The 115343-nt window shown below is 63.3% G+C and carries 108 protein-coding genes, 1 tRNA gene and 1 pseudogene (1 of these 110 running past the window's edge); 35 read left to right on the top strand and 75 right to left on the bottom strand.

Going from position 1 to position 115343, the window contains the following annotated elements:
* The 3 genes from lon to UP10_RS08595 form a co-directional block, all read left to right on the top strand.
* Positions 1–242 carry the final stretch of an endopeptidase La gene (gene lon, locus UP10_RS08605; protein WP_044586925.1) on the top strand. It extends 2146 nt beyond the left edge of the window, so the window shows 242 of its 2388 coding nt (coding positions 2147–2388); its start codon lies off the left edge, out of view; the stop codon is at positions 240–242.
* A 319-nt stretch (positions 243–561) separates the two neighbouring features.
* Positions 562–1173, top strand: a complete 612-nt coding sequence (locus UP10_RS08600) for a hypothetical protein (RefSeq protein WP_044586924.1) — start codon at positions 562–564, stop codon at positions 1171–1173.
* Positions 1174–1263: 90 nt separating this feature from the next.
* Positions 1264–1884 carry a hypothetical protein gene (locus UP10_RS08595; RefSeq protein ID WP_156179711.1) on the top strand — a complete coding sequence of 207 codons (621 nt, stop codon included), beginning with the start codon at positions 1264–1266 and terminating at the stop codon, positions 1882–1884.
* A gap of 31 nt (positions 1885–1915) precedes the next feature.
* On the opposite strand, the gene UP10_RS08590 is transcribed toward UP10_RS08595, so the two are convergent.
* The 5 genes from UP10_RS08590 to UP10_RS08570 form a co-directional block, all read right to left on the bottom strand.
* Positions 1916–2170, bottom strand: a complete 255-nt coding sequence (locus UP10_RS08590; RefSeq protein ID WP_044586923.1) for a hypothetical protein — start codon at positions 2168–2170, stop codon at positions 1916–1918.
* Between the two features lie 193 nt (positions 2171–2363).
* Entirely contained in the window at positions 2364–4019 is a 1656-nt protein-coding gene (locus UP10_RS08585; RefSeq protein WP_044586922.1) for an OFA family MFS transporter, read from the bottom strand.
* Between the two features lie 406 nt (positions 4020–4425).
* On the bottom strand, positions 4426–4953 hold the full coding sequence (gene mobB / locus UP10_RS08580; RefSeq protein WP_044586921.1) for a molybdopterin-guanine dinucleotide biosynthesis protein B: 528 nt from the start codon (positions 4951–4953) through the stop codon (positions 4426–4428).
* A gap of 115 nt (positions 4954–5068) precedes the next feature.
* Complete coding sequence (locus UP10_RS08575) at positions 5069–7045, bottom strand: molybdopterin biosynthesis protein (protein WP_044586920.1); 1977 nt, start codon at positions 7043–7045, stop codon at positions 5069–5071.
* 9 nt (positions 7046–7054) lie between these two features.
* On the bottom strand, positions 7055–8167 hold the full coding sequence (locus UP10_RS08570; RefSeq protein ID WP_044586919.1) for a molybdopterin-binding protein: 1113 nt from the start codon (positions 8165–8167) through the stop codon (positions 7055–7057).
* Between the two features lie 187 nt (positions 8168–8354).
* Between UP10_RS08570 and UP10_RS08565 the strand changes: the two genes are divergently transcribed.
* The gene (locus UP10_RS08565; protein WP_044586918.1) at positions 8355–9566 is read left to right on the top strand and encodes an ABC transporter substrate-binding protein; all 1212 of its coding nucleotides are present in this window, start codon (positions 8355–8357) and stop codon (positions 9564–9566) included.
* Between the two features lie 125 nt (positions 9567–9691).
* Here the strand turns inward: UP10_RS08565 and UP10_RS08560 are convergent, their stop codons facing one another.
* A complete protein-coding gene (locus UP10_RS08560) occupies positions 9692–10660 on the bottom strand; it encodes a TAXI family TRAP transporter solute-binding subunit (protein ID WP_044586917.1) in 969 nt (322 codons plus the stop codon).
* Between the two features lie 128 nt (positions 10661–10788).
* Between UP10_RS08560 and UP10_RS08555 the strand changes: the two genes are divergently transcribed.
* The 3 genes from UP10_RS08555 (at position 10789) to UP10_RS08545 (ending at position 13450) form a co-directional block, all read left to right on the top strand.
* Positions 10789–11757 (top strand): Bug family tripartite tricarboxylate transporter substrate binding protein, encoded by a 969-nt coding sequence (locus UP10_RS08555; protein ID WP_044587198.1) that lies wholly within the window; start codon positions 10789–10791, stop codon positions 11755–11757.
* Between the two features lie 543 nt (positions 11758–12300).
* A tRNA-Ile gene (locus tag UP10_RS08550) sits at positions 12301–12376 on the top strand.
* A gap of 786 nt (positions 12377–13162) precedes the next feature.
* Complete coding sequence (locus UP10_RS08545; protein WP_044586916.1) at positions 13163–13450, top strand: hypothetical protein; 288 nt, start codon at positions 13163–13165, stop codon at positions 13448–13450.
* Between the two features lie 101 nt (positions 13451–13551).
* Here UP10_RS08545 and UP10_RS08540 read toward each other — a convergent pair whose 3' ends face one another.
* The 7 genes from UP10_RS08540 to UP10_RS08510 form a co-directional block, all read right to left on the bottom strand.
* On the bottom strand, positions 13552–14736 hold the full coding sequence (locus tag UP10_RS08540; RefSeq protein WP_156179709.1) for a GNAT family N-acetyltransferase: 1185 nt from the start codon (positions 14734–14736) through the stop codon (positions 13552–13554).
* A 524-nt stretch (positions 14737–15260) separates the two neighbouring features.
* Positions 15261–16460, bottom strand: a complete 1200-nt coding sequence (locus UP10_RS08535) for an AAA family ATPase (protein WP_050043597.1) — start codon at positions 16458–16460, stop codon at positions 15261–15263.
* Positions 16457–17137 (bottom strand): hypothetical protein, encoded by a 681-nt coding sequence (locus UP10_RS08530; protein WP_044586914.1) that lies wholly within the window; start codon positions 17135–17137, stop codon positions 16457–16459. The genes UP10_RS08535 and UP10_RS08530 overlap by 4 nt, the downstream gene beginning before the upstream one ends.
* 1225 nt (positions 17138–18362) lie before the next feature.
* Positions 18363–19862, bottom strand: coding sequence for a carboxylesterase/lipase family protein (locus tag UP10_RS08525; protein WP_063775367.1), 1500 nt, complete (start codon positions 19860–19862; stop codon positions 18363–18365).
* Positions 19863–20144: 282 nt separating this feature from the next.
* Positions 20145–21389 carry a phosphoglycerate dehydrogenase gene (serA, locus tag UP10_RS08520; RefSeq protein ID WP_044586912.1) on the bottom strand — a complete coding sequence of 415 codons (1245 nt, stop codon included), beginning with the start codon at positions 21387–21389 and terminating at the stop codon, positions 20145–20147.
* Positions 21390–21517: 128 nt separating this feature from the next.
* Positions 21518–21958, bottom strand: a complete 441-nt coding sequence (locus UP10_RS08515) for a VOC family protein (RefSeq protein WP_044586911.1) — start codon at positions 21956–21958, stop codon at positions 21518–21520.
* 15 nt (positions 21959–21973) lie between these two features.
* The gene (locus UP10_RS08510) at positions 21974–22549 is read right to left on the bottom strand and encodes a TetR/AcrR family transcriptional regulator (RefSeq protein ID WP_044586910.1); all 576 of its coding nucleotides are present in this window, start codon (positions 22547–22549) and stop codon (positions 21974–21976) included.
* Between the two features lie 92 nt (positions 22550–22641).
* On the opposite strand from UP10_RS08510, the gene UP10_RS08505 reads away from it, so the two are divergent.
* Positions 22642–23667: an MBL fold metallo-hydrolase gene (locus UP10_RS08505; RefSeq protein ID WP_050043596.1), complete on the top strand. Its 1026-nt coding sequence runs from the start codon at positions 22642–22644 to the stop codon at positions 23665–23667.
* A gap of 116 nt (positions 23668–23783) precedes the next feature.
* On the top strand, positions 23784–24977 hold the full coding sequence (locus UP10_RS08500) for a M20/M25/M40 family metallo-hydrolase (RefSeq protein ID WP_044586909.1): 1194 nt from the start codon (positions 23784–23786) through the stop codon (positions 24975–24977).
* Between the two features lie 159 nt (positions 24978–25136).
* On the opposite strand, the gene UP10_RS08495 is transcribed toward UP10_RS08500, so the two are convergent.
* Genes UP10_RS08495 through UP10_RS08485 form a run of 3 tightly spaced genes read right to left on the bottom strand, consistent with a single transcriptional unit; the run spans position 25137 to position 27545 of the window.
* Entirely contained in the window at positions 25137–25988 is an 852-nt protein-coding gene (locus UP10_RS08495; protein WP_197086766.1) for an alpha/beta fold hydrolase, read from the bottom strand.
* Positions 25978–26376, bottom strand: a complete 399-nt coding sequence (locus UP10_RS08490; RefSeq protein ID WP_082077040.1) for a carboxymuconolactone decarboxylase family protein — start codon at positions 26374–26376, stop codon at positions 25978–25980. Before UP10_RS08490 ends, UP10_RS08495 begins: the two co-directional genes overlap by 11 nt.
* 26 nt (positions 26377–26402) lie before the next feature.
* Complete coding sequence (locus tag UP10_RS08485; RefSeq protein ID WP_044586907.1) at positions 26403–27545, bottom strand: FAD-dependent monooxygenase; 1143 nt, start codon at positions 27543–27545, stop codon at positions 26403–26405.
* A 303-nt stretch (positions 27546–27848) separates the two neighbouring features.
* On the opposite strand from UP10_RS08485, the gene UP10_RS08480 reads away from it, so the two are divergent.
* Positions 27849–29165, top strand: a complete 1317-nt coding sequence (locus tag UP10_RS08480) for a dicarboxylate/amino acid:cation symporter (RefSeq protein ID WP_050043594.1) — start codon at positions 27849–27851, stop codon at positions 29163–29165.
* 20 nt (positions 29166–29185) lie between these two features.
* On the top strand, positions 29186–30115 hold the full coding sequence (locus UP10_RS08475; RefSeq protein ID WP_044586906.1) for a LysR substrate-binding domain-containing protein: 930 nt from the start codon (positions 29186–29188) through the stop codon (positions 30113–30115).
* A 12-nt stretch (positions 30116–30127) separates the two neighbouring features.
* On the opposite strand, the pseudogene UP10_RS08470 reads toward UP10_RS08475, so the two are convergent.
* The 5 genes and pseudogenes from UP10_RS08470 to UP10_RS08450 form a co-directional block, all read right to left on the bottom strand.
* A pseudogene (locus tag UP10_RS08470) lies at positions 30128–31360 on the bottom strand (allantoate amidohydrolase); the annotation flags it as partial.
* A 118-nt stretch (positions 31361–31478) separates the two neighbouring features.
* Entirely contained in the window at positions 31479–32651 is a 1173-nt protein-coding gene (locus UP10_RS08465) for an iron-containing alcohol dehydrogenase (RefSeq protein ID WP_044586904.1), read from the bottom strand.
* A 9-nt stretch (positions 32652–32660) separates the two neighbouring features.
* A complete protein-coding gene (locus UP10_RS08460; RefSeq protein ID WP_044586903.1) occupies positions 32661–34046 on the bottom strand; it encodes an aldehyde dehydrogenase family protein in 1386 nt (461 codons plus the stop codon).
* Between the two features lie 45 nt (positions 34047–34091).
* Positions 34092–35459: a glutamine synthetase family protein gene (locus UP10_RS08455; protein WP_044586902.1), complete on the bottom strand. Its 1368-nt coding sequence runs from the start codon at positions 35457–35459 to the stop codon at positions 34092–34094.
* Between the two features lie 31 nt (positions 35460–35490).
* Entirely contained in the window at positions 35491–36834 is a 1344-nt protein-coding gene (locus UP10_RS08450; protein ID WP_044587193.1) for an aspartate aminotransferase family protein, read from the bottom strand.
* Between the two features lie 370 nt (positions 36835–37204).
* Here UP10_RS08450 and UP10_RS08445 point away from each other — a divergent pair, with 370 nt between their 5' ends.
* The 3 genes from UP10_RS08445 (at position 37205) to hisN (ending at position 39925) form a co-directional block, all read left to right on the top strand.
* Entirely contained in the window at positions 37205–38041 is an 837-nt protein-coding gene (locus tag UP10_RS08445) for a DeoR/GlpR family DNA-binding transcription regulator (protein ID WP_082077022.1), read from the top strand.
* A gap of 13 nt (positions 38042–38054) precedes the next feature.
* Complete coding sequence (locus UP10_RS08440; protein ID WP_044586901.1) at positions 38055–39074, top strand: helix-turn-helix domain-containing protein; 1020 nt, start codon at positions 38055–38057, stop codon at positions 39072–39074.
* 77 nt (positions 39075–39151) lie between these two features.
* Positions 39152–39925 carry a histidinol-phosphatase gene (hisN, locus tag UP10_RS08435; RefSeq protein WP_044587191.1) on the top strand — a complete coding sequence of 258 codons (774 nt, stop codon included), beginning with the start codon at positions 39152–39154 and terminating at the stop codon, positions 39923–39925.
* A 24-nt stretch (positions 39926–39949) separates the two neighbouring features.
* On the opposite strand, the gene UP10_RS08430 is transcribed toward hisN, so the two are convergent.
* Positions 39950–40909, bottom strand: a complete 960-nt coding sequence (locus UP10_RS08430; protein ID WP_044586900.1) for a choline kinase family protein — start codon at positions 40907–40909, stop codon at positions 39950–39952.
* Positions 40906–41862: a phosphotransferase family protein gene (locus UP10_RS08425; RefSeq protein ID WP_044586899.1), complete on the bottom strand. Its 957-nt coding sequence runs from the start codon at positions 41860–41862 to the stop codon at positions 40906–40908. The genes UP10_RS08430 and UP10_RS08425 overlap by 4 nt, the downstream gene beginning before the upstream one ends.
* 199 nt (positions 41863–42061) lie before the next feature.
* Between UP10_RS08425 and UP10_RS08420 the strand changes: the two genes are divergently transcribed.
* Entirely contained in the window at positions 42062–43468 is a 1407-nt protein-coding gene (locus tag UP10_RS08420) for an amidase (RefSeq protein WP_044586898.1), read from the top strand.
* A gap of 18 nt (positions 43469–43486) precedes the next feature.
* On the opposite strand, the gene UP10_RS08415 is transcribed toward UP10_RS08420, so the two are convergent.
* The 4 genes from UP10_RS08415 to UP10_RS08400 form a co-directional block, all read right to left on the bottom strand.
* A complete protein-coding gene (locus UP10_RS08415) occupies positions 43487–45307 on the bottom strand; it encodes an ABC transporter ATP-binding protein (protein WP_044586897.1) in 1821 nt (606 codons plus the stop codon).
* A gap of 1 nt (position 45308) precedes the next feature.
* Complete coding sequence (locus UP10_RS08410) at positions 45309–46226, bottom strand: ABC transporter permease (RefSeq protein ID WP_044586896.1); 918 nt, start codon at positions 46224–46226, stop codon at positions 45309–45311.
* Between the two features lie 2 nt (positions 46227–46228).
* Entirely contained in the window at positions 46229–47209 is a 981-nt protein-coding gene (locus tag UP10_RS08405) for an ABC transporter permease (protein ID WP_044586895.1), read from the bottom strand.
* Positions 47210–47306: 97 nt separating this feature from the next.
* A complete protein-coding gene (locus tag UP10_RS08400) occupies positions 47307–48869 on the bottom strand; it encodes an ABC transporter substrate-binding protein (RefSeq protein ID WP_044540184.1) in 1563 nt (520 codons plus the stop codon).
* Between the two features lie 359 nt (positions 48870–49228).
* On the opposite strand from UP10_RS08400, the gene UP10_RS08395 reads away from it, so the two are divergent.
* Positions 49229–50044, top strand: a complete 816-nt coding sequence (locus UP10_RS08395; protein ID WP_044586894.1) for an HAD-IIA family hydrolase — start codon at positions 49229–49231, stop codon at positions 50042–50044.
* Entirely contained in the window at positions 50041–51024 is a 984-nt protein-coding gene (locus UP10_RS08390) for a phosphotransferase enzyme family protein (protein WP_044586893.1), read from the top strand. The genes UP10_RS08395 and UP10_RS08390 overlap by 4 nt, the downstream gene beginning before the upstream one ends.
* Here UP10_RS08390 and UP10_RS08385 read toward each other — a convergent pair whose 3' ends face one another.
* Positions 51025–52500, bottom strand: coding sequence for a mannitol dehydrogenase family protein (locus UP10_RS08385; RefSeq protein WP_044586892.1), 1476 nt, complete (start codon positions 52498–52500; stop codon positions 51025–51027).
* Positions 52497–53714, bottom strand: coding sequence for a mannonate dehydratase (uxuA, locus tag UP10_RS08380; protein ID WP_044586891.1), 1218 nt, complete (start codon positions 53712–53714; stop codon positions 52497–52499). The genes UP10_RS08385 and uxuA overlap by 4 nt, the downstream gene beginning before the upstream one ends.
* 114 nt (positions 53715–53828) lie before the next feature.
* Here uxuA and UP10_RS08375 point away from each other — a divergent pair, with 114 nt between their 5' ends.
* From UP10_RS08375 to UP10_RS08365, 3 genes are read left to right on the top strand one after another with little or no spacing between them, the layout of a single operon-like run.
* Positions 53829–54563, top strand: a complete 735-nt coding sequence (locus UP10_RS08375) for a GntR family transcriptional regulator (protein ID WP_245302096.1) — start codon at positions 53829–53831, stop codon at positions 54561–54563.
* 60 nt (positions 54564–54623) lie between these two features.
* The gene (locus UP10_RS08370) at positions 54624–55667 is read left to right on the top strand and encodes an L-idonate 5-dehydrogenase (protein ID WP_044586890.1); all 1044 of its coding nucleotides are present in this window, start codon (positions 54624–54626) and stop codon (positions 55665–55667) included.
* A gap of 44 nt (positions 55668–55711) precedes the next feature.
* Positions 55712–57118 carry an MFS transporter gene (locus UP10_RS08365; protein WP_044586889.1) on the top strand — a complete coding sequence of 469 codons (1407 nt, stop codon included), beginning with the start codon at positions 55712–55714 and terminating at the stop codon, positions 57116–57118.
* A gap of 92 nt (positions 57119–57210) precedes the next feature.
* Here UP10_RS08365 and dhaK read toward each other — a convergent pair whose 3' ends face one another.
* The 12 genes from dhaK to UP10_RS08305 form a co-directional block, all read right to left on the bottom strand.
* Positions 57211–58194, bottom strand: coding sequence for a dihydroxyacetone kinase subunit DhaK (gene dhaK, locus UP10_RS08360; RefSeq protein WP_044586888.1), 984 nt, complete (start codon positions 58192–58194; stop codon positions 57211–57213).
* A 45-nt stretch (positions 58195–58239) separates the two neighbouring features.
* Positions 58240–58662, bottom strand: a complete 423-nt coding sequence (locus UP10_RS08355) for a hypothetical protein (protein ID WP_044540193.1) — start codon at positions 58660–58662, stop codon at positions 58240–58242.
* Positions 58655–60274, bottom strand: coding sequence for a phosphoenolpyruvate--protein phosphotransferase (gene ptsP, locus UP10_RS08350; RefSeq protein WP_044586887.1), 1620 nt, complete (start codon positions 60272–60274; stop codon positions 58655–58657). Before ptsP ends, UP10_RS08355 begins: the two co-directional genes overlap by 8 nt.
* Position 60275: 1 nt before the next feature.
* Positions 60276–60578, bottom strand: a complete 303-nt coding sequence (locus tag UP10_RS08345) for an HPr family phosphocarrier protein (protein ID WP_245302098.1) — start codon at positions 60576–60578, stop codon at positions 60276–60278.
* A 31-nt stretch (positions 60579–60609) separates the two neighbouring features.
* Positions 60610–61002 (bottom strand): dihydroxyacetone kinase phosphoryl donor subunit DhaM, encoded by a 393-nt coding sequence (dhaM, locus tag UP10_RS08340; RefSeq protein WP_044540196.1) that lies wholly within the window; start codon positions 61000–61002, stop codon positions 60610–60612.
* Positions 60999–61622: a dihydroxyacetone kinase subunit DhaL gene (gene dhaL, locus UP10_RS08335; RefSeq protein WP_044540197.1), complete on the bottom strand. Its 624-nt coding sequence runs from the start codon at positions 61620–61622 to the stop codon at positions 60999–61001. The genes dhaM and dhaL overlap by 4 nt, the downstream gene beginning before the upstream one ends.
* A gap of 12 nt (positions 61623–61634) precedes the next feature.
* Entirely contained in the window at positions 61635–62660 is a 1026-nt protein-coding gene (locus UP10_RS08330; protein WP_044586886.1) for an ABC transporter ATP-binding protein, read from the bottom strand.
* The gene (locus UP10_RS08325; protein ID WP_044586885.1) at positions 62653–63750 is read right to left on the bottom strand and encodes an ABC transporter ATP-binding protein; all 1098 of its coding nucleotides are present in this window, start codon (positions 63748–63750) and stop codon (positions 62653–62655) included. Before UP10_RS08325 ends, UP10_RS08330 begins: the two co-directional genes overlap by 8 nt.
* Positions 63751–63760: 10 nt before the next feature.
* On the bottom strand, positions 63761–63961 hold the full coding sequence (locus tag UP10_RS08320) for a hypothetical protein (RefSeq protein WP_044586884.1): 201 nt from the start codon (positions 63959–63961) through the stop codon (positions 63761–63763).
* Complete coding sequence (locus UP10_RS08315; RefSeq protein ID WP_044586883.1) at positions 63958–64920, bottom strand: carbohydrate ABC transporter permease; 963 nt, start codon at positions 64918–64920, stop codon at positions 63958–63960. Before UP10_RS08315 ends, UP10_RS08320 begins: the two co-directional genes overlap by 4 nt.
* Entirely contained in the window at positions 64917–65852 is a 936-nt protein-coding gene (locus UP10_RS08310) for a carbohydrate ABC transporter permease (protein ID WP_044586882.1), read from the bottom strand. Before UP10_RS08310 ends, UP10_RS08315 begins: the two co-directional genes overlap by 4 nt.
* 112 nt (positions 65853–65964) lie before the next feature.
* Positions 65965–67323 carry an ABC transporter substrate-binding protein gene (locus UP10_RS08305; RefSeq protein ID WP_044586881.1) on the bottom strand — a complete coding sequence of 453 codons (1359 nt, stop codon included), beginning with the start codon at positions 67321–67323 and terminating at the stop codon, positions 65965–65967.
* A gap of 638 nt (positions 67324–67961) precedes the next feature.
* Between UP10_RS08305 and UP10_RS08300 the strand changes: the two genes are divergently transcribed.
* Together UP10_RS08300 and UP10_RS08295 are read left to right on the top strand one after the other, a co-directional pair.
* Positions 67962–68225 (top strand): hypothetical protein, encoded by a 264-nt coding sequence (locus UP10_RS08300; RefSeq protein ID WP_044586880.1) that lies wholly within the window; start codon positions 67962–67964, stop codon positions 68223–68225.
* Positions 68226–68303: 78 nt separating this feature from the next.
* Positions 68304–68489 (top strand): hypothetical protein, encoded by a 186-nt coding sequence (locus UP10_RS08295; RefSeq protein ID WP_044540204.1) that lies wholly within the window; start codon positions 68304–68306, stop codon positions 68487–68489.
* Positions 68490–68678: 189 nt separating this feature from the next.
* On the opposite strand, the gene UP10_RS08290 is transcribed toward UP10_RS08295, so the two are convergent.
* Complete coding sequence (locus UP10_RS08290; RefSeq protein ID WP_156179706.1) at positions 68679–69071, bottom strand: hypothetical protein; 393 nt, start codon at positions 69069–69071, stop codon at positions 68679–68681.
* 119 nt (positions 69072–69190) lie between these two features.
* Between UP10_RS08290 and UP10_RS08285 the strand changes: the two genes are divergently transcribed.
* From UP10_RS08285 to UP10_RS08275, 3 genes are read left to right on the top strand one after another with little or no spacing between them, the layout of a single operon-like run.
* Positions 69191–69460 carry a hypothetical protein gene (locus UP10_RS08285; protein ID WP_044586878.1) on the top strand — a complete coding sequence of 90 codons (270 nt, stop codon included), beginning with the start codon at positions 69191–69193 and terminating at the stop codon, positions 69458–69460.
* Entirely contained in the window at positions 69453–69749 is a 297-nt protein-coding gene (locus UP10_RS08280; protein WP_044540206.1) for a hypothetical protein, read from the top strand. Before UP10_RS08285 ends, UP10_RS08280 begins: the two co-directional genes overlap by 8 nt.
* A 40-nt stretch (positions 69750–69789) precedes the next feature.
* The gene (locus tag UP10_RS08275) at positions 69790–70074 is read left to right on the top strand and encodes a DUF1488 family protein (protein WP_044587190.1); all 285 of its coding nucleotides are present in this window, start codon (positions 69790–69792) and stop codon (positions 70072–70074) included.
* 423 nt (positions 70075–70497) lie between these two features.
* On the opposite strand, the gene UP10_RS08270 is transcribed toward UP10_RS08275, so the two are convergent.
* The 6 genes from UP10_RS08270 to UP10_RS08245 all read right to left on the bottom strand — a co-directional run bounded on the left by UP10_RS08270 (position 70498) and on the right by UP10_RS08245 (position 78299).
* The gene (locus tag UP10_RS08270) at positions 70498–72279 is read right to left on the bottom strand and encodes an ABC transporter ATP-binding protein (RefSeq protein WP_245321708.1); all 1782 of its coding nucleotides are present in this window, start codon (positions 72277–72279) and stop codon (positions 70498–70500) included.
* A 146-nt stretch (positions 72280–72425) separates the two neighbouring features.
* On the bottom strand, positions 72426–73352 hold the full coding sequence (locus UP10_RS08265; protein WP_044587189.1) for a 2-hydroxyacid dehydrogenase: 927 nt from the start codon (positions 73350–73352) through the stop codon (positions 72426–72428).
* 23 nt (positions 73353–73375) lie between these two features.
* Complete coding sequence (locus UP10_RS08260; protein ID WP_044586876.1) at positions 73376–74704, bottom strand: NAD(P)/FAD-dependent oxidoreductase; 1329 nt, start codon at positions 74702–74704, stop codon at positions 73376–73378.
* A gap of 43 nt (positions 74705–74747) precedes the next feature.
* Positions 74748–75623, bottom strand: coding sequence for an ABC transporter permease (locus UP10_RS08255; RefSeq protein WP_044586875.1), 876 nt, complete (start codon positions 75621–75623; stop codon positions 74748–74750).
* 3 nt (positions 75624–75626) lie between these two features.
* On the bottom strand, positions 75627–76577 hold the full coding sequence (locus UP10_RS08250; RefSeq protein WP_044586874.1) for an ABC transporter permease: 951 nt from the start codon (positions 76575–76577) through the stop codon (positions 75627–75629).
* 27 nt (positions 76578–76604) lie between these two features.
* Positions 76605–78299 (bottom strand): peptide ABC transporter substrate-binding protein, encoded by a 1695-nt coding sequence (locus UP10_RS08245; RefSeq protein ID WP_044586873.1) that lies wholly within the window; start codon positions 78297–78299, stop codon positions 76605–76607.
* A 230-nt stretch (positions 78300–78529) separates the two neighbouring features.
* Between UP10_RS08245 and UP10_RS08240 the strand changes: the two genes are divergently transcribed.
* Entirely contained in the window at positions 78530–79159 is a 630-nt protein-coding gene (locus UP10_RS08240) for a helix-turn-helix domain-containing protein (protein ID WP_044586872.1), read from the top strand.
* A gap of 30 nt (positions 79160–79189) precedes the next feature.
* Here UP10_RS08240 and UP10_RS08235 read toward each other — a convergent pair whose 3' ends face one another.
* From UP10_RS08235 to UP10_RS08195, 9 genes are read right to left on the bottom strand one after another with little or no spacing between them, the layout of a single operon-like run.
* Positions 79190–79537 carry a RidA family protein gene (locus UP10_RS08235; RefSeq protein WP_044586871.1) on the bottom strand — a complete coding sequence of 116 codons (348 nt, stop codon included), beginning with the start codon at positions 79535–79537 and terminating at the stop codon, positions 79190–79192.
* Between the two features lie 15 nt (positions 79538–79552).
* Positions 79553–80674, bottom strand: a complete 1122-nt coding sequence (locus UP10_RS08230; protein WP_044586870.1) for an NAD(P)/FAD-dependent oxidoreductase — start codon at positions 80672–80674, stop codon at positions 79553–79555.
* Positions 80671–82089 (bottom strand): FAD/NAD(P)-dependent oxidoreductase, encoded by a 1419-nt coding sequence (locus UP10_RS08225; protein ID WP_044586869.1) that lies wholly within the window; start codon positions 82087–82089, stop codon positions 80671–80673. The genes UP10_RS08230 and UP10_RS08225 overlap by 4 nt, the downstream gene beginning before the upstream one ends.
* Positions 82086–82382 carry a (2Fe-2S)-binding protein gene (locus tag UP10_RS08220; RefSeq protein ID WP_044586868.1) on the bottom strand — a complete coding sequence of 99 codons (297 nt, stop codon included), beginning with the start codon at positions 82380–82382 and terminating at the stop codon, positions 82086–82088. Before UP10_RS08220 ends, UP10_RS08225 begins: the two co-directional genes overlap by 4 nt.
* A gap of 10 nt (positions 82383–82392) precedes the next feature.
* Positions 82393–83529 (bottom strand): NAD(P)/FAD-dependent oxidoreductase, encoded by a 1137-nt coding sequence (locus UP10_RS08215; RefSeq protein ID WP_044586867.1) that lies wholly within the window; start codon positions 83527–83529, stop codon positions 82393–82395.
* Between the two features lie 8 nt (positions 83530–83537).
* On the bottom strand, positions 83538–84344 hold the full coding sequence (locus tag UP10_RS08210; protein ID WP_044586866.1) for an ABC transporter permease: 807 nt from the start codon (positions 84342–84344) through the stop codon (positions 83538–83540).
* The gene (locus tag UP10_RS08205; RefSeq protein ID WP_044586865.1) at positions 84341–85240 is read right to left on the bottom strand and encodes an ABC transporter permease; all 900 of its coding nucleotides are present in this window, start codon (positions 85238–85240) and stop codon (positions 84341–84343) included. Before UP10_RS08205 ends, UP10_RS08210 begins: the two co-directional genes overlap by 4 nt.
* On the bottom strand, positions 85237–86277 hold the full coding sequence (locus UP10_RS08200; protein WP_044586864.1) for an ABC transporter ATP-binding protein: 1041 nt from the start codon (positions 86275–86277) through the stop codon (positions 85237–85239). The genes UP10_RS08205 and UP10_RS08200 overlap by 4 nt, the downstream gene beginning before the upstream one ends.
* A gap of 27 nt (positions 86278–86304) precedes the next feature.
* On the bottom strand, positions 86305–87339 hold the full coding sequence (locus UP10_RS08195) for an ABC transporter substrate-binding protein (protein WP_044586863.1): 1035 nt from the start codon (positions 87337–87339) through the stop codon (positions 86305–86307).
* A 157-nt stretch (positions 87340–87496) separates the two neighbouring features.
* On the opposite strand from UP10_RS08195, the gene UP10_RS08190 reads away from it, so the two are divergent.
* Positions 87497–88441, top strand: coding sequence for a LysR substrate-binding domain-containing protein (locus UP10_RS08190; protein ID WP_044586862.1), 945 nt, complete (start codon positions 87497–87499; stop codon positions 88439–88441).
* Positions 88442–88453: 12 nt separating this feature from the next.
* Here UP10_RS08190 and UP10_RS08185 read toward each other — a convergent pair whose 3' ends face one another.
* The 9 genes from UP10_RS08185 to UP10_RS08145 all read right to left on the bottom strand — a co-directional run bounded on the left by UP10_RS08185 (position 88454) and on the right by UP10_RS08145 (position 97916).
* Positions 88454–89857, bottom strand: coding sequence for an amidase (locus tag UP10_RS08185; protein WP_044586861.1), 1404 nt, complete (start codon positions 89855–89857; stop codon positions 88454–88456).
* Positions 89858–89940: 83 nt separating this feature from the next.
* Positions 89941–90702: an SDR family NAD(P)-dependent oxidoreductase gene (locus UP10_RS08180; protein ID WP_044586860.1), complete on the bottom strand. Its 762-nt coding sequence runs from the start codon at positions 90700–90702 to the stop codon at positions 89941–89943.
* A gap of 59 nt (positions 90703–90761) precedes the next feature.
* The gene (locus UP10_RS08175) at positions 90762–91472 is read right to left on the bottom strand and encodes an ABC transporter ATP-binding protein (protein ID WP_082077021.1); all 711 of its coding nucleotides are present in this window, start codon (positions 91470–91472) and stop codon (positions 90762–90764) included.
* Positions 91462–92181, bottom strand: a complete 720-nt coding sequence (locus UP10_RS08170) for an ABC transporter ATP-binding protein (protein ID WP_044586859.1) — start codon at positions 92179–92181, stop codon at positions 91462–91464. The genes UP10_RS08175 and UP10_RS08170 overlap by 11 nt, the downstream gene beginning before the upstream one ends.
* 2 nt (positions 92182–92183) lie before the next feature.
* Positions 92184–93257, bottom strand: coding sequence for a branched-chain amino acid ABC transporter permease (locus tag UP10_RS08165; protein WP_044586858.1), 1074 nt, complete (start codon positions 93255–93257; stop codon positions 92184–92186).
* 13 nt (positions 93258–93270) lie between these two features.
* Positions 93271–94137 carry an ABC transporter permease subunit gene (locus tag UP10_RS08160; RefSeq protein WP_044586857.1) on the bottom strand — a complete coding sequence of 289 codons (867 nt, stop codon included), beginning with the start codon at positions 94135–94137 and terminating at the stop codon, positions 93271–93273.
* Positions 94138–94232: 95 nt separating this feature from the next.
* Positions 94233–95468, bottom strand: a complete 1236-nt coding sequence (locus tag UP10_RS08155; RefSeq protein WP_044586856.1) for an urea ABC transporter substrate-binding protein — start codon at positions 95466–95468, stop codon at positions 94233–94235.
* Positions 95469–95502: 34 nt separating this feature from the next.
* Entirely contained in the window at positions 95503–96498 is a 996-nt protein-coding gene (locus UP10_RS08150; protein WP_044586855.1) for an acetamidase/formamidase family protein, read from the bottom strand.
* Positions 96499–96515: 17 nt separating this feature from the next.
* The gene (locus UP10_RS08145; protein WP_044587187.1) at positions 96516–97916 is read right to left on the bottom strand and encodes an amidase; all 1401 of its coding nucleotides are present in this window, start codon (positions 97914–97916) and stop codon (positions 96516–96518) included.
* Positions 97917–98354: 438 nt separating this feature from the next.
* Here UP10_RS08145 and UP10_RS08140 point away from each other — a divergent pair, with 438 nt between their 5' ends.
* On the top strand, positions 98355–99527 hold the full coding sequence (locus UP10_RS08140) for a transporter substrate-binding domain-containing protein (protein WP_044586854.1): 1173 nt from the start codon (positions 98355–98357) through the stop codon (positions 99525–99527).
* Complete coding sequence (locus UP10_RS08135) at positions 99524–100111, top strand: ANTAR domain-containing response regulator (RefSeq protein WP_044586853.1); 588 nt, start codon at positions 99524–99526, stop codon at positions 100109–100111. The genes UP10_RS08140 and UP10_RS08135 overlap by 4 nt, the downstream gene beginning before the upstream one ends.
* 16 nt (positions 100112–100127) lie before the next feature.
* Here the strand turns inward: UP10_RS08135 and UP10_RS08130 are convergent, their stop codons facing one another.
* On the bottom strand, positions 100128–100970 hold the full coding sequence (locus UP10_RS08130) for a DUF2066 domain-containing protein (protein WP_044586852.1): 843 nt from the start codon (positions 100968–100970) through the stop codon (positions 100128–100130).
* A gap of 205 nt (positions 100971–101175) precedes the next feature.
* Between UP10_RS08130 and UP10_RS08125 the strand changes: the two genes are divergently transcribed.
* Positions 101176–102189 carry a zinc-dependent alcohol dehydrogenase family protein gene (locus tag UP10_RS08125; RefSeq protein WP_044586851.1) on the top strand — a complete coding sequence of 338 codons (1014 nt, stop codon included), beginning with the start codon at positions 101176–101178 and terminating at the stop codon, positions 102187–102189.
* 18 nt (positions 102190–102207) lie between these two features.
* Here UP10_RS08125 and UP10_RS08120 read toward each other — a convergent pair whose 3' ends face one another.
* Positions 102208–102981: an enoyl-CoA hydratase-related protein gene (locus tag UP10_RS08120; RefSeq protein WP_044586850.1), complete on the bottom strand. Its 774-nt coding sequence runs from the start codon at positions 102979–102981 to the stop codon at positions 102208–102210.
* Between the two features lie 101 nt (positions 102982–103082).
* Between UP10_RS08120 and UP10_RS08115 the strand changes: the two genes are divergently transcribed.
* The 3 genes from UP10_RS08115 to UP10_RS08105 all read left to right on the top strand — a co-directional run bounded on the left by UP10_RS08115 (position 103083) and on the right by UP10_RS08105 (position 107367).
* Positions 103083–104672, top strand: a complete 1590-nt coding sequence (locus UP10_RS08115) for a gamma-glutamyltransferase (protein WP_044586849.1) — start codon at positions 103083–103085, stop codon at positions 104670–104672.
* Positions 104673–105472: 800 nt separating this feature from the next.
* The gene (locus UP10_RS08110) at positions 105473–105931 is read left to right on the top strand and encodes a MarR family winged helix-turn-helix transcriptional regulator (RefSeq protein ID WP_050043593.1); all 459 of its coding nucleotides are present in this window, start codon (positions 105473–105475) and stop codon (positions 105929–105931) included.
* Between the two features lie 20 nt (positions 105932–105951).
* Complete coding sequence (locus tag UP10_RS08105) at positions 105952–107367, top strand: MATE family efflux transporter (protein ID WP_044587185.1); 1416 nt, start codon at positions 105952–105954, stop codon at positions 107365–107367.
* A 22-nt stretch (positions 107368–107389) separates the two neighbouring features.
* Here UP10_RS08105 and UP10_RS08100 read toward each other — a convergent pair whose 3' ends face one another.
* Genes UP10_RS08100 through UP10_RS08090 form a run of 3 tightly spaced genes read right to left on the bottom strand, consistent with a single transcriptional unit; the run spans position 107390 to position 110235 of the window.
* Complete coding sequence (locus UP10_RS08100) at positions 107390–108004, bottom strand: class I SAM-dependent DNA methyltransferase (RefSeq protein WP_044586848.1); 615 nt, start codon at positions 108002–108004, stop codon at positions 107390–107392.
* Positions 108005–108057: 53 nt separating this feature from the next.
* Complete coding sequence (locus tag UP10_RS08095) at positions 108058–108621, bottom strand: nitroreductase family protein (RefSeq protein ID WP_044586847.1); 564 nt, start codon at positions 108619–108621, stop codon at positions 108058–108060.
* Between the two features lie 27 nt (positions 108622–108648).
* Positions 108649–110235, bottom strand: a complete 1587-nt coding sequence (locus UP10_RS08090; RefSeq protein ID WP_044586846.1) for a tetratricopeptide repeat protein — start codon at positions 110233–110235, stop codon at positions 108649–108651.
* Between the two features lie 176 nt (positions 110236–110411).
* On the opposite strand from UP10_RS08090, the gene UP10_RS08085 reads away from it, so the two are divergent.
* Positions 110412–110813: a PaaI family thioesterase gene (locus UP10_RS08085; protein WP_245321689.1), complete on the top strand. Its 402-nt coding sequence runs from the start codon at positions 110412–110414 to the stop codon at positions 110811–110813.
* 36 nt (positions 110814–110849) lie between these two features.
* Here the strand turns inward: UP10_RS08085 and UP10_RS08080 are convergent, their stop codons facing one another.
* From UP10_RS08080 to UP10_RS08065, 4 genes are all read right to left on the bottom strand, one after another.
* Positions 110850–112142, bottom strand: coding sequence for an NAD(P)/FAD-dependent oxidoreductase (locus tag UP10_RS08080; protein WP_044586845.1), 1293 nt, complete (start codon positions 112140–112142; stop codon positions 110850–110852).
* Positions 112143–112160: 18 nt separating this feature from the next.
* Positions 112161–112892, bottom strand: coding sequence for an amino acid ABC transporter ATP-binding protein (locus UP10_RS08075; protein ID WP_044586844.1), 732 nt, complete (start codon positions 112890–112892; stop codon positions 112161–112163).
* Positions 112889–113542: an amino acid ABC transporter permease gene (locus UP10_RS08070; RefSeq protein ID WP_044586843.1), complete on the bottom strand. Its 654-nt coding sequence runs from the start codon at positions 113540–113542 to the stop codon at positions 112889–112891. The genes UP10_RS08075 and UP10_RS08070 overlap by 4 nt, the downstream gene beginning before the upstream one ends.
* 124 nt (positions 113543–113666) lie before the next feature.
* Complete coding sequence (locus UP10_RS08065; RefSeq protein ID WP_044586842.1) at positions 113667–114446, bottom strand: ABC transporter substrate-binding protein; 780 nt, start codon at positions 114444–114446, stop codon at positions 113667–113669.
* A gap of 163 nt (positions 114447–114609) precedes the next feature.
* Between UP10_RS08065 and UP10_RS08060 the strand changes: the two genes are divergently transcribed.
* The gene (locus UP10_RS08060) at positions 114610–115266 is read left to right on the top strand and encodes a cupin domain-containing protein (protein WP_044586841.1); all 657 of its coding nucleotides are present in this window, start codon (positions 114610–114612) and stop codon (positions 115264–115266) included.
* Positions 115267–115343 lie beyond the last annotated feature (77 nt).

The raw sequence follows: 115343 nt of genomic DNA, 5'->3' as shown, positions 1-115343 counted from the left end.
TGACCGGCGAGATCTCGTTGCGTGGCCTGGTGCTTCCGGTCGGTGGCATCAAGGAGAAGGTGGTCGCCGCTGCCGCCGCAGGCCTGACCCGCGTCATGCTGCCGGCACGCAACAAGCGCGACTTCGACGACATCCCACCGGGCGCCCGTGCCAAGCTGGAGTTCATCTGGCTCGAACGGGTCGACGAGGCGATCGCCGCCGCGCTGGAGGGCGCCAAGGCAACGCCTGCCGCGGCGGAGTGATCGCAGGCAGCCTCGCACCGTTGCCGGCAACGCAAGCGTCGCCGTCGAGATAGCATGAACAGAATGCCCATGCGCATCTGCCTTCGCCGTCGGTTCACACGCCGTCGGCGCATCAAAATAATCGCGGACCGGCCCAATCAGAGATTGTCTTCGTGGACCGATAACGTCTACGGTTGATCCTTGATGGAAACGCAGCGAGGGCTGGCACAAGCTGATTTTCCAATAGGGTGGTGACGACCCGCACGTGACGGATTGAAACATGCGGTTCTGGCCAGCGCCGACCGTCCGGCGCCGTGTGAGGCCGAGGGGAATTGCGATCATGACCAAGTCCATTGAAATCCAGATCGCACTGGACGATCTCGAATTTCTGAAGACCAACCGGTACTTGCTCTGCTTCGCCGCGATCAATTCCGGCATCGTCTGGCGGTGCTTCAGCGATTATCTCGCCAGCAACCCGTTCAGCCTGATTTCGCAATACGAGGTGTTCGGCACCTCGTCGCTCAACATCGGCAGCGTGATCACGATCGACACCAACACCGTGGCGATCACGCCGGGCCAGCAGTGCACGCTTGACGCGGACGCCATATTCCACCCTCCGACCGCCGGCGGGATGCCCGAAGGCATCACGATCAACAACCAGTATGGGCAGCCGATCGGCGTTGGCTTGAGCCGCGCGTTGATCGGACCGGACAATGTTCAGCAGACGACGCCGGTCTTCGCAACATTGGTCCAGGGGCCGGGCACCATTGACATCATGCCCAGTAACAATGTCCGCATCTGGCTGCAGCAGGACATCGTCACCAGCACCATTGTCGACCCCCGCTCCATCCAGAATTCGATCGAGGTCGATCTTGGCGCGAAGGATGCCGTACGGCTGCTCTATCAGGGCGGCAAGTGGAGCGAGACCTCCGGCGCCCGGTCGAACTCGTGAGGTCACTCATTGCCAGCCACGCTTGCCCGCCAGCGGGATGCGCGTGAATTCGAATATGGCGGCCCAAATCGTTCGGCCAAGGAGCCCGTGATGGCGAAACTCGTTCAGATCAAGATCGACCCGACCGACTACCATTCCCTGAAATCAGGCAAATACAATCTGTGCTTTGCGCAAAAGACCAACGGCATCTACTCCGTCGTCTGCCAATCCATTTCCAACTATTTGCCGTCGACCCGCTTCTCATGGCTTCCGAATTACAGGCTGTTCGGTACCAATTTCTTCACCGCGGGCGCTGAGGTTGCCATCGAGACCAATATCGTCGACGTCGGGCTCATCAAGCAAGCCATCGCCAGCATCGACGCCGCGGGCGTCGTGAAGCCGGCGGCAGACGCCAGCCCGTCCAGATTCATCGCGTTCTCGAACACCTACGGCCCCATTTACCCCGGCCTGGAGGGATCGTCGGCGGGCCCCGACGGCGTACAACGGTCGCTACCGATCTATGTGGAACGCGACGCCGTCGGAGCCGGCTTGGTGTTGCTCACCCCGGTCGACGTGGTCCGGGTCTGGTTTCAGCAGCAGATCGTTTCCGGCACGATGCTGAGCCAGGAGATGTTGGCCAAGGTCAACGCCTTCGAAGTCGACCTGACTGCAGCAGATACCGCGTCGCTGCGCTACCAGAACGGCGTCTGGTCAGTGACCGTCCCGGACTGATCGTGAACCAGGGCGAAGCGAATCCGGAGACTCACGTCTTGCTCATGCAATCCTCGATGTAGAACCAGCGGTCATCGCCGTGCAGTCCCTTGGCCTTCACCTCGGTGCGGCACGCCTTCAGCTTTGGCCTGTTGGCAATCCACTTGGCCTTCATGTCCTTCAGCTTCTCCATCGTCAGCTTCATACGCGATGGCTTGGCCTCGGGCGCCGCGCTGGTCTGGGCCGATGCGGCCGGCAGCCCGACTACGAGCGTGGCCGCTATCAGAAGAGTGCCGATACGAATCATGAAAATTCCCCTGTGTCTTGAATTGATGTCGTAATGGCGCGTGACGCGTCAGCGTCGGAACGCCGAGCTGCGGCGCGCCATGGCGATTCGAGCATTGATCGGCAAAGGTGTGAAGCGGTTTTCCGAGAAGGTTTGTTCTCAAACAGCGCACCAAAGCGCGATGCTGATCGCATCGCGCTTTGGTTGACGACGATCAGAAAATCTTGACTGCGCTCTCCAGCGTCTTGTAGACGCCCCAGGCCAGCGGAACCGCGACAAAGGCCCAGAACAGCAGCGCCTTGGTGTCGAAGCCGCCCTTGCCGATGCCGAACGATCCGCTGGGACCGGACGCCGCCGCACTCGCCGTCTCGGCTTGCAGCTTGGCGACTTCGGCCTCGCTCATGTGCCATTTGGACTCGACCGGGCGGATCCGCAAATTGCAGATTAGGCCGACGACCAGCAGGCCCGCCAGGATGTACATGGTACGGTCATAGACCAGCGCGCGCTCGATCCCCGCCTGAAGCTGCGCATCCCTGATATAGCCGACCAGCAACGGACCGACGACGCCGGCCGTCGACCACGCCGTCAGCAGACGGCCGTGGATGGCGCCGACGAACTGGGTACCGAAGATGTCGGCGAGGTAGGCCGGGATGGTGGCGAAGCCGCCGCCATACATGGTCAGGATGATGCAGAAGGCTCCGACGAACAGAGCCCGCGACCCCATATGAGCAAAGCTCGGCGCCAGCGCATAGAGCGCGATGCCGAGGATGAAGAACGTATAGTAGGTGGCCTTGCGGCCGATCTTGTCCGACAGCGACGCCCAGAAGAAACGGCCGCCAATGTTGAACAGTGACAGCAGGCCGACGAAGCCGGCTGCGATCGTCGCGATCGCCACCTTCTGCCCGGCGTCCAGCGCGGCGAAGCCGACCTCCGCCTTGCCGATCAGCGAGCCGCCGAAAATCTCCTGCAGCATCGGCGAGGCCATCGCCAGCACGCCGATGCCCGCCGACACGTTCATGCAGAGCACCATCCAGATCAGCCAGAACTGCGGTGTCTTGTGCGCGTTGTCGAGATGGACATTGGCCGAGCTGATCATGCGGTTGGTCGCCGCGGGCGGCGTCCAGCCGTCGGGACGCCACCCGGCGGGCGGCACGCGATAGCCGAACGCGCCGATCATCATGAACACGAAATAGATGATCGCCATCGCCAGAAAGGTCTGCCAGACGCCGATCGAGGTCGGTGTCTTGAAATAGTTGATGAGGAGGTTGGCGAGCGGCGAGCCGATCATCGCGCCGCCACCAAAACCCATGATCGCCATGCCGGTCGCCATGCCACGCCGGTCGGGGAACCACTTTACCAGCGTCGACACCGGCGAGATGTAGCCGAGGCCGAGGCCGACGCCGCCGATCAGGCCGAGGCCGATCCACAAAAGCCAGAGCTGGTGGATGTAGACGCCGAACGCGGAGATCGCGAAGGCGCCGGACCAGCACAGCGCCGCGACGAAGCCTGCCTTGCGCGGACCTGCGCGCTCGAGCCAGCCGCCGAACAGTGCGGCCGAGAGGCCGAGCATGACGATGCCGATCGTGAAGATGATCAGGAGATTGGTGACCTGCCAGTCGCAGGTGGTCGTGAAGAGGTCACCGATCACCGACGGGTTCTGACAAGCGGCCGGCTTGTCGAGGCCGATCGCGCGCGACAGCGGCAGCCAGAACACGCTCAGCCCGTAGGACATGCCGATGCACAGATGGATGCACAGCGCCGCGGGCGGCACCAGCCAACGGTTGAAGCCGGCGGTCGCGATCGTCCGTTCCTTGTCGAGGAAACCTGCGCCTACCCCGGATACCGTTCCGGCGCTGCTCATCGTGGCCATTGAAACCTCCCATGCAGCCGCCGTTGCGTCTGGCGCATCTGCCGTCTTCGATCCCGTCTCAGCCCCGTTGCGGCACAACCATGACGCGGTCGTTCCGCACAATCCCTTGCATGCGCCGGGACCAGCCATGCGCATTCCGGAATTTTAACCCCCGACGCGTCCGGATATGCCCCCGGCCGTGCGGCCCGATCTGGAAGGAGGCTTGCCTCAGCCACCCACGTGCCGTTGTCCAGGCACGACTCCATCTCCACAACCCAGTGGAGATTATCAATTCGTGCAGAATTGGAGAACAGGTGTCGATAGGCAAAAGGTAGATATCAGGCCGCAATTAACCCGTACGCGGCGATGCAGCATTTGACTTGTCTATCGCTCCATTCGCCTTCTCGATCGGGAAAAACCCGCCTCGTCAGCTATCGGCGGCACCCCTCCCCAGCACATCGTCGACCGGAATCGCAAACCGCAGCATCAATGCCGCCACGTCCTCGATGCCGTCGAGGTGAGCCACCGGCAGCGTGGTTTCGACCGGGACATCGCTGGCGATCCCGACCACGCTCGCGTCGTCGGGAAACAGCAGCGGCTTGCCATTGGCCGCGCGATGCACCTCGATCTTGTTGATCGGCTCGCGCTTGAAGCCCTCGACCACGACCAGATGGACCCGCGCCATCTTGCCGAGCAGCTCCGGCAGTTGCGGCTCGCTCGCCCCGCGCAGCTCGTGCATCAAGGCCCAGCGCCGCGTCGAGGACACCAGCACCTCGGTCGCGCCGGACTGCCGGTGCACCCAGGAATCCTTGCCGGGCACGTCGACGTCGAAATCGTGGTGGGCATGCTTGATGACGGAGACACGCAAGCCGCGGCCAAGCAGATAGGGGATCACCCGCGACAGCAAGGTGGTCTTGCCGGCACCGCTCCATCCCGCGAGGCCAATCACTTTCATTCTGTCCATTTCCGCTCAGGAACCCTTGGTTGCTCCGTCACTGCGACGCGAAGCGACGAAGCAGGCCGTTGTTTCACCCGGCCCCCAGCATGCTTATATCGGCTGGCAGCCCGTGTCATGCCGCGAGCGGCCCTCCGTCCGGCGCTGCCGGCCTGAAGCCCGCCTTCTCCAGCGCGGCACGGCTTTCGTCCGACGCCAGCGCGTCGAGAAAGGCCTGCACCGCCGGCCGCTGCTTGCGCGCCGTCACCAGCGCGAAATCGTAATACTCTTCGGCGAGTGGAATGAAACCGAGCCCGGACGCATCGGCGACTGGTGCGATGGTCATGCCCCAATCGGCCCGATGCTGCGCCACGGCGGCCGCCACCGCGTTGTGCGAGCGCGGCTGATTCCAGTAGCCGTCCGGCCGCGCGCCCGCGAGCAGCCGATCGATCAGGATACGCGTGCCGGCGCCCTGGTTGCGGTTGACCATGATGCAGGCGGGATCGGCGAGCGCGGCGCGCACCGCCGCTTGCGCGCTCAAGCCTGCAAAGCGCCTGTCGCCCTCGCGGAACACGATGCCCTGCATGCGCCGCCAGCCGGGCACGAGCTCGAGGCCGTCGGCAAGATACGGCGTGTTGTAGGTCTCGGTCTTGTTGTCGAACAGATGGATCGGCGCCAGATCGCATTCGCCGCGCTTGGCCGCCGCCAGCCCGCCAAGGCTGCCGACCGCGATCGAACGCACCGCAAGGCCGGCGCGGGCCAGCGGCGCGGTGACGAGGTCGAGCCCGGTGCAATGGCTGCCGACGATCACGAGATCGGGCACCCGCACATGTGGCGTGAACAGCGTCACCTCGGCATCGCTGCCCGCCGGCATCTGGTCGGCGAGCGCATCGATCTTCAGGAAACCGTCGGCCTGCGCAAACGACGTGATCGCGCCGGAGCCCTTGCCGGTGGGATAGGCGATCAGGCCCCCGACACCCTCGACCAGCGACACCATCACGAACTCGGTGCGGCCGAGCTCGGAGGCGATCCGCACCGCCACCTTTGCATTCACCTTGGCATCCGAGCGCGGCGGCAGGCCGGCCATCCGGCGCAGCACAGGCACGATCACGTCGTGGAAGGTGAACATCGCCGAGGTCGGAAATCCCGGCAGGATCACCACCGGCTTGCCGTCGCAGACCGCAAGGCACAGCGGCTTGCCCGGTTTCAGCGCCACGCCATGGGCGATGATGCCGGGCTCGCCGAGCCGGGCGATGATCCGGTGCGAGACGTCGCCGGCGCCTTTCGATGTACCGCCCGACAACACCAGCAAGTCGCTCTCGGCCAGCGCGTTGCGCATAGCGGCCTCGAGCTCAGCCTCATCGTCCGCGATCGCGCCGCGGAACGCCGCTTCGCCGCCATTTTCAGCAATCGCCGCCGTGACGATCGCGCCATTGGTGTCGTAGATCGCGGACGGCCGCAATGGCAGGCCCGGCTGCACCAGTTCGTCACCGGTCGAGAGGATCGCGACCCGCGGCCGCCGCGCCACCTGAACGCTGGCGATGCCGCAGGCCGCCAGCATGCCGATCTCACGCGAGCCGATCACGGTGCCTGCACGCAGCAGCGCCTCGCCGCGCGCGATGTCCGAACCGGCATAGGACACGAATTGTCCGGGCGAGGTGGCGCGCCGCACCTCGATCGCGCGATCACCTGCAGGCTGGGTGTGCTCGACCATCACGACGGCATCGGCGCCACGCGGCAGCGGGCCGCCAGTTGCGATCGGTGTTGCGGTTCCCGACAGCACCGGCCGGGTCGGCGAAGTGCCGCAAGCGATCGTCTCGTCGTTCAGCACCAGCCGCACCGGCGCCGCTTCGCCAGCGGCCGCGAGATCGGCGGAGCGCACGGCAAAGCCGTCGACATTGGAGCGATCGAACGGCGGCACATCGATCGGTGCGACCACGTCTTCCGCCAGCGCGCAGCCGAGCGTATCGGCGAGTGCCCGCAACTCGCGCGGCACCGCGCGGGGAAACAGGGCGGCCTCGAAGCGCGCCAGCGCCTCCTCGCGGGAGAGGATGGTCAGGAACTGGTCCTGATCGACGGATGGCCTCGGATTCGGCGCGGGCGTGTCGGTCATTTCAGGCACTCACTCCCGCAACATATAGGCATCGACGGACGTGCCCGCTGCAAAACCTTCGGCGGCGCCTGATACAACCAGCCAGGCTTCGGCACGTGCGATCGCATCGAGCGAGAGGTCGCCGATCGCCAGTGGCAGCCAGGCGTCCTGCTGACGCGCGAGCAGCACGATCTCGGCGACGCCGACGCTGGATGCGACCTTGCGCGCCAGCGGCAATCCGAGCGTCTCGCGCGGGCGCCGTCCGGACAGCCGATCGAGCACGGGAATCGCAATGGTGCACCATGCGGCGAAGGCCTGATCCGGTGCTCCCGGCAATGCGACGACTGGCGTGGTGCCGATCCGACCGACGGCCGCGGTGCGGCCGGGCTGCAACGCAATGCCATGCGCCAGCACCTCGCCGCGCCCGGCAAGCGCCGTCACCGCCGCATCGGTGCGGCCGACGCCGCTGCCGCCGATCGTGATCAGCAGATCGCAAGCGTGCGGATCGAGTGCGGCTGTGATCGCCGCTACATCGCGGCCCGCTGCCTCAGTGCACACGATTTCGGCGCCGGCCATACGCGCGGCCGCTGCGACGAACTGCGCCGACACCTGACCGCCGGGAATATTGACGACGCGAAGCCGCGACCGCCGCACGTTCAGCCTGTCCAACCCAGCCGCGCGCAACAGCAGGAGGTCGCGCGGCAGCACGGGCTGTCCTGCCTCCATCACCGCCCGCCCACCGGCAATATCGCTGCCGGCGCGTCGCACACCCTGCCCCGGGATCGCCTCGCCGAGCACTTGTACAATCGGACTGGAGCCGTCGACCACATCGGCATCGACCACGCAATCGGCGCCGTCGGGCATCGCCTCACCCGCCTCGACCCAGACCGGAGGCTCGCCCAGCGGCAATGGCGCGTAGGAGGACGCACCGACCAGATCGTTGGCGCACATCGCCCAACCGTCGCTAACCGCGACATCGCGCGGCGGTTGCGCGCGCAAGGCCGGCATCTCAGCCGCGATGCTGTGCAGGGCCTCAGCCAGCGGCAATTCGCGCGGCGCCACCGGCACGAGTCCGCGCAGCACGGCGTCCAGCGCCGCCTCGAGTGGAGTGAGCGAAACCGGCAGGCGTTGAGCTGTCGTCATGACCCGCTATGGACTGAATCGGATGCGAAATAAACTCCCCCGAAGCCTTCCCCGGGCGGCGCCATTAGACCGAAGACGCGTTGACGTGGACCCCAAAATGGTTGCAAAAGAAACCAATATGACCGGGTCCGGAGGGCCCGGCACAAGCAATAATGGGCCAATGCGCCAATCCAGGGAGGGAAACGGAATGATCGCCAGACGACTATCCATGTGTGGGACGCTCGCGGCCGCGCTGCTGGCCTCGTCGGCCGCGTTGGCGCAGGTGTCCGACGATGTGGTCAAGATCGGCGTGCTGACCGACATGAACGGCCCGGCTTCGACCCCGACCGGACAGGGGTCCGTCACCGCAGCACAGATGGCGGTCGACGATTTCGGCGGCACGGTGCTGGGCAAGCCAATCACCGTGATCGTCGGCGACCACCAGCTCAAGCCCGACATCGGCGCCGGCATCGCGCGGCGCTGGTATGACGTCGACCAGGTCGATCTGATCGTCGACGTGCCGGTGTCCGCGGTCGGGCTCGCGGTGCAGAACATCGCCAATGAGAAGAAGAAGCTGTTCATCACCCATTCGACCGGCGCGACCGATTTCCACGGCAAGTTCTGCTCGCCCTACGCGATGCAATGGGTGTTCGACACCCGCGCGCTCGCCGTCGGCACCGCGCAGGAGGTGGTGAAACGCGGCGGCGACAGCTGGTTCTTCATCACCGACGACTACGCGTTCGGCCACTCCTTGGAGAAGGACGCCTCCGCCGTGGTGACGAAGAACGGCGGCAAGGTGCTGGGGGCCGTGCGGCCGCCGTTTGCGACGCCGGATCTGTCGTCCTTCATCCTGCAGGCGCAGGCCTCGAAGGCCAAGATCATCGGTATTGCCGGCGGGCCGCCGAACAACACCAACGAGATCAAGACCGCCGGCGAGTTCGGCATCATGAGCGGCGGGCAACAGATGGCCGCGCTGCTGGCATTGATCACCGACGTCCACTCGATCGGGCTGTCGGCCGCGCAGGGGCTGTTGCTGACCACCTCGTTCTACTGGGACATGGACGACAAGACCCGCGAATGGTCGAAGCGCTATTTCGCCAAGATGAACCGGATGCCGACGATGTGGCAGGCCGGCGTCTATTCCTCGGTGATGGCCTATCTGACCGCCATCAAGGAGAGCGGCACCGACGAGCCGCTGAAGGTCGCGGCCAAAATGCGCGAGAAGCCGGTCGAGGATTTCTTCGCCCGCAACGGCAAACTGCGCGAGGACAATTTGATGGTCCACGACCTATGGCTGGTGCAGGTCAAGACGCCGGCCGAGTCGAAATATCCGTGGGACTATTACAAGATCCTCGCGAAGATTTCCGGCGACGACGCGTTCGGCCCGCCGGACCCGGCCTGCGCGATGGTGAAGAAGTGACGACCGAAGGTCGTCATTCCGGGGCGCGCAAAGCGCGAACCCGGAATCTCGAGATTCCGGGTCTGGTCCTTCGGACCATCCCGGAATGACCTTTGTATGGAGACGCGAGCGCCTCCATACAAAGGTCACTTCACCACACCGATCTCGCGGAAATATCTGAGTACGCCGGGGTGGATCAGGTTGACGTCAGGCGCGGCGGCGACGGTGTTCGCCGCTGTGGTTTCGCAGGCCTGCGCGAGCTTCTTGCAGAAATCGGCTTCAATTCCGTGCAGCGTTTTCGCCAACCGGTAGGCGACATCGTCGGGCAGGCTTGCGCGCACCAGGATGTAGCTCCAGGAGCCGACCGAGGCGATCGCCTCGGTCTGCTTCGGATAACTGTTCGCGGCGATCGTCAGCGGCTTCAGGAAGGTATGCTTGGCGCGGATCCGTGCGATCTCGTCAGTATCAGGCGCAATGAAGCGCGCACCGGTCGCACTCTCGGCCATCTTGGTGAAACCGGGCCAACCGATGCCGGCGCCCCACAACGCGGCGGCGCGGCCGTCCTCGACCATGACAGGGCCATCGCCGGCGCGATCGAGATAGATCGACTTGAAGTCCTCGTCCTGCTTCAGCCCGATACCGTCGAGGATGTAGCGCGAGAGAATTGGCAGGCCCGAGCCCTTGGCGCCGAAAGCAACCGGCTGACCGACCAGGTCGTGGATCGTCTTGTAGGGGCTGTCGGCGCGGACTACGAACATGCCCGGGCTTGAATACATCGCGGTGAGGATCTTCAGCTTGGTTGCAGGCGCGCGGCCGATGCCCATGAAGGCCTCGTAGGACGGCTCACCCGCAACGGTCGCGATATCGACGCTATCAGCCTCGAGCAGCGGAATGTTCTCGTTGGACCCTTTGGTGTTGCGCGGCTCGATCGACAGCGTCGGATCGGCCGCGTTCATGGCTTCGGCGAAGGCGTTGCCATAGAGCGGAAAGCCGCCGCCCGGCGTCGCCGTGGCGAAATGGATCGTGGTTTTGGAAATGGTCTTGCTCCCCTCTTGTGCCGCCGCGCCACCCGCAAACAGCAACGCACCTGCGCAAATCATAACAGCGAATTTCATCTCAAGTTGCACTCCCGCAGGGCAGACTATCGTCGCACGAGGGTGGTCGTAGGCAAAGCCGACGTTTTGTGAAACCATTACGGGCAACAGTCACAAGAAAATGACGCAAGAAAATGATGGGAGAGACGATGTTCCGGTTGGTCCGTGCTGCGCTGATTGGTTTGGTCTGCTGTTTCACGTCGGTTGCACCCTCGTCCGCGGCCGACTATCCGAACCGCCCGGTGCGCTGGCTGATCGGCTTTGCCCCCGGCGGCCCGGTCGACATCGTCGCGCGCATCATGAGCCAGTGGCTGTCAGATCGTCTCGGCCAGCAATTCGTGGTCGAGAACCGCGCCGGCTCCGGCGGCAATATCGCCGCCGCCGCCGCGATCAACTCGCCGGCGGACGGCTACACGCTGCTGTTCGTCGCGCCCAACAACGCGATCTCGGCCTCGCTCTACAAGAAGCTGCCCTACGACTTCATGCGCGACACCACGCCGGTCGCGAGCATCATGCAGCTCACCAACATGCTGGTCGTCGCCAACGCGATGCCGGTGACAACCGTCCAGGAGCTCATCGATTACTGCAAGGCCAATCCGGGCAAGATCGCCTACGCGTCGTCCGGCAACGGCACCTCGGTGCACATGTCGGCCGAATTGTTCAAGGCGATGACCAAGTGCGACATGCAGCACGTGCCCTATCGGGGATCTGCCATCGCCTTCCCCGACATCATCTCCAACAAGGTGCAGCTGATCTTCGACAATCTTCCCTCGGCGCTGGAGCAGTCGCGCGGCGGCAGCGTCCGCGCGCTCGGCGTCACCTCGCCGCAGCGCTGGCCCGGCGTGCCCGACGTGCCCGCGATCGCCGAGACGGTGCCGGGCTTCGAGTCGGTCGGCTTCTACGGCATCTCCGCGCCAAAAGGCACGCCGCCGGAGATCGTTGATGTCCTCAACAAGGCCGTCGGCGAGGCGTTGAAGGACCCCAAACTCCTGGCACGACTTTCGGAAGTCGGCGGCATTCCGAAACCGATGACGCCGGCCGAATTCGGCAAGCTCGTCGCCGATGAGACCGAGAAGTGGCGGAAGGTGGTGGAGTTCGCGGGGGTCTCGGTGGACTAGGGTCGCACATCGTTCGCCTGCGTCATGTGTCGCTGGACATGCCACACCCACCACCGTCGTAGCCTGACTCCGCAGGGGCGCACTGCCAAGATATTGAAAACAACCCCATGCAAAGTAGCCGACGGCTGCCGGCGTTCGACATGACCACTTGACACGTCGGGCAACTCAGCTCCATTATTCCATTATTCCGAAATCGCGCAAACGCCCGCGGGGTGGGACGTGGCCGTAGCCATATGCGATGGCCCTGCCCTCATTCGGGTGGGATGGACGGAATCGAACATCTGATTTGGCCTCCAGGAAAAGCAGAATAATTTAGCGAGAGGACTGGACCACCCAAATCATCTTGAGATCATTGGAAAATTCGATTTTCGGCGCAGGCAGAATTGGCTGTCCGAATGGCCTCCATGACCCTTTGGCAGGCCTCAAGCCGGCGGGCGTTGGCCAGTCGGGTCCGGGGCCGGCAGCGCCATTGCCGGATCACCCCTCACCCTGTAAACGGAGCCCGCACCGTTGCCGGCCGCCCCACGCGGCCCGCAGGCGGCGGGGCCTGTAGCTCAATGGTTAGAGCCGGCCGCTCATAACGGTCTGGTTGCAGGTTCGAGTCCTGCCGGGCCCACCAATATTTTCAGTGGGTTGCGATACCCCTGCCCGCTTCGCTTTTTCCTCAACCAACGAAACAACCAACGCTACCTTTTTCGGGACTGGCCGCGAGCCGATCGCCTCAGCGGCACCGCGCAGGTGGTCCGGATGATGATGGCCATAAGTATCCCGTAGGGTCTTCCCGCTCATACCCAGGAAGCCCGCTGCCTCCCACATAGGCGCTCCACGCTGCATCAGCCACGGGCTGCGGTGTGTCGCAGGGTGTGTGGAGTGGCCGCGCGTAAGAATTCCGCAAATTCGCTGTGTGGATTGTTCGGTGTGGACAAAAATTGGCGATGAATTGCGCGAGCCGGGTGGGTACATCGTGTGTTCTGGATTATCCTCTTCGGGATATTCGGCGTTATAGCGTTCTATCTTCGCTCGATTGCGCGACGCCTCAGCTAGGTCTGGCTCTACAGCGTCGCGCCATTTCTCTCGATATAGTTTTCCCGGTTTCGGCACCCAAGCATCAAGGTTGGCTAGCGCGCTGAACATAAAGTCAATAACGTTTTCATTACCAACCCAAAGCGACAACTGGTCCTGGAAGATCAAGTGCCCCTATGCCTGCAGTCACTGTGAGGCGCTGCGCGGCCTCGTCCAGTAAGCGTTCGTATGCTGTGAAGATGATGCGGCCTAGTTCGGCTCGTCAGCAAACAGTGGCTCAGCCGGTGAAAGAATGACGACGCCTGCCCGCCCTGTCTGGAACAAAGGGCCTCTTAGTTAACTTGTCGATGCACTCAGCTTCCGCGGGCCGGTTGTGCGGTCGATGGTGATCCAGATGGATAAGCGAGACGACGGGGATATAAGCTCAGCATCCCATGCTCTTAAGATACTTCACGGTGCGAGAAGCCTCCCGCCTGCCGAGGCGGTAGAAGCGCTGACGCCGTTTTTAGAGGCGAGGCGCAACGAGCCGTTGGGTGACAAACTTGCCGATGCCTCAACTGCTGCCGTCACGGAGCTTGTGCGAAGCCTTAAAGAAAACCACGAAGCTTCAGACGATCTTTGGGGACAGGCCATCGACGCCACGCTGAGCTTTGTTAATGAGGCGAGCTAGCTCCGCTTAGGCGGTGCAAGTACCGCCTGCTAGGGCCACATCTGCTGATCCGTTTTCGATCTACGCTCAGGGTGCCGCAGCGCCATGAGCCTATAGCTATCTCAAGGTTTCCACCTGATCCTAAGCCTCCCCCACCCCTCGTAGGCCCGAAACAATTGGAAGGCAGCCCAAGCCCTCCGTGTCGGTGAGACTTGTACGGCCTCGCGAAACAAAATCTCACAAGGTTTCCAGCGAACCTTCGATTGATCGTGACCGGTCGAGAGATTTACTTGTTCGATTCCGTGCGCGTAGGCCCATTTTATGATTTCGGCCATTAGCACGGTCATTACGCTGTGGGTCTTCCAGGCAGGATCGTACCCTGCAAAGTACATATAGAGGTCAGATTCAATCAGAAATGTGAGTCGGCTTGCTACGGCTACACCACCAATCTCCAGCTCGAAAATGCGCAGTTCACCTCGTTCTGCAGCCGCGTGTAGATAAGCGCCGAAGAATGCACGCACATTTGATGGCCCAAACTTGTTTGGATGCAAAATCATATCCGGTGCCTGAGCACGTGCGGTATGTAGCTCAACAAAGCGTGCAAAGGCAGCAGCGACGTCTTCATGCCGCTCCGTCACACGCAATGCGAAATTGATTCCGCCGCGCTCAAGAGAATCATACGCCTTGCGTAAGTTCTTCCGCATATTTGCGGAAACCCGCTGGCGCAAATCATCCCAACTTCCGTCTAACTTGATGAGATAATCCGGCAGCTCACCTCTCATCAAGAATTTGCAGTTCAAACCGGGCTGATCGTATTCATCAACCGTACGGTGTAAGCCCGCCCAGCGAAACACGTCCCAATCGCCGCACGCAGCGACGAAGTGTGCAGCTACCGCCTTAACTACCGGCACATGATCTTCCGGCCGGCAGATTACGCCTCGGACCTCGGTTAAGGCTGCATCCGTGCCAAAAAATTGAAGAATCCGCAACGCCCGAGGCCCAATGGCAGGCGCGAAGGTTCTCATCAGGGGAACCAGCGCTACAAGTTCGCCATTGCCGTCGCGCACTATGTGGAAAAATAACTCGTCGCGGACGAGAGCCGTGTTGCGGCGAAAGTGCTTCCACCACGGGACGATCCAGGCCGCAGACGTGAATGGCATGCTCGGCCAGGTCTGCCGATCGAGAAGCCCCCATTCACCAGCAATTCTCGACAGAGCTTCGGGATGCGATAGGCGCTCGACGGTTAGCTTTTGATTTTTGTAGAAATTGCTGCGCACGGCCGTAATATTAATCTGGAAAGTTGACACCAAGCGCTGCGTCAAATTGTCGCCAAAATGTCGATCGGCCCCAAGCTAAGTACGCTGGCTAAGACTTCGACAAGCTCGCTCAACAATACAGCGGTCTGCCGAAGGGCCCCCGTCATGCCCGCAATCTGTCGCGGTGCCCAAGCGCTCCTATCGGGAACTGCTGATATGATACGACAGATACCATCCTTCGTGGCGTTGGCACTGGTGCGGCGGAAGGCAGCGTAGTGCTGGAACACGCTTATAGGCGCGGCGGGAGGCGGTATCGCGAGCTAACTGAGATATCTGCTTTGTTGTCATTCGCGTCATTCCGACCGGGCGGTCACGAGTTCCGGTCCAACCCGGAAACCAGACATTGGTCCGTCTTGCCACCACCCTTCTGCGGAGTGCGACTAGTGTTAAGCCAGCGCTTCTAAAGCTCTAAACCACCGGGACACCGGGACACCCTAAAGGGGGTGTCCCGGTTGTCCCGCTAGGATGGTCCGGGGACAAATTAGAAATGTCCTCGGACAATCAATTTTGTCCCGCTACCAGAACCATTCCCCCACGGTTTCGATTTCCTTGGTTGACGTGAGGTCCAGAACAGCCCGATTGAAGCGGCGCTTCAGAGCATCTTCCCTAATGTCGGGCTCCTTAGCCTTGGTGGCGGCGGAGAACGGCACCCGCCATTGTTCGCGGGTGGCGGTTACAATGCCGTCAGGAAAGCCTGCCGAGCCCTCTGGCGGCGTTTCCCCGTGCTCTTGAATGGCCAGCTTCAACGAGTCTAGCGCCTTGCCGGTAGTGCCCTTGAGGTTGGTGCCGTCATGCTTAGCCCCATCGACCTGAACCACCACCGGAGCCGTGGTCACGTTGCCATCCGCGTCCATGCCGAGTTCAACCGAGTCGAGCCGGAACGACGTTATGTCGCCTTCGTCGCTATCGTTGGCCCCGGTGCATTTTAGGGTGAATACCTTGGCCAGTCCGGCGCCATTCACACTAACGCCGTAAGACACGTCAATGGCGCCATCTAGGTCGATTGCCCCTTTGCCTCGATCGCCTTCCCATCCCGAATGGTGGATGGCAGCGACGTGCGCGCCGGTAGCTCTCGTTAGTTGATCGACTGATCCGATGTAGCGCTGCATATCCTTCGAATTGTTTTGGTCACCAGCGCCGAACGTCCGCGTAACGGTGTCCAAGATCACAAGATGGCAGGGCAGGCCGCTTTTCTCCTCGCATTGCTTGATGGTCATAGCCAGCGTCTTGGCGTTGACAATACCGGTCATATCGAGCTTGCCGCCAACTACGGCAAATGGAATACCCGACAGACCGTGCTTCTTGCCCCACGCTGCAATGCGGCGTTCGGTAAGCGATTTTCGTTCGCCGGCAAAGAAGATCACCAAGCCAGGTTTGACCTCGCGACCGTGCCAATCTAGACCGGCAGCGATGTGACAGCCGATATCACACAGAAGTACGCTTTTGGCCGTTCCAGGTTTTGCAACCCATGCAGAGAATTCGCCTGCACCGATGAGGCCCTTGACTATTTCGTCCTTGGCCGGCGATTTGTCTACGTCGTCAAACCATGTGATCTGGAAGCGTTCTATCAGATCGGCCTTTACTTGTAACTGGAGAATCTTCGGCCTGTTGTCGTTCGCAGCCTTGATCTTTTCGGCCCCGACAACAATGCTAGCGACCGTTTTTTCAACGAAGTCCGTACCTTCCTGGAAAACGTCTTTCAGATTGTGCTTCATGACAAGGCCCGCGCGAGATATGCCGTGCGCCACCTAACTTCGTCTTCGAAGTATGAGCGAATCGAGAATGGCGAGCCATCGATAACAAACCGCGCTAGCTCGTCGTCATCGTCCGAAAAGCCCCATGACCACGCTTCAAGTACGGTGTGAATACAGTTGCATTCGATTGTCGCGGCCTGTGAGAGTTCCTTGAGCGCCTTGCGGCTGATCGGCTCGATATGACAAGCGCCGGTACAGCCAGCTTCAAGCCAATCCATCGGATGGGCGTGCAGCCGTACCACCGGGGCTGCGAGATTTTCACGGCCCAACCACGGAGCACGGCACGTGATGCGATCGAAGGACATTTCGTCGCTGATAACGAGCAAATCAAGAATCTCGCCGTTCTCAATGATCGGAATAGCGAGTTCGGCTGGATATTTCGGCCCGACGTGATCCGGCCCGTAAATCACAAACCGATATCTGCCGGTGTCGGGATTCCGGACCGTGCCGTACTGAATGAGGGCAATGTGTTCGGGGGCGGTGTCAATCCCGTGGTCGGCAAGCCACGCAACTGCAGTCAAACCATCACCGACCTTGTCAGAGAACTCTTGCGCGACTTCATCGGGCAGGGGCAGCGTGTCGTCGACATTACAAAGCGATTCCATAAAACGTCTTTCACTAATACTCTCCTCAAGCATTTAAGTTAGGTGGCCGGGTTCTGTTCGGACAAAATGCCGACTAGAGTTTCTGTAAATGCAGTAAAAGTATTGACGTTGTGGAATCCGACCTTCCGCGCCGCTGCGCTAACAGCTTCGCTCCAAGTTGGTGAAGACCAATTGTAGAACGGTCGTAGCTCCGACCAAGCATGGTCGGTCAGACTGTTCATTTCACCGGCCAACCGAACAAGGAGACCGGCGGCCCTTCCGTTTCTTGGATCGTTGCATCTTGCATCCAATCCTCGCCGCCAATTCGCGGTTCGTGTGAGACTACCGCTAAGACTTTCGGTGCAATTCTGTTTATTGTTGTCGATCATATTTCTACTTTTGAGTTGCCGGGTAATTCCGGCTCGTTTTGATCACGTCAAATAACCCGGGCCGTGATCGGTGCCGGTATTCTTGTTGACGAATTTCGGACGATTGAGCGCTACGTAGTGCTGAACTCCCAGCCCTGTGTGCCGCTGACGATGCGGACCGGAGGAGCAGGGTTGTAAATGCGTTATACCTGTACGCGGCGGCCGTCTCGGCCGATCGCTCCGCGAGAATTACTGCGTCAGATCGTAGTGAGTCCGAAGCTCAGCTTCGATCTGCTTGATACGTTCCTGCCAAATAGGAGCATGCAGGTGTCTGGTCTTACCTAAGATGATAGTCCACCCTCCCGGCTTGGAGGTTGGTACGATTGCCAGTGCAATTTGGCCTTGTTGCGGGAAGTCCTCGAACGATAGCAGTCGCTCATGAATCTTCCATATAAGGTCTGCGCTAGACGTTCTGGCTCGTCTTAAAGACGTTCGCAACGCGCGGCCTCGCTGAAAAGAAGACCACCGGCCAGAAATGGGTTTGCAACGCGCCGGTGGGCATATCGATCAGGTCGAAATGACGGCATCGATCTTAGCGGTAAGGGGCTCCACTTCAACACCGGGACATTGCGGGGCGCGCGCCCAACCAACTTTAAACCAACGCTATAACGCAACCAAACGCGAACAAACGCTACCAACCGTCTCCGAATTCATCTGTGTTTTCAGCATCGTCCGGGCTCCCCTTCCCGCTCATAACGGTCTGGTTGCAGGTTCGAGTCCTGCCGGGCCCACCAGCTTTCGCTCGCGCAGCGAGTGAAGGCTGCCACGCCGAAACCCAAAGGGCGAAGGCGGGTTGCACGGCACGCGGGCTACGGCTCGGCAACCTACGCCTAAGCAGCCCCACCTTCGCCTCAACGCCGCGAGCCAACTCGCTCGATCAGATCCAGCCGCTCCTTCATCGGATCGGGCCCGCACGTTACTCCGGAGTTGGAGATCAGCAGCAGTTCGTCCCGCTCGGACTGCGGGCGCCACGCCGGCAAGTCCGCGCCGTTTGGATCGCCATATCTTGCGAAGTTGGTCCAGTAGGTGCGCATCGTGTTCGAGACCTCACGATCCCTCTGGCTATACGGTCCGGAGCGAACGCCGAGTGTGCCGAAGACGAATCGCACTTCCTGTCCTTCCTCGCCTTCTTCGGGCGGTTCAGCCCGGTCCGGGACGTAGTCGAACAGATATCTGTAGGTGGCAGAGCCTCGCTCGGCGTGCTTGCGCGCCACAAATCGCACCGGTTCAGTGAACATCCAGTCCGTCCGGAGTCGTGCAGGCGTGTCCTTCTGCCCGGGGAAATCGGGAGTGAGCCCGCTCGTCATTGGCAACAGCTGCTGCAGCAGCGCGGCGGGCATGCTCTGCGTATCAGGCGCGTACGGAAACCCGTTGCTGCCGATCAACAAGGGAACGTGCTGCTCGTGGCCCGCAGTGATCGCATCCTGGAGCTGTTCGTCCACATAGGCGCCATCGATCGTATAAGCGGACCGCAGGGCGGGATCCTCCGCCAGCTTCCCCTGCACGGCGAGAATTTTTTGCAGTTCCGATTGCCGCATCTCGACCTGGCTGACGCCGAGCGCCTGCGCGAATGCCTGTACCGCGCTCTCTGCGGCGTTGCGATCGCGCGCAAGCTCCCGGAATGACGCGGACTGAATGATCGCCTTCTGGAACAGTCCCGTTGCGCGCCGCGAGGCCATCAGCCTTGCGACCGCGGTCGCGCCGGATGACGAGCCGAAGATCGTGACGTTGTCGGGATCTCCGCCGAAGGCGTTGATGTTGTCGTGAACCCAGCGCAAGGCCGCGATCTGGTCCTTCATGCCGTAATTGCCGATGCCGTCGTCCTCGTCGTCCTTCGACAAGCTTCCGCCGGCCAGCCAGCCCAATGCTCCCAGGCGATAGTCGAATGTGACGACGGTCAGCCCGTCTCGCGCCAGCGCGGATCCGTCGTAAAGCGGATCTGCTGCAGTCCCGGAGACGAGCCCGCCGCCGTGGATCCACACCATGACAGGAAGTCGCTCGTCCATGCGTGCGGGCGTGAAGACGTTGATGGTCAGGCAATCCTCGGAGTTGCCAGCTGGAGCTTCGAAAGCCTGCGGCGATCCTTGCGGGCAGGCCGGGCCGAACTTGTCTGCGGTGAGGATCTCCGTGCGCTCGGGGGCCTTGGCCGGTGCGCGCCAACGCGCCGCCCCGATCGGCGGGGCCGCGTACGGGATGCCCATGAACCTGGCGATGTCGGAATCGGCTATTCCAAGCACTTGCCCTTCCTGCGTGAGGGCGAAGACGAACCGCTCCCCCTGGGCATGCAGCCTGGCACCGAACATCAACGAGGCGCCGGTTACAAACACGAGGAAACAGCAGGGACGGCGCATGACGACTCCACCGTATCAGGTTCATGGCCCGGGCGCCGCTCAGCACATCGAACGTTCCACTGTCGGCGACGGCTTGAACCTCGATCCTTGAGGAAATTCTAAACAGTCTGTCCTTCGCGGTCCACGGATTGGTTCACCAGAGCGGGATGACTCTTCTTCGAATCGTCATCCCGCTCTATCTCTTTGTTTTGAGCATGATCTTTTCGGAAAACCGCTACACACTTTTCCGGATCATGCTCTAATCTAGTGCACTCAATCAATCCGCCTGCCCTCCCCGGCGCTTCAATACCTATTCTGCTCATACAGCACCCGCACGCGGATGGTGCCGGCAATGGCCCTCAGCTCGGCCAGCAGATCCTCGCCCTCGCCGCCGACGACGTCGGTCTCGAGCACGACGTAACCCACTTCCGGATCGGTTTGCAGGTATTGCGCCAGGATGTTGATGCCGTGCCTGGAGACCGCGTCGTTGACCTGACGCATCACGCCGGGAGCGTTGCGGTGGACATGGATGATGCGCGTGCCGGTCGGCCGCGCCGGCAGCTGCACCTGCGGAAAATTGACCGCGCCGAAGGTCGCGCCGACATCGGAATAGTCGATCAGCTTGCGGGCGACCTCGCCGCCGATGCGATCCTGCGCCTCTTCCGTCGAGCCGCCGACATGCGGCGTGAGGATCACATTGGGCAGGCCTTGCAGCGGCGAGACGAAACGGTCATTGTTCGATGCCGGTTCGACCGGAAACACGTCGACCGCGGCACCTGCCAGCCGGCCCTCACGCAGGGCGCTTGCCAGCGCATCGAGATCGACCACGGTGCCGCGCGAATTATTGATCAGATGGGCCTCGGGCTTCATCCGCCGAAGCTCCGCCGCGCCGATCATGTTGGCGGTGGCCGGCGTCTCCGGCACATGCAGTGACACGACGTCGCTGGCCGCGAGCAACTCATCCAGCGTCTCGACCGGCTCGGTGTTGCCGTGGCGCAATCGGTCGGTGTGATCGAAATAGATCACGCGCATGCCCATGGCTTCCGCGAGATTCGACAGCTGCGAACCGATGTTACCATAGCCGACGATGCCCAGCGTCTTGCCGCGGACCTCGCGGCTGCCCTCGGCGGACTTGTCCCAGCCGCCGGCATGGGCAGAGACCGATCGCGGAAATATCCGGCGCAGCAGCATCACGATCTCGGCGATGGTCAGCTCGGCCACGCTGCGGGTGTTGGAGTAAGGCGCGTTGAATACGGGGATGCCGAGGCGTCGCGCGGCATCGAGATCGACCTGGTTGGTGCCGACCGAAAAGCAGCCAACCGCCATCAGCCGGTCGGCAGCCTCCAGGACCTCCGCGGTCAACTGGGTCCGCGATCGGATGCCCAGCATATGGACGCCGGACAGTGCCTGCTTGAGCTCGCCAGCACCCAGCGCCTTAGGCAGACGTTGCAGCTCGGTATAGCCATTGGCTTCGAACATCCGGACCGCGGAATCGTTGACGCCCTCCAGCAGCAGGACGCGTATCTTGGTTTTGGGGAGAGACAACATCGTCGAGGTCAGCCTTCGTCGTAGCAGGGGTTCGCTTCGGCAAGAGCTACCATGCGCGATCTCGATCGGCCACGTGATAATATGGAGCAATTTCGTTCAGGGCTGTCGCCGCAATCGGCTGACCCGGCTCACCGCGCCTTGCGCGCGTCCTCGAGGCGCGGATCGAACGCAAACTCGATCCGTACTCCACTCGGCTCCCGCACGATGAAATGGATCTTGGGGCCGGCGCCCGAGGGTTCCGGACCGAACTCGACGACGACGCCGGGCCAGCTCGACACCCGTTTGTAGAGGGTGTCGAGACCGCTTTGATCAATGACGGCGAGGGCCAAATGATGCAATCCGACGTTGGCGCGCCGATCGAACGGAAGCGCTTTGCTGGGCGATTCGACCTGCCACAGCGTCACGACATCGTGTCCATCGGATACAAACACCGCCGGATAATCCGGCCGCTCGCCAACGACCCGCCATCCAAGGCAATCGCAAAAGAATTTTCGCGTGCTGACGAGATCCCGAACGCTGAGCCCAACGTGGTCGACACCGCACGTGTCGGTTTTGAATTCATCCGTCATAAGCCCTCCAATAGGCTACCGGGTTGGAAGCGATTTGAGCAGCGACTTGAGCAGCGCTTTGGCCGTCTCCGTGGCCCGGTTGATGGCGTTCCGATCGCGATAAACCCTCGAAACGACGAAGCCGCCCTGCACGACAGTGATGAGCATCAGCGCAAGCTCGTCGGCGTCGAGGCGTTTTGCAATTTCGCCATCGGCCTGAGCTTCGCGCAGGGCTCCTGCAAGGATCTTCTGGAGTTCGCGGAAATAGCGTTCGACGGGCTTCCGCAACGAGGCCTCGGCGATGGACGATTCGGCGGCAAACCTGCCCATCCTGCAACCTTTGAGGCCGTCGCGGGAAACGTCGAGATAGCGGAAGACACGATCCAGGGCAGAACCGTCCGTTCCCACGGTCTCGCGCGCGAGCTCGCACATTTCATCGGACACCTCACGGAGAGCCACGGACGCCAGGTCCATTTTTCCACTGAAGTGGTGATAGAGGCTGCCTTGCCCCGCGCCGCTTTCTTCCAGCAAGTCGCGCGGACTCGTGGCCTCGTAGCCACGTTCCCACATCAGTTTCTTGGCCGCCTTAACGAGCTCACCCTTCGCCTTCATGACACCCTCAAGATCGCATCGAATCAACCGAACGTGATTATATTTTGTACCAACTAGTATGTACAGACAAGCGCGATTAACGGATATCAGCCATGTTTTCGGACCGCAACCGCCGTCTTCGCAGAAGCAGTAAGGAGAAAGCGATGTCAAACCTAACCCGCCGCAACGCGCTGTTGACGGCTGCATGTGCAGGAGCAGCATTCGGCTTGCCCAGGCCGGTCTCGTTCGTCGAGGCTGCGCTCGCCCAGAAGGGGCCGGAGGCTGGCAAGGGCTTCCGCCCGTTCAAGTTCGGCAAGGTCCAGGGGTTCATCCTGAACGATGGCGTTTGGGAGAAGCCTCACGACCCCGGGTTTATCAAGGACGTATCTGTTGAGGACACCAAGGCCGCGCTGGCTGCCGCCGGGATCGCGAATGACGTCGTGCCTATTCCGTTCAATGTCACCCTGGTCAAGCTCGGCAATGAAACGGTTCTCTTCGACGCCGGCACCGGCGGTCAGTTTCAGCCGACAGCCGGAGCGATGATCGCCAATATGGCGGCAGCCGGTATCAAGCCGGAACGGATCACGAGGGTGATCGTTTCGCATTTCCATCCGGACCATGTTTTCGGGCTTATGAGCAAGGCTCCAGACAACACGCCGACATTCCCGAACGCCGTGGTTTACGTGCCGAGCAACGAGTTCAAGTTCTGGATGGATGAGAGCATCTTCACCAAGCTCCCTGAAAAGCAGCATGGCCTGCCCAAGAGACTTCAGGCGATGTTCCCACTCCTGAAAGACAAATTGAAACAGTACGAGTGGGACACCGAAATCATTCCAGGCATCCGCTCCATCGCCGCACCGGGCCACACGCCGGGCCACACTGCATTCCATGTCGCGTCAGGCAACGAGCAGCTGATGGTGCTGAGCGACACGACGAATATGCCTGCCCTGTTCGCAAAACACCCGAATTGGCACGGCGTGATCGACGCTGATCCAGTCCTTTCCGAGGCGACGCGGCGCAAACTATTCGACCGTGTCGTCGCCGACAAGGCGCTCGTTACCGGCTACCATTTCCCGTTCCCGGCCGTTGGCAAGATCGTGACGGACGGCGCAGGTTATACTTTCGTGCCGGTTGCATAGTTGGGATCGACGGACGCGGAAACGGCCATCGTTATCGGTGGCTGTTTTCAAAGAACCTTGCGAAGCATGGCGCCGCGAGGGATGCTTGCAAGCATCGTTCATCAAAAGGATTCGTCATGTCTGTCGACACAAAGGCCGCCACTGACCGCCTCATGCGCTTCCTCGCTATCGAGGGCGTGACCGGAAAGGAAGCCGCGATCGGGCGCGAGCTCACCGCGGCGCTGAAAGAGGGCGGCGTGCCGGCGGGCGCGATCCGGCTCGACGACGCGAACACGCGGATTCCGGTGCCGACCGAAACCGGCAACCTCATCGTCGATCTGCCCGGTCGCGGCGCGATGCACAATCAGCCGCGGATCATGTTCATGACCCACATGGACACCGTGCCGCTGTGCGCCGGAGCGAAACCGAAGCTTGCCGGCCGCAAGATCGTCAACGACGCGAAAACCGCGCTCGGCGGCGACAACCGCGCCGGCTGCGGCGTTCTCGTCACGCTGGCGGCCGAGCTTGCGAAGCGGAAGCTCGATCATCCGCCGATCACGCTGTTGTTCTGCGTGCGGGAGGAAAGCGGGCTATATGGCGCGCGCCACGTCAAGACCGCTGAGCTTGGCTCGCCGGTCATGGCCTTCAACTACGATGGCGGCTCAGCCTCCAACGTCACCATCGGCGCCGTCGGCGCGGATCGCTGGCAGGTCGAGATCTTTGGCCGGGCCTCCCATGCCGGCGTCGCGCCGGAGCGCGGGATCAGCTCGACCATGATCCTCGCGCTTGCGCTCGCCGACGTCAGGGCCGGCGGCTGGTTTGGCAAGGTCGTGAAGGGCAAGCGGCAGGGCACGAGCAATGTCGGCCCCGTCACCGGCGGCGACGGCCGGCCGGCCGGAGACGCCACCAATGTCGTCACCGACTATGTGCACGTGCGCGGCGAAAGCCGCAGCCACGACCGGACGTTCTTCAAGGAGATCACCAAGGCCTACAAAATGGCGTTCGAGAAGGCCGCAAAGCGCGTCACGAACAGCGCTGGCAAATCAGGCCGCGTCAAGTTCAAGGCCGAGACCGACTATTATCCATTCCACATGAAGGACAGCCTGCCCGTGGTCAAGCGCGCGGCTGCCGCGGTGTCCGGCATCGGAGGAACGCCGGTCATCCGCACCGCGAATGGCGGGCTCGACGCCAACTGGATGGTCCGCCACGGTGTTCCGACCGTCACCTTCGGCGCGGGGCAGAACGACGTGCACACGATCGACGAGTGGATCAATCTCGACGAGTACGACCGGGCCTGCGCGCTCGCCGTGCAGCTCGCGACGATGCGGTGAGCCTGGCGGACAAAGAGAGCGGGACAGATACCTAAAGCGCGATGAGATTAGGTTGAATCGTTATCGCGCTTCACCTCCTTGTTTGAGCATGATCTCCGCGCAAACGCGTTCCGCGTTTGTCGCGAGGGAAAACCGCTTCACACTTTTCCGGATCATGCTCTAGCGGCCTGCGAACTCCTGCAAATGCTGAAGGAGCACGGCATCCAGCTGATCCGGACGATCGATCTGCGGGAGATGACCGGCGTCCTCGATCGCCACGAACCGGCTCCCCGACAACACCAGCGCAAGCTCCTTCATCGGCTGCAGCAACAGCACATCGCGGGCGCCAACGACCAGCGTCGTCGTCGCCGCAATGGCGGGTACGAGTTCGAGATAGGCAAGACCCTGGATCGCTCGGGCGCTGCCGATGAAGCCTTCGGCGCTGGTTTCGCTGACGCAAGCGGCAAGTGCATCGGCGATCGCGGGGTTGTCGTCGAGGAAGCCGCGGCAGAACCAGCGCTCGGCGGTCGGCTGCACCAGCGGCGCAACGCCCTGCCCGCTGGCCAACGCAATCCGGTCGTCCCAAGCCGCTACGAACGGCGCCGGCGCGTCGGCCCGGGCGGCGATGATGCACAGGCTCAGCAGGCGATCGGCATGCCGCCCCGCAAGACCAAATCCGGTCATGCCGCCCTGAGATACTCCGATGAAGTGTGCCCGCGACACCGCCAGCGCATCGAGCACGGCGATGTTGTCGGCCACCAGATCGTCCATTGCATAGGGCGCGGGCGGCGCATCCGACTGCCCGTGGCCGCGGCTGTCGAGACACAGAACGCGGTACCCCAGCTCGGCGAGCCGGCCAGCCTGCCTGTACCAGATGGCACTGCTGGTCAGGATGGAATGATTAAACAGCACCACCGGTCCAGATTCGGGACCGCCGACACGAACGCTCAGCCGTCCGCCCGGCCCCGAGATCGTGACACGTCGGAACCCCGGCCAATCACCGGTGACGACCAGCCGTCCATCAATCGACAAGACCCATCTCCTTGAACACCTCCTTGGCGAGGCGGAAGCTGTCGAGTCCCGCCGGCATGCCGCAGTAAACTGCGATTTGCAGGAACACCTCACGCAATTCAGCCTTGGCGAGGCCGTTGTTGAGCGCGCCGCGGATATGGATCTTCAGCTCGTGCGGGCGGTTGAGCGCCGCGATCATTCCGAGGTTGAGCAGACTGCGGCTGCGCTTGTCGAGATCCGGCCGGTTCCAGATTTCGTCCCAGCAGTATTCGGTAGTGAGCTTCTGCGCCGGCCAATTGAAGTCGTCGGCCGCCTCCAGCGACCTTTCGACATAGGCATCGCCCAGCACCGCGCGACGCGTCTTCAGGCCGCGCTCGAACTTCTCGCCCCGTGGCTTCGTCTCGCTCATGGTCGTCGTCTCCATTTCCACACGCCTTACGCCGGTGCCATTTCGGTCAGCGGCTCGTTCCACGCGTCGTAGCCGTAGACCCAATCCGGGTCGGTAGGATTCTTCAGCCATGTGTTGGTGCGCGAGCTGAGCTGGACGCGGGAGGTGCGCGGCTTGCGCGTCGCCTCGAAACGGCGGAACGCGTCGGCCACGCCGTCGCGATCGACGCCCGTCAGGCAACGCGAGAGCACGGCCGCGTCCTCGATCGCCATCGCGGCACCCTGCGCCATGTACGGGGTCATGGGATGGCAGGCATCGCCGAGCAGTGTGACGTTGCCCTCGCTCCAGTATGATAGCGGATCGCGATCGACCAGGGCCCATTTGTGCACCGACGGGCACGCCTCCAGCACCCGTCGCACCTGCGGATGAAAATTGGCGAAGGCCGCGCGCAATTCGCGCACGTCACCCATCGCCGACCAGGATTCTACCGTGAAACCCGGCTCCGGCTGGCTGGTGACGAAATAGACCTCGCTGCGATCCGGCTTGACGTAGTAGATCACGATGTGACGGTCCGGTCCCCACCATTTGGTGCAGTCGTCGATCTCATAGCCGTTGAGAAGGGAGGCCGGAAACACCGTGCGGTAGGCGATACGGTCGGTGAAATTCGGCTCAACGCGGCCGAACAGCGTCTCCTTGACGAAGGAATGGACGCCGTCCGACGCCACCACCGCGTCCACCGAGGTCTTGCGGCCGTTCGCAAACGTCAGGTCGACGCCGCGATCGGCGCGCTGCGCGATGCCGACCAGTTTGTGATCGAGATGGAGCACGTCCGCGGGCACGGCACTGGCGAGCGCGGAATGCAGATCACCGCGGTGGCCGAGAAGATAGGGTGCGCCATAGCGGTCTTCGGCAGACTGGCCGAACACCATGTCGAAGCGCACCGCGCCGGTATCGAACTCCTTATTGTTCCACGAACGGGGATAGAACGCTTCGCGCCGCAGGACCGGCTCCAGCCCCCACGCGCGCATCACCTTCATGGCATTGAAGCCGATCTGGATGCCGGCGCCGAGCCGGGCAAATCGCGTGGCCTGTTCATAGACCTGCACATCCACGCCGGCGCGGGTCAGCGCCGCGGCAGTCGCAAGGCCACCCATGCCGGCGCCGATCACCGCCACTGAAAGTTTGCTCATTGTCTCACCTCGTCGCTCCAGTGCCGGTCTTGGCCTAGCCTCTGGCAGTTGTTGCCCATGGCAGGCGTTCGCCGCAAACGAGTAATGCTGACGGGATGTGAGATATTCTGACAGGTGACAGGAGCCGACAGCACGGGTTCTGGCCATCACCTCCTGTGAGCTCAGTTCACGCTCCCTGAGCTTTAGTCGTTTGCGCTTGCGGCTATCGCACTCCACTCTCCCCGGCAAATCCGTGCCGCCGCCTCCGCCTTCCGGCAGGTGCAAGATCGGACGGCCACTCGGCTGGGAGGAGACGGAAACATCATGACCGCCATCGCAAACGACAGCGCCGTCGGCATGCCAAGCGCGACCGTGCCATGGTTTGGCCGGCTCTACGTCCAGGTCCTGCTCGGCATCGCCCTCGGGTCGTTGATCGGATATCTCTGGCCGGACGTCGGCACGGCGCTCAAACCGCTGGGCGATGCGCTGATCAAGATGATCAAGATGGCGATCGCTCCCATCGTGTTCCTGACGGTGGTCCACGGCATCGCCAGCCTCGGCGACATGCGCAAGGCCGGCCGCATCGGCCTCAAAGCGTTGATCTATTTCGAGGTGACCACGACCATCGCGCTGATCCTCGGACTGATCGTGATCAACCTGACGCAGCCAGGCGTCGGAATGCACGTCGCTCTCGCCTCGCTCGATGCCAAGCTCGTCGCCAGCTACGTCGCCCAGTCCCACGACCAGTCGGTCGTCAGTTTCCTGATGAACATCATTCCCTCGACCGTCGGCGGCGCGTTCACCAACGGGGATACGCTGCAGGTGCTGTTCTTCGCCGTGTTGTTCGGCATCGCCCTACAACGTTTCGGCGACAGGGGAAAACCGGTGCTCGACCTGATCGAGCAACTCTCTAAGATCTTCTTCATCCTGATCGGGATGATCATGCAGGTGGCACCGATCGGCGCATTCGGCGCGATCGCCTTTACGATCGGCAAGTACGGCGCCGGCACGATCGTGTCGCTGTCCCATTTCATGCTCACCTTCTACGTGACCTGCCTGTTGTTCGTGTTCGTGGGGCTCGGCATCGTGGCCCGGCTGGCCGGTTTCAGTATCCTCAAGCTGATCCGCTACCTGCGCGAAGAGCTGCTGCTCGTGCTCGGCCTCTCCGGCTCGGAATCCGTGATGCCACGCTTCATGGTCAAGATGACCGTGGCAGGCTGCTCGGAATCCACCGTCGGCCTCGTGGTACCAACCGGCTATACCTTCAATCTGGACGGCACCTGCATCTATCTCACCATGGCGGCAGTGTTTCTCGCCCAGGCAACCGACACGCCGCTGACGATCGTGCACCAGATCGTGCTGGTCGCGGTCTGCCTGCTGACGTCGAAGGGGGCAGCCGCGATCCCGGGCAGCGGCTTCATCGTGCTGGCGGCGACACTCGGCACGATCGGTCATGTGCCGGTCGCCAGCATCGCGTTGCTGCTCGGCATCGACCGCTTCATGTCCGAAGCGCGGGCGCTCACCAACTTCATCGGCACGGCCGTCGCGACCGTGGTGATCTCCAAATGGGAGGGCGAACTGGACACCCAGCAGTTCGCCCACATCCTCGACAACCCCGATGCGGTGAAGCTATCCTTCTGAGCTGAGGAGATCGCCCACGGATGAGAAAGCTGCCGCCGCTCAACGCGGTGAGAACGTTCGAGGCGGCCGCGCGCCACGTCAGCTTCACGAAGGCGGCGGACGAACTTCATGTCACCCACGGCGCCGTCAGTCGGCAGGTCGCACTGCTGGAAGACTGGTTCGGCGTGAAGCTGTTCCGGCGCGCGCCGTCTCAGCTCACTCTCACCGCCGCCGGAAAAATCTACTACCGCGAGGTCACAGCCATTCTGGACCGGCTGGCGCTTGCCTCCATGGACATGAAGCAGTACGGCGCGCCGTCCGTGCTGCGGATCAGCGCGCCGCCGACCTTCACCATGCGCTGGCTGATCCCGCGAATCACGACGTTCCAGCGCATCCGCGCCGACGTCGAACTGCGGTTGACCACCTCGATCGGTCCGCTCAACGTCCACGATACGAGCTTCGATGTGGCGATCCGCGGCAATGTCGGCGAGCCCCAGGGCTGGACCTCGCAATACTTCATGACTGAACTGATCGCGCCGGTCTGCCACGTCGACCTGCTGTCGCGCGGCAAGCTGAAGGTACCCGACGATCTGCGCCAGCATACGCTGATCACTTACCTCACCGAACCTTATGACTGGAGCCAATGGCTCGACCAGACTGGCCACGAGATGGCCGCCGAACAAGAAACGCTGCGTTTCGAGCAGATGTTCTTCGCCTTGCAGGCAACGCAGGAGCGCATGGGTATCGGCTTGTTCCCACTGTTCCTGGTGATCGACGAGCTCATGGCGGGGCAGTTATGCCTGCCATTCGGGGATCTCGGCCTGCGCAAGCGCGAATACCGTTCATTCTACCAGGCGGAAAACGAAAGCCTGTCCGCCATCGCCGACTTCACCGCGTGGCTTGCCGACGCAGGGCGCGAGACCGAACAATTCATGCAGAATTGGGCCAGCTCGATGGGGTGGGGCTTCTGAGGTCTCGCCGTGTCAGCCTTCGGCCGTCACCATGCGCCACAGCGTCTCCACCAGGACCTCGTAACCCTTGTCGAGCGCCTCCGGCGCGGTGAACTCGCGCGGATTGTGGCTCAGGCCATCCTTGCTCGGAACAAAAATCAGCGATGACGGAATACGTTTCTGGATCGCCAATGCGTCATGTCCGGTGACGGTCTTCAGCGTCAACGTCTTCATTCCGAGATCGCTCGCGACGCCGCGCACGAGTTCAAGGCCGGCCGGATCGAGCGTCGGCGCGGCCCTTCGTTCATCTGCGGCGATCGAGATATCGACGCCGATCGCGGAAGCCTCCTGCTTTATTCGCGCCAGGAAACGATCGCCGAGAGTAAGCACCACCGCCTCATCCTCGTGCCGGACCTCGAACCAGACCCGAACCCGGCCGGCGACGACGTTGGGCGAGTTCGGAAACACGCTGATCTTCGCAGCCGATGCGTGGACGCCCACATTGGCGAGCTCGACCTCACTGTAGAGCGCTTCGATGGCGCGGGCCGCGGCACGGAGCGCATCGCGGCGCCGGCCCATCGGTGTCGGGCCGGTGTGCGAAACATCGCCCTCGAACATCACCGAGATCTTCCGCGTCATCCAGGCTCCGGAGACGGCCCCGATATCCGCCGCCTCGCGTTCCAGGTGATCGCCCTGCTCGACATGGAGTTCGACATAGCGCAGCGGCTCGAACGTGAGCGGAGACGCGCCGCGATAACCGATCGCGGCGAGTGCGTCACCCAGCGTGACGCCGTCACCGTCGTCGCAGGCGTAAGCCTGTTGCAGCAATAAGCTGCCGGCGAACACCGAGCTGCCGGTCAGGCTCGGCTGGAAACGCGCGCCCTCCTCATTGGTCCAGTTCGCGACCGCCAGATTGCGTCGCGCCTTGCCGGGACTAGCGAGAGCGCGATCCCGCACCGCCTGCACCGCGAGCAACCCCGCCAACACGCCGTAGACGCCGTCATAGCGGCCACCGGTCGGCTGAGAATCGAGATGAGAACCGGTGATCACAATTTCCTTAGATGCTGGCGCCAGCACCGCGACGCCGAACATGTTTCCGATCGCATCGATCCTCGGAAGCAGATCGCGACCGGCGATCTCGCGGAGGAAAAGATCACGCGCGTCCTTGTCCAACGGCGTCGCCGTGAGGCGGCAGACCCCGCCATCTGCGGTCGCCCCGATCGCCGCGAAGGCCGCAATCAGATCGTGCAACTCGGTCATCTCAGCTCCAGCCGCAGCACGGGCTAAAGCGCGATGAGATTAGGTTGAATCGTCATCGCGCTTCAGCTCTTTGTTTGAGCATGATCTTTTCGGAAAACCGCTTCACACTTTTCCGGATCATGCTCTAGCCTCCGAGGTCGCCGCGGATCGCCGCAAGCGCCAGCTGCTCGAACTCTGCCTCGGTCAATTGCCGCGGATTAGAGCCTGCGGTCGGATCCTTCACCGCGTCGGCCGCGATCGCCTTGGCATTTTCTTCCTTGACGCCAAGCTCCGCCAGCGTATGCGGCACGCCGAGTTTTTTCCGGAACGCAAGGATCCAGTTGAGGACCGCATCGAAATCGCGGCCGGGCAGATCGAGCGCGCGGGCAATGTGCGGAATCTTGTCGGCGATCGCCGTCCTGTTGCAGACGAGGATATACGGAAATACCACGCCGTTGGTGAGGCCGTGATGGGTGTCGTAGCGCGCCCCGACCGGATGGGAGATCGAGTGGATCGCCCCCAGCCCCTTCTGGAACGCCGTGGCCCCCATCGACGCCGCCGCAAACATGTAGGCGCGGGCTTCGAGGTCCCGGCCATTCTCGACCGCGCGCGGCAGATAGGTGTCGATAATCCTTAGTCCCTCGAGCGCAATACCGTCAGCGAGCGGATGAAACGCCGGCACGCAATACGCCTCGAAGCAGTGCGCGAGCGCATCCATTCCGGTCGCCATCGTCAGGAACGGCGGAAGCCCGACGGCGAGCTCAGGATCCTCGATGGCAATCCTGGGCATCAACAGGGGGTGGAAGATGATCTTCTTCTCATGGGTATCCTCGCGGGTGATCACACCGGCGCGGCCAACCTCGGAGCCGGTCCCAGCTGTCGTCGGCACTGCGATGATCGGGGCTACGCCATCGGTATTGGCGCGGGTCCACCAATCGCCGACGTCCTCGAAATCCCACACCGGGCGGGACTGCGCTGCCATGAAGGCCACGCACTTGCCGACGTCCAGCGCCGATCCGCCGCCCACGGCGACGACACCGTCATGACCGCCGGCCTTGAAGGCAGCAACGCCGGCGTTCAGGTTCGATTCGGTCGGATTGCCCTTCACGTCCGAGAACACGCTGATCGGAATTCCGGCATCGCGAACGCGTCGGACAATGCCGGCGATCAGATCGTTCTCCGCAAGGCCGCGGTCGGTCACCAGCAACGGTCTCGTGATGCCGTTGGCCCGGCACGCGTCGGGAAGGTCGGCGATGCGCCCGGGACCCGTGACGATTCGGGTCGGAAAATTCCAGGCCCCGGTGATTTGAGCTGCCATGTCGTGCTCTCAGTGTTCGATGCGGAGGTGAAACGATTTGGGGCGGGTCAGCGCCTCGAAGCCAAGCCGCGACATGCTGGCGCCGCGGCCGGTGTCCTTGACGCCGGTCCAGGCGAGCGACGGATCGACATAGTCGCAGCGGTTCATGAAGACCGTACCGGTGGCGATGCCGTCGCCGATCCGCTCGGCGGCATCGGCATCCGCGGTCCAGACCGAGGCGGTCAAGCCGTAGGGACTGTCGTTCATCAACTCGACCGCAGCTTCATCCGACGCGACCTTCATGATGCCGACGACCGGGCCAAAACTCTCCTCCATCATCACCCGCATGGTGTGATCGACATCGACCAGCACCTGCGGCATCAGATAGGCGGTGCCGGCCCTGTCGGCCGAAAAACTCTTCGGGTCGATCAGGGCGCGCGCGCCGTTCGCGAGCGCCTCGCTGGTGTGGGCACGCACCGTGTCGGCAAAACGAACCGCCGCCATCGGGCCCAGCGTCGTCTCCTGCTCCAGCGGGTTTCCGAGCTGATAGCGCGAGGTCAGGTCGGCGAACGCGTCCACGAAGCGATCGTAGATCTGCTCGTGTACATAGACGCGTTCGACGCCGCAGCAGCATTGGCCCGAATTGAAGAACGCGCCGTCGACGAGCTGCTCGACCGCGAAATTGAAATCGGCGTCCGGCCTGACATAGGCCGGGTCCTTGCCGCCGAGCTCAAGGCCAATCGTCGTGAAGGTACCGGCCGCGGCGCGTTCGATCGCGCGGCCGCCGGCGACCGAGCCGGTGAAGTTCACATGGTCAATGGAACGGGACGCGATCAGCTTCTCGGCGGCAGCATGATCGAGGTTCAGCGTGGTGAACAGGTGCTTCGGCAACCCGGCCTGGTCGATGGCGGATTGAAAGCGCTCGCCAACCAGCACGGTCTGGGCGGCATGCTTCAGGATCACGGCATTGCCGGCCAGCAGCGCGGGAACGACGGAGTTGACCGCCGTCAGATAAGGATAATTCCAGGGCGCGATCACCAGCACGACGCCAGCCGGCACGCGCTTGATCATGCGCCGGAAGCCGGGCCGTTCAGCGGGCAGCGTCGGCGCTAGCGCCGCGTCGCTCAGTTCAACGAGCGTCCGGACGCGCTCCTCCAGACTCCGGAACTCGCCGCCGTAACGCACCGGCCGGCCCATTTGCAACGCGAGCTCGGGCACGATCGCATCGTTCTGCGCCCGCAACGCCTCGAGGAACGCGAGCACCTTGGCCTTTCGTTCGGCCAGCGGCACCCGCGACCATTCCCGCTGAGCCTGCCTGGCGCCAGCCAGAGCTTCGGCGATATCACGGTCGGTCGCGACGCGCCGCCGGGCGAGCTCGCTGCCGTCGACCGGCGAGATGCAGACAATATCGTTCACGTTGAGTCCACTCGGTTTGAGGCCAAAGACCTGCCAAGGCCTGCTTCAGATGATTTCGAAATAGCGTGCGAGTTCCCAGTCGGTGATCGCCTTGCGGAATTCGCGCTCTTCCCAGTGCCGGGTCATCGCATAGTGATCGACGAAGACATCACCGAACAGATTGCGGGCGGCCGACGATCCGATCAGCCGGTCGGCGGCCTCCGTCAATGTGCGCGGCAAAGCACGCGCGGGGGGATGCGTCACGTCATAGGCATTCCCCGTGATGGGATCACTGGGTTCGATCTTGTTTTCGATTCCCCAGAGGCCGGAACCAAGCGCAGCGGCAATTGCGACATACGGATTGATGTCGGCGGCCGCGATCCGGTACTCGACGCGCTGGCTCGATGGCGAGCCGGGAATGACACGCAGCGCGCAGGTGCGGTTTTCGATTCCCCAGGTGGCATCGGTCGGTGCCCAGAACCCCGGGATCAGGCGCGAATAGCTGTTCACGGTGGAGGCCACCATCGCCAGTAATTCCGGCATCAGGGCCTGCTGGCCGCCGACGAACCAGCGCATCGTGTCCGACATGTTGCCCGGTCGGCCGTCCTGGTGAAACACCGGTCTGCCTTCGGCATCGCGCAGCGAAAAGTGCAGATGGCCGGACTGTCCAGGATAGGCATTCGACCATTTGGCCATGAAGGTCATCATCTTGCCCCGGCGCTGCGCCCAGACCTTGGCGAACGTCTTGAACAGCACGGCGCGGTCGGCTGCGGCGAGCGCATCCGTATAATGGATCGCCGCTTCCAGAACGCCCGGTCCGGTCTCGGTATGAAGCCCCTCGATCGGCATATCCATGTCGTCGCAGAGCTTGAGCAGCGACTGATAAAACTCCGACTCGACCGAGGCGCGCAGCATCGAATAGCCGAACCAGCCCGGCGTCAGGTTCTTCAGGTCGCGATAGCCTTTTTCCCTGACACTGTGCGGCGTCTCGTCGAACACGAAGAATTCGAACTCCGCCGCGACGGTGGCCGAAAGCCCCATCGCAGCGGCACGGTCGATGACGCGGCCAAGCAGCCGGCGCGGACACAGCTCGGCTGCGGTGCCCTCGAACTCGCCGAGGAAGAACAGCATGTTGTCTTCATCAGGCACATCGCGGCAAGTGGCCGGATCGATCCGCGCGGTCGCATCGGGAAACGCGGTGTGCCAACCGGTGAACGTGGACTTGTCGTAGAGCTGGTCGGCGGAGTCCCAGCCAAAGATGACGTCGCAGAAGTTGAAACCATGCTCCAGCGCGTTGAAGAATTTGTCGCGCGCCAGGTATTTGCCGCGAATGACGCCGTCGAGATCCACCACCCCAACCTTGACGTGGGACAGGCCGCGCGCCTCGACCAGCGAGCGGGCATCTGCGGCGGTTTTTACGCTTCTGGAATCCATGGGCTCGGGGTCTCTTTGGGCTGGACGATGATCAGGCCGGACAAACCTCACGCAGAACCTCGTCGCAGGCGGCGACGAACATGTCCGCATTGTCCTTGGTGAAGCAAAGCGGGGGACGGATCTTCAGCGTATTGCCGAACGGACCGGCCGCGCCAATCAGAATGCCGCGATAACGCAACCGGTTGATGACCTCGTTTGCGATGTCAGGTGCCGGCGCCTTGGTGTCGCGGTCGCGGACAAGTTCGAGCCCGATGAACAATCCGCTGCCGCGGACGTCGCCGATCTGGATGTGGCGATTGCCGATCTCGCGAAGCCCATTCATCAGGTGGCCGCCGATCTCTTGCGCATTGTTGATCAGCCCCTCATCGGCGATCACGTCGAGCACCGCGAGCCCAGCCGCCGCGGCCACCGGATTGCCGCCGAACGTGTTGAAATACTTGGTCTCTGCGGCGAACCGGTCGAGCAGCGTCGTGCGCGTCGCGACACCGCCCATCGGGAAGCCGTTACCCATCGGCTTTCCCATCGTGACGATGTCGGGCACGACGCCGTGCCTGGCAAATCCCCACAACGCAGCCCCGGTTCGCCCGAACCCGGGCTGGACCTCGTCGGCAATGAACAAGCCACGTTTTTCATGCACGAGTTGGACCGCAGGCGCAAGAAAGCCGGGCGGATCGGCATAGACGCCGTCGCTGGAAAAGATCGTATCGACCAGCAGCCCCGCAAAACCGACGCCGCTTTGCTCGAGTTCTGCGATGGCCCGCCCAACATTCGTGGCGAAGCTCTTGCCGAGATCGCCGCCAGCGGCGCGAAGCGCGTCCGGCGCCGGAACAGTACGGACGTGGGGCGGCAAGGGCTGCCCGGGGCGCGATGATGGCGACACGTCGGTCACCGCGGCGGTGTTGCCGTGATAGGCCGTCTCCGTAACGATGAAGCCGGTGCGGCCGGTCGCCAGCTTCGCGACCCGCAGCGCAAGATCGTTGGCTTCGCTGCCGGTACAGGTCAGGACCAGCTGATCGATATCCGGCGGGAAGGTCGCGAGCAGACGCTCGGCATAGGTATCGACGACGTCGCTGAGATAGCGGGTGTGGGTATTCAACAGACCGACCTGCCGCCTGATCGCTTCAACGACGCGCGGGTGCGAATGTCCGACCGAGGGGACATTGTTGTAGAGATCAAGGTAACGCCGGCCTTCGGTGTCGAACATCCAGACGCCGTCCGCACGCTCCATCCGGATCGGTTCCTGATAAAACAGCACCGACGCCGAGCCGAACGAGCGCAGGCGGCGCTGGACGGCGTCCCGCAAGCCGGCGTCCATCGTGGACACCCTGCTCGGGTCGAAGGCGTTGAGCGCCAAGATTCCCTTGTCCTCTCGCATCGCGCGCCCCTCCTTGACCGGCGCCGGCGGATACTGGCAGCCACCAGCAGCTATCATGCCGCAGCTGCCTCCAATCAACAGTTTGGAACAATGTGGCTTGTTCCACAATAACAAAGCGGCCGGTGGTCACGACACATCGGAACCTCAGTCATACGTTTCATGCGAACGAGATAATATCCCATTGAATCAGCATATTATGTAACAATCTGATTTCGCCTGCACAGTGCGCGGGCACCGCTCCGTCTATATTTTGGGGGATTTGCCACATTATTAGTGTGGACATCCAACATGCCTTGAGAAAGGATTGCCTGACAGACGGCCGCGCGATGCCCGATCCTGTGGCGACCGACGCGGCCGCAGGGACATCTCAATGACGAGCGAGCGGTTACAAGCGACCGACGTCTCCGCGACCGACAGGCGGCCGCGAAAAGGGGAAGGCGATCGCCTGTCGAAGCTTTCCCGTCACCAACACATCATCTCACAATTGGCGGCAGCCCCGACCTTGCGCGCCTCGGAACTCGCGGCGGCACTTGGCGTCTCCGGCGAAACCATCCGGCGCGACCTGATGGAGCTTCAGGAACAGAAGCTCATCAACCGCACCTATGGCGGAGCATCCCGCCCGTTCGCGCTGGAGCCCACGCTGACAGATCGCAAGGCGATCATGATCGCCGAACGCGAGGCCATCGCCTCCGCGATCGCCGATCTCATCCTGCCCAACGAGGTTCTGATGCTGGCCGCCGGCGCAACGACATTCCATGTCGCGCGACGGTTGGCAGCCAGCGCCCACGATATCACCGTAATCACGCATGACTTCGCGATCGCTGCCGCGCTGGCCGTGAATTCATCGATCCGCGTGCTGTGCTGTCCCGGCCGCTATCATGCCGCGGAAGGCTATGTGTTCGGCACCCAGACGATTGCCAGCATCAATAGTTACGAGGCCAACCGCGCCATCGTCGGCGCGACGGGGATCAGCGCCCGCGGCATCAACGATGCCGATGACGAGGCTGGAGCGATTTATGGCGCGATGGTGAAGCGGGCCGCGGAAGCCATCATCGTCGCCGACCACAGCAAGTTCGACCAGCGTGCGCTGACGGTGTTCGCGCACTGGACCGATATCGACCGCCTCGTGACCGATCGCCCACCGGAGGGATCGCTCGCAACCGCCCTCCGTGAAGCCGGGACAGAAACCATCGTTGCCCAACGCTGAGAAAGACCAAGCCATGGCACGCCTGACATCTCTTCCCTGCGATGAGCGCATCGGCCTCGACGACGAACCCGAGCACCTGGCGTCGCAGCAGACCCGGATCGGTCGCCTCGATCTCGAATTCATCCGGCCGGATCGGCCGTTTGCCCGCAACTGGGAGCGCGTCAGCAACGTGCACGATGCGTCCTATGTGCTGGTCCTGCCGCTGGCCGGAAGCGTGGCGTTCAGCCAGGACGGGCGCACCGGCTTCGCACGGCCCGGCGAGTACGTCCTGCTCAGCGAGCTCGCCTACTACAAACTCACGTCGGACAAGAACTCGCACCTGCTGACGATGCGGATTCCCGCGGCGGAACTGCGCGGACGGCTGGTCTCGATCGAGGACCATGTCAGCCGGCGCTTCAAACCGAACGAGCAGATGACGCGCCTGCTGGTCGGCATGATCCGGAGCGTCGCGGAGCTGTTCATCAATTGTCTGCCGCCCAATCCCCAGGCACTCGCGACTGAAATCATCAGCTTCGTCGCGCTGACGATCGGCTCGGAAGACCGGGGCGCTGCAACCGATGTTCGCAATGCGCGCTACCATCTGCGCCGCCGCATCGTCGACTTCATCGATAGCCATCTGAGCGACCAATCGCTCTCGCCGAGAAAAATCGCGGCCAGCAGCCGGATTTCGCTGAGCTATCTCTACAGCCTGTTCAACGACAACGAGACCACGGTCAGTCAGTTCGTCCAGACCAAGCGCCTGCAGCGCGCCTACGAGATCCTCGTTGCCGACCCGAAGGGTCACCGCACGGTGTCGGAGGTCGCCTACGAGGTCGGCTTCAAGAACGTCTCGCACTTCTCGCGTTGCTTCAGCCGCCATTTCAACGTTGCGCCGCGGGACGTCCGTCAGACCCACAACGCCTCCCCTGCTCCAAAGGCGGATCCGCGGCCCGCGCCGCCGAAAGGCCTGCTTGCACCGCGCCTGCCGTCGACCTCGCGCGGCAGGCTTGCCTCCCCCTATTGGGAGCGGCGGACGCTGCACGAAACCGTATAGACCCCATTCCCCTGCGCCGCGCCATCAGCGATTGCCGCGCTTCCTCCTCGGAGCTACCCTTGGACGATATTCAAGACATGGTGCCCGAAAGCGAGCTGTGCTCGTTTTTCCACGGCCTTGCCGATGCAGCCGACCGGATTGCGCTGGCGCATTTCAGATCCGACATCGACTTCGAACGCAAACAGGATCTGTCGCCGGTCACCATCGCGGACCGCGCCATCGAACAGGAATTGCGGCGATTGATTTCAGCACGATTTCCCGAGCATGGCATCCTCGGCGAGGAAACCGGATCGACGCCCGGCGATCGCTACACCTGGTACATCGACCCGATCGACGGGACCAAGAGCTTCATTTCCGGAATGCCGCTGTTCGGCACATTGATCGCGCTTGCGGACGAAAGGAATGGAGCCGTCATCGCCGGAATGATCGACATGCCAGCGCTGGCGGAACGATGGTATGGCACGCGTGACGGCACGACGTTCAATGACTTGCCGGCGCGCGTCAGCCGCGCGGTCAATCTGGAAGATGCCCAGATCTACACCTCATCGCCGGATTTCTTCTCGCCGGAGGACTGGGCGCGCTACGACGCGCTCAGCCGCAAGGCGATGTTCAGACGATTTGGCGGCGACTGCTATCAATACGGCCTTTTGGCCTCGGGGCATTGCGATCTCGTGGTCGAGTGCTCGCTGAAATCGTTCGATTTCATGGCGCTGGTGCCGGTCATCGAGGGTGCCGGGGGCATGATATGCGATTGGGAAGGCCAACCGCTCACCCGTCATTCCGACGGACGGGTGATCGCGGCTGCCAATGAGACGCTGCTGCTGCAGGCGCTTGCGATCCTCAAGCAATAGCAATCGAAGAAGTGAGCGGACGGCTCACACCATCCGCAACCAGCTCTCCCAGCGGGGATCGTACATCACGTCGCGCGCCCGCATGTATTTCCACACGCCGTATTTCTGGTAGTCGAAATCCCAGTCCTTGAGCTTGCGATTGACGACTGCCCAGCTTGCCCATTTGACGTCGGCAAGCGCCCGGTTGACGATGACCCGCGCGACCATGTCGGGACGCACCGCTCCCAGATATTGCTCGATCAGGCTTTCGGTCAGTTGTTCGTCGTAGAACATCTCGGCGAAGAGCACGCCGAGTTCATAGCTGCGTTCATTGTTGGAGGCGAACTCATAGTCGATCAGCCGCATCGGCTTGGGACCGGCGGCGGGCTCGGCGGCAATGAGAAAATTCCCGGGCATCGGGTCGTTGAAGCAGGGTACGAGATCGAGGCCGGATGCGGTGAATGCGGCCTTGGCCTGACCATAGCGATGCATGATCCAGGACATGTCGTGCGGAAAATGCGAACCCAGCTCCCGGCCCTGCTCGACATGCTCCTCGATCATGTCGAAGATCGTCTTGGTCAAGCCCAGCTTCGGCCCGGCGTGCAGGCGTCGGTAGAGGTCGAGAACGTCGGACTGGATCGCGGCGTCGCCGAAATCCCCGTTGGTGCAGGCGCGATAGCCTTCGAGGAATTCGCTGACTTCAAGGCCGTCCTGTGCATCGAAGAAGATCACCTCGGGTGCGATCCCCATGGCGTGGGCATTGCGCGCCGCTTCGTTCGCGGCAACCCGGTCGATGAACATTTCGGAACCCTCGCCGGGCACCTTGATGAAGTAGCGGCGCGGATCGCCGGAGACCTCGACCAGCCAGTTCTGGTTCATCAGCCCGCCGACCAGCGGCGTATAGCTCGCCTCGCAGCCGCGCCATTGCGGCACCCGTCCGATCGCGCTTTCGACATTGCGCTCGTGGACATTTGTCGCCGCTCCGAGCTTTCTACGAACCGTCATGCAATCCTCCGGAGCACCTCGCCAAAGCGCGGTTCGCGCACCGCCATGCGGCAGCGCAGGAAGCGCCAACTGGCAAATTTGTAGAACTCGAGCGTATTGCGCGCCGACCTGGCGGCCAGAAGCGCTCCGATCAACCCCCATCTCAGATCATCGGCGACGCCAAAGATGCGGGCACGATTGAACGCCGCCTCGTCGAATGTCCCGGCGTAGCGGATATAGGCGTCGCGCGCCTCGGGCTCCTGGGCGAAGGCTTCAACTAGGAAGCTGCCGAAATCCTCCAGCGGATCCGCCGTGGTGGCGCGATCCCAATCGATCAGGCGCACCTCGCCCGCATCGCTGATCAGGATGTTCGAGACATTGCCGTCGCCATGGATCGGTACGGGCGTGACGTGGAGGCGCTGAAGCGATGCTGCGGCAAAGCGCAACTCCTCGACCAGCCAGTCGACGTCGGTCGGAAGCTGGGCCTTGGCCGACGTCGCGGCTGCATAAAAATGCTCGATCTCGTCGAAGACGCCTTTCTGTTTGGGCAGAGGCTTGCCGGCCTGGAACAGCCGGCGTGCGGCGAGCACCGCATCGACAATCGCAGGCTCCAGCATCCGCTCGAGGGTTCCGACCCGCCAGCCCTGATTCAGGTCTTCCATGATGAGGATGCCGGCCTGATGATCAGCCGACATCACCTTGGGCCCGATACTGAGATCGGAGGCCCGCTGTGCCGCCTCGAAGGCACAGGGAATATCGACGTAGAGCGCCGCGTCGCGATCCATCACCTTGATGAAAACGCTCTCGCCAGTCGACTTCCGGGTGGCGCGCCAGGGGAAGCCGTCGACGCCCCGCCAGCTCGGTGACGCCAGAATGGGGATTGCGGGTTCGATCCCGATGTCGCCGTCACCCCAGCCGGGAAGGGACGCAACGCGGTCCCGGAGTACGGTCGCTTCCACTGCCGTTTCGGTCATAGCTGCGTCTGGTCTCTCATAAATCGGGGCCGGCCAGGCCGGGCCGGCGTCCACTGCAGTTTGATCGAGAAGGATGCAAAAGGGATGCCTCGCGCTCCACCAAATCATGCCGTTGGAAGCGACGGCCTACCCCTGCACGGGCGATATTCGCTATCCGACGTACAGGTCCGGAGCGTTGTCCGGATTTTTCGGAGGACGCATGCCTGCGCAAGAACTGATCGGAATGAGCCTCGCCGAATTGGCTGAGGCTTATGCGTCGCGAGAGCTCTCGCCGGTTGAGGTGACCAACCTCATCATCACGCACGCCGAGGCCGTCAACGGCGCGATCAACGCCCTCTTCAGCTTCCGTCCCGAACAGGCCATCGCAAGCGCGCGACAATCGGAAGCGCGATGGAAGGCCAAGGCGGCGCTTGGGCCGCTTGACGGGGTTCCGATGACGGTCAAGGACAGCGTCGCCATGGTCGGCTGGCCCTATCTCCACGGCATCGGGGCGAACCGCTCATTGCCGCCGTCGACCTACGACTCGCCGCCGGCTATTGCGCTTCGTGAAGCCGGTGCGGTGATCTTTGCCAAGACGACCATGCCGGATTGCGGCCTGATGGCATCAGGCATCAGTTCGCTGCACGGCATCACCCGCAATCCATGGGGGCTGGCCTGGAACACCGGTGGCTCATCGGCCGGCGCCGGAGCCTCGGTCGCTGCCGGTGCCGGCTTCGTGTCGGTCGGAACCGATATCGCGGGCTCGGTTCGGCTGCCGGCCTCGCACTGCGGCCTCGCCTCGCTGAAGCCCACCCACGGCCGCGTGCCGCACCTTCCGTCCGACACCATGCGGATGGCCGGCCCCATGGGGCGCAGCGTCGATGACATCGCTCGCCTGCTGACGGTGCTGACGCGGCAGGACGAGCGTGACACCTGGAGCCTTCCAGCGGACGGTGTGCGGTATCACAAAAAACTCAGTCGCGACGTCAGGGGATTGAAGATCGGCATCCTCACCGACATGGGTTTTGGCGCGAAGCCCGAACCGGTGGTGCGCAACGCGGTGGAAGCGGCCGGGCAACTGCTGGCTGGCGCCGGCGCTATTGTCACGCCGTTCATCTCGCCGCTCGACGATGACGCCATCGCACCGATCGACCTGTTCCTGCAGGTGCGCGGCTATCTCGAATACAGCGCACTGCCGGCGCATAGCGACGGCGCCGGCGATATCAACCCTTACGTCCGCGAATGGTGCCTCGGCGGCGCACGGCATTCCGGCGCCGACCTCTATCGGGCGCTCGGCCAGATCGGCAAGATGAAGGCCAAATTGCTCGCGGCGTTTGAAGGCTGGGACTATGTCGTCGCCCCGACGCTGCCGGTGGTGAACTTCCCGGCCGAAGAGCCGGGCGTGTCCCGAGAACGACCGCTCGAGCACACGCTGTTCACCGCGATGTTCAACCAGACCTGCCAGCCCGCCTCAACGGTCTGCATGGCCTTCGACAACAGGCATCTGCCGATCGGGGTTCAGGTCATCGGCCACCGGTTCGACGACCTCGGCGTGCTACAGGTGACGAAAGCGCTGGAGGATTTGCGGCCGGTGACGATGGACTGGCCGTTCCAGCCGCGCGCCTGACGATAATTACTCCGGGGACTACGCCGCCGCCTTTGCTTCGCCACTGTCGAGCAGATGGCAGGCGACGAGACGCCCGGGAGAATGCTCGATCAGCTTCGGGGTTTCGACCCGGCAGCGGCCAAACGCCTTCGGGCAGCGCGAGGCGAAGCTGCATCCCACCGGAATATCGATCGGACTGGGCGGCTCCCCTTCCAGCAGGAAATCGGATGGGTCGAACGGTTTGTCTTCGAGCGTCGGAGCCGCCGACAGCAACGCCTTGGTGTAGGGATGCTGGGGGTCGAAGAACAATTCGCGATTGTCGGCAACCTCGACCATCTCGCCGAGATACATCACCGCAATCCGCGTGCAGACTTTCCGCACCATCGCCAGGTCGTGCGAGATGAAGACGTAGGTCAGGTCGTTCTTTTCCTGCAGCTTGGCGAACAGGTCGATCAACCTGCCTTGCTCGCGCTGGTCCAGCGCCGACAATGTCTCGTCGAGGATCAGGAGCTTGGGATCCAGGATCAGCGCCCGCGCGATCGAAATCCGCTGCCGCTCACCGGTGGAGAGCGCGTTGGGCAACTGATCGTAGAGCTCCGCCGCAAGGCCGACCTCCGCCATTGCCGCGATCACGCGGCGGCGCAAATCCGCCCGCGGAAGCCTGCCACGAATGAGCAGGCTTTCCTCGATCATGCGACCAACCGTGGTCCGGGGCGGCAACGCGTTGTAGGGGTCCTGCAGCAGGAGCTGGAATTCGTTCCGCTTGCGGATCAGTTCACCCCCGGACAGGCCTCCCAACGACGTGCCGTTGAGCAAGATGCTGCCCTGATCCGGCACTTCCAGCCAGGCCAGCAGGCGGGTCAGTGTCGATTTGCCGCAACCGGATTCGCCGACAATGCCGAAATTCTCGCGCGGCATGATGTCCAGCGTGACGCCCCGCACCGCCTGGATATTGCTGTAGGAGTTGAAGGTGCCGCGTTTGCGCGCCCGATAGGTCCGGTGAACGTTCTGCACCTGCATCAGCGGCACCTCGCCCTGTGCCTGGCGCCTGGCAAGCGGCCCGTCGTCAGTCGACCACATTCGTGGAACGCTGGCGATCGCCTTGCGCGTATAGTCCGTGGCCGGAGCGGCCAGCAGTTCGGCGAATGCCTGCTGCTCGACGAACCGCCCCTGGTGCAGAATCGCTGTCCGGTCGCCGAACTGGCCAAGCGTCGGCAGCGAGGACGACAGGTAGATGGTCGCCATCCGGTGGCGCAGGCACAAATCGTGCAGCAATTCCACGATCTGCGCCGCGATGGTGACATCGAGCGGTTGCGTGACGTTGTCGGCGATCAGGACCGCCGGCTCGGCACAGATCGCATCGACGATCATCGCCCGCTGCATCATGCCGCCGGAAAATTTCGATGGGTAGTCCCAGTAGCGTTCCTTGGGCGACGGAATGCGGACTTCGCTCAGCAACTGCATCACCCGCTCACGGCATTCGCGTCTGTTCCATTCCGGTCGAACGCTGTGCAGCTTCTCGGCGATCTGGCTTCCGACCGGCACGGTCGGATCGAGCGAACTCTGCGGCTTCGAACCGATATAGGCGATGTCGCGGCCGGTGCGGACCTCGCGGATTCCGGGCTTGAGAATGTCATGGCCGGCAAAGGCGACCTGGCCTGCCCGATATGCGAGGCTTTCCGGCAACCAGTTCGCCAGCGCCCGGGAAAGGATGGTCTTGCCGGCACCGCTTTCACCGTAGATCCCGAAAATATCCGACGTGTTGAGGCGAAAGCTGACGCGATCGAGAATGGCAGCGGATCCCGGCGTCACCGGGCCGACGGTGAGATCGCTGACCTCGAGTATGAGCGAGAGATCCATCTCAAAGACCCCCGTAGATTCGGTTGCGCGCCTTCTCGAGCGCCGATCCCATCAGATTGATCGACGTCAGCGCGACCGCGAGAAATATCCCGGGCATGGTGGCGATCCACCACGCGTTGAGCAGATATTTGCGGGAATCGGCGATCATGCTGCCAAAGCTCGGCGTTGGCGGCTGGATTCCCAATCCCAGGAAGCCGAGGATAGCTTCGAAAATCATCATGCGCGCGACATCGAGCACGGCGACAAATGCGATCGGCGGCAGGATGTTCGGAGCTGCGAACAGCAGCAGAATGCGCCAGTCCCCTGCCCCTAGAACGCGCAAGCCGCGGACATATTCCTTGCCGCGCTCGGCCACCGCCGCACTGCGAGCGACCCGCGCATAGAGCGGCCAGCCCGACAGCGCCAGGACGATGATGATGGTTGCCACCGTCGGCCGGGACACACCGAGGATGGTGATGGCCAGAATGATCATCGGGATCGACAGCTGCGCGTCGGTGATCCGCATGATCACGGTGTCCCACCATTTGCCCTTGAAACCCGCGAACAGGCCGAGGCCGCAACCGAGGATGAAAATCAGGACCACGGTGACGATGCCCACCAGCAGCGAGTAACGCAGCCCGATCAGGCATCGCATCAGCATGTCGCGGCCGAGCTGGTCGGTGCCCAGCGGATGCTCCCAGACCCATTTGTCGCCAACATACAGCGGCGGCAGGAACTTATCCTTCACGATCATCTTGGTGGCGCTGACCGACGACAGCTCCGGGTAGATTGCGGAAGCCAGCAACAGCGCAAAGAAAATAAAGAAACCGATCCGAAAGCTCGGCGTCCGCCATGCGCCAAGCAGAATCCGCCGGTTGACCGACCGTATCAGCGCCAGTTTTGGCTCCGGTTCGGCTGCGATGATGGTGGTGACCGCCATGATCAGATCTCCACCCGGGGATCGATCATGTAGGCAACCAGATCGACGATGATGTTGATGAAGACGAACACGGCGCTGGTGGTGATCGCGATGCCCTGAATCACCGGGAAATCGCGCCCGACGACCGAGACGACCGTCAGGTTCCCGAGGCCCGGGTAATCGAAAATATACTCGATCACCAACACGCCGCCGATCAGCGTCGAAAGCTGGATACCGAGCAGATTGACCAGCGGCACCGCCGCGTTGCGTAACGCATGCGCATAGACGATGCGGCGCCGCGATAGTCCGCGGACCCGCGCCTCGTCGATGAAGGTCGCCTGCATCACCTCGCCAAGCGACGTCGTCAGCGTACGAATGATGAAGGGCGCGATCTCAACCGACAGCACCAGGGCCGGCAGCAGTACGTAGGAAAACCCCTGGTAGCCGAGCGCCGGCAGCAGCTTGAGCTTGACGGACAGGAACAAGATCAGAACGATCGCCAGCCAGAAATTGGGAATCGACACGAACAATGACTGCACGCCGAAGGCCAACGCGTTCAGCCAGCCGTGCTGATGCAGCCCGCCGGCGATTCCGATTGGGAATGAAATCAACAGCGCAAACAGCAACGCCATGCCGCCGAGCTGAAGCGTGAATGGCAGGCGTTCGAGAATGAGGTCGGTCACCGGCGACATATCAGACTTGGTCGGATCGATATATTGGCCGCCGGTTGCGATCATGCCGCTGCGCGGGCGCAGATAGGACTGCCCGAGATCGCCTTGCAGCATGCCCCGCATGTAGCGGCCGTACTGTACGATGATCGGATCGCGCAGCCCCATCTTGGTCGCGACCTTCTCGACCACATCGGGTGGCGCCATGCCGCCGACGATCAGGCGCACCGGATCGCCGGGAACCACGCGCAGCAGCGTGAAGATGATCAGCGAGGTGATGAAAACGATCAGGAGGCCCTGCGCGATCCGTTTAACCAGGAATTCCAGGATCAACATCGAGAACAGCTGCCTTGCGTTTCACCGTACGGGGTATTGGGCAGGCCGGAGCGATCCGGCCTGCAGGAGCATTCGTCACGCCATCCAGCGGTAGCGGTCAGGCCAGCGTGGCCTTTGTCATATCTTGCTGGCCATTCGGATAGATGTACAGCCCGTCCAGCTTCTTGCTGTAGGCGTGGATAAAGACCGACGTGAACAGCGCCAGCGCCGGAGCCTTCCTGGCGATGGTGGGAAGCGTCTCGGTTTGCAAGATCTTCTTGCGCTCCTCGATGCTCTTGGCGTCGCGCTCCTTGTCGAGCACCGCATCGATCTCCTTGTCGACGATGCCGGTGATACGCTTGGATGAGGAATGGAAGTGGGTGCGCAGCACCAGATCGGGCTCGGGCGATCCGGTGCACCAGCCGCAATCGATCATGTTACCCTCGCCGCCGCCGGGCTTGTCGTAAAGCAAATTGCCCCAGGCCGCGACTTCGAGCGTCTGCAGATTGACCTTGAATCCCTGTTCCTGGAGCATACCCGTGATCAACTCGGCATATTCCTTGGTCTTGGGATAGAAGCCGACTGAAGTGTAATAGGTCAGTTCGGGCAGACCCTGCCCCTTGGGGAAGCCGGCTTCCGCGAGCAGCTTCTGCGCCTTGTCCGGATCGAATTCCGGGTAATCGGCGACCTCGGCGTAGCCGAACTTCACCGGGGAAATATGTGCCTTCGAGTAGGTGCCGGACATCCCGAGCACTTCGAGGACCTGCTTGCGGTCGATCGAGTAACATGCCGCCAGGCGGATCCGCGGATCGTCGAACGGCTTCTTCGAGCAGCGGAAGAACAGATATTTGTTCTCGACCGACACTGCCTTGTGGATGCTGAAGCGCGGGTCTTTCGAGATGGTCTCGACCTGCTCCTGTTCCAGCCGCTCGATGATGTCGGCCTCGCCGTTCAGAAGCGAGAGCGTTCGTGTCGTGGTGTCGCCGACGAAGTGATATTCGACGCCTGGAATCTTCGGCGCGCCGAGGAAGTAGTCCGGATTTGCGGTCAGGACCGTCGTATCGCCCTTCTGCTCGACATATTTATACGGTCCGGTGCCGTTCATGCGCGCCGACAATTGCGCCTTGTTGGCAACATCCTTGGCCGCCATGATCGGGAGAAAGGACGACAGATAATAATACAGCGTTGCCGGGTAGCCTTGCGCCTTGGTGTTGATATGGCAAGTGTAGTCGTCGATCACGTCGATCGTGACGAGGCCCGGATACCATTGCGCGGGACGATCCGGCAGGCAGCCATATTCGTAGGAAGCCTTGACGTCCGCGGCAGTGAACGGCGTTCCGTCGTGGAACTTAATGCCTTTGCGCAGCTTGACTTCCATCGTGGTGGTGTCGATCGGCTTCATCGATTCAGCCAATTCGAATATCAGTTCGTCCGGCTTCTCCGGCTTCATCGGCGCCCGCGTCAGGTAACCGAAGACGAATCCTTCGGCGATCAGCTGACCGAGATTGGTGTGCGTGGTCGGGTCCCAGTTGCCGGTCAGCGCCTCCGCACCGAGGAAGCGGAGCGTCTTGCCTTCGGCCGCGAAGGCGGAGTTCATCAGAAAATCGGGATTGACCCGTCCCAGGCCAAGCGCGGCGGCGCCGGCAAGCCCACCCAACATCACGTCTCTGCGGTTGATCATGTCCTGTCCCTTGATGATTTCAGCAACGTTGAAATTGTTGTTATGGTCGCGACGTTTTCGGCCGCTTCTATCGACCCTCGGCAACTCACTCGACAACCTGCCTGGCGACCTGCAAAGCGTAGACCAAACGGCGCGAACGCCTGAATCCTGCTGCTCCACGATTCCGTTGCTGACGCTCCCGGGATCGGCCTTCCATGCTGTGAATCCCACACCGCCGCAGCGCACCGCTCAATTCCAGGGCAGCACGCCCTTCCGCTATGCAGCACAGGAATGATGGACGGCCAGAACAACAATCCGGCGCCAGCGACCTATGATGATACGAGATTCAAGACATCATCTGACATGGACGGACGACCAGGTTGCAACAGCGTCACTCTCGTGCGGACTTCCCAATTCGCGGCATCATCTCGGACCTCGATGGCGTGGCCTACCGCGACGACCACCCAATTCCGGCCTCGGTTCAGGCGTTTCAGGCCTGGCAAGAACAGGGCGTGCCTTACGCGTTCGTCACCAACAATTCGACCAAATCAGCGGCGCAGTTTGCAGCCAAGCTGAGCGGCATGGGCATTCCGGCCACGGCAGCGCAGGTCTTCAACACCATTTCGGCGGTGACCTACTTGCTTCAGCAGCGCTGGCCAAGGGGAACGCCGGTGTTTGCAATCGGCGAGCAGCCTCTGCTCGAGGCGCTGGAGCTTTCAGGGTTTCGTTTGACCGAGACCGACGCGGACGTCGTGATTCTCGGTTTTGACTCTCGCCTGACCTACGCCAAATTGCGCACGGCGATCCGCGCGGCGCTGGCGGGAGCAACCGTCGTCGCCACCAATCCCGATGTGCTGACGCCCGTGCTTGATGGCTACGACCCCTGCGTCGGCATCCTGACGGCGGCGGTGTCCGCGGCGGTACCGACCGCGGTCCCGATCGTGGTTGGCAAGCCTGATCCATTCATGATCAAACAAGCGCTCGGCCATCTCGGAACATCGAAACAGGAAACGGTGATGATCGGCGACCAGATCAAGACCGATATCGTGGCGGGCCAGGCCGCCGGCCTGCGCGCGGTCCTGCTCGCCAGCGACGTGCCATTCAATGCGGTGACGGGTGTGGTGCCAGATCTGGTCATCACGAGCCTGCTCGATCTCGTCGCCACACCCGCGGAGGAGACCGGAGCTTTCAGATGATGACACCAGCCATCATCGAGACCATGCGGTCTGAACTCGCCGCCGCGCTGCCGCGGTGGAACCTGTCCGAGCGCGCCACGCTCACGTTCCTTAGCCATTCCGAGAACACCACCTTCCTCGCGGAGGACCCTCTCTCGGGACAGCGGCTGGTGCTGCGCGTGCAGCGGATCGGTTACCACGCGCCGGCGGAGATTGCCTCAGAGCTGTCGTGGATCACAGCGTTGATCGCAGATGACGTCATCGCAACGCCGCGGCCGCTGGCCGACCGTGACGGCCTGCTGCTCTGTTCCGTGCGGCTAAACGGATCGATGCGGCAGGTCGTCGCGTTCGAGCATATGAGCGGACACGAGCCCGATCAGTCAGGCTCGCTCCCGAGCTGGTTTGTCAAACTTGGCATGCTGACCGCGCAGCTTCACCGGCACAGCCGATCATGGACAAGACCACCCGCCTTCCAGCGCAAGACCTGGGATTTCGATGCCATGCTGGGCACACGTCCGCTCTGGGGCGATTGGCGCGCCGCGTTGGGGCTTGGCGATTCCGAGCGACAATTGCTGCAGAGGGTTGCTGATTCGCTCGCCGACCGTATCAGCACCTATGGTCAGCAGAGCGAGCGCTTCGGCCTGGTTCATGCCGACCTGCGCCTCGCCAACCTGCTGGTCGACGGCGAACGGCTCGGCATCATCGACTTCGACGACTGCGGCTTTTCCTGGTTCTTCTACGATTTCGCCGCCGCTGTGAGCTTCATGGAGCATGAGTCAGTTGTGGCTGACCTGCAGCAGGCCTGGCTCCAGGGATATCGAACGGTCGCGCCGGTGTCGAAGGACGACGAGGCGATGCTGCCGGTCTTCGTCATGCTGAGACGAATGCTGCTGACGGCCTGGATCTCATCACACTCGGACACCGAGACGGCACGCCGGTTGGGAACGGATTATACCCACGGCACCGTTGCGATGGGCGAGCGGTTTCTCCGGGGGGCCTGATCAGGTCCGCATCTCCGCGGCAAGCGCAGCCTGCATGCCCTCGCGCATCATCGTGCGGAGACAGGAATTGACCGCGTCTCGCCAGACCGGATCGGTCCGCAGCCGGTCCGGGAAGAAGTGCGGAAGCGCATGCAAGGCGTCGACGACGTCAGATGGTGCAACGAGATCAGACAACAGGCGGCCGATCTCGTCCTCGCGTGGATCACGCAGCACGTAGCGCGTGCCATCGTCCAGTCGCCCGAGGCAGTAGCGCATCCACGCCGCGACCGCGAAAGCAAACGGCCTGACATCAAGGCCCTTCGCGCGCGCCTCGAGCGCCGACGCAAGAATCCGCTGCGGCAGCTTCTCGGTGCCGTCCATCGCAATCTGGTAGGTCTCGTGCGCGATCGCCGGATTGGCGAACCGCGACAGCAGCTGCCGCGCATAGGCATTGAGGTCGATCGCGGGCAATCGCTGCAATGTCGACGCCGCAGCCGCGAAGTGCCGTTCAATTAGCGGACGAAAGCCCTCTGGTGCGACTGTGTCGCGGACGTAGCGCCGGCCGCTCAGGAAGCCCGCATAGGCGAGCATCGAGTGGGCGCCGTTGAGCATCCGGAGCTTCATCGCCTCGTACGGCTCGACATTGTCGACGAACAATGCGCCGCCGGCTTCCCAGGCCGGACGGCCACTCGGGAAGCGATCATCGATGACCCATTGCGTGAACGGCTCGGTCTCGACCGGCGCCTGATCGATGCAGTTGGTCAAGCGCAGAGCGTCCTCGCGCGTCTGCTCGGTGGAGGCCGGCGTGATGCGGTCGACCATGCATGATGGAAAGGAAACCTTCTCGGCGATCCAATCGCCCAGTGCCGCATCGCGCCGGCGGGCGAAATCGATCATCCCGCAGCGGACGAACCCGCCATTGTCAGGCAAATTGTCGCAGCAAAGCACGGTGAAGGGATCGACGTGTTCAATGCGCCGGCGCCGCAACGCCTCGGTCAACAGGCCGAGCACGCCGGACGGATTATTCAGCGATCGCAGGTCGGCGGCAACGGCCGGGTGGCTGAGATCGACGGTCATCGTCGCACGGTCGACGCCGTAAGCCTTTTCCGTCACGGTCATCGTGACGATGCGCGTGCGCCGGTCGACCAAGCTTGTCATCAAATCGGCGGGGGCACGGCTGGCCGCGATGAGGTGCGCGATGCTGCCGATCACCCTGGCGTGCACCTTGGACGCACAGCGCTCAATCAAGGTGTAGAGACCGTTCTGCGGATTGAGCGCGTCGGCAAGCTCGACGCTGCGCAAGCTTGCGCCCACGATCCGCCAATCGCCGCCTCCGGCCGCGAGCGCGGCGTCGGTGTAGGCGGCCTGGTGCGCGCGATGAAACGCCCCGATTCCGAGATGGACGATGCCATGGCCGTGCCGGGCCGGATCGTAGGCCGGCCGACGTGCGGCGCCGGTGACGTCGGCAAGCGACGACAGGCGTTTTGGCGCGTTCATGCCGGCAAGCTCACCGACGGATGTGAAAGGGCGGTGAAGATGCCGCGCAGTTCGGCGAGCCCCTTCAGGCGGCCAATCGCGGGATAGCCCGGCTGCCCGCTGCGGTTGAGGTCATCGAGAATATCATGGCCATGATCGGGGCGGAACGGAATCGACCAATCGGTGCGGCCTTCCGTCTTGCGCCGCCGCTCCTCGCGCAGGATGGCGGCGATGACCGCAACCATATCGGTGTCGCCGCCGAGATGCTCGGCTTCGTAGAAAGAGCAGCGAATATCGTTCGACTCGCGCTTGACGTTGCGCAGATGAAGGAAGTGCACGCGCTTGCCGAGGCGCTGCATCATGCCCGGCAGGTCATTGTCGGGCCGCGCGCCGAGTGACCCCGTACACAAGGTGATGCCGCTTGCGGGAGAATCCACCGCTGCCATGACCGCGGCGTAGTCGGCCTCGGTCGACATGATCCGCGGCAGGCCGAGTAGCGCAAACGGCGGATCGTCCGGATGGCAACACAGCCGCAATCCCAACCGTTCGGCGATCGGGGCCACTTCACTGAGGAAGTCGATGAGATGCTTGCGCAGCCGCTCGGCGGAAACGTCGCGATAGTCGGCAAGATGCGCCTTCACATCAGCCAGCGTGAAATTATCAGCCGCGCCGGGCAGCCCGAACACGACATTGCGCGCCAGCATCTCCTTGTCCGGCGCGGTCATCGCGGCATGGCGTTGGCGCGCCTGTTCGACCACCTCATCGGGAAAGTCGGCCGCGGCTTCCGGCCGCGCCAGGATAAAGATGTCGAAGGCCGCGAAGTCCACGAAATCGTAGCGCATGCAGGTGGCGCCGTTGGGCAAGCGCCAATGGAGCTGCGTCCGGGTCCAGTCGAGCACCGGCATGAAATTGTAGCAGATCACCTCGATGCCGGCGGCCGCGAGGTTTTCAAGGCTGGTCTTGTAGTTGTCGATGTGCGCGCGCCAGTTGCCGCGTTGCTTCTTGATGTCCTCCGACACCGGCAGACTCTCGACTACGTCCCAGCGCAGGCCGGACGCTTGTCCATCCTTCATGCGGCCGATCGCTTGCTGGCGGGCCGCGATCTCGCCTGAGGTCCAGACCTCGCCGGTCGGCACGTGATGCAGGGCGCTGACAACCCCCTCGACGCCTGCCTGCATCATGTCGTCGACGGAGACATGGTCGTGCGGTCCGAACCATCGCCACGTCTGTTTCATGATGCAGTCTCCTTCCGAACCGGCGCGGGGGCGGGCGCGAATACCTAGGGGTGAGATCCGTTTAGCACGCCAGATTTTGGTTGACTAGTATGGTAGTCAGCACTATGACAAGGCATGGGAATGATTGTGGACCCGGACAAGATCTCGATCGATGGCGCGGCAGAGCCGCGCGATCTCGTCTGGGCGTTGGATCTGACCATTCCCGTCCGACCGCAGATCCATGCCGGGCTTCGGCAGCGCATCATCCGCTGTGAAATCGCTCCCGGGACCGCATTGTCGGAGGCCGAGATCGCGCGGCGGTTTGCGATCAGCCGCCAGCCGGTGCGCGAAGCCTTCATCAAGCTTGCCGAGGAAGGCCTGCTCGAGATCAGGCCGCAGCGCGGCACCTTCGTTCGCAAGATCAGCAAGACCGCGGTGATGGACGCGCGCTTCGTTCGCGAGGCGATCGAGGCGAATATCGTGCGTGAGCTGGCCGCCGAAGGCGATGCCGGCCTGGTTGCCAGGCTACGCAAGCAGCTCGTCGCCCAACGCGCCGTACCGGTCGGCGAACTCTATGATTTCATGCGGCTGGACGAGGAGTTTCACTGGACCCTGGCGGATGCCGCTGGCCGGCTGTACGGCTGGAAAGTCATCGAAGACGTCAAGCTTCAGATGGACCGCGTCCGCCATTTGTCCTTGCGGAGCTTTCCGCAAAGCAAGCTCGTGCGCCAGCACACCACTATCGTCGATGCGATCGAGAAGGCTTCGCCGGATGCGGCCGAGCGCGCGATGCGCGAACATCTGCGGCTGATCATGGATGATCTTCCATCGATCGAAGCGCAACACCCCGATTTTTTCACGTCAGCATAAGCTGGCGGAGCTGACCCACCGATCGGTGACGCCAGCAAGACAACAAGGCGAGGATTGACCATGAAGACCCGGGCTTGCGTGCTCCACGGGATCGGCGATGTGCGCATTGAAACGCGCGAGATCGGCAATGTCGGTCCCAGACAAGTTCGCGTGCGGATCGGCGCCGGCGGCCTGTGCGGCTCGGACATCCATTATTTCCGGGATGGCGGTATCGGAACGATCAGGGTCAGCGAGCCCATCATCCTCGGCCACGAAGTCGCCGGCACCGTCGAAGCCGTCGGCGGCGAGGTCGCCAACGTCAAGCCGGGCCAGCGCGTGGCGCTATGTCCCAGCCTGCCCTGCGGCCATTGCCGGTTCTGCCAAATCGGACAACAGCAGCATTGCCTCGAGATGCAGTTCTTCGGCAGCGCGATGCGCAAGCCGCACTGCAATGGCGGCTTTCGCGACGAGATCATCGTCGAGGATTTTCAGTGCGTCCCGGTCGGCGATGTCGGGCTGGACGAAGCCGCCTGCGCCGAACCGCTCTCGGTCGGCCTGCACGCCATCGACAATGCGGGCAGCGTGTTCGGCAAGCGCGTCCTGGTGATGGGCGCGGGACCGATCGGCGCACTGCTGGTGGGTGCGGCGAAACTCGCGGGAGCCCAGGAGATCGTCACAGTCGATATCGCCGACGCGCCGCTGAACGCCGCCATCAGGATGGGCGCCACTTCGACCGTCAACGCGCTCGCCGAGCCGGATAGCCTCGCGCAGCGCTATTCCGGCGACAAGGGCACCTTCGACGTCGGCTTCGAATGTACCGGGGCCGGCGTCGCGCTCGGGACCATGTTCCCCGTCGTCAAACCGCGGGGAACGATTGTGGCCGTGGGCGTCAGCAGCGGAGCCCACATCCCGTTCAATGCCCTGGTCGGCAAGGAAATCCGCCTCGCCGGCACGCATCGCTTCCATACCGAATATCCGGTCGCGGCACGGATGATCGCCGAGCGGCGCATCGACGTCCGTCCGATCATCACCGCGACCCTACCGATGGACCGGATTCGCGACGCCTTCGACGTCGTGCGCGACCGCACATCGCAGATGAAGGTGCAACTAAGTTTCGCGACGTAAAATCCGCGGGACCTGAGCCAAGAAAATAAAAACGGGAGGGACAGATGAGTATGACGACCACGATGGACGCCGACGACGTCCGACGGCTTTCGGACGAAGCGACCCAGCGCCTGCTCAACAAGCCCGGTACGGCGTCGAGCACCCAAGGCGGCTGGATGATGATCGCCACGATCCTGATCGAGGCGTGGGATCTCTACGCGATCGCCTTTGTGCTGATCTTCATCAAGACGGACTTCAATCCGACACCGGCGCAAATCGGTCTGGTGACAGCCGCCGTGCAGGGCGGTGCGCTGGTCGGCGCCCTGCTGGGCGGCGTGTTCGCCGATCGCTTCGGCCGGAAGACGGTGTTCATCGGCACCATGGTACTCTTCATCATCCTGGCGATCGCCCAGGCTTTTGTGCGCGACATCTGGGAACTGATCATCGTGCGTCTCTTGATCGGCATTCCGCTCGGCAGCGACATTGCCAACGGCTACGCCTACATCATGGAATCGATGTCGAAGGGCAAGCGCGAGCAGATGGGCAGCCGTTGGCAGTTCATGTTCGGCCTCGGCGAGGTGTTCTCGATTCTCGTGATCACGCTGATGTACGTCTGGGGCATGGACCACTCGCTGCTGTGGCGCATCGCGCTGGCGCTTGGCGCCGTGCCCGCGGCCATCCTGCTGATCGGGCGGCTCGACCTGCCGGAAACGCCGTTGTCGCTGCTGCAGCGTGGCCAGTTCGTGAAAGCCAAGGAAGTCTCGAAACGGCTGTTCGATGATCCGCTGGATATGCTGCCCGACCAGGACCAGAAACTGCCAAAGCCCAAGCTCGGCGATTTCCTGAAGGTGATCTGGGCTGATCCGATCAAGCGACGCGCAACGATCTTTGCCTGGATCTCCAACGCCTGCCAGGGTGCCGAGTTCACCGCCTGGGGTTTCTATCTTCCTGTCATCCTTGTCCTCAGCGGCGTCGGCGTGTCCAACAGCGGCGACATCACCGGGACCAATTTGGTGACGGCCCTGATCTTTTGCCTCGCCACGGTGTCAGGCTATGTCGCGCCGCTGATGCTGCCAAAAATCGGTCATCGCGGCGTGGCAATGTGGGGCTTTGGCCTTGCATTCGCCGGCCTCATCCTCGGCGGCTTCGCCATCCAGAACGACTGGAAGATCCTCATCGTGGTCGGCGCCTGCATTCTGATGTGGGGCCATTACTGGGATGCATCCAACGGCATGACGATCGCCTCGATGGTGGCGCCGACCCGCTTCAGGGCGACGGCGGCCGGGTTCGGCTACGTCTTCGTCAAGGCCGCCGCATTCTTCGGCGCCTTCGTCTTCCCGCTCGTCAATGCCTCGCTCGGCAAGGCCGGCGCCACCTTTGCGGTGTCGATCCTGTCGCTGATCGGCTTCCTGGCTGCCAAGTTCATCCTGCCGGAAGTCTATGGCTACGTGGAGGCCGAGAAGGAAGCATAGGTCGATCGAGACCGGCGCGCGGATTCGACCGGATGCGCGCGCTATCATTCTTCAGACGGGACGGAATCCGCCGGCAGCGCCGGCAACCGCGATCACCATCTCAATGCGGCCGTGCGCACCGGATGGTCCCAGAGCGCTGATGTCTCGCTGTCGAGCAGGCTGACGGTGAGCGAGCAGCCGGCCATGTCGAGCGAGGTGACGTAGCTGCCGACCAGCGAGCGGGCGATACGCAAGCCGCGCTGCTCGAGCATCCGGCGCGCCGCATTGTACATCAGATAGAGCTCGATCGTCGGCGTGCCGCCAAATCCGTTGACCAACAGGAGAGCCTCGGTCCCAACGCGCGCGTCGAGATCGTCGGCGATGGCCGTCGTCATCTCGGACGCGATCGCATCGGCCAGCTCCAGTCTGACCCGGCGGCGTCCCGGCTCGCCGTGAATGCCGACCCCCATCTCCATTTCGTCCTCGCCGAGCACAAAGGTTGGCGTGCCCGCCGCGGGAACCGTGCAGCTCGTCAGCGCCACCCCCATCGAGCGGGTTTGGGCGTTGACGCGCTCGCCGAGTGCCACGCAGGCAGCGAGATCGGCGCCCTGCTCGGCGGCCGCGCCGACGATCTTCTCGACGATCAAGGTACCGGCGACGCCGCGGCGCCCGATGCTGTAGGTCGACTTCTCGACTGCCACGTCATCATCGGTCACGATGGTGGCCGTGCGGCCCTCGGCGATCTCGGCCGCCATTTCGAAATTCATACGGTCGCCCGCGTAATTCTTCACGATGAACAGAACGCCGGCCTCGCTCGCGACCGCCTGTGCCGCCTCGACGATCCGGTCCGGCGTCGGCGAGGTAAAAACCTCGCCCGGACAGGCGGCGTCGAGCATGCCATAGCCGACGAAGCCTGCATGCAGCGGCTCATGTCCGCTGCCGCCGCCCGATACGAGCGCCACCTTCCTCGGGTTCAGCTCGCGGCGCCGCACGAATTTCCGCTCCGCGCCGAGCACGACGAGATCGGCATGCGCAGCCGCGAAGCCGTCGAGGCTCTCTGCGAGCACGGTGTCGACCGAATTGATGAACTTCTTCATTGTCTCCTCCCCATTCCGTCCCGGTTTCTTGCCTTGGCCTCACGCTTATTTTTCCCGCATGATGGCAATCAGGCGTCGCGTGAACTCCTGCAGCAGCGTATCGAGTTCGGTGTTGCGCTTGGCGCTGCCGAGATCCGGCAAGTGCAGCGTCAAGGTGCGCTCGTGCGATCCCTCGCTCAGCCGGCCGATCCGGCGCGGATGCGCGCGAGCATAGGCGCGTAGAAAGGCGGTCTTCGCCTGTGGCGGGAAGTGGCAGACATCGAAGATCGTATTGAGATGCTGCACAGGTATCGGCACCGGATAGGCTGGATTGCTGATCTGGCTGACGAAGCTGCGATTCTTTCCTATGGCGTGCGCAAGGCGCAGCCGCATGCCCGACGGACGGCTCTCCAGCACCTCCTTGAAGATGCGCTTGTAGACCGCAACAGCGCCGGCTTCGGCCGGTTCGTCGCTCACCGTGTCAGCCAAGGCTGCCTCCGCTGCTCAGCCGGTCGATGGTCTGCTTGATCTGCGCAAGCGCCGATGCATTCACGGAGAGTTCGCGCAAGCCGCAGTTCAGCAAGGCCGGGAGGCAGCGCGGATCGCCGGCCATGTCGCCGCACAGGCTGACGCTGATCCCGGCGCGCCGCCCGTGTTCGGCGGTTCTCGCAATCAATTCCAGCACGGCTGGATGCAGCGGATCCATCAGCGGCGCGAGGGCTCCGTTGGACCGGTCGCAGGCAAGCACATATTGCGCGAGATCGTTCGAGCCTATCGAGAAGAACGCGGCCTTGAAGCTCTTTATCGCGAGCGCCGCCGCCGGGACCTCGACCATGATCCCCAATTCGGGAAGCATCGCGGCAACGCCGTCCGCCTGCAAGCGCTGCACGATGTCGGCGAACAGCTGCCGTCCCGCCTCGAGCTCGTCCGCCGACGTGACCATCGGAAACATGACCTTGAGGTTGCCACGCACCGCGGCCCGCGCCAGCGCGCGGAGCTGAATGGCAAAGATCTCGGGCCGGGCGAGGCAAAGCCGCAAGCCCCGAACCCCGAGGAACGGATTGGCTTCGCCATCCAGCGTAAAGCCTGAAACCGGCTTGTCGCCGCCGGCGTCAAAGGTCCGGATCGTGACCGGGCGCCGGTCGGCCCAGCGCAACACCGCATCGTAGGCCTGGAACTGGGTCTCCTCGTCGGGCAGGCTGCCGCGCTCAGTCAGCAAGAACTCGGTGCGCATCAGGCCGATGCCGTCGGCATATTGCGCGTCCGCGTGATCGAGATCGGCAACGCGCTGGATGTTGATGAACAGCTTGATCCGCTCGCCACGCCACGACGCCGTCGGCCGTCGCAGGATCGCGCGCGCGGACGCCCTGCTTTTGCGATGGCTTTCGTGCCGCTTCTCGAACAGGCGGACCTGCTCCACACTGGGATCGAGTTCGAGCGTCGCGCCCTCGCCGTCGAGCAGCGCGGTTGCTCCGACGTCCGAAATAGCACCAAGTTGCACCACCATGGGGATGCCGCGCGCGCGCGCCAGCATCGCCACATGGCTCGTTGGGCTGCCGCCCAATAGCGCCAGGCCACCGCCGCCGGACCAGTCGATCTCCAGGAATCGCGAGGGCGGCAAATCCTCGGCGCAGACGACGGCGCCGCTCGGAATTGCCAAGGGGAGGCCCCCGCCTCCCCGCAGAATGTTGATCACGCGATCGCGGAGGTCGGCAAGGTCCGAGGAGCGCGCCTGCAAATATTCGTCCGGCGCCGCGTTGTAATCCGCGATCTGCGCGTCTAGCGCCGTACGCCACGCGACGTCGGCAGCATCGCCCTCGCCGATCGAGGCGAAGATCGCCTCAACGAGGTCCTCGTCCTCCAGCAGCGCTACCTGGAACTCGAGAATCTGCGCAGCTTCGCCACCGGCGATTTCGGCCAGATCCGCGATCTGCCCGCTTGCCGTATCGATTGCAGCACGAAGCGCAAGCGCCTCTTCGGCCAGATTGCCCGCGACGCGCGCGCCGTTCGTGCCAGCATCGACCCGGACGAATGGACCATGGGCAAAGCCGATCGAGGCGGTCCTGCCGCGATAGGCCAGTCCTGCGGCGCCACCCTGCATGCTACGGAGCCCCGTCCGGAAAGTCGGTTGCGATCAGCTCGACCAGCGCCGCGACGGCGGCCTCCGCGTCACTGCCGGACGCCTTGATCTCGATCGTGCTACCATGCGCGGCGCGCATCGCCATGATCTTGGCCACACCCTTGGCATTGATCCACTCGGGCGCGCCTTCGACCCGGACGGAAATCTGCGCCTGAAACTTCTTGGCGAGCTTGGTCAGCTTGACCGCCGGGCGCGCATGCATGCCCACCGCGTGCACCAGCCGTACATTGCCGGTGAAGATCTGTTCGTCCGCTTTATCAAGCATGCTCATGTTCCATTATCGCTTCGCCGACAGATCAGTCGGCAGAGAGTTCCTCGGCCACGGCCTTCACCTGGGCCAGCGAGCTGCCGCCCGCCGCCTCGGTTGCCGCCATCACAGCGCCCTCGACAATTGGCGCGTTGCAGACGACGACGAGATCGCGGCGCGCGGGTTCCAGCATCTCGACCGCCATCTCGCTATTGGTCTCGGCGCCGCCGAGGTCGACGAGAATCGCGACGCCCTTCGCCGACCAGGCATCGTTGATGGCGTCCATAATGAGGGGAACGCTGGTGCCCAATCCGCCGTCGGGATTGCCGCCGCAGAACGCCACCTTGACCTCACTGCCGACCATCTGCCGCACCATGTCGGCGGTGCCCTTGGCGATGTCCTGGGAATGCGAGACGATCACGATACTCACGGTTTCAGTCATTGCTTCCCCTCCAGGCTCGCGCAGACTGCCTGCACGAGTACGCAGCTCGAGCGTGCGCCGGGATCGAGATGTCCGATGCTGCGCGGCCCGAGGAACGACGCCCGTCCCTTGGTGGCCTGCATCGGCGCCGTCCGTGCGAGCGCATCGGTTGCGGTGGTCCTGATACGCGCGATCAGATCCGGCTGTCCGGCCGCTGCCTTCAGCGTCTCCAGCACGGGAACAAGCACATCTAGCATCGTCTTTTCGCCGACATGTGAGCGGCCACGCGCACTGACCGCGTCTACGGCACTGCCAAAGACGTCGGCGAGATCGTCAGGCAAATGCTTGTCGTGCGAGAGCGCTTCGCCCGCGGCGAGAAAGAAACTGCCGTAAAGCGGTCCGGAGGCGCCGCCGACCGTCATCACCAGGGTCTTGCCGATCATCTTCAGCGCTTCGTCGAGCGGCTGCGCGGAGATCGCGTCGAGCTTGCCGAGCACCGCCTCGCATCCGCGCTTCATGTTTGATCCGTGGTCGCCATCGCCGATCGCCTGATCCAGCGTCGTCAACTCCGGCGCGCTGGCAATGACCTGCTCCGCGGCCACCTTGATCAGCGATCTGAACGTCTCGGGTTGCAGTGACATCGACTTGATCCTCTAGTGAATCATCGCAGGGATTCGTTGCCCCGCGTGATCAAAACAAAGCGGATGCATGAGGTGTAATTCGACCTCCTGCCCGGTTTGCAACGGCTGATGCGGATCCGCAAGCGTCACCAGCATCTCGCCCCTATAGTCCAGGTGAACGTGATTCTGCTCGCCGAGGTGCTCGACGCGATGGACGCGGCCAACCATCTGCCCGCCATTGCGTGGACCGATCTGGAGATGCTCGGTGCGGATGCCGACCGTCTCCGTTCCCGGCGGCACCGGCACGTCGGACAACAGACGGGCCGGGAGGACATTGATCTGGGGCGTGCCGAGGCGCGAGGCAACATACAGGCTGGAGGGATCTTCGTAGATCTCCCGCGGCGTGCCGAGCTGAAGCAACTGACCATCCCTGATCACGCCGATCCGTGAGGCCATCGTCATGGCCTCGACCTGATCGTGGGTCACGTAGAGGATGGTCGCGCCAAGCTCGCGCTGGATCCGCTTGAGCTCAAGACGAAGCTCGGCGCGGAGCTTCGCATCCAGCGACGAGAGCGGCTCGTCCATCAAATAGATCGCGGGATCGCGAACCAGCGCCCGGCCGATCGCCACCCGCTGCATTTCGCCACCCGACAGGCGGGTCGCACGGTTGTTCAACTTGCTTCCGATATGCAACAGCTCTGCCGTCTGCTCAACACGCTTGCGGATCAACGGCTCCGGCACGCGATGCGCGGGCGAGCGCAACGGGAACGCCAAATTGTCGTAGACCGTCAGGTGCGGATACAGCGAATATTGCTGGAAGACAAACGCGATATCCCTGGACCCCGGCGCTTCATGCGTTACGTCGCGCCCGTTGATCATGACCGAGCCGGCATCAGGACTCTCGAGACCGGTGATGAGCCGCAGCGTCGTGGTCTTGCCGGCGCCGCTCGGCCCCAGCAGGACCATGAATTCCCCGTCGTTGATCGTCAGCGAGAGTTCGCGCACCGCCTCAATCGCGCCGAAGCGCTTGCTGATGTTGCGCAGGACGACGTCAGCCATGGCGCGCGCTCTCCTGATTGGCGGTGCGAATTGCGAGGCCGCTGCCGACATCGAACAGCGCGAGCCTCTCGGACTGGAATTCAAGACCCACCGTTTCGCCGACCTGCACCGACGCGCTGGAGGGCAGCCGCGCGGCGACACGACCATGCGCCGTGTCGACCGTGACGATCTGCGTGGTGCCGAGATATTCCGCGCCGAACACCTCGCCGCGGACCGGCGCCGCGTCGGCGAAGCGGATATGCTCCGGGCGTACCCCGAGCGCCAGTTGGGCGCGTGCGCGATCCTCGCGGATCTCCGGGACCGTGATCCGCGTATCGTGGAAGTTGATCGCGCGATCGCCGGAATGCAGACCTCCCTCAAAGCGCAGGAAGTTCATCGGGGGCGAGCCGATGAAGTCGGCCACGAACATGCTCGCGGGCCGGTCATAGACCTCCTGCGGCGAACCGATCTGCTCGACGCGTCCCTTGTTCATGACGGCGATCTGATCCGCCATCGACATCGCCTCGAGCTGATCGTGCGTCACGTAGACCGTGGTCGCCCCAATGCGATCGTGCAGGTCGCGAAGCTCGCCGCACATCAGATGGCGAAACTCGGCGTCAAGCGCGCCGAGCGGCTCGTCCATCAGAAACGCCTTCGGCCGCCTGACCATGGCGCGCCCTAGCGCGACCCGCTGCCGATCGCCACCCGACAGTTTCGAGGTCTTGCTCGATAGCAGATGCTCGATCCGCAGCAGCCGCGCGGTCTCCTGCACTTGCTCGCGAATCTCGCGCCGGCCCATGCCCTGGCACTTCAGGGGAAAGCCGATATTCTCTGCGACATTCATGTGCGGGTAGAGCGCGAACAGCTGGAAGACGAACGCGATGTCGCGCGCGGCGGCGCGGCGGAACGTCACGTCCTCGCCATCCAGCAGGATCTTCCCCTCGGTCGGCAATTCGAGGCCCGCAATCATGCGCAGCGTGGTGGTCTTGCCGCAGCCCGACGGTCCCAGCATCGCAAAGAAGGTGCCGTCATCGATGGTGAAGTTCGAGCCTTGCACGGCCGTGAACTGATCGAACGACTTGCGCAGGTTCTCGACGCGGATCTGAGCCATCTCTGCCGCCCTATTCCGGAAAATGACTGACGATCATGAATCCGATCGTGCCGACGAGGATGGTTATGAAGGAATAGCTGTACAGGTCGATCGACCAGGGCTGCACCAGCATGAAGATGCCGCCGCCGATCAGGATCATCGCGCCGTTCTCCCAGGGCCCGCGACGGAACCAGCGAGATCGACCGCCTTTGGCTGCCGCAGAATCGCTCATTTTCGCACAGCTCCGAAGGTGATGCCGCGGAGCAGGTGCTTGCGCAACACCACGGTGAACAGGACGATCGGGACGACGAACAGCGTGGTCGCGGCCGCAACGGCCGGCCAATCCTGCCCGCCCTCGCCGATGATGAAGGGGATGAAGGGCGGCATCGTCTGCGCCTCGCCGCTCGTGAGAAGAACCGCAAAGGCGTACTCGTTCCAGGAGAAGATCAGGCAGAAGATCGCGGTTGCCGCTATCCCGGTGACCGCCTGCGGCAACACCACCTTGCGCAAGGCCTGCAGCCGCGTGTAGCCATCGACGAGGGCGGCCTCCTCATACTCGCGCGGGATCTCGTCGATGAACCCCTTGAGCAGCCACACCGCGAGCGAGACGTTCACGGCGGTGTAGAGCAGAATCATGCCGAGCCTGGTGTCGGTCAGGTTGAGCTCCCGATACATCAGATAGATCGGGATCGCGACCGCGACCGGTGGCATCATCCGCGTCGAGAGGATAAAGAACAGCAGATCATCCGCCAGGGGGATGCGGAAGCGCGAGAAGGCGTAGGCTGCGAGCGTGCCGAGAAAGACCGCCAGGAACGTCGAGCCGAAGCCGATGATCAGCGAGTTGACGAAGCGCGGCACGACTTTCGACGGTCCGGCGATGACCATGTCGCGCTGGCGCACCAGTCTGTCGTACCAGGTCTGCGGCGGCGGCAGCTTGGCGATGAATTCCGGCGTCTGGCGGGTGCGCACCGTAAACAAATTGACGTAGCCTTCGAGGGTCGGCTCGAAAAGCACCTTGGGCGGATAGGCGATGGCGTCGCTCTGCGACTTGAACGCGGTGGCAACGATCCAGAGCAGCGGCAGGATCGTGATCACGGCGTAGAGAATGACGAGGCCCCCGGCCACGGTCCTTGCGCGCGGCGTGGCTTCGACGACGGAGTGGGCAGTCGATCTGACGGCGGCAGCGGTCATCGTTGCTTCACCTTGTTGAGCGCTTTGACGTAGATATTGGCGGCACCGAACACGGTCACGAACAGGATGATGGCGAGCGCGGAGGAATACCCGGTACGCCATTTCTCGAACGCCGCGCGCTTCAGCGTGATCGACACCAGCTCGGTGGTCGACCCCGGCCCTCCCGAGGTCAGGAGATTGACCATGTCGAACATCTTGAAGTTCTCGATCGCACGGAACAGCACCGCAAGCATCAGGAACGGCACCGCCATCGGCAGCGTGATCGACCAGAATTGCCGCCAGGGCGAGGCACGATCGACTTCGGCCGCCTCATAGATGTAGTCGGGAATCGATCGAAGCCCGGCAAGGCAGATCAGCATGACGTAGGGGGCCCACATCCAGGTGTCGACCAGCACGATCGTCCAGGGCGCCAGCGCGACCTGCCCGGTCATGCTGAACGAGCTCGGCGGCACGCCCGTGAACAGGCTGATCAGGGAGTTGAAGGGCCCGATCTGCGGCTGCAACAGCAGGGTCCAGAAGTTGCCGACCACCGCCGGCGACAGCATCATCGGCAGCAGGATGATCGTGGTCCAGAAGCTGTGGCCGCGAAACTGGCGGTTGATCAGGAGCGCCAGGCCGAACCCGATTACCACCTGCAACGCCACCGAGCAGATCACGAATTGCGCCGTGGTCTGCAGCCGGATCCAGACCTCCTCGTCGGTCAGGATGTCGATGAAATTGTCGAGGCCGACGAACCGCAGCGGCAGATAGGACATGCTGAGGTTGAGGTTGGTGAAGGACAGCCGGATCATCCACACCAGCGGAAAGATGTTGATCGCCAGCAACAGCGCGATCGTCGGCGCAATGAACAGCCATGCGATGGTTCGGTCCGAAAGGCCACGGACACGCCACGCGGCGCGGGATTTAGCGGGTTCGCTCACGCCCGGGATCATAGCATGATCAGGTTCAAGGATCGTCGTCATCGGGTCCATCGGCTGGCTGCTTCGGCTTCCCCGAGACGGCGCTCGGGGAAGCCAGTTCAGTTAGGTCGCGTGGGTCACAGGCCTATTGCGACGCGACTTCCTTGCCCTGCTCCTTGAAGACCTTGGTCCAGTCCTTGACCAGGAGATCGAGCGCCTGCTGCGCCGTGCCCTTGTCGGCGACGACATAGTCATGCACCCGCTTCTGCGTGTCGAGCAGCAGTTGCGCGTAGGACGGCTCGGCCCAGAAGTCCTTGACGATCCCCATCGACTCCAGGAATTGCGGCGCGAACGCCGCGCTCTTCGGGAAATCGGGCGCATCGACCACCGCCTTCAGCGCCGAGTAGCCGCCGATCTGCCACCACTTCTGCTGCACGGCTGGCTGCGCGAACCATTTGATATAGGTGAGCGCATCGTCCTTGTGGTCGGAGGTCGCTACCACCGAGATGCCCTGCCCGCCGAGCTGGGTGAAGTGTCCGTTCGGACCGGCCGGATTGACGAAGAAGCCGATCTTGTCGCCGCCGACATTCGGATCCTTGTAGAGGCCGGGGAAGAAGGCGAACCAGTTCATCTGCATCGCGACCTGGCCCGACTTGAAGGCATCGAGCCCCTCCTGCATGTAGGCGTTGGTCATGCCGGGCGCGGTGCAGCACTTGTAGAGCTCCTTGTAGAACTCGAGACCCTTGGCCGCCTCGGGCGAATTGACGAAGCCCTGCATCTGATAGGCCTTCTTCGGATTCTCGTAGCTGAAGCCGTAATTGTAGAGCACGTTGGTCACGCCCATGGTGATGCCTTCCGAGCCGCGCTCGGTGAAGATGTAGGCGCCATAGACCTTCTTGCCGTCAATCTCGCGGCCCTGGAAGAACTCCCCGATCTGCTTCAACTCGTCATAGGTTTTTGGCGGCGCCAGATCGCGGCCATACTTGGCCTTGAACGCGGATTGAATCTCCGGCCGCGAGAACCAGTCCTTGCGATAGGTCCAGCCCACCGCATCGGCCATCGCCGGCAACGCCCAGTAGTTCGGCGTGTTCTTCGGCCACTGCGAATAGCCGACGACCGTCGCCGGGACGAAGTCGTCCATCGATATCTTCTCCTTATCGAAGAAATCGTTGAGCTTGACGTACCACTTGTTCTCGGCGGCGCCGCCGATCCACTGGCTGTCGCCGATGATCAAGTCGCAGAGCTTGCCGTGCGAGTTGAGCTCGTTGAGGAAGCGATCGGCATAGCTCGTCCAGGGGACGAACTCGTACTTCATCTCGATGCCGGATTGCTTGGTGAAGTCCTTGCCCAGTTCGACCAAAGCGTTGGCCGGATCCCATGCCGCCCAGCACAGCGTGAGCTGCTTGTTCTGTGCAGCGGCTTCGCCGCTGCCGAATACTCCCAACGCAGCGACCGCAAGGACCGCAGACGCCGCTGCACTGCCTAGCCAATTCAATCTTCGCATATCCGTTTCCTCCGTATCGTTGAAGCATCTGACCCGCTCAGTGCGCCCTGCGAAGGACGACGCCGAGACCTGAAACCGAGTTGATGAGCGATGATGGAGAACGAGACGGTCCCGCTTCCGGAAACATGTCCGGATGGGATGAACCCCTCCCCACATCGGCTCGATGCGCGATGTTTAGTTTTCTTGTAGTACTAAACGTATTACTAAATTTTGGAGGCCGTCAAGCCGGTTTCTCGCGAGCCTGATGGAAAGATGCGCTGCGTTCGCGCGCGCAGGCGGGCGTTCGCAATGCAGCATTATACATGATCGTTTCACGTATCCGCGATCGGCAACACGGCATGGCGAGAGCAATCCAGTCCGCCCAAATGACTGGAAAATCAGAAGGTTGCCCACGACCGGCATGTTTAGTAAATGGCTTTACTGAACGTTCAATACAGCAACCGAGCGCGCGAGCGGCGACCGGGCTTACCAGCGACATCGAGGCTCTGTGCGTCTACCTCGTGCGAGAGGCGGAGAGCTTTGTAACTATTCGCGGCGGCGGATATTTCTTCCGGGCAAGTCGCTCAATCATTCAATGTCTGGTTGACGTCAACTATCTGGATTAAACTCAGCCGATATCAATTTGGGGACATGCCAACATGAGTGATGATCTTCAGATCAATTTCCAGGCGTCGGCCAGTCTTCGCAAATGGCCATCGCTCAACAATGAGCGCCGCCCTGGTTCGGGCCCATACGTGGTCGTTGACGGCACGCTCGATGACTGCATACGCGGCTTCATGTCGAAGCCTGCGTCGGCGCGTCATCTGTACGAAATCCACTGCACGCCGCAGCCGCCTTTGGTGACAGACGTTTTATCTCACGAGCACGTCGTTGAGTTGGCCCGATTGCGCGAATTCCTGTGATCGTCTGCCTTTTTTGACGGTCGTCACTGCGGGAAAGCTGTGATAACAAGCCCGCTCTGATCCAAAGGAGCACGCATTGTGAAGAAGGCAACCAAGAAACGCGTTAAGCGGCGCGAGTGGACCAAGAACGACATCAAGGACCTCAAGGCGCATTCAAAGGCACGGACGCCGGTCGTCAAAATAGCCAAGACGACAAAGCGGACGGTCGGTGCGCTGCGCCAAAAAGCGCTTCAACTCGGTATCGGCCTCGGCCACCAGCGTTAACGCTGCGCGCGGTTACGAGCGGCGCTACATTGTTGATGGGTGCGCCGCTCGTGGCAGCCGACCGAACGGCTCACGCATCCGGGCCGAGCTGACGTCCGGAGCGACAGCGGCGGGCAAGTCAGCCCGCACAGCCGCGGATCGCCGATGCGATCGCATTCGGGGGAACCGATCCTTGACCGACGACCGGCGCTACTTCTTCTTCCCTGAAGCAAAGCCCGGCTGCCAGCCGGCCGCTTTCTGGCTCGGCGCCGCAGCAATGACCTTGATCTTTTCCTTCTTGGGTTTCTTGGTTTCCCGAGTGCCTCGCCGCTCGCCCTTGCTCGTCATATCGGTCTTCTCCTGCTCTTCGAGACAATTCAATTCGTCCTGCAACTGGACCTGACCGCGCGGGGTGCAGATCCTCACATCGATGTGGCCTTGCTGCAGGAGCTGCGTGGCTTTCCTGAGCGCAGCCGCCACCGAGATTTGCGCGCAGCCTTCAGCCACCGGCGAATGCCGCGGGAATTGCGGTGATTGGCGATGGTACGCCGGCATCCAGCCAATAGCGAGTGCTAAAGCATCTGGCGTCGGCGGCGGAATCACGCAGCGCAGGAGCCGCTTCCCTCGCCACTCGAATAAGATAGCAATGGCTATTGTGGGCGAAGGGGCGCATGCTGGCATACCGGCAGCGCTGGCGTAATCGTTCGCGAAAAGGCAGGCGCGTGACCATCCGTTCTCGACGTGAGGTCGTTACCTTCAAGCACCCCTGCCGGATCAGGGGCATCGATCGCCTATTGCCCGCCGGTGCGTACGAAGTCATCACCGATGAGGAGACGATCGAGGGACTTTCATTTCAAGCGTTCCGCCGCATTGCCACCATGATCATCGTGCCGGCAGAAGGTTCGCGGGGGCATGCGACCGAGATGGTCTCGATCGGCTCGGTTGATCTCGCTGACGCGCAACGCAACGACGCGAGCGCTTCCGATGTCTGACGAGCCGCTCGACCTCGACAAGCATCGCGGCATGGCGGCAAAGAAGGCGACCGACCTGCGCCGTGCGCTGGCTGAGGTTGAGACCCATGCGAGAGAGCTGCGGGAGCGCCGAGCCGAGATCGAACAACATTTGCTGTCGTCCCCCGCCACGTCGTGGGCGGAGGCGGCCGTCAAGGCGCGCTATGTCCTGAAGCTGTATGCCGCGGGACTGCCGCCGGAAGACACCAAACATCACGCGCTGGTCACCGCCATCCTCGACGATTTTGCCCGATTGACCGAGCAGAACTGAGGCGTTGGTCGCTGCGTCGCTTCGATAAGGAATGGAACACATGACGCTGATACCCGGCCGCTTCATCGGCTATGAATACGACAGGATGGTCGTCCGATTCTCGATGCTCGATGGCGCGAGGGAAGTTCCTTGCGCAATTTCGACCTCTGCCATGGACGATTTGGAAGGTCCCGTCCGGGCGAAGGCGGAACAGCGCGAGGCGCAGTTCATCCGGCTGCGCGAGCGTATCGAAGCCTGCGCCGACAGCAAATACCGCGCGACCGAGCTCGAAGGCACGCCACCGGGGATCATCCTGCGCAGCATTGATTTCCGGAAGCAAAGCTAGCTCGCAGTTTCCCTTTGGTGCACTTTTCGACATACGCCAACATGCTTTGGGTGTAGCGTATCGGATATCACAGCTCGGTCTTTGGTCTGCATCGGTGACTGAGAGTGTTGTGCTCCCGCCGGCAAACAGGGAGTGTCGCATGCCCGACGCGCAACTCACGAACAAGCTCTCGGTCCGCGAAACGGCGAGCCCGCGATGTCCGCTGTGTTACGGCGCCATGGAAGTCCTTCACGTCGTATCCGGACGACCGGGTTTCGAGCACTGGACCTTGAGGTGCAACAGATGCGGGCTGGTCCATCAAGCCCAGGCCGCCGCGGATCCGATCAGTTCCGAAGCTTTGCGCTGGTGCGACGGCGAACTAAGGCCGCCCCAATAGGCTGATCAGATCAATTTCCTACAGCGCCCAAAGGGGCACTTCCTCGATTAGTTCTGCCATTCTTCACCCCAGAGCTGGACGACATGGCCCGGCGTGGCCTCGCGGTACTGCCGCGCGGGCGGCTGATAGTCAGGAGCTCGCACGGGACTCCTGATCTCCTCGTTCGAGACACCACGTCTCGCGGCACGGCGCGCAGGATCAGGGATCGGCGCGGCTTTCATCAGCTTTTTCGTGTAGGGGTGCTGCGGATTGCCGAACACCGCCGCGCGGGGACCGATCTCGACAATTTCGCCGAGATACATCACCGCAACGCGATGGCTCATCCGTTCCACGACCGCGATGTCATGGGAGATGAAGAGATAGGCCAGACCCATGCTCGCCTGAAGGTCGAGCATCAGATTGACGACCTGCGCCTTGACCGAGACATCGAGGGCCGAGACTGCTTCGTCGGCAATGATCAGCTTGGGTCCAAGCGCCAGCGCGCGGGCGATGCAGATGCGCTGGCGCTGGCCCCCGGAGAACTCGTGCGGAAAGCGCGAGGCCATATCGGGCATGAGCCCCACGCGAACGAGCAGATCGGCAACGATGTCGCGTGCCTGCGACGCCGACGCGAGCCCGTGGGCACGCAGCGGTTCGGCGATCGCCGTACCGACCGACATGCGGGGATTGAGGCTTGCAAATGGATCCTGGAAAACCAGCTGGATCTGCTTGCGAAACTCGCGCAACCTGCGCGCATTCATGCCGAGAACGTCCTGGCCATCGACCAGGATCGCTCCGCTGTCCGGCTGAACCAGCTTGAGAATCGATCGGCCTGCGGTCGACTTCCCGCAACCGGACTCACCGACCAGCGCAAGCGTTTCGCCCGCACTCAGGCTGAAGGATATGTTCTCGACCGCGTGAACGCGCCCCGAAACCTTTCCGAACAGTCCCGACCGGATCGCAAAGCGCGTGGTCAGGTTGCTGACCTCGAGCACCGGGCGCCCGACGGTATCGACCGTATCAGGCGTCTCCACAGGCTCGTCCGACGTCCCGGTCACCTTGTCGACAACTGGGAAACGCATCGGCCGCGGCCGGCCTTCCATGGAGCCGAGACGCGGCACGGCCGCGAGCAGCGCACGGGTATAAGGATGCGCGGGAGCGGCGAAGATCCGTGCGGTGGTGTCGGTCTCCACAGCCTGACCGTCATACATCACAACGGTGCGGTCAGCGATTTCGGCGACTACACCCATGTCGTGCGTGATGAAGAGGATCGACATCTCCTCTTCCTCCTGCAGCACCTTGAGGAGATCCAGGATCTGCGCCTGAATCGTGACGTCGAGCGCGGTCGTCGGCTCGTCGGCAATCAACAGCTTCGGCTTGCACGCCAGCGCCATCGCGATCATCACGCGCTGACGCATGCCACCGGAGAACCGATGAGGATGTTCGTGGAAACGCGATTTCGCGGCTGGGATGCGCACGCGCTCGAGCAGACGAATGGTCTCGGCCTCGGCCGCCGCGCGCGACAGGCCGCGGTGGTGGACCAGTGCTTCGGCGATCTGAAGGCCAATCGTCAGCACCGGATTGAGGCTCGTCATCGGCTCCTGGAAGATCATGGCGATTTCGTTGCCACGTACCTCCTTCATCCGTTGTTCCGGCAGTGTCAGGAGATCGCGGCCGGCCAGCTTGATGCTGCCCTCGATGCGCCCGCTCTCCTGCGAAATCAGCCGCATGATGGAAAGGGCCGTAACGCTCTTGCCGGAGCCCGACTCCCCGACAATCGCCACGGTTTCCCTGGCGGCAACGTCGAACGACACGTTCCGGACCACTGGTAGCCATTGCCCATCGCGCATAAACGAGGTGGTCAGGCCCGAGATCGACAGCACCGGGGCCTGCCCTGCTCCAGGCGAACCTCCGGCGCCGGCCGGCTTCGCGCCGCCAGCGGGTTGGTCAAGTCCATGAGAGCCGATACTCATCCTGAAGCCTTCAATGCATGGTTTCAGTAGCCGCGTTCGCGATCGACGCGGCCTGGCATAGCTTCACCGCGGCGATGGCGAGCGATGGTGTCGAGCACGAAGTCAACCGCGGTTTCCGGCGTCGTCATGCTTGCGTTATGCGGCGTCAAAAGGATGCGCGGATGGTTCCAGAATGGATGGTCCGCAGGTAGCGGCTCGGCTTCGGCGACGTCGAGAACGGCGGCCGACAGCACGCCGCGTTCAAGCGCCGCGATCAGATCGGCTTCGACCAGATGCGCGCCGCGCCCGACATTGACGAGCCGGGCGCCGGGCGGCAACTGCGCGAACAGCGATGCATTCAGGATGCCGCGAGTCTCATCGGTCAGCGGCAGCAGGCAGACAAGGATGTCGGTCTGGGCGAGGAACTCCGGCAGTGCACCGTTGCCTGCGTAGCAACTGACGCCTTCGATGCTGCGTGGCGAGCGATTCCAGCCCGCAAGCGGAAAGCCGAACGATTTCAGTCCGTCGAGCACGGCCTGGCCGAGCAAACCGAGGCCCATCACGCCGACGCGGCGTTTCGCTGCTGACGTGACCTGGATCTCGCGCCAAACCTGCGCTTGCTGCTGGGCGATGAACTGAATGAGGTCACGATGCAGCGCCAGCACGGCCATGGTGACATATTGAACCATGGTCTCGGTGATGCCGGGCTCCAGCATGCGAACAAGCGGCACATGAGCCGGAAGCTTCGAGACATCGAACTGATCGACCCCGGCTCCAACCGAAAAGACGAGATCGAGATTAGGGAATGTTGCCGCGATATCGTCCGGCGGCTTCCACACCGCCAGATAGCGGACCTCGGCGGGATCGCCGATATCGGGCCAGAGCCGGAACGGCAGGTCAGGCGCGCGCTCTGCAAAGAAGCGGGCCCATTCTATGCCGCGGACCGTGTTTGCCTTGTAGAGGAATGTCATGCCGCTGTCCGCTTCCAACGCTCTTAGAACGGGCTGACCGGCGCGAGCGGCCGGCCGTCGATAAGACGCATATGGCTGTAGGCCGCCGGATCGACCAGCGGCGCGCCGCCCGTCACGATGTCAGCGGCGAGCTTGCCGGCCGCCGGACCGATGCCGAAGCCATGGCCGCTGAAACCGGTCGCAAGGAAGAAGCCCGGCAGCGTATCGACCGGAGAGATCACCGGAATCGTGTCGGGCGTGGTATCGATGGTCCCTCCCCAGGCCTCCGCGATCTCGATGTCCTTCAGCTCGGGATTCGACTTGATCAGTGCGGCCAATGCCGAATTGACCAGCGACATATCCGGCGCCGGATCGCGCACGCGCTCCGCCTCGAACGGCGAAGGCTTGTCGAGGCTCCAGCTTGTGCCGCGCATGATCTGATCGAAGAACGACTTCCCGAACGACAGCTTCAGCCCGTTGCGGCGGTGCTTGTAGGTCGGCCAGAAGGTCCGCGCGTAACGAAACAGATCCGGCGACAGTTCCACTGTACCCCGGCCGCGCAACGCGAGCGTAAAACCGCCATCGAGGCGGCGGCGAATGCAATAGAAGTCAGTGCCGAGCGCACCTGACGTGATCTCCGGCCCCGGTGTCGTACGGCAAGCGGTTGCGTTGACGAGACCGATCGGCAACTCGATGCCGTGGCGCCGGCAGAACAGCGACGACCACGCCCCTCCTGCGAGCAGCACGGACTGCGCGCGGATGGTGCCCTTCTCGGTGACGACGGCGCTGACCCGGCCGCCCTGGGTCTCGAGCCCGCGCGCGGCGCAGCCTTGATGGATCGTCACCCCGTGCTTGCGCGCAGCCGTTGCCAGCGCGGGTACCGCCATCGACGGCTCGGCGCGCCCGTCGCTCGGCGTGTACAGGCCGCCGATCCAGGCATCAGAGTTGCCGGGCAAGCGTTCGGCGATCTCGGCGCGCGAAAGGATCGTCGAGTGAACCTGCAGTTCGCGCGCGGTCTCGGCCCATTTCTCCCAGGCGGCCAGCTCCTGCGGATTCTTGGTCAAGAACAAGACGCCGGTTCGCCGAAAGCCGGCATCAACGCCGGCGTCGATCTGCATATCGTCCCACAGGCGCAGTGCCTCGCGGGCCAGCGGAATCTCGGCGCGCGCACGGCCCTGCTGACGGCACCAGCCCCAGTTGCGGCTCGATTGCTCCGCGCCGACATGCCCCTTCTCGACCAGCGCGACGGAATGCCCCTTCTTCGCCAGATGATAGGCCGCCGAGACGCCGATGACGCCGCCGCCGATGACGACGACATCCACCTGCGGCGGCAAGCGCTCGTCGCTTGTTATACGGTTGAGTGGCGGGGACATGATGCTCTCCTGACAATCGGTCTGATCGAAGCCTGTTGGCTCCTCATGGTATGTTCATCCGCGGATCGAGCGCGTCGCGCAGCCCGTCGCCGAGGAAGTTGAAACTGGTCACCGCAAGCGTGATGGCAACGCCCGGCGCGATCGCGAGCCAGGGCGCGCTGGTCAGATAGATCTGGGCATTGTTGAGCATGTTGCCCCAGCTCGCGGCCGGCGGCTGGATGCCATAACCGAGATAGCTGACATAGGATTCCAGCAGGATCGCCTTGGCGACGTTGAGTGTCGCCGCCACCACGATCGGCGCCATCGCATTCGGCACCAGCTCGCGGAACATGATCCGGAGGTTCGAGGAGCCGAAGGCTATCGCGGCGATCGCGAAGTCGCGCTCTCGAAGCGAGCGGACCTGGGCCTCCACCACGCGAGCGACGCCCATCCACGCGGTCGCCGCGATCAGCACCGTGGTTGTGACAAGGCCCGGCTCGGTCAGCGCCGCGAGCGCCAGCAAGAGAAAGATCGACGGGAAGCACAGCACCGCATCGACAAGCCGCATCAGCACCGCGCCGAGAATGCCGCCGTAGAAGCCGGCGAACGCGCCGACGACAATGCCGACAGCCATCGCAATCACCATTGCGACGATGCCGATCGCAAGCGAGATACGACCTCCCATCATCAACCGCGCCAGCACGTCGCGGCCGAGCTCGTCGGTACCGAGGACATGAGCTCCCGACAGAGGCGGCGCGAACCGCTTCATGACGTCGATATAAGTATCGTCGAACGGCAGCAGATAAGGACCAAAGGTCGAGCCCACGACAAGAACGACAATGATCACGGCGCCCGCCAGCGCGAGCCGATGACGGCGGAACCGCCGCCAGGCGGCCTGACCGGGCGTGGGATGAGCGATTGAAAGGGCGGCCGTGCTCATCGCCTATCCCACCCGGATACGCGGATCGGCGACGGCATAGAGAATGTCGGCGAGCAGCGAGCCGAGCAGCACCATCGTCGCCGAGAACATCAGAATGCCCATCACCACCGGATAATCGCGATAGCCGATGGAATCGAGGAACAGGCGGCCCATGCCGGGCCAGGTGAACACAGTCTCGGTGACCAGCGCGCCTCCAAGCAGCGTCGGAAACTGAAGACCCGCAACGGTGATCATCGGCAGCAGTGCGTTACGCAACGCATGCCGGGTCAGGATGCGCCATTCCGGAATCCCCTTGGCCCGCGCCGTGCGGATGTAATCCTGATTGATGACATCGAGCATGGAGGAGCGCATGAAGCGCCCCCACATCGCGGTCTCGACCAGCGCCAGCACCAGCGCCGGCGCGATCAGATGATGCAGCAGGTCGAGCAGCGAGCCGTCGCCGATCGTCTCCTGATTGCCGGACGGCAGCCAATCGAGCTTCACCGAAAACACATAGATCGCGACGAGTCCGAACCAGAAGGTCGGTATCGACAGCGCAATCATCGCTCCAACGGTCGCAAGCGTGTCGAACAACGAATAGCGGCGCAGGGCACCAAGAATGCCAATCCACGAGCCGAGCAGCACCGCAATGATGGTCGCGGTCGCCATCAATTCGAACGTGGCACCGAGATGCGAACCGATCACGGACAGCACGTCTCCACCATCCCGGTAGGAGTGACCCCAGTCACCTCGGAGCATGCGGCCGAACCAGTCGAGATATTGGATCGGCAGCGGACGATCGAGGCCCAATTGCCTGGAGACGCGATCAAGGTCTTCCTGCGTCATCTGCGCGGAGGCTGCGTATTGCGAGAGCGGACCGCCGGGCGCCAGATGCAGGATGGCAAAGCCGATCGCCGAGACGACCACCAGCAGCATGATGGCCTGCGCCACGCGATTGGCGACGTAGCGGGCCATCTCAGGCGATCCAGCGGACCGGACGCATCAGGCCCAGTACCATTCGCGGATATTCCAGCAATTGCTCGAGGTGTTGATGTTGGGGCGGAAGCCTTGCAGCCCCTCCTTCACGCCCTCGGCGATGAAGCCCTGGAACAGCGGCAGGATGGCGAGGTCGTTGCGGATCAGTTTCTGCAGATCGCCGTAGGTGGCCTTGCGCTGTGTAAGATCGAACTGCCTGGCGCCCTCGGCGAGCAACCGGTCGGCCTCCGGGCTCTGGTATTGATAGGTGTTGTAGCCGCGTCCGCCCTTGGCGGGAATAGCGCCCGAGCCGAAGCGCGGCGTCACGTCGGGGTCGCTGCCCAGCATGAAGTTCACCCCCACCAGCACCGAGTTGAACTTCGATTGCAACCAGTAGTCCCCCCAAATGACGGCAGCCGGCATGTTGTTTACCCGCATCGCGGCGCCGATTGCACGCCAATCCTGGATAAGCAGTTGCTGGGTCTGTTCGCGGACGGCGTTGCCCGACGTCGTCGAGTTGGTGAATTCGAGCTTGACGCCGCCCTTCTCGCGCACGCCGGCGGCGCCCCGCGTCCATCCAGCGGCATCGAGCAGCGCATTGGCCTTGGCCGGATCGTAGCTGTGCTGAGGCAGGCCCTGCTGGAACGACCAGGCCTGCTGTGGCACGAAACTCTCGGTCTGCGTCGGCAGGCCGTAGTTGAGCGCATCAATGATCGCCTTCTTGTTGATCGCGAGGTAGAGCGCCTCGCGCACCGTGCGGTCGGCAAACGGGCCGAATTCGAGGTTCGGCGCCAGATGCTCCACCGAGGAGGTCGAGGAGACGAAGACCTTGTGGCCGCGCAGCGCCTTCGCCTCCTGCACGAAGTTCGGCAGGATACCTTGCAGGCCGGTGTAATCGACCTGACCGGTGCGGAACTGGGTGTAGAGAACGGTGAGGTCGGGGATATATTTGAAGACCACGCGTTCCAGATAAGGCCCCTTGCCGTGGTAGCCGGCATGGGCGCTGAGCTGAATATGGTCGCCGGGCACGCGCTCGCCCCAGCGAAATGGCCCGGTCCCGACCGGCGCGTTGTTGAACGGCGAGCTGTTCGGATCCGGCAGCTTCTCCAGGATGTGCTTTGGTACGATGAAGGTCAGCGACAGGATCGACATATAGGGCGAATAGGGAGCCTCCATCCGCCAATGAATCTCGTCGGGCGCGACAACCTTGACGTCCTTTAGCAGGCTGTGGCCGACGCGACTGCGGGCGCGGAAATCCGGGTTGTTGTTCAGCTCGAGCGAGAACTTGACGTCGTCTGCCGTGAACGGCGCGCCGTCGTGCCACTTCACGTCACTGCGCAGCTTGATCTTCCAGGTCAGCCCATCGGCCGTCAAGCCGCCATTCTCGATAGTCGGGACTTCGCGGGCGAGATCAGGAACGAAGTTGCCCTCGCTGTCGATGAACCAAAGCGGCGAGAACACCTGCCACCAGACGCCCTGATCGACCTCGATGCTCGGCATCAGGGGATGAAAGACGGTCGGCTCCTGGGACAGGGCCGCAATCACCTGCCCGCGTGGCTTGGCCGGAGGATTGGCTGGACGTTCGGTCTGCGCAAATGCGGAGCCCGCTATGGTCCATCCCGCCGCGGCGCTTGCGCCGAACTGGATGAACTGGCGGCGGTTGGAGAGGCCGGACGGTAGTCCCGGAACCGGACGGCCGAAGTTGCTGGTTTCGTCTGCCACGACCCGCCTCCGTTCCTGCGCGCACCGCCGGCTTCCCGCCCGAACCTCGCAAATCCAGTGCGGGACGAGTGACCAAGCTTTAAGCAGCATAAATCTTCTAATCAAAATTTCATCACAGCTAAATATTTGTGTCAATGCTACTGATGAATGCGATGATTTGTTTAATCAGGCTAACTTCCCCAAAGCGGACGAGTGGCTGAGCGGCGAGACGATGGGCACAGGAGAACGACATGGGTGACGGCAGCACAATCGCTCCAAAGGACACCCAAACGATCGAACGCGATGAGGCGGGCGACCAGCGTCTCGGCGAAACCGTGCGCCTGCTTCGCCAGCGTGCTGGCCTCTCGATTCAAGACGTCGCCACCCGGACCGGCCTGTCCACCGGCATGATCAGCCAGCTCGAGCGCGCGCGCGCCATGCCGTCGGTGCGCACGCTGCGTCTCCTCAGCATCGCCCTCGACGTGCCGATCTCCTATTTCTTCGAAGCGAGCGACGGAGCCGAACCGCAGCGTTACATCGTGCGCAAGAGCAATCGGCGGCTGCTTCGGCTCACCGCCAGCGGCGTCGTCAAGGAAGCGCTCACGCCGGCCGGGAAAGGCGAGCTCGAATTCTACGAACTCACGCTCAATCCCGGCGGCTCTTCGGGCACCGATTTCTTTCAGCACACCGGTGAAAAGGCCGGCTACATATTGGCTGGAAGCCTGCGTCTGTGGCTCGACCATCAGGCCCATATGCTTGAGGCGGGCGATAGCTTCCGCTTCCCGAGCGTCGTGCCGCATATGTTCGACAACCCGACACAGCAGGTCGCGCGCGTCATCTGGGTGACCACGCTGCACCAGGCCGATCCGCCAGCCGGTTGAAACCGCAATGGCATGAGCGGCGGCGCTGCCTCAGCCCTTGAGCGCAGTCACCACCACCTCGATGAGGGCACCGCCGCCGAGATCGGCAACGCCGACCGTCGCGCGTGCCGGCAGGTTGTCGCCGAAGAACTCGGTCCAGACCGCATCCATCTCTTTCTTCCCTGAGAGATCGGTGACGAAGATCGACGCGCTGACGACACGGGACCGATCGGTTCCCGTCTCTTTCAGATAACCCGCGATCTTGCCAAGGATGTTGCGGGTCTGCTCGCCCATCGAGACGCTGGTGTCGTCAGCGATCGTGCCGCCGACGAACACGAAGCCATTGGCTTCGACCGCTCGGTGCATGATCGGGGTGCGGATGTTGCGGGTGATGCTCATGGTATCCTCGTTGTCTCAGGATGTGGAAGGATGGAAGCGCTCGATGCCGAGCTCGCCGATCCGGGTCTGGGTGCCGCCATTGACGATCAGCTCCGCCATGACGGCGCCGGCGCCGGGGCCAAGCTGGAAGCCGTGCAGCGAAAAGCCGAACTGGTGATAAAGCCCCTTGTGACGCGCGCTGGGCCCCAGCACCGGCAGATCGTCTTTTGTCTTGGCCTCGATGCCGGCCCAGGCCCGGACGATCGTCGCGTCGCGCATCACCGGAAACAGCTCGAACACAGTGCGCGCGCTCACCGCCAAGCCGCGCCAATCCAACACGGTCTCGTTGCGGTCCTGGTCCGGCGTCGCCAGATGGCCGCCGCCGATCAGCACGGTGCCGTTGGCGAATTGCTTGAATGACAGCTTGCGGCCGCGCAGGATTACGACCGGATCGATGAAGTGCGGCACGCGTGACGTGATCATCAGCATCGGCGCCACGGTCTCGACCGGGACCGGCTCACCGAGGTCGGCCGCGATCCGCCCGGCCCACGCGCCGGCGGCGTTGACGAGCACCGGTGCGGCAAAGCTGTCCGCGCCGACATCGACTTGCCAGAGCCCGTCGCGCTGCCGGATATTGCTGGCCGCCACGCCTTCGCAGACCGTCGCGCCCAACAAGGCCGCCTTGCGCCGAAACGCTGTCGTCGTCTGGGCGGGATTGGCCGCGCCATCGCGCCGCGAGACCACGCCGCCGGGGCAGCTGTCGGCCACCGCAGGCACCAGCCGCCGCAGCTCGGTTGCGTCAATCAGCTCCTCGTGCGTGAAGCCGAGCGCATTCAGCTCTGCGACGCGCGCGCGGCATGTCGCAAGCTCTGCATCATCCTCCGCGACCAGAACCTGGCCGTGGCTCTCGAAGCTGCAGTCGTCGTCGAGCAGCTCCGCGATCCGTTCCCAAATTCCCATCGAGCGGATCGAGAGCGGGATCTCGGGGATATGCCGCGCCAGCTGGCGGACACCGCCGGCGTTGACGCCCGACGCATGCCGGCCGGCGTAATCCTTCTCGATCAGCACGGGCTTCATGCCGGCGAGGCACAAATGCAGCGCGGTCGAGCATCCGTGGATGCCGCCACCGACGACGATCGCATCCACCAGCCTGGTCATTGGCGCGCCACCGCCTTGACGTCGGCCTCAGTCTTCGGAACCGAGGCAAGCTCCGCCAGCGTGATCGGCTTCACCGGTGCGCGCAGCCGATAATAGCCGATCTCTTGCGGGCTCTTGCCGCGCGCCTGCGCCATCAGTTCCGTGACGGTGAGACCGCACAGCCGGCCCTGGCACGGCCCCATGCCGGTGCGGCGATAGGCCTTGAGCTGGTTCGGGCCGGTTGCGCCGATCGCGACTGCGTCGAGAATGTCCTTTGCGGTGACCTCCTCGCAGCGGCAGACCACGGTATCGCCCGATGGGATACGAAACTGCGGCGCCGGACGGAACAGCACGTCGAGTAAGGCGCGGCCGCGCTCGGCCTGCGCCAGCGTCGTTCTGAGCACGTTCTCGGCGGTGAGCGTCGCAGCGGCCGCAGGCGCCAGCGATTCGACTGCGCCGCGCGCGGCGATCCGGCCGCGCACCACCGCAACGCTTGCGCCGCCAATGCCGGCCCCGTCACCGGCAATGGCAATGGCTGCGACCGATGTGTTGCCGTCGGGATCGAGCACCGGCGACCAGCAGAGCTGCCGGTCGTCCCACCGATGTTCGATTCCGGCCGACATTGCGAGGTTGACGTTCGGCACGACACCCTGATGCAGCAGCAACAGTTCCGCAGGGATGGTCTCGCGCCGCCCGCGGGACACGTAGCTCACGCTGGCAAGCCTACCGTCGCCGAGCGCGGCGAGCTCACTGACGCCGCTGACGACTCGCACTTTCGCCTTCACCTCCCGCATCATCGCGAGGCCCTTGGCAAAATAGGGCGACATCACGAAGCCAAGGGCGTAGGGCAATGCCGCGAGATAGTTCCGCCGCTCCGTCGTATCGAGAATACAATCGATGCGGCCGCCGAGCCGCAGAATCTGCGCCGCAAGCAGCCACAGCAACGGTCCCTGCCCTGCGATCACCGTAGGCGCGTCCGGCACCAGCGCCGATGATTTCAGCATCGTCTGAGCAGCACCCGCGGTCATCACGCCGGGCAGTGTCCAGCCGGGAATTGGAAACGGTCGCTCCAGCGCACCGGTCGCCAGGATCACGCGCCGTGCCTTGACGAAGGACGAGGCGCCGCCGACGGAAAGCGCGATCTCGAGATGCCGATCGAGGCTCCAGACCGTCGCTTGCTGGATGATCTCGGCGCCGCTCGCGCGCACCGCTTGAACCAGATCCGCGCCCGCCCAATAGTCGGCACCAAGGCTGTCGCGTTCCACCACCGGCGTCGATGCGATCGCGCGCCAGACCTGGCCGCCGGGGCCAACATTCTCGTCGAGCAGCAGCGTCGACAAGCCGGCCTCCGCCGTCGTCGCAGCCGCGGCGAGGCCGGCGGGCCCGGCTCCGATCACCACGACATCATAGCTGTCGCGCTTGGGTGTCGTGGTCATTTTCCGATCTCCCGCTTGCCCTTCTGGATCTCGATCTGCATGCCCTCGGTAACAGGCACGAGACAGCCCTGGCGATTGCCGACGCCGTCGATGGTGACGAGACAGTCGAAGCACACGCCCATCATGCAATAGGGCAGTCGCGGCGCGCCGCTCACCGCGGTCGCACGACGGACGTCGCGGCCCGATGCAAGCAGCGCTGCAGAGACCGAATCCCCCTCGCGTGCCGCGATGGCTGCACCATCCACGAAGACCTGCACAGCTGGTCTGTTGTCCTGATCGGATCGTTTGAACATTGAGATGCCTCTACCTGATGTCAGTCGTCGCTGCGCCGTCACTTGCGAAGCGACGCGCCGAGAAAGCGCCGACCAGTTCCGGCTCGAGCGCGCCGACTGCTACCATCCGCGCGATCTCGAAGGCGTGGTTGGGGGCGAGCGTCACGCCGGAATGGCAGCAAGCCACGAATGCACCGGGGTGAGTTTCCGACTGATCGTAGATCGGGAAGCCGTCCTGCGGCATGACGCGGATGCCGGCCCAGCTCCTGACGACATTGAGCCGCGCCAGATGCGGAAACATGCGCTGGGCGCGATCGGCCATCGCGGCGTTGATCGGATGCCTCAGCACGCGGTCGTCGAGTTCGTCTTCCTTGCTGTCTCCGATCATGACCGTGCCTTCGTCGGTCTGGCGGATCGTGGTCAGCGGATGCGGCAGGAACGGCATGGTGCGCTCGGTCACCACGATCTGGCCGCGGGTCGGGCCCATCGGCGCCGACAGGCCGACCATCGGTGCCAGCGTCTGGTTGGCGTTGCCGGCGGCGAGCACGATCTTGCCGGCATGGATCTCGCCTTTCGGCGTCGACAGCCGGAATTCGCCGCCATCACGGCAGATCGCCGAGACCGGCTGTTCCGGGAAATAGTCGACGCCGAACTGCCTGAAGCCGGTGTGGAAGGCACGGAAGGTGCGCAGCGAATTCACATGGCCGTCGAGCGGACAGAAGCTGCCGCCGGAGACCTCAGGGCCGATCAGCGGCAGCATCTTCCTGACCTCAGACGCCGACAGCATCTCCATGCTGTAGTCGGCCGCGCCGACCTGGTTGTGCATCCGCGTGACGAGCTGAGCGCGTTGCTCGAACTCGGCATCGCTGAGCGTCAAATGGAAGCCGCCATTGCGCTGGTGGCAGACGTCGAGCCCGGTTTGCTCCTTCAATTCGGCAGCAAGCGTGCTCCAGGTTTCCGAGGCCCGCACGGTCCAGCCGGTATAGGCCGGCATGCCCAGTCCCTTGCTCTGCACCCAGACCAGCGCGAAATTAGCACGTGAAGCGCGCTTGGCGATGTCGCCCTCGTCGAGGACGGCAACCCTCTTGCCGAGCCGGCCGAGTCCCCAGGCGATGGCGGAGCCGAGCAGCCCGCCGCCGACGATGGCGACGTCATAATCCCTGTGCATGAGTTCTCCTATCGCCCCGTGTCGCTCTTGCCGACGAGCACGCGGTCCAGCCCGTAGAAGCGGTCGAGCAGAATAAGCGCGGCCATGGTGACCGCGATCACGCTGGCCGAGACCGACGTAACCAGCGGATCGATGTTGTCCTGGACATAGAGGAACATGCGCACCGGCAGCGTCTCGATGCCGGGCGCGGCCAGGAACACGGTCATGGTCAGATCGTCAAAGGACTGGATGAAGGCGAGCGCCCAGCCCGAGATGACGCCCGGCAGGATCAGCGGCAATGTCACCCGGCGGAACAGGGTCCAGCCGCCGGCCCCGAGCGAGATCGCCGCCATTTCGACCGAACGATCCATCCCGGTGGCCGCCGCCAACGTCAGCCGCAGCGCGAATGGAAACACCACGATCACATGTGCAATGATCAGCGCCGGAAAACTGCCGCCCATTCCGATCGACGTGAAGAAGCGGAGGAAGGCGATGCCGAGCACGACATGCGGAATCATCAGCGGCGACAGGAACAACGCCGCGAGCGCATCGCGGCCGCGGAATTTATATCGCGCGATTGCGAGCGCCGCCGGCACCGCGAACAGCAGCGCCACGAAGGAAGACAGCGCGCCGAGACCGAGGCTGATCCAGAAGGCATGGACGAATTCCGGATAGTTCGCGATCGCCCTGAACCAGCGCAGCGAGAAGCCGTTGGTCGGCAGCGACAGATACCCCTCCGGCGTGAACGCGACGAGGCAGACCACGACGATCGGCGCCAGCATGAAGATGACAAACAGCGTATGGAAGATCAGCGCGAGCGGGCCGTTCTGTCTCATCGGAACGCCTCGGCGTAGCGTCGCTCGATCAGCGCGTTGCTGCCGACAACGATCAGCACCAGCGCGACCAGCAGCAGGATGGCGACCGCCGCGCCAAGCGGCCAGTTCAGCGTGTTGAGAAACTCGTCATAGGCCAGCGTCGCCGCGACCTTGAGCCGGCGGCCGCCGATGATCGCAGGCGTCGCGAACGCGCTGGCCGAGAGCGAGAACACGATGATCGCGCCCGACAGCACGCCGGGCACGATCTGCGGCAGGATGATGCGGCGGATGATAGTCGGCGCACTGGCGCCGAGCGACAGCGCGGCATTCTCGATCTGCGGATCGAGCCGCTGCAGCGCAGCCCACACCGACAGCACCATGAACGGCATCATGACATGGGCGAGCGCGACCACCATGCCGGTCTCGGTGAACATGAAGCGCAGCGGCGTGCCGATGAGCCCGAGCGACATCAGCAGCTTGTTGACGAGCCCGTTATTGCCGCCGAACAGGAGTGCCCAGCCGAGCGTGCGCGCCACCACCGAGATCAAGAGGGGCCCGAGGATCACGAGCAGGAAGAAGCTCTTCCAGCGCCCGCTCATGCGGTTGAGGATATAGGCCTCCGGGGCGCCGAACACCGCGGTGATCAGGGTGGTGAGCAACGCGATGCGGAACGTCCGCCAGAACATTTCGGCGTAATAGGGATCGGTCGCGATCTCGCGCCAGTTCTTCAGGATGAAGACCGGCTCGATGCCCTTGTACTGGCCCCAGTCGTGGAACGACAGCATCACGGTCATCGTGAGCGGAATCACCAGCACGCCGACGAACAGCAGCAGCGCAGGTGTCGTCAGCACCCAGGGCGCGCGTTTGGTGCGCTCATCCGCGGTGGCCGTCGGAGCCGTGTCGACGACGGCACTCACGCGGCGCCTCCGGCGCGCAAGCTCATGTCATCCGATCGCCAGGCAAGGCGCACCGCATCGCCTTCCGCCGGCTGCGGCTGGCCGTCGTTCTGGCGGATCACGATCGCAGGACCGCATTCGCTCTCGCACTGGAACAGCCAGTGATTGCCCTGGAATATCCGCGTCACGATCTTCGCGGCGAGGCCAACATCTGCGAACCCGATCCGCTCCGGGCGGATGCTGATCGTCACGGGGCCAGTCAGCCCAGCCGGTGCCGGTGCAGTCCACGAGCCTGCGATCAGCCGCGCGGGAGTAACCGTGCGATCGATCGTCGCGGCGAAGTCATTGGTCTTGCCGAGGAACTGCGACACGAAGGCCGAGGCCGGCCGCTCGTAAGTGTCCTGCGGCGTGCCTATCTGCTCGATGCGGCCCTGGCTCATCACCACGATCCGATCCGACAGCGACATCGCCTCGTTCTGGTCATGGGTGACCAGGACCGTGGTGGTGCCGAGCGTGCGCTGGATCTGGCGCAGCTCGATCTGCATGCCCTCGCGCAGCTTGGCGTCGAGGTTCGACAGCGGCTCGTCGAGCAACAGCACACTCGGCCGGATCACCAGCGCGCGCGCCAGCGCCACCCGCTGCTGCTGGCCGCCGGACATGCGGCGCGGATAGCGTTCCTCGTAACCGGCGAGACCGACCATCGCGAGTGCCGCACGAACACGCTCAGCGCACTCGGCGCGTGATACCCTCCGCATCTCGAGGCCGAAGGCGACGTTTTCCGCTGCAGTCATGTGCGGAAACAACGCGTAGCTCTGGAACACGATGCCGAGCCCGCGCTTGGCCGGAGGCACCACGGTCAGGTCCTTCCCTTCCAAGCGGATCGCGCCGCGCGAGGGATCGAGAAAGCCCGCGATCATCTGCAAGGTCGTGGTCTTGCCGCAACCGGACGGACCGAGGAAAGAGACGAACTCCCCCTTGCCGACCGCAAGGCTGAAATCATCAACGACGGTCTGCGCCCCGAATTGCTTGCAGAGGCGATCGAGCTCGAGAAAGGCCATGGATATTGTTCCGGTGCTTCGATCGGCTCAGCGCTCGACCTCGCGATTCCAGCGCTTGGTCCACTCCTCGCGCTTGTCGTTCATGATGCTCCAGTCGGGTGTGTAGAGCTTGGCCGCGCGCTCGCCGATCGGCGCCATCTTGCCGAGCTCGGGCGGCACCGCCAGCGATTTCAGCACCGGGCCGTAGCCATAGTCCTTCAGCAACACGAGCTGGATCTTGGGATCGAGCAGCTTCTGGATGAAGCTCGACGCGAGCGGCGAGGCGTTGGGTTTGGCGATTGGGCATGCGGCCGTCAGCAGCGTGGCCGCGCCCTCCTTCGGATAGACGAAGTCGACGGGAAAGCCGGTGTTGGCAAAGCTCTGCACGCGGCCTGAACCCCAGACCGCCAGCACCGCCTGGCCGGACTGGAACAGCTCGGTCATCTTGCCCGGCGAAGGCTCATAGGCCAGCACGTTTGGATTGATCTCGTCCTTGAAGATCTTGAATCCGGCATCGACGTTGGATTCGCTGCCGCCATTCATTCTGGCGAGCATCAGCAGCGCATGCAGGCCATAGGTGTTGTTGATCGGCGGGATCACCAGCTTGTTCTGGTACTTCAGATCCTTGAGGTCGTTCCAGGAGGTCGGCGGCGCCCAGCCTTTCTCGGCAAAGATCTTGGTGTTGTACATCAGGCCGGTCGCGACCAGGCCGGTGCCGACGGCACGATCGTCCTTGAAGCGCGCCGCGTCATAAAGATCGGCAGGCACGCCCTCGACCTTGGCGCAGAAGCCGAGCTGGATCGCCTGGTACATCGGACCGTCGTCGACGATGACGACGTCGATCTGCTGGTTGCCCTTTTGCGCTTGCAGCTTGGCCAGCGTGTCCGTCGAGTTGCCGGCGACATATTCGACCTTGACGCCGTTCGCCTGCTCGAAGGCCGGGATCACCTCGTCCCGGATCGTCTTCTCGAACGAGCCGCCATAGCCGGCGACATAGAGGGTCTTTTGCTGGGCCGAGACGTCCGACGGAAGTGCGGCGAGTGCCGCGATGCCGACCGCTGTCAAAAGGCTGAAAGGCTTCATATGGACCGATCTCCAACTAAAGGGGGCCGCCCGGCCCCAATCTGCCGTAAAAACGGGCTGTCACCAGCACTGATGAAAAAGATCGCAGTGCATACTTCCGTCGTCCAATGAATAATGGCACCCTCTACATGCTGAAATGTTATGAATGGGATCTGGGATGGTGCGGATCAACCCGCGGCAGGTGGAAGCCTTCCGCGCAATGATGATGACCGGCAGCGTGACCGAGGCCGCCAAACTGATGGCCGTGACGCAGCCGGCGGTCAGCCGATTGCTCCGCGACTTCCAGGCGCTCCTGAAGATGGAGTTGTTCGAGCGGCGTGGCACGGGACTGGTGCCGAGCGCCGCGGCAACCGCGCTCTATACCGAGGTCGAACGCTCCTTTGTCGGTCTCGAACGCATCACCGCGGCAGCCGAAGAAATCCGCGGCCGACGCACCGGCACCTTGCGGATCGCGGCATTGCCGGCGCTCTCGAACGGCTATCTGCCGCGGCTCGCCGGGCACTTCCTGAAAGAACGACCAAACCTCAACCTCGCCTTCTTCGGCGTGATTTCGCCGATCGTGGTCGACTGGGTGCTGAACAATCAGTGCGACCTCGGTTTTGCCGAGGTGCCGATCGCGCATTCTGGCCTGCCGAGCCTGCGGCTGCCGGCGCCGGCGCGCGTCGCGGTGCTGCCTTCAGGACATCGCCTGGCAGCAAAAGAGGTTCTGGAGCCGCGCGATTTCGAGGGCGAGACGTTCGTGTCGCTGTCGGCCGGAACAACCGGTCGACATTTGATCGACCAGGCCTTCAACCGCGACGATGTGCGTCGCGTGTTGAGAGTCGAAACCCATCTTTCGGAGATCATGTGCGGGATGGTGTCGTCCGGCCTCGGCGTTGCAGTCTGCGATCCCTTCACGGCGCAGGAATTCGCAACGCGCGGCGTTGCGGTGCGTCGCTTCATGCCACGGATCGATTTCGAATTTGCGGCGGTCTTTCCGGCACAACGCAGCCCTTCGCCGGTGGCTTTGGACCTGGTGGAAACCGTGCGGCGGGCGCTCGAGGAACTTGAGCGGAATCCACCTGGCCTGGTTCGCCGGCAGGACGCGCAGGTCGACACATGATGGCAGAGCAAATCACCCGATCGGCGGCCGCCGCGTATGCCAGTCCGTCCTCGACTGGAACGCGTATCCTGCGCGGGCCAGCACGTCCTCGGCGAGATGCGGCCCGACCAGCTGCATGCTGAGCGGCATCCGGTCCGACGCCATGCCCATCGGCAGCGTGATCGTCGGGCTGCCCGAGAAGTCGAACACGGCGGTGAAGCGCAGGATGCTCAACAGCACATTCGGATCGGCACCGTATTCGCCCATCTTGGTGAGCGTTGGGATCGGCACCGGCATCGTCGGGATCAGCAGAACGTCGATATCTCCAAACAATGCAGCGAGGCTGCCGCTGAACTTCAGCCGTTGGTGATGGATCGCGGCAATGTCGACGCCGCTCATCGACCTGCCCTGCTCGATCAACTGCGCGAGATCAGGACCGTATTCCGACTTGCGCGAGGGATAGGTATCGAGATGCGCCTCCGCCGTCTCCACCGAGCACATCGTAATCCACATGCTGACCAGCTTCTCGTAAGGCGGGAATTGCACCTCGCGAATGTCGGCACCGAGCTCCGCGAGCGTGCGTTCGGCTTCCAGTAGCGCCGCCACGACCTGCGGGTCGATTCCGTCCTGGGTGTATTTGCGGTCCACACCGATCTTGAGCCCTCGAATGCCGTCGCCAATCCGCGCCAGATAGTTCGGCACAGGCGCCTGCAAGGCGGTGGGATCGTTGACATCTGCGCCAGCGATGACGCCAAGCATCGCAGCCGCATCCGCGGCGCTCCGGCACATCGGCCCGACATGGTCCAGTGAATCCGCCAGCGGGAAGACGCCGTATCGGCTGACGCGGCCCCAGGTCGGCTTGATCCCGGTCAACCCGCAGGTCGCCGACGGAAACCTGATCGAGCCGCCGGTGTCGCTGCCGATCGAGCCGTAGCAAAGCCCTGCCGACGTCGCCACGCCCGATCCGCTCGATGAGGAGCCGACCCAATAATTCGTATTCCACGGATTGAGCGGAGCCTGAACGTCGGGATGGTGGCTGGTATAAGCACCTTCCGTCATCTTGAGCTTGCCGAGCGTGACCGCACCGGCCTGCTCGAGCCGATCCACGATCGTCGCATTGAAGGAGGGCACGAACTTCGCGTGGATCGTCGTGCCGCCCGCGGTCGGCGCGAAATTCGTGTAGCAGAGGTCCTTCAGCCCGATCGGAACGCCGTGCAGCGGCCCTCGCCAGATCCCTTTCGCGGTCTCGCCGTCGAGGCTCCTCGCCTGCACCATGGCCCGCTCCGCCAGGACGAGGGTGTAGCCATGAAACCCGCCGTCGAGCTTTGCGATCCGGTTCAGGATTGCCTCGGTAACCTCCGAAGACCGCAACTCGCCGCGGCGGATCAGTTCAGAGATTTCGGTGATCGACTTGTAGTGCAACGGATCCTCAGACATCTGACGCCCTGTTGTTCCCGGAACATTTGCGCGAACCGGCGCCGCGTGCGGCGCGGTTTCGCCTCTTCTGCTTCTCAAAGCACCTAGAACTGAACGCCGCGCGTCAAGGCACCGTCCACCACGAGGTTCGTTCCCGTGATGAAGCTCGCCGCCTTGCTCGCAAGGAACACGGCGGCATTCGCCATCTCCTGCGGCGTGCCCATCCGGCCGGTCGGGTTGAGCGCCAGCGCGGTCTTGTACAGCTCGGGGTTACCGTCCTTGATCATGTTCCAGACGCCACCCTCGAAATAGGTGTTGCCCGGCGATACCGAGTTGGCCCTTATGCCCTTGGCCGCAAGCTGGTTGGCCAGGCCCTGTGTGTAGTGGATGATCGCTGCCTTGAAGGTGCCGTAGGGGCCGCTCGCGAAATCGACCTCGCGTCCGGAGACGCTGGAGATGGTCACGATCGCGGCCGCGCCGCTCTTTTCCAGATACGGCATCGCCGCGTTGACCAGGCGAACCGTGCCCATCATGTCGGTGGAGAATCCCTTTTCCCAGCTCTCCTCGTCCTGTCCGATCGACAGCGCGCTGACATTGGCGACGACGACGTCAATGCCGCCGAGCTTCGATGCCATGTCGGCGACCCAGGCCTTCAGCGCCGGACCGTTCGAGACGTCGACCACACCGCCAAACGCCGCTACGCCCTTCGCCTTGAGCGCGGCGACCGCGCTGTCAACGTCGGCCTGATTGCGCGCGCAAATTCCGACATCGGCACCTTCGGCGGCGAACGTGTCGGCGATCGCCCTGCCGATTCCCTTGGTGCTACCAGTGACGAGAACCTTTGCTCCCTTGAGTCCTAGATCCATGTTCCATTCCCTCCATCATTATTGATTGCAGAACGTGACGTTCCTCGTGACCCGGCTGGTCAAAGCAACAACTGCGCACGGACATTATCTTCGTTGACGTCGTCGCCGGCCAGCGATCGCGTGATCGTGCCCTTTTCCATGATGTAGCAGCGCTGGGCGATCGCCAGGATGGTATCGAGATTCTGCTCGACGAAGATGATTGTGGTCCCGAGTTCGTTCCGGAACGACTTCAGCGCTTCGCAGATGTGCTGCACGATCGACGGCTGGACGCCCTCGGACGGCTCGTCGAGGATCATCAATGACGGATTGCCGATCAGCGCGCGCCCGATCGCGAGCTGCTGCTGCTCACCGCCCGACATGGTGCCCGCGACCTGACGCCGGCGCTCCTTCAATCGCGGGAAATACTCGTAGACGAGGTCCGGCAGTTTCTTTCCGTCCGGTCCACCGATCAATTCGCCGACCTGCAGGTTCTCCTCGACGCTCATCTGCGGAAACACGTCGCGGCCCTGCGGAATGTAGCCGAAACCGGCACGCGCGCGAGCATCGGCCTCGAGCTGTGTCACATCCTGACCCATGAAGGTGATCGTGCCACGCCAGGTCTGCAGCAGGCCGATCAGGCACCGCATCAGGGTCGACTTGCCGACGCCGTTGCGGCCGATCACGCCGACGATTTCGCCACGGGACACTGACATGCTGACGCCCTGCAGAATCGGCGTCGCGCCGTACCCCGCCCATAGTTCCGATACGTCCAGGATTCGATCAGTGGGCATGGGTCTTACCCAGGTAGATTTCGGCGACCTTCTCGTCCTGCAGGATAGCGTCAAGACTGCCGCGCGCAAAAATCTTGCCGAGATGCAGCACGGTCACGCGCTGCGCGACCTGGCGCACAAACGCCATGTCGTGCTCGACGACCAGAACCGTCATGCCCTCGGCATTGAATGACTTGATCAGTTCGCCGGTCTTGAAGGTTTCCTCCGGCGACATTCCGGCTGTCGGCTCGTCCAGCAGCAGGAGTTGCGGCTGCAGCGCCAGCGCCATGCCGATCTCGAGCCATTGTTGCTGGCCGTGCGACAGCGCGCCAGCAAGCTTGTTGGCGTCCTGCGCCAGATTGAGCAGCGTCAGCAGCCGATCCTCTTCGGTGCTTCGTTGCGCCCCCGAAAAGCGCGCCTGCAGCGCGATCTGGATGTTCTGCCGCACCGGGAGCTCCTTGAAGACGCTCGGGGCCTGCATCTTGATGCTCATGCCCCGCTGCACACGTGCATAGGGACGCTCGGCGGTAATATCGACGGTATCGAAGAAAATGCTGCCCTTGGTCGGCGGATAGAGGCCGACGATCAGCTTGAACAGCGTGCTCTTCCCAGCACCATTGGGTCCGATCAGGCAGTGAACTTCACCTGCGTTGACCGTCAGATCGACGTCTGAGACGGCGGTCAATCCACCGAAGCGTTTGCTGACGTCCTTCACTTCGACCAGCGCCATAATCAGGTCTCATCCGGTTGCAGGCGACCAGTGTCAGCCAGCGCGGGGCTCACATCACGCCGCGGGCGTCCGGGCCAGCGATCGACGACAAGCTTCCCGATGCCAAGCACAAAACCTTGCGGCGCCAGCATCACGGTCGCAAGCAGCAACGCACCCATCAGCACCAGCGCCGTCTGCTGGCTGTAGACGGTGATGGTCTGGAAGCCGAACAGCAGCAGGAACGATCCAACCAGTGTCGCGGTCAGATCGTTGCGTCCTGAGAACGCGACCCAGACGATCGGCATCGCCGCCGCCGGCAGGCCGATGCTCGACGGCGTGATGAACTGCCCCCAGGACGTATAGAGCGCGCCGCTGAGACCGGCGAGGCCGCTGCCGATGACGAAGGTCAGGAGTTGGTATTTGCGGACGTCGTAGCCGAGCATCTCGGCGCGCTGCGGATTTTCACGCGTGGCCACGATCACGTTGCCGATCCCGGAGTTCACAAGCATGCGCAGCGCGAGATAGACGATCACGATGAGCGCGATCATGACGTAATAGAGCGCAGACCCTTCAATATAGAAATCGCGGACCGCGAGCGGGTCCATGCCCTTCATGCCGTTGAAGCCGTTCAGCCGCGCCGTGCCGATGTGCCATTCCGGCCCCGCGGTCTGTCCGAGAAAGAACGCAAGGACCAGCGTCGCCGACAGCGTCACGATGCCGAAGAAGATGCCGCTGATGCCGCCCCAGATCATGAAGTAGCCGAGGATTCCCGCCGCCACCATCGCGACAACGACGGAGAGGACGAGTGCGGCGATCGTTGCCGTGCCGCCGCCCATGTTGATGGCGAGCACGCCGTAGCCGTAGCCTGCGATGCCAAAGAAGAAGGTCTGACCGAATGACAGCATGCCGCCGTAGCCCCACATCAGGCAGAGACCGAGCGCCATGAAGATCCAGATCAGGAAGTAGGAGAAGTTGCCGACGTCATAGGAGTCGGCGAACAGCGGATAGATCAGCGCGCAAACCAGCACGGCGAGGAAGCAGGACCAGAAAATCTTGCCTCGTCCGAGCGTCTGTGGGCCATCGAGCAGCTTGAACATCCGGAATCCCTGCCTAGCGCCCACGTCGGACCAGCACACTGGACAGACCTTCGGGCAACACACGTATGATCAAGATGACTGCGAACAGCATGCCGATCTGTCCGATGATCTGCCCGTAGCTCGCATTCAACGTCATCCGGATCACCGCCAGGAACACCGCCGCCGGTGCGGTTCCGAGCAGGACATTCGCCCCACCGATCACCACGGTGACGAAGCTCTCAACCACGAATGTCGCGCCCATGGTCGGGATCAGTGTCATGGTCGGCGCATACAACGCTCCGCAAAGTCCCGCCAACCCGGTGCCAATGCCGAAGCTGATCGCGTAGATCCGTCCGGTGCGAGCGCCCAGCGCCTTCGCCATCGCCGCGTTCTGCATGGTCGCGCGCGCGATCACGCCAAAGCGCGTCTTCATGAAGATGACGTAGAGACCAACCAGCACCGCCACTGCACAGCCGAACAGCACCAGCCGGTAACTCGAAAACGTATAGCCACCGATCGCAAAGCTCCCCTCGGGCGTTCCGATGCCGCGCACCGCTGAACCGACGATCAGCAACATCGACTGCGTCACGATCAGGCTGAGGCCCCAGGTCGCGAGCAGCGAGTCGAGCGGACGCTTGTAGAAGCGCCGCACGATGAGGAATTCGACGGCGACACCGATGAGCCCCGCCGTCAGTGCCGCCAGGATCTGGGCGATCACGAGCGGCACGCCGAGATTGACCAGTCCGACGGTCACATAGGCGCCGCACATGATGAACTCGCCATGCGCCATGTTGATGACGCCCATCATGCCGAAGACAATGGCGAGGCCGGCGGCCGAGAGGATCAGAAACGCAAAGACGTCGGCGAACTGATAGAACAACGAGAAGAGTTCAGCCGACATTCTCGTCTCCCCGATCGCGGCGCCGCATCATTGCGGCGCCGGTACTGGTCAGAGTCTCACGCGCTAACACGAGCAAGATTCGTGCCCGATGCGTGTCACGACTTGCTGGGAAGATGACTCGGCGTGTACTGATCCTTGTCGTTCTTCTTGGTGAGGTCGCAGCCGATCTGGCCCAGCCAATACGGCTGGATCGTTCCGTAGTCCTTCTCGACCGTCACCTCGTGCTTGGGGCCGACCGAGATCAGACGCATGCGATGGGACGTGTGCTGGCTCTTCGGATCGATGCAGACCTTGCCCTCGGGGGCGTCGATGCAGGCATCACCCGTTGCGATCACCTTGCGGAGGTCGTCGAGCTTGGTCGACTTCGCCTTCTCAACCAGCGTCTTGTACATGTAGAGCGCATTGTAGGCGTTGTAGCCCATATCGTTGATGTAGAGCTCATCGGGGAACTTGGCGTGCCAGCGCTTTTTGAAGTCGTTGGCTTCGGGGGTATCGATCTCCTCGAACCAGTTCGCGGTCGCATGCATGTTGTTGAGCGCCGGCGGCTTGAACCGCTTGTGCTCGAATCCGAGCATGACCTTGATCGACGAGCCCATCGGCAGGTTGAGGTTCGCCGCGGCGGCTTGCTCGAAGAACGAATCCTGTGCGGCGCCGACATTGATCGTCAACAACCAGTCCGGCTTCGCCTTCTGGATGTTCTGGATCGTCTGTGCGAACTGCGAGACACCGAGCGGGATGAATTCTTCGCCGACGACCTCACCGCCGAGGTCCTTCATGATCTTGCGGTTCCACTCCGCCGAGATCTGGCCGAAATTGTAGTCGGCGGCGATGACGTAGACCTTCTTGCCGAACTTCTCGACCATCCACGGGATCAAAGTCGAGAACTGCTGCTCAGGCACTGCGCCCATGCTGATCATGCTGGCGTCGCAGACGCCGCCTTCATACTGGTTGGTATAGATGTATGGCGTAGAGGTGCGATCGACGATCGGACGGAGCGCCTCGCGCGAGGCAGAGGTGATGCCCCCGATCAGGACGTCGACCTTGTCACGGTTGAGCAGCCGGCGGCCGAATTCCTGGTAGCGGGCGTTGTCGCCCTGCGGATCGAGATGGATCAGCTCGATCTGGCGTCCGAGAATGCCGCCGCTCTTGTTGATCTCCTCGACCGCCAATTGCGAGCCGTGGAGCTTCGGCATGCCCATGAACGCCAGGTCGCCGGAGACATCTTCGAGCAAACCGACCTTCAGCGGCTCGGCTGCCTGAGCAGCACAAAGCGCCGTCGCCCCGAGCACAGCGCTCAGAACGGCCATTCCAAGCATACGTCCGGAATTCATCGTGATGTCCTTTTGTTTTGAAGGCTGTTGGAAGTCATGGCTTGAGGTAGTTCTTCAGGATCGACGCCCCCATCGTGTATTTCGGGTCGACCATGTTGCCGAGCCGCATGCGGCCGGCCTGGCTGAGCAGCATGTAGGCGTCGATCTCGTCGAAGCCGTAATCGGAGCTCATCCATCGCACGAGTTCGCGATAGGCAATGCGGGCCGCGTCCTCGAGCGGGCGCGCGCTGCCGATCGTCATGATGAAGTCGCGAGTCTCGAGCCGCGGCCAGGCGAAGCTCCAGTTCTTGATCAGATCGATCTGCAGCGTCACGGTCGCGCGCTGCTCCAGCGCGACGCCGGAGAGCTCGCCATCGCCCTGCGTGGCGTGGCAATCGCCGACGTAGAGCATCCCGCCTTCCGTATGCACGGGAAAATAGATGATCGCGCCGGGGGCGACATCGGGCAGATCCATGTTGCCGCCGTGATAGTCGGGCTGCAGCGAGGAGATCGCCTCGATCTCCGGCGACACGCCGATCGTGCCGATAAACGGTTCGTAGGGCAGCGTGATCTTGTCGTTCCAGCGTATGCCGTTACGGTCGACATGCAGCTTCTTCACGCGCTCGGGCAGCGGCGGATTGAGCAGCGCCGTCGAACTGGTGCCGACGAGGCCACCGAACTCCGGAATGATGCAGGTCGTCCCGGCCGGCTGCTCGCCACGCGTCTCGACGTCGCGGATATAAACGGCGAGGCAATCGCCTTTCTTTGCACCGTTGACCGCGATCGGCCCGCATTGCGGGTTGAGATAAGGAAAATTCAGCTTGGCTGTGGGGCTGTCGCTCTCGCTGGTGAGCACCCCACCGAAGGCATCCTCGGTCTCGACGACGACGACCCCGCCGGGATCGATCGACAGCGTCGGTTTCGCATAGGGGCCGTAAACATAGTGGAAGGCGCCCTGCTGCTCGATCGTCAGGCCATGGGTCGCGCCGGTCGCCCCCTTGGCGACAGCCCGCTTGGCCATGATGGAACTTTTCAACCAGTCTTCGGTCATGCGAACGGCTCCTCAACTCAGATCGCGGGATGGCGCTTGTGCCAGTCGGTGACGCGCTGGAACGCATCGCCGGCGCGAACCAGCTTCGCCTCGTCGAAATGGCGGCCGACGAACTGGAAGGCGACCGGACCGCCGTTCGCGGCGAAGCCGCCGGGAAGCGTGACGGTCGGGCTGCCGGTCATGTCGAATGGACAGGTGAAGCGGAGCAGCCCGGCGATCAGCGACGAATCCTCGCCGAGCGTCGCCATCTTGGCGAGCGTCGGTGCGGCAAACGCCTGGGCCGGAACCGCGATGAGATCGACCTTTTCGAACACAAGCCGCAACGCACCGCGAAACGCTTCGCGCCGCAGTACGATCTTCTGATAGTCCATGCCGGACTGCTGCCGGCCGAGATCGAGCAGGCCCGCAAGTCCGGGGCCATACTCGTCCTTGCGCGATGGATAGGTCTCTTCATGCGCGACGGCCACCTCGATGCCGCACAGCGGGAACCAGTCGTCGATCACGGCCGTGGGATCGGGGAAGCTGATGTCCTGGATCTTCGCACCCAAATCGGCGGCGACGCGCAGGCCTTCGCTGAGCACCTTGCTCGCGGCCTCGTCGGTGCCCTCGCTGGTCCAACGCCTGTCAACACCGATCACCACGCCGCGCAGATCGCCGGACAGGCCGGCGAGATAGTCCGGCACCGGCAACGGCACGGACGTCGTGTCCCTGGGATCCTGGCCAGCAATCACGGCGAGGATGGCGCCGCAATCAACCGCGCTGCGCGCCATCGGCCCGATATGGTCCAGCGTGGCCGCGAGTTCGAAGGCGCCGTAGCGGCTGACCCGCCCCCAGGTCGGCTTCAACCCGGTGATGCCATTGGCCGCCGAGGGAAAGCGGATCGATCCGCCGGTGTCGGTTCCGAGCGATCCGAAGCAGAGGCCCGCTGCGGTGGCGGAACCGGAACCGCTCGACGATGCGCCGGGCCACAGATCCGCATTCCAGGGATTCTTCGGCGGATCGATTTTCGGGTGATGGTCGGCATAGGCGCCCTCGGTCTGCTGCAGCTTGCCGAGGATGATCGCGCCGGCATCCTTCAACCGCGCGACCACCGTAGCGTCCTCGCTCGGACGGAAGTCGCGATGGATCGTCATGCCGTGCGCGGCCGGTGCGCCCTTCGCCCAGCAGAGATCCTTCACCGCGATCGGCACGCCATGCAGCGGCCCCTTGATCTTGCCCGATGCGATCTCCTTCTCGGCCGCCGCCGCTTCGGCAAGCGCGGAGTCGGCCATGACATAGGCGTAGCTCTTCAGCTTGCCGTCGAGCCGCTCGACCCGTTCGAGCATCGCCTTTGTGACTTCGACCGGCGACAGCTTCTTGCTGTGGATCTGCTGCCCGACCTCAACAAGTCCGAGATAGTGAAGATCTGTCGTCGGCATCGCTTTCATCCCCGCGCTTTACCCAATCGCAAGCACGGCCAATCGCCGCGCATGCGTCTCCGGCTTGGCGACACGGGTGTGTCGCCAACTTCTTCGGCGGCAAAAGCAAAAAGCCACCCGTCCCTCCCAAATGAGGTGACGAATGGCTCAAATGCCGCGGCTATGATCTATCGCGAGGGCCCAGGATCGAACGGAGCACGTCATGCAACAATCCGGACGTCATCGGCCAGATCAAAGCACGCAAGGTTCGACAGGAAGCCCTGTGGGAGAAAATTGTACGGAAGTGTGCTGCGCATTGTCAACGAGGCTAGCTGCACAAATTTCACGATGCCGTTGCGCAGCAAATCGGCAAGACCTCTTCAAGACCACTTCAAAACCTCTTGCACCGGCATCGGCGATGATGGTTTCCTCCACGTCCAACGCTGCCGAAAGCCGTCAATGACGAAGCCGTCCATTCCAGTTGGAATCATTTGCTCGCAGTCCGGCCCCTATCAGGCCATGGGACGCGAGCTGCTCAAGAGCGCCCTGATGGCGGTCGACGAGATCAACAACCACCCCGAATTCGATTTCTCGATCATTCCCCACGTCCGCGATCCCCGCGGCATCGTTGCGGAATACCACACCGCCTGCGACGACCTCATCCGCAACGTCGGCGTCGAGCACATCGTCGGCTGCTACACCTCGGCATCGCGCAAGCAGGTGCTGCCGATCGTCGAGCGCACCGACCGTCTGCTCTGGCACCCCGCGCGCTATGAAGGGTTCGAATGCTCCGACAACGTCATCTATGTCGGCGCCGCGCCAAACCACAACGTGCTGCCGCTGGTGCGCTACGTGCTGGACAATCTGTCGCGCGAGATTTTCTGCGTCGGCTCCAACTATGTCTGGTCCTGGGAGACCAATCGCGTCACCCGCGAGCTGGTGGCGGCGGCGCAGGGGCGCATCCTCGCTGAACGGCTGCTCGAGCTCGGCGAAGGCGCGGTCGGGCACATCGTCGACGAGATCGTCCGCCGCAGGCCGCCGGTGGTCTTCAACACGCTGGTTGGCAGCTCGAGCTATGAATTCATTCGCGCCTTCCATGCTGCGACCACGTCTGCCGGCCTCAACATACCGATGGTGAGCTGCAGCCTGTGCGAACCGGAACTCAAGATCGTCGGGCCTGCGTCGGCCGGCTGCATCACCTCGTCGGCCTATTTCGAAAGCATCCGCCTGCCGGAGAACCGCGCCTTCGTCGCGCGCTGGAAGGCGCGCTACGGCGACGACAGCAGCCCCTCCGTCGACGGCCAATCGACCTATGTCGCGGTCTATCTGCTGGCGCGCGCATTGCAGCGCGCCGGCACGACCGACATCGGCGACGTCAGGCGCGCGGCGGCAGGCCACCGCTACAATTCGCCGCAAGGCCCGGTCTGGATCGACGGCGCCAACAACCACTGCGTCCTGACGCCGCGGCTCGCGGTCTCGAACGCGGAAGGGCAATTCGATATCTTCTGGGAAGCCGATGCCCCCGTTAAGCCTGATCCCTATCTGACGCAGCTCGACGTCGCCGTCAGCCCCGCGCGGGAGACCGCACGGGACGGAGCGCCGAATGCGCCGCATTTGCGGGTTGTGAAATGAGCAAGCCGTCGTCATTTTCGCTGCGCGGACGCAAGGCGCTCGTCGCCATCAAGGACGAACGCGACGCCTCGATCGTCAGGCGCCAGTTCGAACGTCTCGGGATCGACTTCGTCGCATGGGAGCCGGGCGCTGCTGTCGACTTTCGTCCGGATGTGACGCTGATCGACGACGATTTCCTGCCGCTGACCTCTCCTGCGCAACGCGCGTTCCTCGGGCAAGGCCCGGTCATCGCGCTGCTCGGCACCGAGACGCCGAGCCGCCTGAAGCTCGTGCTGGAACTCGATCCGGCGTCGTTTCTGGTTAAGCCGCTGCGCTCCGCCGGCATCTATGCCGCGCTGGTTCTGGCATTCGAGCGGGCCGAGCGCACCAGCGAGCTGAAGCAGCAGGTGGTCAAGCTGGAAGAGCGCCTGCGCTCGCGCCGCGTCGTGCTTGCCGCCGTGCTTCAAATCATGCATTCGCACGCCGTCGGTGAACCGGCCGCCTTTGCGCTGATCCGCCGCGCCGCGATGGAGCAGCGCAAGACCATCGAGCAGATTTCGGCCGAGATCGCCAGCAACGGCAGCCTGCCGCGCGCGACCGGCTAGGAAGCTGGCGCGCAGGTTATTTGGATCGCTCCGGATCGCCATTGCCTGACAGCACCTGCGCCGCGCCGCCGATGGCGCGGCGGAAGGCTTCATCGAAGCTCACGCCCCGCACCTGCCACTTGTACGACTTGCGGCGCCAGTCGATTTGCCACTGCGTGGCCCATCCGAGCTCCTTATCATTCCAGACCAGCCGCCCGACCAACGCCGTCTGGCCTCCCTGCGGCACGACAACAGATGTCAGTTTCGCCGTTGGCACCGTGGAGAGTTCGGCTGCGGTGATACCAGATGCGGCGAGCTCGGCCGCACTCGGCAGAACGACGCGCATGCCGCGCTTGTCAGCGGCAGCCGCGAGCGCATCGCGCTGCAGGTGCGATTCCGTCCCGTCTGATGTCACCATGTAGTCCTTCGCACCCTGTCGCATCTCGACAAAGACGCCGAGCACCGGCCGCTGCGATGTCCACGGCTTGAGGCCGAGTTCGCCGAGGATGCCGTCGACTTGTTTGCCGTCAAACTCCACCGTCAGATCGTAGGGACGGTCGCGGGTGCCCTGCTCGTCGCGATGCGGCTTGCCGGCGAACTGGTCGTGATAGCTGAAGTTGCTGACGAACTCCTTGGCCTTCGCTTTGTACGCCGCTAGCCGACGGTCGCCTGCGAGTTCTGGCTGACCGGAGACCTTGATCAGGACGTCCACGAGACATGTGCCGAAGCCGAGGATGCGGTTGGGCTCAAGTTGGCCGGTGACGACGGTTTGAGCACGGTAGAGACTGTCTTCAGCAGCAGCAGCCGCACTGCCGCAACAGATCACGGCTGCCGCAAGGATCGCGATGAAATTCCGTCCTGTTTCAAGCAAGGCTGCCATGGTCACCTCCCGCCTCGCGATTGTTCGGTTTTGAGCGCAGATTGATCGCATTTCGCGGCAACGCCAACCGATTCCGACATGAGCCCATGCCGCGAGTTGCGCTGCGCGCTATGGCCACGCGCGGCCGGCCTGACATATGCTCCAGCGACGCGCGGCGGCGCCGGAAGCGTTGCCCATAGCGAGCACTCTTTGCAGGAGACGTCCGTTGAAATGCTATGAGTTGCAGGGCCCAGGCGGCATCGACGCGCTGGCGGTGGTCGACAAGCCGGTTCCGCAGGCCGGCCCCGGTGATGTGCTGGTGCGGCTGAAGGCAGCGACGCTGAACTATCGCGACCTGCTGACGGTCAAGGGCGGCTACGGCTCGCGCCAGAAGTTCCCGCTGGTGCCGGTCTCCGACGGCGCGGGTCACGTCGAGGCGGTCGGCGCGGGCGTGAAGAATTTCGCGCCCGGCGACCGCGTCATCGGCAGCTTCTTCGAAAACTGGCTCGGCGGCGAGCCGAGCGAGACCCGGATGCGCGCCGCGCTCGGCGGCAGTGTCGACGGCGTGCTGACCGAGTACCGCGTATTTCCCGCGTATGCACTGGTGCGTACGCCTGAATATCTCAGCGACATCGAGGCCGCGGCGCTGCCATGCGCCGGGGTCACGGCCTGGAGCGCGGTGGTCAAGCTCGGCGATGTGAAGCCCGGACAGACGGTGCTGACGCAGGGCACCGGCGGCGTCTCGCTGTTCGCGCTGCAATTCGCCAAAATGTGCGGCGCCCGCGTCATCGCGACCTCCTCCAGCGACGCCAAGATCGCGCGGCTGAAGCAGCTCGGCGCCGACGTCACGCTCAACTACAGGACCACGCCCGACTGGGGCACGAAGGCGCGCGAACTGACTGGGCGCGGCGTCGATCTTGTCGTCGAGGTCGGCGGCGTCGGCACGCTGAACGAGTCGATCCGTGCCACCAGAATCGGCGGTACCATCGCCTTCATCGGCGTGCTTGCGGGACCTGCTGCATCTGAAACCCGCTTGCCGCTGATGGTGATGCAGCAGCAGCGGCTGCAGGGCGTCACCGTCGGTTCGGTCGAGGATTTGCAGGCGCTCTGCGATGGTATCAGCGTGCACGGTGTCAAGCCCGTGATCGACAAGGTGTTCGCGTTCGACCAGGTCAAGGAGGCGTTCGCCCATATGGCGAGCGGCGCCCATTTCGGCAAAGTCGCTATTGCGATCGGGTAGCGCGTCCAGCATCAAGGCCTAGCGCCCCTTGAACTGCGCCTTGCGCTTCTCGACGAAGGCCTTGCGGCCTTCCAGCGCATCCGCGCTCTGCCGGATTTCCGATTGAACCTCGATCTCGCGGCGAAACTGCGCCGCGTAGCTGGCGTGCTCGCTCTCCTCGAGCAATTGCCGCGTCGCGACCAGCGCCCGGGTTGGCCCGTCGCCGAGGCGGCGGGCGAGCGTCTTCGCTTCGTCGAGCAATTTTGCGTCGTCGACGACATCGCGTACCAGTCCCCATTCCTTCGCCCGCTCCGCCGACAGCGGCTCGTTCAACAGCATCAAATCGAGCGCGCGTTGACGGCCGATCAGGCGCGGCAACAGCCAGGTCGAGCCGAGATCGGGCACCAGGCCGATCCGGCTGAACACCTGGATGAAGCTCGCCGAGCGCGCCGCGAGGATGATGTCGCCCGACACCGCGAGGCTGAAGCCGCCGCCGGCCGCGACGCCGTTCACAGCGACGACGACCGGCACGCGGCATTCGCGCAAGGACCGCATCGCCGGCCAATAATGCGTCATGACGCCGGCGACGATGTCGTTGCCGAGCGACTGGAACGCCTTGAGGTTCTGCCCCGAGCAGAAGCCACGGCCCTCCCCGGTCAGCACTAGTGCGCGGATCGTGGCGTCACCCGTCGTCTCGTCGATCGCAATCGCGAGATCGCCGAGCAGCTCCGGCGTCATCGCGTTCAGGCTGGCGGGATCGTTGAGCGTCAGGATACCGATATTGCCGTCGCGCTCGCGCTTTACAGCGGTCATTTTCCTCTCCCCGGAATAGCTTGTTGTTGCACTGACTGTGCCATGCTTGGCATGCTATGCCAACGTGCCCCACCCGCAACAAGAACAGCGAAAGCAACGTCATGTCTGACCAGTTCTCCAACTCGCAAGTCATCCGCAAGCCCGCCGTCACCTCCAGCGGCGGCATCGTTGCCGCACAGTCGCGCAAGGCAGCGGAGGTCGGCGCGGCGGTATTGGCAGCGGGCGGCGATTGCGTCGACGCGGTGATTGCAACCACCTTCGCACTCGGCGTGCTGGAGCCCTGGATGAGCGGCGCCGGCGGCGGCGGCGCCATGGTGCTGTATCGCGCCCGCGGGAACCGCACTGAAGTCATCGACTACGGCATGCGCGCACCCGACAGCCTGCGCGTCGAAGATTATCCGCTGACCGGCGGCACCGCTTCCGACATCTTTCCCTGGGCACGGGTCAAGGACGACCGCAATCTGCGCGGGCCCGGCTCGATCGCGGTGCCCGGCGTGGTCGCCGGCATGGAGGAGGCGCATCGCCGCCACGCCAAACTGCCGTGGAAGGAGTTGCTGGCGCCGAGCGTCAAGCTCGCCGGCGAGGGCCTGCTGGTGGATTGGTGGACCACCGCGATGATCGCGAGCTCCGCCGCCGATCTCAGGCGCTATCCCGCGAGTGCCGCCGCTTATTTGCTGGACGGCCTGCCGCCGAATGCGCAATGGGGCATCAGATCGGTCGTCCGCATGCCGCAGGACCGGCTGAAGGCGACGATGGCGCAGCTTGCTGCGGCAGGTGCGCGCGACTTCTACGAGGGCGATCTGGCGCGCAGCATCGCCGACGACATCCAGGCCGCCGGTGGCGCGCTTTCGGTGCGCGATCTCGCCGCGTTCCGCGCCCATCTGCGCGAGCCGCTGGCGATCCCCTATCGCGGCGGCACGGTTTACGCGACGCCGGAATTGACTGCTGGCCCGACCATGGCGCGCACGCTCGGCCTTTTGCAGAAGGCATTCGAGCCCGCGCGCGGCGGTCCGGATGCGGCGGCCTACGCGGCCTATGCCGACGCGCTGCAGGCCGCCTATCGCGAGCGGCTGAAGGACATGGGTGACGTCGACGGCCGCCGCGCGCTCGGTGCCGAAGCGATCGCACCAAGCTGCACCACGCATTTCTCCGCGGTCGATCGCGACGGCAACATGGCGGCGGTGACGCAGACGCTGCTGTCGAACTTCGGCTCGAAATTCGTGACGCCGAACACCGGCCTGACCATGAACAACGGCATCATGTGGTTCGATCCGACGCAAGGCGCACCGAACTCGCTCGCGCCTGGCAAGCGCTGCCTGACCAATTACACGCCCGTGGTGGCAGAGGCCGCCGATGGCCGCCGCCTTGCCGCCGGTGCATCGGGCGGCCGCCGCATCCTGCCCGCGGTGTCGCAGCTTCTCTCCTTCGTGATGGATTTCGGCATGGACCTCGACGCCGCAATCCATCAGCCGCGGATCGACGCCAGCGAAGGCGCGGTTGTGATCGGCGACGTCCGCCTTCCCGCTGCCACCCGCGACACGTTGCGCGGGCGCTTCGACTTCGAGGAAGCGCGCACCCAGACCCTGCCGATGAAGTTCGCCTGCCCGAGTCTCGTGCTGCGCGACGGCACTACCAACAGCGGCGCCACCGAGCCGTTCCAGCCGTGGGGCGATGCGGTGGCGGAGAGGTGAGTTGCTGATCGAACTCGCGATCAGGTATTCGGTGTCATCGCCCGCGAATGCGGGCGATCCAGTATTCCAGAGACGTCTGTGATTGAGCCGATAGGTCGCGGCGTACTGGGTCGCCCAGTCCAAGTGCGCAATTGCGCACAGGCCGGGCGATGACAGCTGTGGATGGAGACGCAGCGTTACATTCTCGCGACATGATTTGCCCGAGCTTTGCATTTCGTTTGCCCTCTCTCCTTGAAGAGGGCGCAGGGAAAGCCGGGTGCACGCTGCACCCGCGGTCTCGTGTGCAAATGGGTAGAAAGAAAACCGCACACGAGCATACAGGTTCAGCGGAGGCACTCCGGCTTTCCCTGCGCGATGGGTTACGGCTTATGCGTGCTCCCCGGCGAAGACTGGGCTTGTTTGTCACCGTCGTCCACGAGACGCGGATGCGTCTTGCGCCTTTTGCCTCCACTGGGGCGTCGGGACCACACGATTTCACCGTCCGCCTCTGCCACGCTCGTCAGTCGTGACATCGGCGTCCACCGCATCCCACCGCGCGTTCGTGACGTGCGCTCGCCCCTCAATCGGGTGGGACCGGGAGATTCATACACTGAGTTGCACTTCGGATAAATAGAAATATCTTTTCACGCGAGGGCTTGCCATGTCGGGCAACTCAGTGATTGCGCGTCACGCGGGAACCTGGCGCGCATGCATGCGCACTCCCGCATATTATTGCCTGTACTTACAGATATATTACCTGTAGATGCATATAAAGCGGCCGGAACATATATGGCATGTCCGGACCCGGGAGACAGCTTGCGATGAGCCGCGACACCTTGATCGAAATGCGCGAGGCGTGCACCTGCATGCGGTTGCGCCGCGCCGGCCGCCGGGTCACCCAGCTCTACGACCGTCACCTTGCCTCGGTCGGCCTCACGTCGGGCCAGCACGGGCTGCTGGCCCGGCTACAGGGCGCAAGCCTGCAGGGCAAGTCGGCGTTGCCGATCGGCACGCTCGCTGAACTGCACGGCATGGACCCGACCACGCTGACGCGAAACCTTAAACTGCTGCTCGATGCCAAACTGGTGCGCAACGGCCGCGACGACGCCGACCGCCGCGTGCGCACGGTGGCGCTGACCGAGGCGGGCCGCAAGCGCCTGACCGAGGCCGCGCCGGAATGGCGCAAGGCGCAGCGCGAGGTCGAGAGCGCGCTCGGCACCGAAGCGATGCTGGCGCTCAACGGCCTGCTCGACCTCGCCAACGCAAAGCTTCCGGCCTGATGGTCGAACGGAGATTCAAGATGTCGCAGACCTCGCTTCCCGGCCGCGCCGCCGCCGACCCGGCCGCGATGCGCGCACCGCCCGGCGTGCTCGATGGCCCGATCGTGCCGACATTGTTGCGCCTGGCGCTGCCGACGATCCTGGTCCTGGTGGTGCAGACGCTGGTCGGCGTTCTCGAAACCTATTTCATCGGCTTTCTCGGCACCGCGGCGCTTGCCGGCACCGCGCTGGTGTTTCCGGTGCTGATGCTGATGCAGATGATGTCGAATGGCGGCGTCGGTGGCGGTGTCGCCTCGGCGGTGGCACGCGCGATCGGCGCCGGCCGCCGCGACGACGCCGAGGCTTTGGCATGGCATGCGGTCGTGATCGCCACGGTAATCGGCGCGGTGTTCTGCATCGCTGCGATCGCCAGCGGCCCGCTGCTCTATCGCGCGATGGGCGGCGAGCACGATACGCTCGTCGCAGCGCTGACCTATTCGAACGCGGTGTTCGCAGGTTCGATCCCGATCTGGATCGTGGCACTGCTCTCGGCGGTGCTGCGCGGCGCGGGCAATGTCCGGGTGCCTGCAATCGTGACGCTGACCGGTGCGATCCTTCTCATACCGCTGTCGCCGGCGCTGATCTTCGGCATCGGCCCGATGCCGCGGCTCGGCGTGGCCGGCGGCGGCGTCGCGGTCGTGACCTATTATCTGATCGGCCTGGCGATGCTGGTCGGCTACATGCGGTCGGCGCGCAGCCCGATCAGGCTGCGCATCACGCCGCTCAGTGGGCGGCTGTTCCGCGACATTCTCGGAGTCGGTTTCCTGTCGGCCATCGGCACCGTCATGGCCAACCTCACGGTCGCGCTGGTGACCGCTGCGGTCGGACGCTTCGGCGCCGACGCGATCGCCGGCTATGGCCTCGCGTCGCGCATCGATTACATGCAGATCCCCGTGATGTTCGGGCTCGGCACCGGGCTCGTCACCATGGTCGGCGTCGCCACCGGCGCCGGCCAGACCGCGCGCGCGACACGCATCGCCTGGACCGGCGCGGGCATTGCATTCGTCATCACCGAAACGATAGGGGTCGCGGCGGCGCTGTTCCCCACCGCGTGGCTCGGCCTGTTTTCCAGCGCACCGCAGGTGCTGGCGGACGGCTCGCTCTATCTGCACACCGTGGCGCCGTTCTACGGCGTGGTCGGCGCCGGCATGGCGCTTTATTTCGCGGGCCAGGGCGCCAAGCGCGTGCTGATCCCGCTGCTCGCCGGCACCGTGCGCCTGATCGTCGCCGCCGGCATCGGCTGGTTCGCGGTCGCCTCATGGGGCGCGGGACTGCCGACGCTGTTCAACATCGTCGCCGTATCGGCAGTGCTGTTCGGCGGCATCATCGTGTCAGCGACATTCGCGCGGACGCGCAACGAGGATCGTGGCGTCATCCAGCCGGTCCCCGCCGAGTAGGCGCCGAGAGGATCGTCGAAAATTATCCCAACTCGCTGCGCTGACAGAACCACACCGTCCGTCCTCCCGCCTCGGCATCATCAGCAACATGCTGGAGCACGCGGAACCCGAACCGTGCGATCAGCGCCTGGTATTCGGCAGGTGAAAGGCTCGCGTGATACAGCGGATCGCCCCTGTATTCGCCAATGCCCTCACCGTGCTGAGGCCCGGTATTGAAGATCAACAGCGTGCCGGCCGAGGCGTGAGCGGCGAAGATTGCAAACATTCGCCGTTGGTCATCGTGATCGAGGTGAAAGAAGCTGTCCCAGGCAAGGATGCCATCAAAACTGCGACCGAGCGCCAGTTGCCGCATATCGGTGGCAATCCATTCCTGGCCGGGCAGGCGGTCACGGCAGAACGATATCAACGTCGGTGACGAATCGACGCCGACAACACGCAATCCCCGTTCGACCATATGCTGCGCGACAGGTTGTCCGGAGCCGCAGCCGAGGTCCAGCACCTCGGCGCCCTTGCCAAGCCGGCCGATGAAGCGGTCGTGCCAGACCTTGTCGTTCCAGTGGCTGTTCTGCCGATTGCGGTCCCACGCGGCCGCGTGCTTCTCGTAATGTCCCACGATCCGGTCGGCGAGGTCTGACATTGGGATAAATTAGGGCTCACTTCTCGCGTTCGCAACGGGCGAAAAATGAAACCTTAAAGACCAAGTGTGACCTCGACCCAATGAACGACAGTTTCGCTGTTGAGAAATGCGATCACGGTCGGTTCAATCGCTACCCCGTCAGGGTGAGCGATGAGTGCCGTTGCGACGACGGCATCGCACCGATCATTGAATGCAATCGTCACCGCTGAACCCCGGAAGCCCGCGGTCGTGTAGACCCGGCTTCGACCCTTCATCCGGCCGACGGTGATGGCAATTCCGGTGGGCGACGCCAGGCGCCGTTCGCCGATGAATCCGAGATCGGCGATGCGCTCGAGCTCCTCGTCATCTGCAACGCCCGTGGTGCAGTTACAGAAGCCCATCTTGGCTCTGATGTAGACGTTGACTTCAACGCCGCAATCTTTGGCCGCGCAACGGAACGCCCTGCCCTTTCCCCATTCGTCGATTGGAAACGGCCATTCCGCCTCGGTCCAGAGCGGATGGTGAGGCGTTGCCAGTTTGCCGTCGCCTGCGACCGAGCGCCATCCATCGTAGACAAACGGAATCGAGCCTCCGAGGCAAAAGCCTGCGATAATGGTTATGAGCAGACCTCTTCTCATCGGATCGTTGCCGAGACCACCGTTTCGCTAATTGCTTGCGACGAAGGATCGGGCTGCCGCCAATGTGGGCCGATCCGAATTGGACTCGGCGGCAAGATCGATCAGCCTGGTGTAGAACGCCTTCGCCTTGGTCGCATCGCCCGAGGCTTGCGCAGCCGTCGCCGCGCCTACGTAGCCGTTGAAGCGGTTCGGTTCCTTCGCCATGGTGGCTTCGAAAACCGCAAACGCCTCTTTGGCCATGCCGCAGTCAAGCAGCATGAAGCCATACAACTCGCGTGCCGGCGCGAGCGGACCGGGCGTGACCGGCGCCTTTTCGGTCGCATCCTCGGCATCGACCGCGGAGCTCATCGCCTTCAGCGCATCGTCACGCTTGCCGGTCGCATAGAGCACCCAGGCGGTGGCGATTTGCGCCTGGACGTCGACCTGGCCGGCCCAATAGTCGTTCTTTGCTTCGCGAAGCCTGTCGCGAAGTTCGGCGAGCTTTGCGGTATCGAGTTTGGCGGCGTCGATCTTGCCGGAACGAGCCGCGCCGATCGCCCGGGCGAAATGCGTGATCGCCATGGCGTGGGGAAACTTGCTGGATTTGACGTCCAGGCTGGCGGCGCCGCCCCAATCGCCACGCTCCACCATGTAACGCGCCAGCGCGGCGGCCTGCGAAAACGCCGCCGCGAACGCATCCGGATCCGGTTGCGCAGCCTCAATATCTCTGATGACGGCGAGCGCCTCCTGGTCCTGGCCAAGCTGCAGATAGGCGTAGACGAGATAATCCTCACCGTGCAGCTGGTCGCCGACCTCCTTGCCCTGCTTGGCGGCCTGAACGGAGGCGAGATTTGCCGCCGCCGACTCTTTCCAATAACCGACCCGCGTAAAGATATGCGACGGCATGTGCTGCGCGTGAGGCGCGTTCGGCGCGATCTTCGCGTAGCGGAGCGCGGCAGGCAGCCCCTTGGCAGCGATCGGCGGATAGTCGTACAGATGAATCAGGTAATGAGCGACGCCCGGATGCTGCGGCTGGCGCAGGAAGATCGGCTCGAGAATGGCCGCGCCCTTGAGCTGATTGGCATAGGTCTTGTCGGAGGGCGACGCCGCAACATTGAGTGCGATCGCGTAGTAGATTTGCGCCTCGTCATCCCCTGGATAGCGGCCGGCCAGCGCTTCCATGGCCTTGAGGTAGGACAGGACCCGCGCCTGATGCGGGACTTTCTCGTAGTCGAGGTACATCACCGACAAGGCATCGATGTAGTCGCGCTCACGCTGGGTGCCGGCGCCCACCGACTTTGCCTTCTCGATCGCCGCGAGGCCGAGCGGCAGATTGGGCGCCGGAATCGGGCCGTGCGGGTTATTCAGGTACGACAACGCGATGCCCCAATAGGCGATGGCGCATGTCGGATCAGCCTTGAGCACCTCCTCGTAAATTTCCCGCGATGCCGTGTACCAGAACGAGTGCTGATATCGCATCGCGCGGTCAAAACGCCGTTGCGCGATTTCGTTGCAGGACGTTTCGAAGTGAACGGTGCCAAGCCTCTGATCAGCACTTTCCTGTGCGACGCCCGGCCCGGGAGATCCAAGGGCTGTTATGCCTGCGATGCCAATTGCAAAGAGCGAAATGCGCATGTCGGCTTCTCCCTAATCGATCGAATAAACGTCGCCGCAACAAAATTACTCAAGGTCTGGAATGCGGGCAGCCTCCAACGTAATACCTCGCGATGCAAGAGGCTTGCTGGAGTTCCGGACGGCCTCATTACAAGAGCTGAACCGGCTGATACGATCGAGCCAGAAACATCACAGCGGTGATCGACTTGGCTGATCAAAACGCAGACATCCCGCCCGGCGCCCAGCTTCTTGGGCGGGAGTGGCTGGGCTTTGATGGCGAAACCGCCTCGGTCCGCTTCCTGGCACAGCCGTCGTTCACCAACCGGCATGGAACGATTCAGGGCGGCTTCCTCGCGGCCATGCTGGATTCGGCGACCGGCCTCTGTGCACTGGCGACGCTTCCCTCGACCCAGACCGTGGTGACGAAGAGCCTGAATACGAGGTTTCTCAAGGCGGCGGGCGTTGGACCGATCACGGCCAAGGCAAGAATAGTTTCCCGCACCGAGCGCGATATGGTCGTTGAGGCCGATCTGATCGACGCTCAGGGCGTGACGGTGGCCAAGGCGACGGCGGAGCTGCGCATTCTTGAACGGAGATAGCGTGGCGGTCTGCTCGAGCTTCTCGCGAGGCGTTCGCTAGATCCCCAGCCGGTCCCTCACCCGCCCGGTCAGCACCGCGGCGGTGACGCCGACCCGCCAGAACGGATGCATCGGGATCGGCTTGATGCCGGTCACGGGCATGTCGATCTCGGCCTTGTCGCCGCCGACAAGCCGGCGGGCGAGTTGCGCGCCCATCGCGGTCGAGAGCGCGACGCCGCGGCCGTTGCAGCCGAGCGAGACCAGCAGATTTTCAGCGGGCACGTGGACATGCGGATAGTGATCGGCGGTGATGGCGAGACGGCTGTTCCAGCCATGGGTCCAGTTGACGCCCTTGAGCTGCGGCCACAGCCGCTCGGCGTAGCGCATGAGATAGGCGACGTCAGATGGGCGATTGATCCAGCGCATCGGGCCGCGACCGCCCATCAGCAGGCGATTGCGCTGGTCGATGCGGTAGTAGACCGTGATGTGGCCGCTTTCGTAGAGCACCGGCCGGCTCGGCATGATGGCGCGTGCGACGTCGTCCGACAGCGGCGCCGTGCAGGCGATCGACGAGAACACCGGCACGATGGTGCGGCGGAGCGCCGGCCAGAGATCGTCGGTAAAACCATTGGTCGCAAGCAACACCTTGTCGGCATGCACCACGGCGCGCGGGGTCTCGATCCGCCAGCGGCCACCGTCGTGGCGTAATGACAGCGCTGGCGTCTCGCCATGGACGGCAACACCGGCGCCGATCGCGGCGCGCGCCAGCCCGCGCACATAGCTCAGCGGATGCAGATCGCCGCCGCGGGCATCCTGCATGGCGCAGAGATAGCGATCGCTGCCGGTGATCTCGCGCACCTCCGCCGCATCAAGCAGTTTCACCGGCATGCCGCGCGCGATGCATTGCTTTGCGGTCGTCGCGATCGCGGCGGCGCTGGCCTCGTTATAGGCGGCACGCAGCGTGCCGTTCTGCCGTGCCTCGCAGGGGATCTGGTAGCGGCGGATCAGGTCGAGCGTGAAGTTCGTCGTGCCGTAGGCGAAGTCGATCATGCGGCGGCCGAGATCAGGGCCGAAATCGGCTTCGATCTGATCGGGATCGTGCTTCAGCCCGGGATTGATCTGGCCGCCATTGTTGCCGGACGCGCCCCACCCCGGCTCCTGCGCCTCCAGCACGGTTGCTGATACCCCCTGCTCAGCGAGATGCAGCGCCGTGGAGAGCCCGGTGAAGCCGCCGCCGATGATCGCGACCGGCACGCTCTTGTCCACTGTGAGCTGAGGCGTCGGCTCCGGCGGCACGGCGGTGTCGGCATAAAGGCTCGGCGGCAGCGGCAGGCGGACGGGTGCGTTCATGGAAGCGGACCGGATGATTTAAAGCGGATGCAGCACGCGGCGCAGAAAATCCTGGGTGCGCGGGTGTTGCGGCTGGTTGAGGACGGACTTGGCGGCGCCCTGCTCGACGATGACGCCGCCATCGATGAACAACACGCGGTCGGCGACGTCGCGGGCAAAACCCATCTCGTGGGTGACGACGACCATGGTCATGCCGTCGTCAGCGAGCTTGCGCATCACCGAGAGCACGTCGCCGACCAATTCAGGATCGAGCGCCGAGGTCGGCTCGTCAAACAAAATCGCCTTCGGCTGCATGGCGAGCGCACGCGCGATCGCAACGCGCTGCTGCTGACCGCCGGAGAGCTGCGGCGGGTGCACGTCGGCCTTTCCGGCGAGCCCGACCTGCGCGAGCAGCGCGCGGCCGCGCGCCAGCGCCGCATCGCGCGGCTCCTTCTTCACATAGAGCGGCCCCTCGATGACATTCTCGAGCGCGGTACGATGCGGGAACAGGTTGAAGCGCTGGAACACCATCGACACTTGCGTGCGGACTGAAACGATCGAGCGGTCGTCGCGGTCGACGCGCGCGCCCTCGACCGAGATGTCGCCGGCATCGTAGCTTTCCAGTCCGTTGATGCAGCGCAGGATGGTCGACTTGCCGGAGCCTGACGGGCCGATGATGCAGACCACCTCGCTCTTGGCGACCGACGCGGTGATGCCCTTCAGCACCTCGACCTTGCCGAAGCTCTTGTGAACGTCCTTGAGCTCGATCATTTCCGGTTCGCCTTGCTCTCGAAATGACGAACCAGCAAGATCAACGGAATGCTCATGGTCAGGTACATCAGCGCGACGAGCGTGAACACGCTGGTGTTCTTGAACGTCGACGAGGCGATCAGCTTGCCCTGCAGCGCCAGCTCCGCGACCGTGATCGTGGATGCCTGCGAGGAATCCTTCAGCATCATGATCATGACATTGCCGTAGGGCGGCAGCACGATCTTGACGGCCTGCGGCAGCACCACACGGCGCATGGTGAGCCACCAGCCCATCCCGATGGTCTGCGCCGCCTCGATCTGGCCCTTGTCGATCGCCTCGATGCCGGCGCGGAAGTTCTCGGCCTGGTAGGCCGAATAGGCGATGCCGAGCCCGATGATCGCGGCCTGCAGCGCCGTCAGCGCGATGCCGAAATCAGGCATCACGAAATAGATGTAGAACAGCAGAACGATGATCGGGATGCCGCGGATCAAATTGATGACCACGGCACTGACGCCAACGAGGATGCCGATACCCGACACCCGCATCAGCGCCCACAGCAGCCCGAGCACGGTCGACAACGCCAGCGAGCCGATCGTGACGACGATGGTCAGCCAGACGCCCTGCAGCAGGATCGGCACGAACTCGACGGCGTCGCTGAAGAATTTTTGCATTTGATCATATCACGCGAGCGTCATTGCGAGGAGCGCCAGCGACGAAGCAATCCATCTTTCGGAGCGTTCGGCGCGAATGGATTGCTTCGCTTCGCTCGCAATGACGTGGAGGGGACACATGCTCTCAGGACGCGTTGGCCTTCTGGCCCCATTTCTCGAGAATTTTTGCGATCGTGCCGTTGGCCTTCAGTTTTGCCAACGAGGCGTTGATCTTAGCCAGCAATTCAGTGTCGCTCTTGCGGATGCCGATCGCCACCGTGCCGACGGTGGCGGGCTTGTAGCTGTCGACCAGGCGGACGTCGGCGAAATTGCCCTGCTGCAGATTGTAGGCGAGGATCGGATAGTCGGCGAAGCCGGCCTTGAGGCGGCCCGCATTGACGTCGCGCAGGATGTCCGGAATGTTGTCATAGACCTTGACCTCGCTGAACAGCCCGGTCTTCTTCAGCGCGTCGACGAACGCAGTACCGACCTGGGCGCCGACCACGGTGCCCTTCAGCTCCTCCTGCGAAATGTACGCCTTGCTGTCGGCCTTCGGCACCACCAGGCCCTCGCCATAGGTGTAGACGGCATCGGAGAAGTCGATCACCTCCTTGCGCGCGGCGGTGGCGAACATCGCGGCGGCAATGATGTCGATCTTGTTCGAGGTCAGCGAGGGGATCAGCGCCGAGAACTGCATCGGCTCGATCTGCACGGCAAAGCCGGCGTCCTTGCCGACCTCGGTGGCGAGATCGACCATGATGCCCTGGATCGAGTTGGTCTTGGTGTCGAGGAAGGTGAAGGGGATGCCGGTTGGCGTCGAGCCGACCTTCAGCACCTGCTGCGCCTGCGACGGTGAGTTCAGGGCCGAGATCGAGACAATGGAAAGGACCGCGGCGGCGGCCGTGACGAAACGCTGAAAGGACATCGCAAGAACTCCCGAAGCTGACCCCGGCGCCGCATCGCCCGTTGCTTCGAGCTTAAGGTTGCGGGCGACGCCGTTCCGGCCTATTTTCACCAATATGAAATTGTGGTCATGGAATCGCGGGCAATGCAAGCGGTTTTCATGCACATGAAGGAAGCGGGTTGACGTGAGCGGCGGCAAGAGAATGCGCAAAGGGACGGCAGTCCGGTCCGCGGCCACGCGGCGCGTGGCGAAAAAGCCAGCCGAGCCGGCGGTCGACCTCGCGGTCGGCCGCCGCATCCGCGATTTGCGCCGCGCGAGAGCGATGTCACTTGAAGTGGTCGCGGCGCGCGCCGAGCTTTCGATCGGCTTCATCAGCCAGATCGAGCGCGGCCTGTCGTCGCCCTCACTGCGCGTGCTCGCAACATTGGCCGACGTGCTCGGCGTCGGCATCGCCGGGCTGTTCGGCGCGACGCCGAATGATGACGGCGCCTCGAACGGCGTCGTCACGCGCGAGGTGCAGCGCGCCGAGCTGAAGCTGTGGCGCACCGGAATTTCGAAACAGTTGCTGAGCCCCGCCGGCACCGAGAGCCGGCTCAATCTGTTCCTGGTGCAGCTCGAACCCGGCGGCAACACCGGCGACGAGTTCTACACCCATGACGGCGAGGAAGCCGGCCTCGTGCTCGAGGGCGAGATGATTCTGACAGTCGACGCCGAGACCTGGACGCTGAAGCAGGGCGACAGTTTTCGTTTCGCCAGCCGGCGGCCACACCGGTTTTCCAATCCGGCCGATGATGCGAAGGCCGTGGTGCTGTGGGTGAACTGCGTGACGGCGGCGGGATAGCCTCCCCGTCGTCCCGGCGAAGCAGGCTGTGCGAGAAGTCGCGCTGCTTGCGACGGGATGGCTGCATCGGCCAGCAA

The organism is Bradyrhizobium sp. LTSPM299 (assembly GCF_000938235.1).
Classification (GTDB): Bacteria; Pseudomonadota; Alphaproteobacteria; order Rhizobiales; family Xanthobacteraceae; genus Bradyrhizobium.
This window is presented reverse-complemented; position numbering and strand designations above follow the sequence as displayed.

Bases quoted from the DNA above. Each gene is read 5' to 3' on its own strand.
- UP10_RS08600 (WP_044586924.1), top strand. From the start codon at position 562: ATGACCAAGTCCATTGAAATCCAGATCGCACTGGACGATCTCGAATTT.
- UP10_RS08595 (WP_156179711.1), top strand. From the start codon at position 1,264: ATGGCGAAACTCGTTCAGATCAAGATCGACCCGACCGACTACCATTCC.
- UP10_RS08590 (WP_044586923.1), bottom strand. From the start codon at position 2,170: ATGATTCGTATCGGCACTCTTCTGATAGCGGCCACGCTCGTAGTCGGG.
- UP10_RS08585 (WP_044586922.1), bottom strand. From the start codon at position 4,019: ATGGCCACGATGAGCAGCGCCGGAACGGTATCCGGGGTAGGCGCAGGT.
- mobB (WP_044586921.1), bottom strand. From the start codon at position 4,953: ATGAAAGTGATTGGCCTCGCGGGATGGAGCGGTGCCGGCAAGACCACC.
- UP10_RS08575 (WP_044586920.1), bottom strand. From the start codon at position 7,045: ATGACCGACACGCCCGCGCCGAATCCGAGGCCATCCGTCGATCAGGAC.
- UP10_RS08570 (WP_044586919.1), bottom strand. From the start codon at position 8,167: ATGACGACAGCTCAACGCCTGCCGGTTTCGCTCACTCCACTCGAGGCG.
- UP10_RS08565 (WP_044586918.1), top strand. From the start codon at position 8,355: ATGATCGCCAGACGACTATCCATGTGTGGGACGCTCGCGGCCGCGCTG.
- UP10_RS08560 (WP_044586917.1), bottom strand. From the start codon at position 10,660: ATGAAATTCGCTGTTATGATTTGCGCAGGTGCGTTGCTGTTTGCGGGT.
- UP10_RS08555 (WP_044587198.1), top strand. From the start codon at position 10,789: ATGTTCCGGTTGGTCCGTGCTGCGCTGATTGGTTTGGTCTGCTGTTTC.
- UP10_RS08545 (WP_044586916.1), top strand. From the start codon at position 13,163: ATGGTGATCCAGATGGATAAGCGAGACGACGGGGATATAAGCTCAGCA.
- UP10_RS08535 (WP_050043597.1), bottom strand. From the start codon at position 16,460: ATGAAGCACAATCTGAAAGACGTTTTCCAGGAAGGTACGGACTTCGTT.
- UP10_RS08530 (WP_044586914.1), bottom strand. From the start codon at position 17,137: ATGCTTGAGGAGAGTATTAGTGAAAGACGTTTTATGGAATCGCTTTGT.
- UP10_RS08525 (WP_063775367.1), bottom strand. From the start codon at position 19,862: ATGCGCCGTCCCTGCTGTTTCCTCGTGTTTGTAACCGGCGCCTCGTTG.
- serA (WP_044586912.1), bottom strand. From the start codon at position 21,389: ATGTTGTCTCTCCCCAAAACCAAGATACGCGTCCTGCTGCTGGAGGGC.
- UP10_RS08515 (WP_044586911.1), bottom strand. From the start codon at position 21,958: ATGACGGATGAATTCAAAACCGACACGTGCGGTGTCGACCACGTTGGG.
- UP10_RS08510 (WP_044586910.1), bottom strand. From the start codon at position 22,549: ATGAAGGCGAAGGGTGAGCTCGTTAAGGCGGCCAAGAAACTGATGTGG.
- UP10_RS08505 (WP_050043596.1), top strand. From the start codon at position 22,642: ATGTTTTCGGACCGCAACCGCCGTCTTCGCAGAAGCAGTAAGGAGAAA.
- UP10_RS08500 (WP_044586909.1), top strand. From the start codon at position 23,784: ATGTCTGTCGACACAAAGGCCGCCACTGACCGCCTCATGCGCTTCCTC.
- UP10_RS08490 (WP_082077040.1), bottom strand. From the start codon at position 26,376: ATGAGCGAGACGAAGCCACGGGGCGAGAAGTTCGAGCGCGGCCTGAAG.
- UP10_RS08485 (WP_044586907.1), bottom strand. From the start codon at position 27,545: ATGAGCAAACTTTCAGTGGCGGTGATCGGCGCCGGCATGGGTGGCCTT.
- UP10_RS08480 (WP_050043594.1), top strand. From the start codon at position 27,849: ATGACCGCCATCGCAAACGACAGCGCCGTCGGCATGCCAAGCGCGACC.
- UP10_RS08475 (WP_044586906.1), top strand. From the start codon at position 29,186: ATGAGAAAGCTGCCGCCGCTCAACGCGGTGAGAACGTTCGAGGCGGCC.
- UP10_RS08465 (WP_044586904.1), bottom strand. From the start codon at position 32,651: ATGGCAGCTCAAATCACCGGGGCCTGGAATTTTCCGACCCGAATCGTC.
- UP10_RS08455 (WP_044586902.1), bottom strand. From the start codon at position 35,459: ATGGATTCCAGAAGCGTAAAAACCGCCGCAGATGCCCGCTCGCTGGTC.
- UP10_RS08450 (WP_044587193.1), bottom strand. From the start codon at position 36,834: ATGCGAGAGGACAAGGGAATCTTGGCGCTCAACGCCTTCGACCCGAGC.
- UP10_RS08445 (WP_082077022.1), top strand. From the start codon at position 37,205: ATGACGAGCGAGCGGTTACAAGCGACCGACGTCTCCGCGACCGACAGG.
- UP10_RS08440 (WP_044586901.1), top strand. From the start codon at position 38,055: ATGGCACGCCTGACATCTCTTCCCTGCGATGAGCGCATCGGCCTCGAC.
- hisN (WP_044587191.1), top strand. From the start codon at position 39,152: ATGGTGCCCGAAAGCGAGCTGTGCTCGTTTTTCCACGGCCTTGCCGAT.
- UP10_RS08430 (WP_044586900.1), bottom strand. From the start codon at position 40,909: ATGACGGTTCGTAGAAAGCTCGGAGCGGCGACAAATGTCCACGAGCGC.
- UP10_RS08425 (WP_044586899.1), bottom strand. From the start codon at position 41,862: ATGACCGAAACGGCAGTGGAAGCGACCGTACTCCGGGACCGCGTTGCG.
- UP10_RS08420 (WP_044586898.1), top strand. From the start codon at position 42,062: ATGCCTGCGCAAGAACTGATCGGAATGAGCCTCGCCGAATTGGCTGAG.
- UP10_RS08415 (WP_044586897.1), bottom strand. From the start codon at position 45,307: ATGGATCTCTCGCTCATACTCGAGGTCAGCGATCTCACCGTCGGCCCG.
- UP10_RS08410 (WP_044586896.1), bottom strand. From the start codon at position 46,226: ATGGCGGTCACCACCATCATCGCAGCCGAACCGGAGCCAAAACTGGCG.
- UP10_RS08405 (WP_044586895.1), bottom strand. From the start codon at position 47,209: ATGTTGATCCTGGAATTCCTGGTTAAACGGATCGCGCAGGGCCTCCTG.
- UP10_RS08400 (WP_044540184.1), bottom strand. From the start codon at position 48,869: ATGATCAACCGCAGAGACGTGATGTTGGGTGGGCTTGCCGGCGCCGCC.
- UP10_RS08390 (WP_044586893.1), top strand. From the start codon at position 50,041: ATGATGACACCAGCCATCATCGAGACCATGCGGTCTGAACTCGCCGCC.
- UP10_RS08385 (WP_044586892.1), bottom strand. From the start codon at position 52,500: ATGAACGCGCCAAAACGCCTGTCGTCGCTTGCCGACGTCACCGGCGCC.
- uxuA (WP_044586891.1), bottom strand. From the start codon at position 53,714: ATGAAACAGACGTGGCGATGGTTCGGACCGCACGACCATGTCTCCGTC.
- UP10_RS08375 (WP_245302096.1), top strand. From the start codon at position 53,829: ATGGGAATGATTGTGGACCCGGACAAGATCTCGATCGATGGCGCGGCA.
- UP10_RS08370 (WP_044586890.1), top strand. From the start codon at position 54,624: ATGAAGACCCGGGCTTGCGTGCTCCACGGGATCGGCGATGTGCGCATT.
- UP10_RS08365 (WP_044586889.1), top strand. From the start codon at position 55,712: ATGAGTATGACGACCACGATGGACGCCGACGACGTCCGACGGCTTTCG.
- dhaK (WP_044586888.1), bottom strand. From the start codon at position 58,194: ATGAAGAAGTTCATCAATTCGGTCGACACCGTGCTCGCAGAGAGCCTC.
- ptsP (WP_044586887.1), bottom strand. From the start codon at position 60,274: ATGCAGGGTGGCGCCGCAGGACTGGCCTATCGCGGCAGGACCGCCTCG.
- UP10_RS08345 (WP_245302098.1), bottom strand. From the start codon at position 60,578: ATGCTTGATAAAGCGGACGAACAGATCTTCACCGGCAATGTACGGCTG.
- dhaM (WP_044540196.1), bottom strand. From the start codon at position 61,002: ATGACTGAAACCGTGAGTATCGTGATCGTCTCGCATTCCCAGGACATC.
- dhaL (WP_044540197.1), bottom strand. From the start codon at position 61,622: ATGTCACTGCAACCCGAGACGTTCAGATCGCTGATCAAGGTGGCCGCG.
- UP10_RS08330 (WP_044586886.1), bottom strand. From the start codon at position 62,660: ATGGCTGACGTCGTCCTGCGCAACATCAGCAAGCGCTTCGGCGCGATT.
- UP10_RS08325 (WP_044586885.1), bottom strand. From the start codon at position 63,750: ATGGCTCAGATCCGCGTCGAGAACCTGCGCAAGTCGTTCGATCAGTTC.
- UP10_RS08320 (WP_044586884.1), bottom strand. From the start codon at position 63,961: ATGAGCGATTCTGCGGCAGCCAAAGGCGGTCGATCTCGCTGGTTCCGT.
- UP10_RS08315 (WP_044586883.1), bottom strand. From the start codon at position 64,920: ATGACCGCTGCCGCCGTCAGATCGACTGCCCACTCCGTCGTCGAAGCC.
- UP10_RS08310 (WP_044586882.1), bottom strand. From the start codon at position 65,852: ATGATCCCGGGCGTGAGCGAACCCGCTAAATCCCGCGCCGCGTGGCGT.
- UP10_RS08305 (WP_044586881.1), bottom strand. From the start codon at position 67,323: ATGCGAAGATTGAATTGGCTAGGCAGTGCAGCGGCGTCTGCGGTCCTT.
- UP10_RS08300 (WP_044586880.1), top strand. From the start codon at position 67,962: ATGAGTGATGATCTTCAGATCAATTTCCAGGCGTCGGCCAGTCTTCGC.
- UP10_RS08280 (WP_044540206.1), top strand. From the start codon at position 69,453: ATGTCTGACGAGCCGCTCGACCTCGACAAGCATCGCGGCATGGCGGCA.
- UP10_RS08275 (WP_044587190.1), top strand. From the start codon at position 69,790: ATGACGCTGATACCCGGCCGCTTCATCGGCTATGAATACGACAGGATG.
- UP10_RS08270 (WP_245321708.1), bottom strand. From the start codon at position 72,279: ATGCGCGATGGGCAATGGCTACCAGTGGTCCGGAACGTGTCGTTCGAC.
- UP10_RS08265 (WP_044587189.1), bottom strand. From the start codon at position 73,352: ATGACATTCCTCTACAAGGCAAACACGGTCCGCGGCATAGAATGGGCC.
- UP10_RS08260 (WP_044586876.1), bottom strand. From the start codon at position 74,704: ATGTCCCCGCCACTCAACCGTATAACAAGCGACGAGCGCTTGCCGCCG.
- UP10_RS08255 (WP_044586875.1), bottom strand. From the start codon at position 75,623: ATGAGCACGGCCGCCCTTTCAATCGCTCATCCCACGCCCGGTCAGGCC.
- UP10_RS08250 (WP_044586874.1), bottom strand. From the start codon at position 76,577: ATGGCCCGCTACGTCGCCAATCGCGTGGCGCAGGCCATCATGCTGCTG.
- UP10_RS08240 (WP_044586872.1), top strand. From the start codon at position 78,530: ATGGGTGACGGCAGCACAATCGCTCCAAAGGACACCCAAACGATCGAA.
- UP10_RS08235 (WP_044586871.1), bottom strand. From the start codon at position 79,537: ATGAGCATCACCCGCAACATCCGCACCCCGATCATGCACCGAGCGGTC.
- UP10_RS08230 (WP_044586870.1), bottom strand. From the start codon at position 80,674: ATGACCAGGCTGGTGGATGCGATCGTCGTCGGTGGCGGCATCCACGGA.
- UP10_RS08225 (WP_044586869.1), bottom strand. From the start codon at position 82,089: ATGACCACGACACCCAAGCGCGACAGCTATGATGTCGTGGTGATCGGA.
- UP10_RS08220 (WP_044586868.1), bottom strand. From the start codon at position 82,382: ATGTTCAAACGATCCGATCAGGACAACAGACCAGCTGTGCAGGTCTTC.
- UP10_RS08215 (WP_044586867.1), bottom strand. From the start codon at position 83,529: ATGCACAGGGATTATGACGTCGCCATCGTCGGCGGCGGGCTGCTCGGC.
- UP10_RS08210 (WP_044586866.1), bottom strand. From the start codon at position 84,344: ATGAGACAGAACGGCCCGCTCGCGCTGATCTTCCATACGCTGTTTGTC.
- UP10_RS08200 (WP_044586864.1), bottom strand. From the start codon at position 86,277: ATGGCCTTTCTCGAGCTCGATCGCCTCTGCAAGCAATTCGGGGCGCAG.
- UP10_RS08195 (WP_044586863.1), bottom strand. From the start codon at position 87,339: ATGAAGCCTTTCAGCCTTTTGACAGCGGTCGGCATCGCGGCACTCGCC.
- UP10_RS08190 (WP_044586862.1), top strand. From the start codon at position 87,497: ATGGTGCGGATCAACCCGCGGCAGGTGGAAGCCTTCCGCGCAATGATG.
- UP10_RS08185 (WP_044586861.1), bottom strand. From the start codon at position 89,857: ATGTCTGAGGATCCGTTGCACTACAAGTCGATCACCGAAATCTCTGAA.
- UP10_RS08180 (WP_044586860.1), bottom strand. From the start codon at position 90,702: ATGGATCTAGGACTCAAGGGAGCAAAGGTTCTCGTCACTGGTAGCACC.
- UP10_RS08175 (WP_082077021.1), bottom strand. From the start codon at position 91,472: ATGCCCACTGATCGAATCCTGGACGTATCGGAACTATGGGCGGGGTAC.
- UP10_RS08170 (WP_044586859.1), bottom strand. From the start codon at position 92,181: ATGGCGCTGGTCGAAGTGAAGGACGTCAGCAAACGCTTCGGTGGATTG.
- UP10_RS08165 (WP_044586858.1), bottom strand. From the start codon at position 93,257: ATGTTCAAGCTGCTCGATGGCCCACAGACGCTCGGACGAGGCAAGATT.
- UP10_RS08160 (WP_044586857.1), bottom strand. From the start codon at position 94,137: ATGTCGGCTGAACTCTTCTCGTTGTTCTATCAGTTCGCCGACGTCTTT.
- UP10_RS08155 (WP_044586856.1), bottom strand. From the start codon at position 95,468: ATGAATTCCGGACGTATGCTTGGAATGGCCGTTCTGAGCGCTGTGCTC.
- UP10_RS08150 (WP_044586855.1), bottom strand. From the start codon at position 96,498: ATGACCGAAGACTGGTTGAAAAGTTCCATCATGGCCAAGCGGGCTGTC.
- UP10_RS08145 (WP_044587187.1), bottom strand. From the start codon at position 97,916: ATGCCGACGACAGATCTTCACTATCTCGGACTTGTTGAGGTCGGGCAG.
- UP10_RS08140 (WP_044586854.1), top strand. From the start codon at position 98,355: ATGACGAAGCCGTCCATTCCAGTTGGAATCATTTGCTCGCAGTCCGGC.
- UP10_RS08135 (WP_044586853.1), top strand. From the start codon at position 99,524: ATGAGCAAGCCGTCGTCATTTTCGCTGCGCGGACGCAAGGCGCTCGTC.
- UP10_RS08130 (WP_044586852.1), bottom strand. From the start codon at position 100,970: ATGGCAGCCTTGCTTGAAACAGGACGGAATTTCATCGCGATCCTTGCG.
- UP10_RS08120 (WP_044586850.1), bottom strand. From the start codon at position 102,981: ATGACCGCTGTAAAGCGCGAGCGCGACGGCAATATCGGTATCCTGACG.
- UP10_RS08115 (WP_044586849.1), top strand. From the start codon at position 103,083: ATGTCTGACCAGTTCTCCAACTCGCAAGTCATCCGCAAGCCCGCCGTC.
- UP10_RS08110 (WP_050043593.1), top strand. From the start codon at position 105,473: ATGAGCCGCGACACCTTGATCGAAATGCGCGAGGCGTGCACCTGCATG.
- UP10_RS08105 (WP_044587185.1), top strand. From the start codon at position 105,952: ATGTCGCAGACCTCGCTTCCCGGCCGCGCCGCCGCCGACCCGGCCGCG.
- UP10_RS08100 (WP_044586848.1), bottom strand. From the start codon at position 108,004: ATGTCAGACCTCGCCGACCGGATCGTGGGACATTACGAGAAGCACGCG.
- UP10_RS08095 (WP_044586847.1), bottom strand. From the start codon at position 108,621: ATGAGAAGAGGTCTGCTCATAACCATTATCGCAGGCTTTTGCCTCGGA.
- UP10_RS08090 (WP_044586846.1), bottom strand. From the start codon at position 110,235: ATGCGCATTTCGCTCTTTGCAATTGGCATCGCAGGCATAACAGCCCTT.
- UP10_RS08080 (WP_044586845.1), bottom strand. From the start codon at position 112,142: ATGAACGCACCCGTCCGCCTGCCGCTGCCGCCGAGCCTTTATGCCGAC.
- UP10_RS08075 (WP_044586844.1), bottom strand. From the start codon at position 112,892: ATGATCGAGCTCAAGGACGTTCACAAGAGCTTCGGCAAGGTCGAGGTG.
- UP10_RS08070 (WP_044586843.1), bottom strand. From the start codon at position 113,542: ATGCAAAAATTCTTCAGCGACGCCGTCGAGTTCGTGCCGATCCTGCTG.
- UP10_RS08065 (WP_044586842.1), bottom strand. From the start codon at position 114,446: ATGTCCTTTCAGCGTTTCGTCACGGCCGCCGCCGCGGTCCTTTCCATT.